Here is a 112,147-nt window from a genome sequence, read left to right on the forward strand (position 1 = left end):
GTTTTCCCGTCAATTCGTGGACAACTAACACCGTCTAGTGCTGGACGAATTACGCTAGCTCTAACATTTTACTTCACGACTCGGTCTTTACCGTAAAGGAATCGTGTATTTGTCTGCGAATTGACTATATAACAGACCATTGGTTGAAAGTAGTGTGTGTACCTCTGCGATCGTCCAAAACTTAGGTGGCTTCTGGGAAAGTGCTTTAGCCAAATTCGAAAGGGCATCTTTCAGTTGTTTTAATAACGCTTCATGCATGACTCTGCTGTCTTCCGAAGGATGAGCATTTTCAAATGATCTTGTGCCCCTATGTAACATAATAGGAACATACTTCTGCTCAGTGCCATATTTATCGTTATGCCACTGAATCGAATGAAGTAACTGTTCAATTTCTGATCTAGAAACCTTATCATTGGTGCTATTATTTTTTGCCTCGATGATAAGATTGACCCCGTTTTCCATTCTCCATAGATTATCCGGTCCATCGCCCTCATCTTCCTCCGGCATCTGAGAAGTAAACCCGAGAAACTCTCCAATTTGATGAACACTCTTTTCAAACATATGAGAATCAACATCAGGTGAGTAAATTAAATCTGCATACAAGTTCTCAATAGCAATAACCACGTCAGTTCCATTCGAGTATTGCTCCAACCACTTAACAACAATATCAGCTTGCCGTCCTTTAACCTTGGTCAGTTTCGAGTAAGTATGGGCTTGCGGTTTTAATACCTTCGATGAAAGGCTCTTTGCTTTTACCTGCATGTCAGCAGCTCCAACTGGATTGAAGTAATCTAGCAAAGTTGCTCCCATTTGCAGATAATAAGCCTCATCAATATTACTCATAGAATCTTTATGCGTGTTCATAAAATCGCGAATGACACCGCAAGCATCTTCGTAAAAATCATCACGATACTTCTTGAGTCCAATTCTCTCCATCTCGGCAATATCGAGCAGGTGAGATGTCGCGCTTTTATCGTCTGGTTCAGCGTTCAAAATCATATCCTTGTGAAACTGACGCCATTCTTGATCACCAGTTAAACAAGCCTCCACCGCTCCATAAATCTCCTTCAATGCCTCTTCACAAGATGTTGGTTTCTGCTCGCCAAACAGCTCAAGACCAAAATCAATTTGCGCTCTTGTAGCAGGATTAAAGAAGGAACGATTCGCATCAACTCCAATGAAATTAAGCAATGAGTTGTCCAAAATGAAAACTGCACAATGATCACTACCTGACCTTACTGCTCTTCCTAAGCCCTGTTCGATTGTCTGAGCTGTCTGAGCATTTAAGAAAGGCGATCCCTCTCGCACAATTGAGATATACCGTTCTCTTGCGGAGTATGCACTCGGTTTTCCATCAAGAACTAGAATTCTGCAAGAGTCCCCTGCCAAGTCGACCCCATCGTATCTGTTAAGAAATACCATGAGATTTCCTTGGGACTGCCTCAAAGTTTCAGTCGCGGCTAGAATATTATCTTTATCAACAAGAGTCGGATTGTACTTAGCCCATGCCTTTGCTTTTCCACCATTGGGAACGATTACCACAACATTATGCGTCTCAGCATACTTTGCGATAATTGGTCGCATCATTTCGTCAGTCAAATCAGCGAAATACCTCTTAGGAGCGATAATTAACCTTTCTCCAGCGTCCCCCTGGTTATCAACCTCTAAAGGAGATACAACTGAATCCTTTTCAATTCCTAGTTCAGTTATTAGATCAGTACTGTTATTAAATGTTGCTGACAAAATAAACCTATTCTTGGCGTTAAAAAATGAAGGAATTCTTTGCACAGGAATTTGAAGCGGTGTAATTTCAATTTGGCTGCCACTTATATAACATTGGCACTTTGACAATTCATCGCCAATAATACCCCAAGTGAAGAAAACAGAATCATCGTTGTCTTCATACAACTTTTGAAGGATACTAAAAACTGAATCTTTATGCTGCCTCCAAACCCAGTAGGGAACGATCCGAGAAACCGTGGAATCCCCAGACTTTATGGCAGTTAGCGCTCCTTCACCCTGCTCGCGGATTGAAGATTCGAATAGCTTATACAATTTTGAGTACGCAGGATGATCCCTCTCAAAAATAATCGTACTTTGCTGACGAGCCTTCTTAATACAACTATGGGCATCATCAATAACGAACGCACCGATTTCTTGAATTGGTCGACTCCCATACCCATCAACGCCGAAAATTGAGCGACCGTTAAACATTCTCTCGAATGTAGTGACAAGAATTGCTTTTCCATTCAGGAACTCAACTGGGAACTCAGCTGCTTGACCTGGTTCTTGAAAGATTGTAACTACAGGTATATTGTGAATAGCAGCCTGTTGGATGGCTTGTTCCACAAGTTGCTTATCAGGACAAAGATATACCACAGGTCCTACCCCTTCATTCATCTTAGAAAGGAGCATCAATTGACCAATCAATGTCTTACCTGCACCGGTGTTTAAGATCCCTACTACATCTCTCTGTCCACGATTGCTATACCACAACTTCAAAAAGTCTTTTTGAATATCCCGAAGATAGTCGTATCCTTCCTGATGAATCAAGGTTTTGAAAATTTCAGTTGGGTCTGAAGGCTTTTGTGGACCACCACCGTTTCCGCCTCTAATCCTACTCTTGAATAAGCTCATCATCGATTCTCCATTCCTAGACTTAGATTTTCCCAGTATTATATACCAGACTATCTGTCGAAGTTTGTTACTTTTTGCATAATCAGTGCGATTTTTGCAAATACGTAAACCAAGCAATGAGGAAGCGGACCACCTTTAACGAAAGTTAAGCCGCCAGGCAAATACTGGCGGCTTAGTATTAGTCTATCGGCATCAATAAAGTTACCATTAAATCGAAATCAATTAGTCCTGAAAGTTCAATAGTCCCTTGCTTTAGGGTTTCTGCTAATGCGCTAAATGTTACACCATCCACGCTAAACGAGGCATTTACGATACTGACCTCGCAAGAATCATCTCCAACTGCATCCCTACAAGCAGGTTCGATGTGTGACTTAAACAAGTCATCCGCCGCATATTGGGCGTTTTTACCGATCATTTTGACATCCATTTCGTTGCTCCAATGCCATGGTATCATCTTACGTCCTTTACGCCATCTCTCGACAAGGTGTACGTTCTCAAGACCATCTACAACACTCTGACCTGCATGCTCGCTTACAATTACCTGCAAAATTCCATTCGTTCTTTTGATTCCCGACGATAACGCCTGAAAAACTTTATTCACTGCCTGTAATTCCTCATTCTCCGAATCCTCTTCGGTATCATCAGGGAATTGAGTTTGACTCGGTTGATCAATGACTAAAAGACTCGGCACGTAAGGGATGTCTTGGCTAATAAAAAGTTCATGTAACGCCAATAAGGTAGCTACGTGATAACCAAGCCAGTTAGCTCCGCTACCAATTTCACGTAACCATGCAGTGCCACCTTTCTCGTCAATAACTCGTATGGTTAGCTTATTGGTATCAAGCTGAATCAGATCATCCCCTGTTTCTAGTTCAACAATATTGCCGTAGTGACCAGCAAACCTTGAAAACTTAAACAACGCTGTTTCTTTCCTTTGAGTAAATGTTTCAAAGTCTACTGCCTTAAGTAAATCTGCCTCTTCTTCTTTCAATGCATCAATTTCACTTGCAAACAACCCCTCATCAGTTAAAGACTCATGAAGGTTAATGAACTCCGCAGTTCTACCTACAAACATTGCGCGTTGCTCTCTTGTAGCTTGCATCTCTTCGGTTTCTTCTTGAATATATTCACGTTCAGATCTAACTTGGCGAAGTTCAGATTCCTTAACAGAGATCTGCTTCTGTAGTTCTACCTCTTCTGCATCTAACATTGGCGGAACAAGCTCGACAGCCTTCCATTGGGCTTCAACTTTTTGAGTAGATTCAATTAGTTTTTTCAGTTCACTGGAAGGAGATTCACTGTTGTTTCCACAAAGAGGACACGTATGATCAGTACTTAATCGCTCCACTAGCCATGATGTTGAGGATAGCCTGTCTCGCTTTCTAGAGATGTTAATTTCCGAAGTTGCCCTAGCCAAGGAAAGTTCTCTTAACTGAGTACGCCTTACCCTCAATGTTGTGATTTCTGAATTTAGTGCGCTCTCCCGTTCACGTAACCATGAAAGCCTCTCGGTGTTGATATGGTGACCATCTGAATCCCAGTAAGTCGGATCTTTCTTCCATGTAGTAACGATATCCTTTAGTCGTTCAAACAAGACCTGGGTGCTCGTCTCATCTACCCGTAGAGACGGTACCAGACCATATTGTGCCGCGGCTATGTATCTGCCTCTTACCTCACCTGAAAAATTCTCGATGTTTATTTTTAACGCTTCGAGTTGCCGTTGTTTTCGCTCGATCAACCGCCTGACCTCTTGCAAGCGATGCTGTTTTATCAAAGTTTCAGCATCGACAACCCCCAATACCAAGGGGAAGATTTCTCGTAACTTTCTAGCGTGTTCTTCCACATCCGCCTCAAAGAACATGGTCTCATTGTTCGCAACTATTCGCTGTGGCTGGAACATAAAAGCGGTCATGTCTGAAATTGAAGCTCTTCCCTTAAAGCCGCTACCCGTCTCATTGAAGTCCGAATTCGACTGAGGTATTTTTGCCAACCTTTGCAAGATGCCCTTGGCATTGTCGCGGTTTGCATTTTTCTCAGGAAAGTCGGGAACCGAAACACTTACCCCTTCGATGATCATATAATCATCCGTGGAGTTCTGGTCACCCGGATCTCTCCGTGCAAGTAACTTTTCTCCCTCTACCGTACTGATCAACAACCCATACCACGATGAATTCCGTCTGATTGGACCGATCTTGGGAATGGAACAACCTCCCGATCCAAAACAGTAATCAATTATTTCGATAATGGCTGACTTACCGCTACGACTCGCACCCGTAATATAGTTTATTGCACCCGGCTTAAAATTAAGTATACGTGGAGTTTTGTTCGAATCTTTAGACCATATGATAATCTTCAAAATTGCAAAGTTCATTTTAGTGGCTCCACTCCTAGTATCGTCAGATATTCAAAAGAGGACATACTTCCTGCCCATACCCCCAGCTTATTCGCTGCCTTTAATACATCCTTTGTTTCATCTGATACCTTCTTAGGGAGCTTGTAGGGAACATTGGATGTAAAGTAGCCCTCTTCAAGAGTGATGAGATTACAAGCAATAGCTACGTTCAGGGAGCGGAAAGTCCTATTCTCCATAACACTCAAACGATTATCAATATTAAAAACGGTCTCGTTTTGAGCTACAGAACTAGCTGTGTCCCGATCAAGAATTGAACGTAGTCCAGACGACTGTTTTCTTTTCAAGATCATTTTTCGACTCGTATCATGAAATACCAAGGGAAGCACACTGACTAAGTGCCACAAAGTCAATGGCTGCAATTCTTCCGTTGGTCTTGAAATAAACCCCTGAGTAAACGCCCAAAGCGCATTACCCCCAAGAGCAGGGTTTTGCATTATTTCATACTCACGTAAAAGGGTTCCGCTCATGGTTTAGGGCTTCCTTTCGTTAAGGATTTGAAGCTAGGATGCCAACCTATAACTGCTTCTTGCTCTTCGGTAAAGTGAGCTAAGGCGTGGAAATTACCACAGGAGATTGACTTTGGCATTATTTCATTATGGATGAATGTGTTCTGTTCTAAAGTTAAATCCATGCATTCTTGACCCTTAAGCTCGTCCGAAGGGAAGGACTGTCTGTACGCTCGTCTACTTGCAGTTTCCCAGCATTTTTTCAAGTCCTTCTCGTATTGCAGAAGAGTTGTTTCGGAAACCGCATTATTATCTGACCATTTCATTCGCGTGTCTTGTGCATGTAGAAAGTTCAGAATTGCCTCCCTGATTACATCCTCGTCCACATTAATCCAATCTAACTGCTTAACAAAACCGTGAGATTCGTATTCGCTTAAATCAACGTCCATATCAAATGGTTCAATTATTGCTGACAATCGAGCAACTGTAACTTTTCTGAATAGTCCCTGCAGCTCATTATCAAAATCAGCTCGGGTAATTCTGGGCTTTTGTCCGCTTTCAACTAATTCTCTAATTTTTCGTTTTACCCAACCATTCATTGTATCGAAAATCCCGACTTTCATACCTGGCTCAAACACCCTAAGAGCCTGCAGGTCCTCCAGATTACCCCCAAATCTAGAACTCATCTTATCGAAAACAGATACCTTTATGATCAAACTGCTTAACTGTTCGTTACTCAGTTTACTTAGTGTTTTTCCAAAAGGAACTAAGTCGTCCCTTAAGGTCGGAATCATAGTCCTTAATTCATCGCAAACAACCTTTGCGGATTTTCCATCTGTCGATCCATTGATCCGCCGCGCAAGACATTTTGCTGAAAGCGAGCCGTTTGTCGCGAGATGAAATTCTGTAGTGTTTAAAACTAATGGTGTTCCTAGAATCGTCTCTGCCCAAATGTGCAACGTCTTCCATAATGCAACGCTTCTGTCGGAGAGTGGCGATCCAGAGTTGACGGTAGACTTATCCTGTTCCCGTATCTCATTACCGTTATCGAGATGAACACTTACATCATCTACATCCTCAACTCCTATTTCGACAACATCTACCCCAGACTGGAAGAGTCTATAAGTAGCACGATCAAACTGATACACATATCCTAAAGCTTGACCTGAAGCAGAGTGATCTGTACTCATCGGTTACCTCCAACTTTGAAGATCAAAAGTCCTATACACTAAAATACGACAATTTACTTATATTTCCTCCCCCATCTGTGGAATTCTTATTGTAAGATATCTTCGGGAATAATAATCCGTGACAAAATAAAAAGCTGCCGAATTTCGTGGCAGCTGCAGGACCAATTGTCGTATTACTGTTTTATTTAGATTAATCATTAGGTCTGTGATGCGATAATATCATCCAATATTTTTCGTCACGAATCATATATTCTTTAATGACATCAATAGACATACCCATTTCACTTAATAGAATTATTACTATCAATGCTTCAAGCAACGGTAATGTTCTATACATTTCTGCATAACCAAGGATTCCATTATTATCTTGCTTATAGTGTGAGTAGTAATTTCGTGTTTTTGTTATTTTCGTATAAAACTCATTATCATCTGAATTAATTACGTCTAAGCTATTTGCAGATAAGATCTGCAAATATTTATTATCAAGTCTTTTAATTCTATCTTTCAAACTAACTCTCTCTATGAATCCTGTAGAAATCCATTTTGCAACATCTTTAGCTTTATACGAAGAGCCTGCTTCTTTGAAAACTGGCGATAACACCGACTTAATTGCATCTATTTTCAACAGATCATCTAACCTGTCTTTTAAAACGTTCGCCTTCACTTCATCGTTAGAAACACGTAAATCGTAACCCTCAAGGAATTTACAATAAGTTAGAAATAAATCCTCTACTGTTGAACCCCTTTTTCCATTGAAGTGGAAAAACACATCTTGCAAATAAGTGTATTTTTCATCTTCAGCAAACATAAACCATTTCTCGAAGTAATCCTGAAGATCTTCTTTAATTTTGTCGTAATTAACTCGGGAACGATAAGTTGATAAAATCTCATTATTATATGAGAAGTCTTTGTTCACAAAGAGCCACATTCTCAAACCGTCTTCTTTCAGTATGAGTCTTATATCTTCGGCAGATGTTATTTTCCCTATAAGTAGTCCAAAAAACCGCATAATTATACGAAGATGACTAATTACTATTTCATCGTCAACCTTCGTTTCGTATTCAATAAATATTCTTGGTGCATTTCTCAATGTCATCTCGATTTTATCATTACTGCTTAAGAACGGGGGATTTGTTTCATATTTCAAGTAGATCCTTGGATTCGACTCTCTGATAAGAATTGGTTCAATCTGATTTTCTTGAATAGTTATGACACCATCATTTACAGAAAAATCAACACTACGTATTTTCAACCAATCAACGATCTCAGGAATTTCAAATGAGAAGGATGAAATCCCTTCAATTTTATTACCACTAAACTCCATATAATCTTCTCCGTTATATAAAAAAGCTTTTGTAGCATGATACAAGGTTCCAGTTGAATCTCCACCACTTTGACCAGTAGTAAACACTTTATATAAATGGGAACTATCTTTCCCAACGAAAATTCGCGCGAATGGATCTCCATACCCATCAATATGGAAAGTTATATTGTTACCGTCAATGGCAAGCTGTCCGATATCACCATTGTCTTTAATTTCGTTTCCTTTTGACCATTTGCACTGAACATTCATCAACTATCCCACCCCTATTCCTTCTAGCATAACTCGTTCAGATTCTGTATCACTACATGTTATTTCATTAATTCTTTATATTAGCATTTTTTAACATCTTCTCTATTAAAGTAAATTGATCTTCAGTTAATGGGAAAAAACTCATATCCTTATGAGGTTGGAATAATGGAACAATGCTTTGTATTTCTTTAATATGAAGACCATCTCCCTCTTTAGGAACTTCATAGTCCATGACAACTGGCAGTTTTATTGGATAGCCGGGCTGTGTACCTCGCCAAGTATTTCACTCCTACAGTCAAGTGTCGGTATGTGAATATTCACCAGTATAGTCCTTACTTCCTGCAACAAAAGTATGTACCGACAATGTAGCTCACTTAAGGTGCTAAAAGAAAATGCGGTTACCCCGTGTTGGAGCAACCGCATTTCGTTTTCACCTTCACTTCTCATACAGAGGGAGCCTTGTCGCGACATACTCCTTGATAGAGGGGAGCTGCTTTTTCAACCGTTCTATATCTTCTAGCTTAGGATCTAGCTCAAAACAGAATTGATCACAAATATACAGAACTTCAACGAAATCAAACCCCTCATACACCTTCAAGTCGTTGTCCTCCAACCTTAGCAAACGGCTGAACCACCAACTGATTCGGTCAGCAAGCGATTTATAAGCCCATCTTGTTAGTGGTGTTACTTCTAGGTCGGTCTTATTGTAATAATCCCTGAACAGTTTGTTCAGCATGTAGAAGTAAATCCTGCTACTCTTCGGAGAAATGGAGTACTCCTTGCCGACCTCTAAAGTCATAATGTCTACAGGATCGGTATCGATTTTAGGTCGGAAAACATCGGGTATGTTTCTCGAGTCAACGACACTTACTCGGCGGTCGAAAAATAACTCCAATTCTTCCATCAACTCAGCAGCTTTACCCCACTCAAAAGGGATGCTTGGATCGAATTCTGCAAGGAAGTCGATGTCACTCTCGGGCATCTCTCTTCGGGCAAGACAGCTGCCATAAAGCTTCAATGCTATTACCCCATGCGCCGCGGCGATCTCCATAATTCGTGTTCGCTGTTCGATGATTGTGTCGATTACGTTCATGTGAGAACCCCTCCCTGACTCATAAATGGATGGTACGAATCTTGGCCCCAGTACGCTCTCTTGGATACCCGAGTGCATTGTTAATCAAACGGCAACCACTGCTGTGAACATAATCTACATGATCGTGGCTGTGACCATAACACCAGACCTTCCCGTTCGCTCTCTCCAGTAAGTGAGAACCATCGAAGTAGAAAAAGGTCGATACTGGACTGTCCTTATACTTGGTCGGCATGCTTGATGCATCGGGTCCGACATGGGTGACGATGACCTGACATTCGTTAAAGACCTCTTCGAGCTTCCAACGTTCCCATTCAAAAAATCCCTTAAGTCTCTCGCGGGTGAATGTCGGGAAGATCAGGTTGGCATCATTCATGTATTGCTGCCAAACGGCGTAAAGACGTGACTCTGAAAAGCCTAATGATGATACCCCATAAGAGAAGTCATGCCACATTCCGGCTCCTCCGTATTTGATACCATCTATGGTGACCACCGAGCCATCTATGCAGGTCACACCTTCGATCCGTTCAACCATGTGCTGGATCGATTTCAGTCGAGTCATCGAGTCCTCGTAATGCCATTTCTCCGATACGTCTACAAGATAAAGATCATGGTTGCCAAAGACCAACAAAATGTATTTGTAGTATCGCTTGAAGCTTCTCAACAGAAGCTCATTCTGGTGGTTGTGATGCCCCAGGTCTCCCGCAATGATCAGAACCTCTGAAGGATTTGCAGGGACAAGGGCATCTACGAACACGTCGATACTTATTTGCTGGGCGTGATTGTATTGGTTAAACCAGTGGTCAATATGCAGGTCAGATATTAGATCAAAGGACGAAGCCGCCATATAGTAAACCCCCACCGTTACGAATTTGTTGTATTCTACCGTAGTTGAGGGGGTAATTGAACCCCTGAAATGAAGGAAGGTGTTACAACCGAACTCAGTTTAGCCTTGCTGCTACGTACTCACTGGTTCAGCATTTACTCCAATCCTACAGACCTGACAAGGTGAGACTGACTTGTCTTTGCGATCATATGAGAACACCTACTGCACATCTGGCATAACGCCCATTTTCGGATATTGAGCTTTCTCTACTACTCCTTACTGTAGATGCAGTTGGGGTCGATATTCATGATGTCCACCGAGGACAAGATGAGCTGTTCGGCGGTAGTTTGCCGGGAATCGACTATTGAGATGTCTCTGTCCCTGCCTAAGACATTCTTTAGCTCCCACTCAATGAACGAATTGGATGGAATACTTCCTTCCACTGTTGGATCGAAAATGGCTATTAAGTCGATGCTGCTTTTGGCGTTCCCTTTTTCGTAGAGGGCTGAACCATACAACCTGAGTGACTGGATTCCATATTCGGCGGATCTGCGCATCAGGCTTGAACGGTTATTGTAGACGTGTAAGAGAGTAGGCATAGTAAGAAGCTCCTTAGCCGATTGAATGTTGGAATTGGTTGAACTGGTTGTTTATGTTCAGTAGTATCCCTGTACTTATATTTGGTCTCAGTTACTAACTGCTGAAATTGAACCCCGCTCGAGCGAGTAGAGAAAATTCCTCTAATAATAGAAAAATCTAAGTGAGAGTTCACTTAGGCGTTCATCAAGGATATGTATAAGAACCCCACGCTAAGATTTGCTCAACCTAAAAGGACTCAGCGGAAAAATAAAAAGTGCCGATTTCTCGGCACTCTTCGGTATAGCTATATGACGAACTCAACAAAGCTCGGTGTTCTGAGCAAGTTCTGTTTCGTGTAGCACTAGAATTTTACTTTACTGTTAATGTGGGGATGGAGATAGATCCAGTTCTTATCCTCACCGCGAACGAGCTGTTGCGCGATTTTGGCGAAGGCTCTGCGTTCAGCTTGGGGAACAAATTCCGTGATTCCAATAGGGCGTCCATCCTTCAAAAGCGACCAACCGAACTGGGATTTACGGATCGCGCCGCTCTGAATGACATCGTATAGGTAGTTCTTCACTTTAATCCATTGATTACTTCAGGTATCGAGCGTTACTTGGCGTTCTAAAGTTTGTTATATTCCTCATCTGTTATTGGTTCTAACCATTCCGGCTTGCCTGCAGTGATTGCAATGTGTTCAAACCAGCTTTCTTTTGTAGCGCCATGCCAGTGTTTGACACCATCATGGGTGACAATAACATCACCGGCTTTTAAGAATTGGGCAGGTTTTCCTTCTTCTTGGTACCAACCTTCGCCACCAGTTACTAATAAAAGTTGAAATCCATCACGATGAATATGCCAGTTATTTCTGCATCCCGGTTCAAAAGTCACATTCCCAACACCAACATTCACTTTAGGATCAGCAACTAATGATTTAAGATAACTTTGCCCCACAAAATATTGTGCAAATACTTCATTTTTTTCGCCCACCGGGAAAATAACGCCATTTTTTACTTCTTCATGTTTTGCCATTTTAATTCCTCCTGTTTATTTTAATTTCCCGCCAAAAACCGGGAAGAAGCTATGCTCACCATAATTTTGGATGTGCTCTACATTCTTCAAAGTCTCCATATCTGCATCGCTGATAACAAAATCAAGCTCTGTATTGATTCTCATGTGATCTGGATTTGCCGTCTTAGGAATTACCACAAGACCAAGTTGAGTATCATAACGTAGGCAAAGCTGAGCAACAGATACTCCATACTTATCAGCTATTACCTTAATCTCTGTATTATCAAGGACTGCACCGTGTGCAATTGGTGAATAAGCCTCTACCAGGATGTCATGCTTCTGGCAGAATTCAATGAGCTCCAAAGGAGTATTGCTCACATGTGCCAATATTTGATTTACCATAGGCTTGATCTCACAGCTTGCAAGAATGTTCTCTACATCGTCCTGTAGGAAGTTAGAAAGACCGATTGCCTTTACTTTACCAGTCTTATAAGCATATTCCATTGATTTCCATACTTCTTTGTTTTCCTCGAAGTAACGGTTCTCCTCGCGGAACTCCTTCCAAGGCTGTGGGCTGTGAATAAGCAGAAGGTCAATGTATTCTAGCCCCAATTTTGCTAAAGACTCATCAATGGATTTCGTAACTGCATCATAGTTCTTTGCTTCTGCAGCAACCTTTGTCGTAATGAAAAGCTCTTCTCTTGCGATACCGCAAGAACAGATTGCCTTGCCTACACCGGCTTCATTCATATAAGCCTGGGCAGTATCGATATGGCGATATCCGATGGACACCGCATCACGAACTGCCTGCTCTGCCTGTCCTTCGTCAAGCAGCCAGGTGCCAAGACCTAATTTCGGAATGACTACACCATTTAATAAGCTGTAAGTTTCATTAAACATGTTTTTGTCCCCTTTGCTATGCTTGACTCTTCAGTGTCTAAAGTGTCCTTAATTTTCAGGAATAATTTCATTAATGCATGCTAATGCATTAAGTGCCCTCGGAAAACCCATATAAGGTAGGCATTGCGTAATGGCGGCGATTAATGTCTCCTTGTCGTTGCCCACATTCACGTTCCCTTGCACATGCGCCTTCACTTGACCTTCCGCTCCGCCGAGTGCGCTTAGAATACAAAACGTGAGCAATTCCCGTGTTTTCAAATCAAGTCCACCGCGTGTGTAGAAATCCCCAAAACAGAAAGCGGAAAGATAGTCCTGTATATGCTTTTGATTGGATGGGGCACTCTCCCGCGTCTTTGAAATGACATCACCAAAGATCTCTTCCTGCACGGCAAACCCCTTGTCAAAACGTATATTATCATCCACCTGCTTTTGGCTCTTAAGCGGTAATGCAATATTCTTGGATATAAATACTTCATTAACTTCGTTAATCGCATTCAACGTTTTGGGAAATCCAAGGTATGGTGCACATTGATAAATTGCCTCTTTGATTTCAATCGGTGTGAGTCCAATGTTTAACGCGGCATGGATATGCGCCCTCAGCTGAGGCAATGTTTGGTTAGTCGCAAGCACCACTAAAGTGATAAGCTCGCGTTGCTTATCATCCAGGTTACCTTGATAAAAAACTTCTCCAAAAATGAAGTGGCTCAGGATGTCCTGTAAATCAGGATCGGTAGCGTATGACTTAGGTACTCCATTACCGAATAACTGATTGTACTTTTCCTTACTCTTCTCAATTCGATCCATCATATAAACCTCCGATTACTTAAAAATGACCAACAATTCGGTGCGGTAAATATGGTTCTTCCAAAAACGTACTTTCTTCAGGTGTTAATTTAACGGAAAGAGCAGCTTCCGCATCCTCAAGATGGGAAATTTTTGTTGCACCGACAATGGGGGAGGTGACCGGTTCTTTGTGCAGAAGCCACGCAAGTGCGATATGAACGCGGCGAACGCCATGCTTCTCCGCTAGACTCGCAACCCGCTCTACTATCAACTGATCCGCATCTGCTGTTGCATCATATTTTTGCTTGGCAATTAGATCGGTTTCGGCACGATGTGTAGTTGCCTCCCGCGCCAATCTTCCTCCTGCGAGCGGGCTATAAGGAATGACCCCGATTTTTTCTTCTTTGCAAAGCGGCAGCATCTCTCGCTCCTCTTCGCGGTAAATGAGGTTCAAATGATTTTGCATTGATACAAATCGTGTCCATCCATTTTTCTCAGCTACATGCAATGCTTTCTGAAACTGCCATGCCCACATGGCAGAAGCTCCGATGTATCGTGCTTTACCAGCCTTAACTACGTCATGAAGTGCCTCCATAGTCTCTTCGATGGGCGTATTGTAATCCCAACGATGAATTTGATATAAATCAACGTATTCGGTTCTCAATCTCTTAAGACTCTTGTCGATTTCGCTCATGATCGCTTTACGGGAAAGTCCGGCTCCATTGGGTCCTCGATGCATTTGTCCATGTATCTTGGTCGCGAGGACAATTTCATCACGGTTCGCATAATCCTTTAGTACCTTTCCAACGATTTCCTCACTTGTTCCCTCGGCATATACATTCGCTGTATCAAAAAAATTGATTCCAAGCTCCAAAGCCTTTTTTATAATTGGACGAGCGTGCTCCTCATCAAGCACCCATCTATGATGCCCTTTCTCTGCGTCGCCGAAGCCCATACAACCAAGACAAATACGAGACACATCCAATCCAGTATTCCCCAGTTTCGTAAAATCCATTTCACTAATCCTCCCTTTTTCATTAATTACTGGTCAAATAAGTGTGACTTTCTTGATGCTAAAATTAAGCGTTAGGTTCGCGCGGCGCAACTTTGACTGTCGCAGAACGGGCTCGCGTACTTATCATCGAATTTAGATAGGGGCTGTCATTGTATTTCACACGATACGCATTATCGATTGGGTCGTTGATCTGCCCCTCGATTGGTTCAAAAGTGACTTCCTTCGTCATGCCAGCGACAGTGATTCGTCCTGCCTTCTGTCGAACTGCCGCCCGATACCAACGGGAGTTCTGACCATTGTAGGCACGCACAAAGAGTGAGTCACCAACCACAACGAACCAAATCCAAGTCGGGGTGCCGTAGGTTACTCCGTCCTCACGGAACGGTGAGATGTGCAGATCATCAGCATCTGTGATCCTGCGCAGTTCGTCTTTTAACCAAGTGACCATTGCGAATCCTCCTCGAAAATTAAGCATATTTATCTATACCTTTGACATATTGAGCATTGATTGTATAATCAACTCATGTTTATAATTTAAAACGGAAATAAGTTACTTTCAATCGTCAATATCATGCGATGTGTAGATTATTGAACAAATCATCAACAGTTGTTGATTACCTTGGAAAGGTGATTTATAAAATGTCAAAAGTAGATAGAAGGGTACTCAAATCTCAAGAGGCAATAAAGAAAGCAATTCTTGAACTTATGACTGAAAAAAACTTCGATGACATTACAATCCGGGATATTTCCGACAGAGCAAATGTTAATAGAGGAACAATCTATCTCCACTACATGGATAAATATGACTTACTTGATAAGATTATCGAAGAACACATAAGTAATCTCCGTGAACTTTGCCAATCTGCATCTGAGTTGACTTTTAGAGAAGGAAATTATATCTGGTTCGAATACTTTGCGGACAATCATTTGTTCTTTTCAACAATGCTTAACACGAAAAGTGCAGCTCATTTTCGTAGTCGATTTCTTGATTTAGTTGTCCAAGAATATAAGGTTGAAGTTGATGTAACCGAAGGAAAGAATCAGGGTTTAAGTGAAGATGTTATCCTTCAATTTTTTGGGGCTGCAGTCGTAGGTGCAGTGGAATGGTGGTTCAGGAATGGGATGCCTTTACCGCCACGTGTCATTGCAGAACAAACAGGAATATTGTTAGATAGGAACTTTTAGTCGTTTTTACAAATAGCTCATAGAACAAGGAGCAGATATCTTATACTCAACTGCTCCTTATTTGTGTAACAATTTGGTCAATGAATTAATATCCCAACAAATATAGTGCTGTTTTTCACAGCACCTCGAACCCGCCAATCTATAGCTACTTACATTATGCTCGCTTATGCCAGTGTCCCTAACAGACGCTTCCGCTTACGAAGTTCACGTTTGATCGTACTTTCACTGATCCGTGTCAGACTGGAGACTTGCTTAATCGTATGGGTCTCCAGCAAGTTGATGGCATGATTCATTTGTACTTTTGTGAACTTATTAGGGCGCCCCTCGCGGAACCCCTCCTTCTGCTTAGCAATATCTTTCCCCTCACCAGTACGTTCGACAATCATATCTCGTTCAAACTCAGCGAAAGCGAAGAAAATGTTGCGGATCAGCTTGGAAGTGGGAGTGCTATCCAAAATTCCGATGTTTAAAATATGCACCCTTACCCCTCGACTGATTAGTTCATTTACGATCTGTGCGCCTTGGATCATACTACGGGCAAAGCGATCCAGTTTCGTAACGACCAGAGTGTCGCCTTCCTTCAATACTTTACAGAGCTTTGTGAATTCAGGACGATCCATCTTGGTTCCCGAGAATGTGTCGGAAAAAATATTATCGCGGTCGACCCCTTCAGCGATAAGTGAATTGATCTGATTCTCTAAGCTGTTACCATGCTTGGACTGACCTACCGTTGATACCCGAATATAACCATACCTTACTACCATTATGACCACCGTCCGCGACTTTTTGGCATCTAATTACGACCCTAAGTTTTGACACCGAATAAACCGGCATTCTACCATCCAAAATTCAAGCATAATTGGGTAGTCCAAAACTTAAGAGTTATGATACCTTGGATGACGGGTTTTTTGAACCCCTACCGGAAAGAAACTTCTTTCATGTGTTCTTTTGTGGGGATTTAGCCGGTAAGCCAGGACTCGGCAGCTGCGAGACGTTCCTTCTATATAATAGAAGAATCAGGGCAAGAGGGAACCGACTAAGGATGAATCGCTTATATATAGAAGAAACACAATTCGGAAGTTACCAAGCTGGCAGTATAACGGCTTGTGAGCGATCAAACGGTACTTGGACGAGAGGGTTTTCAGAAAATCGATTTGTGGGGCTCGCAGATGAAAAATTACGACCGAACCGAGAAGAAGGAAAACGAAAGACTATACGAACTTGGAGTGATGTGGAATGAAGATCGACCCCAATGGAAGCTGCAGGTAGAACAAACGGCAGATGCATTGATTCAGCAGACCCCTGTCGAGATTAAACCCCTCACTCGATTCGACTTCCCGAAGAAAGGTGGCGTCTACGCCTTTACTACTGTAGAGGATGACAAGTGTATCTATGTCGGGAAGTCCGGCGATCTGAGGGATCGCGTTTTTAATGCTCATCTGACCGGAAAAGGCAGATCCAGTCGGAGGGGTGCTCTGTTAGGGCGAAAAAAGACCCGAGATCAAACACCTGTTACAACGGAGGACGATCTGGACGATTACATCGAACAACATTACCGGCTTCGCTTCTACATTATTGAGGATATAACTTTGAGGGGCTGTATCGAAGATTATCTTAACGCTCTCCTAAAGCCGATCTACTCGGTATCATTAAGCAAAAAATAGGTCAATAATAAAATAAAGGCAGTATAGAACTCGACTTACGGGTTCTAAACTGCTTTTTACATCATTTGCAGTAACCACATTCGATTAATGCAAGTTTCCCACGATAGCTAATTTCGTATATATCAAGAGCTTCTTTCCTTGAAGTAAACTGCTTCCATCCTCCAGTCCCATGTTGCTTTTTCCACCCTTGCTCAGTTTTCTGTTTCATTTCTATAATATATGGACAATTATCGTGATCGAGATGAACTGTAAATGTTTTAAGGGGGATATCAATATTCGCCCAAGCCTTCATTGCTTCGATACCTCCAACACTGTGAACTTAGAGTATTAAGTTGTTTTTAAGGGCTACCAACCCTACCAAACCTTATCACTTAATACTGAAATTGCTTTTTTTTGAGGGGGTCAGTGGGTTAAGTGGGTAGAGTGATCCCAGGCTAATTTACCGATTATGCTAACCTCTATCTGTTCCATACCATCAACCTACGCGACTTACCCCATGTACATAAATCCCATCTTACCTCAGTCTGTATATGTACGCTGCATCATTCCTAGATTTTCAATACTTCTTTTTCTTCATCTCCCCATGAAAAACTCCACACCACTTCTTGTACTCCACATTCATCGTCCGCATAGAAAGCGCCCCATTGTTTCGGCTCTTTTGGATTGTAAATAACAACTTTACTGTAATTACCATCTCTGATATACGTCTCGCCAAGGCTGAACATCTCATCTTTAGTGGAACTGCGATCCAATTCTAGAACTGTAAGATCGAATATAGGGTCTTCTTTCAAAAACTTAGTGGAATTCAGATACTCCATTGTAACTTCAACATCGTCCGGCACCATGTGGAAGATTTTTTCAGATGCCACATTCTCAAACTTAGGTGCTGAATCAACCACCCTCTCAACCACAAAGAATTTAAAAACTCTTGGTGAATAATGCATAGAACAAATCAACACATCCGAGTAGGATTGACGAAAGCCCGTCTCAAACAACTTATTGAACTCGTCTTGGGTCATTGAAGGATCTGAAATATCAATAACCTTGTAGGATGAAGAACATCCGTCACCTCTTTCAATTGCAGTTTTGAACCAATCTAACTTCACAACATTCATCTTTACCCCTCCTATTTTATGTTTCAAATAGCATAAACAAGATGCAGTTTCTTCTCTTAAAATATTTTTCTACTGTGTTATGATTTTGAGGAACTTGACCCGACAAAAGAGAATTTGTTCTTTTAACCCCGATTAGGAGGGTTTTTGGAAAATCTACCTTCTGTATACTCCAAGAGGGAGCAACTACGACCAACCTTCTATGGGGGCTGCCCTTACCTACTGCTGGCAATAGATGCAGTTACCATCTAAGTCCATGAGGTCGACTGGATAGATAAAGATTTCGGACTTCAACTCCTCGGGAATGCGCCGGGAATCGACGATGGATACCCTTCTGCCGAGAATCCGTTCCTAACTCGAATTGCAGATACGATGTGGGTTCCCAACTGTAAGGTGTAGATTGATCGAATACCGCTAGGAAGTTCCTATCACTGGTTGGTGACTCTTTCCGGTAAAGGAGTGAGCCGAACAACTTTAGGGTGACGGCTCCCTATTCGGCGGCAATGCGCCGAATTCGTGACTTGTTCGAGATGACACAATCGAGTGCGCTCATTTGCAAATCCTTCACTGCTTTCATAATTTACTGGTCATATTCAATTACCTGATGCTTGTGGTGCTACTGGTGCCAGGCGTTGATCATTTCTAATACCGGATCTGATCTGAGCAGAACTGCAGAACTCGCTGCAAATCGACCATTCGGCAGTCACAAAGCTTCGTTACGATCAGCATCGGCTCATTGTTGGTGATCCGGTAAAGGTCGAATAGGGATCGGTTGTCCTCTTCCTCGATGCAGAGGAATATTGGATTTGTTTTGTAACGGAGTTCTAAGCGGAGCATTGTGACGGCGAGTATCTGGATATGTGAGTCGATTGCGCTATGCTGCCCGCTTGTTCAATGAAAAAGCAGCCAGCCGCAGCCATCTGCTCATTTCACTATAGTCTTCGTTAGTTGAATATCATCACCAATTTGTTGATAATATAAAGAACTGAATTTGGGGGTTTCCATATGAATCAAAAAATTGAAAATTTGCTTGCAGTTACGAAAAGACTTGAGAAAAGCGAAATCCCATATGCATTAGGCGGAAGTGGGTTATTGCTTAGTTTTGATTTGACTAATACAGTACGTGATTGGGACATAACAACCAATGCCTCTATAGAGGATGTTCTAAACTCCCTTTCGGGTCTGCATATTGAAGAAATAACAAGTGGCGATTATCCATTCGCCAGTTCATTTAAATTACTTATTCATGAGAATGACCCACAGGTAGAACTTATTGGAGATTTCACTATTCAAACGGATAATGGGATATGCAAAATTCCAACCATTCCTGATTCACGTTGGGAAGGGGTTAAGGTAGGGAGCCCCGAGGCATGGTACGTTGCCTACTCTCTAATGGAACGAATAGAAAAAGCAAATTTACTTCTATCATACCTAAAAAACAATGGTGCAAATGCCCTTACCATTGAAAAATTAGTTGAAGAACCACTTCCAGATGTAGTAGTAAAGAATCTTTATTCACTTTTGAAGTAATCTGCCCATTAGTTGATCAGACTGCCATTAAAGCCGACAGCCTGCTGTCATTGTGATGTATTTTGCCCGTTAGCCACTCATGCAGCGCAAGTGCGCGCTGCACCACAGAGGATGAAAATAAATCCACCAGTCTATACTGCTTGTAGGGCTGGCGAAGAAGGTCGATAAGCTATGGTGCCATAGAGCCCAACCGTTAGTCTGACTCCGACCACCACGGTGCATCACAGAATGTCGCACCCGATATGGGTAGCACTTATGGGAGATTAATCCTTTTTTGGTTGTTGCACCAGCCTTGCCTTTATTTTTGTCAGTAATCGTTTTTGCTCCAACTCTATATGATTACTCACGAGGCTCAGCCTTTTTTAAAAAGAGTTATCCTGGGTCTTTTTTCTTATGCTCATTTACTGGTTTTGAGCTAATTTAATTTTCATGGGAGCTTAATGATACCCCCTCGCCTCTCACTTCGGGAATGGGATAATGTACTTGACTCAAAACGGGAATGGGATCTAGTTCTTGCCACCGTGCGGTGACAACTAAGCTAAGATTTACGCGACTTTTAATGGGAGAATGTTCTTGACTTTCGACATCTAACGACACAAATGTGCGGACATAAATGACACAAATGAGCAGACATTTTCTTCTTCTCACTTTGCATTTGTCACTTGATGAGAGTAGTAAAAAAACTCCACACTCGGCGCAGAGTTTTTTACTATTTGCTACAGATATCAAACAATTCCTTTAAGCTTGCCCGGTACTTATTTTCGCAGGGAGAAAGTTGTTATGCCAGATGTTCATGCTGTGCGAGCAGCGCCAGACTGACGCCGCGTTCCTCCGCTGCCTTCCGTACGCGTTCCACTACCCGTTCGGCCTGTGCAAATCGAGGAGGATTATCGAAAGTATCATAGTGGATTGGAACAAGCGTTTTCACGCCCAGAATGTACGCCGCTTCCACCGCTTGCACAGGTGTCAGGACTGCCTCAAGGCTGGAGTGCGGCTTCAAATACGAAATCTGAAGCACAACTCCGTTTATTGGCATCAACGCCACGTCGATTGGGCCGTGTTCACGGGCGATCTCCCACCAGAAGCCATGCCAGAGCGTGTCGCCGCAGTGAATCGTCTTCTTGCCGCCGCCTTCGACAACCCAAGCGACCTGCGGAAAACCTAATCCGTCCACGGACGGCACAGCGGTCACGTGCATCGCGCCGACTTCCACGCGCTCGCCAACCTCAAGCCCAGTCACATTGTGCAGTCCGGTCTTGCGCACGTTCTCGACCGCTGCTGCCGGCGCGTAGATCGGCACATTGGCACCGAATGCTGCCAACAGGGACGGCGCGTCAAAATGGTCGGCATGCTCGTGTGTGATGAACACACCGGACGGCTGGGACAACGCCGACAGATCGGTTAACTCCGCCAACTGTTTCCCCATCAACCTTTCCATCCTGGCATCGATCTGACCCAACGGATCGATTAGAATCGTCGTCTCCTCTACTGTGATGCGTACTCCAGCCCAAGACAGCCTCTGAATCTGCATACGATCGCTCCTTTTCCTCAATTACGTGTCATTCTCGTGCTTCATTTTGTCCAAGTGCAGTTTGACGAATGGCTGTACCTTTTCCGGACACTCCAAATGGATAAAATGGCCCGCTCCCGGAATGATGTGCACCTCTGATTGCGGAAGTTCGTTTTCCTTGATCACAAACGCTATATCTTTTGGGGTGAAATGATCATTATCCCCCCATACGATCGTGACTGGAGCGATTATTCTGGAAAGTTTCCCCGCCTCTGATTCCAACTCGTCAAAGTTTGTATTACGGTATAACTGCAAAGAAACCTCCAGGCCTTTCGGGGTCGTAAAAATTTGATAAAAGTCCTCTAGCACCTCGTTCGCGACGGTTGGTATTTCTTTTTTCATCGTGGCATTCCAGCTTTCGCGGTTCGCAAAACCGGCCATATACTGCTCCCCGACCTGCGGAATTCGGAACTTCTCGCCAAGAGGATGCCATTTTGCATAGTGGGTATATAGGGTATCGCCGAGAAATAGCGATAATACTTGCGATGGATTTTCCGAGGCCCATTTCAAACCAACGACGCCTCCCCAATCATGTAGAAATAAGTGAACGTGGGTGAGGCTGAGCTGCTGCATAAACGAACCAATAAATTCTACATACCGGTCCAACGTTAGCTCCAAATCGAACGATTCACTCTGCCCGAACCCTGGAAGATCCGGCGCTATTGCCCGATATCCGGAATCTACAATGAAGGGAATGATGTCTTTCCAAGCAAGTGAAGTTTCAGGCCAGCCATGTAATAATAAAACGCAAGGATTTTGCGGGTTGCCTTCCTCTAGATAAGCAATATTTTTACCGTTCATTTCGAGTGACTTCTTTTTCAAAGCGATCGCTCCTCGATTTCGCATCATTAGTTGAGACCGATCAGTCTCTTATGTTCAAAAAAAATTAATTGACAACACAGCTGTTTAGGTAGTGATAGAGCTGGTTTAAGTACATTTTGACATACTGACTTTTGCCGTACAGTTTTCCCATCATGACGCTGCCCTCAAATGCTGAAGTGAGGAACACTGCAACTTCACTAACATCAATGTCTTTACGAAAATCTCCACTTTCCATTCCTTGCTGAAGAATGGATTCAAGAAATCCCAGCCACTCGTCCATCGCTTTTTGCGCCTTCTGGCTGAGCATCGGATGCGTATCGTCCGTATCGATCGCGGTATTCAACAGCGGACACCCACCCGCGAGCGGTGGATCTTCAGCAATGTTCGCATAGACCGATAATACTGCGATTAATTTCCCCGTAATTGTCTTTTCTTGAGCGTATGCTGCCTGGTATCTCTTACGTAACACGTTGATGGCAAACTCAAACGACTCAAATGCCAATTCATCTTTATTTTTAAAGTGACGGTATATTCCTCCTTTTTCTAACCCTGTTATCTGCATGACGTCGGACATGGCTGATCCAGTATAGCCCTTCCGGTTAAATAGTTCCGCCGACTTCTTGATGATCATATTCCGGGTGTCGAGTCCTTTTGACATGTTATCCTCCAACAATAAACATTTTCGTGAAACCGATCGGTCTCTTATATAATCGCCTAAAAGTTAGCAATTGTCAAGCACAAGGTCCCACGACTCAGACTATCCCTCATTATGGAGTGGCTCAAATCAAACTGTATTACCGTTACGCTAGCATCAAAACAACCTGTTAGTTCCAATGGCCTTTGCATAGGTTGTTTACGCAAAGTAACTCTAATCGTACCTGGTCTTATTGCAGTGTAATTAAAGATCATAATCGGGAGTTTGATAATAATAATTTGCCGCTGCTACCGAAATCATCCATTGAATTAATCTTTCCACCCCTATGCTTTCGTGTTCAAACATTTCATAATTAAGCGATTTTTTCCGGAAACTGCCTATCGATTACCGAATCATCATCTTTACTAGCACTTGGACTAACACTCGGGATTGCACTCCGACTTGCGCTCGGGCTCGCACTCGGACTAACGCTCGGGCTCGAAGTAGCTATTGTCGGAGACTGATCATCGTCAGAATGGTTATGTGAGAATACAACGACACAGAAAACAATAAAGACTCCCCACATGAACGCATTAACTTTATCATTTTTAGAAAATCGGAAGAAACTCTTCTTACTCAACCCTCAATCACATCTCCATTCGACGTTTTCTCTTCGAGTTAATGCGCCCCTGATTATAAAGCGAACCTTTGTCATAGATCAGGTCCAGACCAAAATCACTCAAGTAAAGCCATACAACCTGCCATGATAAATCTATGCATCATAAAATTTACCGATCAATATTTCGAGCACGATAAAACAGCCACGCTATAGATAAAAGGTGCCGTTTTTCACGACACCTCAAGGGTGAAAAAGAAAAGGTATTTGACCGAATAAGGGCAGCTGCACTCTGGTACATTTCATATGATTGCTTAGAACAGGTAATCGAGATAGATCAACAGAATAAGACCCAACGGTATCCCTTAATATTCCTCGGGCAACAAGACTGTATAGTACTTAGTTTTACCATCATCACCATAAATCGCCCAAACCTTCTGTGGAAACAAAATCTTGTTGTCAACGGTAGCCAATTCTCGTTCCCATCAGTAACAATTGTAGTGCCACCTTTCACTTCGAAAGTTAAAAAGTATTCCTTACCTTCAAAAAGCCTATTGATAATAGATATTACCATCTGCCAGTCTCTACAACCGATCCGTTCTACACCGATTGTCATCACGAATTGCATTTGTCATATCCCTCCCAGCAACTCATAAATATGACGAAGAATCTACCTTCTTTATGTTCAGCAAAGACTTAGCGATCAGGTTGTAGTAAAGTATCTGCACTTCTTCTTCATTAAGTCCGAGTTCCGCCATTAACTTTCCATGCTGTTCGAACTTTGCACGCTCACGTTCCTCGTATTGAGTGTTAGCCGCGAGTGCTGCCCTGACGAGAATGGCGGGATCAAAGCCATGCGTTTGATACGCTTCAAAAAGAATATTGTAATCCACTAAAGATAACTGAGCCAAAGGTTCAGATTCCTTCGAGATATAGACCAAAGCCTTAATCTCATCTCGGTGAATACCGTCCTTTATGACCTGTTCAGTGTAGGCTTCGAGCTTTATGCTAAGGTATTCTTTAGTATAATCACCGATATTCATAAACTCGTCGTAATCTAGTCTAGTCTGAGACTTCCCCGACAGTTGCCAAATAGCTACAGGGACTCTTTTACCTAGGGAGGGCGTGATGCTCGGGAAGCCCCTGAATTCAAGGTCAAACCCCTCTAGATACCCCTTTCCAACAAGATGAGCGTTAAACTTACGCTTCATTTCAACTGTGTTGATATTTTTGTTATATGAGGCATACAGAATCGAACTCATACAAAATCACCCTTTTCGGATAGTTAGGACTCATCAAGTGTTGCTTGGTACAGATTTTTTTAAATCTTGGGATGACGTCTGCCGGAGTCACCTTCCAAGTTCTTTAGGAGCAGAAGGTGCATTTCGCGGAAGGTGGAGCCGATAGCATTTGCTTTCAAAAGAAAGACCCGAAAAGTATATTTGCTGTTTTCTGACATCATCATGCGGGTAGATGCCTTATTCTGTCTTAGCGCTTGACAGGTAAGGAGTAAACTAAATTGGATGTATGCCTTAACGTAATCAGCGTCCAAAATACTGTTGTAGAGCCGGTACTCTATTGTCGGCTGCCGCCCCGAGAGTAAATTATGTAGGTTTATGATACGATACCGACTCTCATTTCTCCTTATGGTTCTGACCGCATCCATGGTTCCGGCATACCAGATCTCCTTAAAATGATCCCATGTTGTGGTCTTTTCTACATTGAGTTGATTAATGAATTCATCGGACAGATAAGAACAATACTGCCCCTTACGAACTTCTCTTACAGTAAAAGCATTTGCCATCATATACTGCTTGCTGTAAACGATATTACACAAGACCCGTAAGCTTTTCGGATTGAACAATTCGGCACCAACGTGGACATGTATGCCGCAGTTTGCGCCGGGTACGATTGTATTTTCTTCATTACGAACAGCGTCGATAGAGCCGTCACCCAATACCTTCCAATTACGATCCTGCTGATCGGGAATGTGAAATTCTTCATCGTCCCATCCTCCGAACCGGGCGAAGGTCGAGCCGAATACCTTTACCAAGACTTGGGCTGCGTGTTCGCGCGTAATGCCGCTAAATTCGACCTCTACGCCAAATGTTAAATCTTTAAAACCCACATCCAAATGCACCATTCCTAACTTATTTGATGATAAAAGAAGAAAACCGCCCTGAGTAGGCGCTCGGCTGGTTGGGCTAGGACGCACCCATAATGGTATATTCGGTTACCAAAGGTTGCGGCTTCTGGCGGCACTCATTACTTATGTATTCATTAATAAACTGCGTGCCTACCCCCCTTATGTCCATCACATTCTCCACACCTAGAAATTACCAAATTTATGAGTAGTTGTATTCTAACATTCTAGTTTTATTGTGACCAGTTTCTCGACCCGGTCAACTCCGAAGAATTTCAAAAATGTTCGAACCATTTTTGTGACGGTATGCTGAATAATTAAAAACCACCCTGTGGCTGGGTGGTTGGGTAGAAAAGTTAGTTGGCTTTAGTCCTAAGCACAGAAATCTCTCGTTCGATGGCTTGGTCCACTACTTCTTTCCCGTATTTATTGTCCAAATACATTTTACGGAAGTAGTCCTTCGCATTGGAATGATTCATTCGTTGGAAAGCAACATTGAGTGATCCGTTTATCAATGCTCCTAAGCCTAGAATGATCATGGCTAGCTCCTTTTGTGTTAAACCTATGCCGAGACGCTGAGCTATTGTATGTATCAACTGAATCAACTTCGGACATGCTTCTCAACCGCTTCAAGACCTGCTTTACCTGCCATGCCCCTTGCGAAAATTTGTGCTGCTCTCAACTCTTCTGCCGCGGCTAACTTTAACTTATAGCCAAACAATTTGTTCGGATGTATCACGGAGAGAATGAGGCTGAACAAGCGGACCAACATTTTAACACTGTATTCCAGAAGCGATCCCTTCCTGACCATATCGAAGAAGTTTATCTTAAAAGGAACTGCTAGAAGAAGGTGAGATTTCCATTAGCAAGCTTCTTGTTACACTCGGTTTTGCGTCCTCAAATAGCGAGGCGAGGCGCAGTGTCACTCAAGGGGCAGTTAAAATAAACGAAACTAAGCTTCTTGACCCTAATGATCGAGTTCAGATTCAAAGTGGGGACATCGTTCAGGCAGGCAAGAGGAAGTTCGCCAAAATAGTTGTTGGCTAGTGGAATGTTAACAAACGAGATTTGAAACGTACGTCTCAACAGAACGGCCATCCGAAAAGGATGGCCTTAAAACTTGCCGATACAGATAGCACGGTGAACCGTATCATAAATAACGGCAAATTTATTGCATTAATCTGCTTGCTGGCATTTATGGGTTTAAAAAGACCGCCTTCTAGGCGGTCTAAAGGGCAAACAATAGATGTCCGGTTAACTATCTTCCTTTAAATGATGCTTGGGTCTTCTCTAAGAATGAATTCGTTCCTTCTTTGAAATCCTTTGTGGACGCTATCAAACCGAAGTAATCTGCACCAAGAAGCGCGGATTCTTCTAAAGTTAGATTACATCCTCGATGAATTGCCTCCCAAGTCAGTTTTACCGCGATAGGAGCCTGGGATAGAATTTCTAGGATAAGAGCTTCTGTTTCGGATAATAACTTATCAGGCTCAACAACCCTATTAACCAAACCTATTGTATAGGCTTCTTCTGCAGTTACGGCTTTTCCGGTGAGCAACATTTCTGCAGCGCGTCCCTTGCCTATGAGTCTGGGAAGTCTCGTAGTTCCTCCAAAACCAGCAACAGCTCCAATTCGGACCTCAGGATGACCTAATCTAGCTTGATTAGTAGAAACACGGAGCGCACAGGATTCGGCTAACTCAAGCCCACCTCCTAGTGCGAAACCGTTAATAGCAGCAACAACTACCTTCCCCAACGATTCGATTTTATTAGTAACCGAAACAGCCAGAATAGCTAAATTCCGCACTTCCAAAGGAGTGGCTTTATTAAGGAACTGAATGTCCGCACCTGCGGAAAATGCCTTTTCCCCAGCACCGGTAAGTATCACTGCCCGTACATTTGAATCCGTTTTAACGCTCTCCAAGATGGACGAAAGTTGCTCGAGAACCTCTTCGTTTAAAGCATTTAACGCTTCCGGTCTGTTTAGTGTAATTCTAGCGATTCCATTTTCTACAGTGTAGAGAACGACATCTTTGTTTACCAATATAAACCCTCCAATTGTTCAGTGTTTGTCCCACCAACAAGATGATTATTCGAATATGATTGAGGTATTCCGAGAATTCAGCATTTCTCCTGCACATTGCTCCAGTAGCTTAATCATTTTCCTGTACAATGATCCTCCCAGACTCAGCCGTCTTACTCCCAGTTCCTTCAGCATGCAGCAATCGGTAAGATCAGGCGATGCCATTACATTGAGAGGAGCGAGTGTGCATGATGCAATGGTTTTGATGTCTTCCGCATTCTTTAGCCCGGGTACAAAGATCCCAGATGCACCACTCTCCCAATAAGCTTTTGCCCGAGTCAGTGTTTCGTTGAGAGGAGCTTGATTTAGAAGATATGTGTCGATCCTTGCGTTGATATAAAAATGACTGAAGCCACTATTCTCTAGGGCATCCCTAATTCTAGAGAGAAGTTTGCATTGATGCGAGACTTGCATCAACCCCGATGCACCTTTCAATGAATCTTCGATGTTGATTCCGACAGCCCCTAGATGTGCCACTTTCAATACGTTTGTGACGATCATCTCATCGTTTTCTCCGTAGCCCGACTCTATATCCGCTGTGACGGGAACTTGTACATGATCAACGATTCGTTTAATCGTGGAAAGCTGAATATCGAAATCAATCACTTCCCCGTCCACATACCCCAGACTGGCGGCGATCCCCCAGCTCGTTGTACCGATCGCTTTGAAACCCACTTGTTCAAGGATTCGTGCAGAAGGTAAATCCCACGTGTTTCCAAGCAGCAACAGTTCACTCGAGTCGTGAAGCTTTTGAAACAGTTCAATTTTGTTCATATCCTCTTCCTCCAATGGCATGTGTTGGTATGTATCGTTCAATGGGTCCTGTACCCAGCAAATCTTAAGTGTAAATTTCATATTCACCTTCTGGATCTGTTAATGAGACTTTATCACCGGGAATATCTATAAAGTCCGAGACCGCGACAGCAACAAATGGTATTGGGGTTTAGCCTACATTTATTCCAATGTTATCCTAAGGGTAGTGGCGATAAATACTTAGGGATTCTTCGATGTGAAAAAACTTGCCGTTACAGACAGCGCGGAGAACCGTATTATAGTTTCAATTCGAATTGCTGCATTATCCTGCCGTTAGCCACTCATGCAGCGCAAGTGCGCGCTGCACCACAGAGGATGAAAATAAATCCACCAGTCTATACTGCTTGTAGGGCTGGCGAAGAAGGTCGATAAGCTATGGTGCCATAGAGCCCAACCGTTAGTCTGACTCCGACCACCACGGTGCATCACAGAATGTCGCACCCGATTTGGGTAGCGCTTATGGGAGATTAATCCTTTTTTGGTTGTTGCACCAGCCTTGCCTTTATTTTTGTCAGTAATCGTTTTTGCTCCAACTCTATATGATTACTCACGAGGCTCAGCCTTTTTTTAAAAGAGTTATCCTGGGTCTTTTTTCTTATGCTCATTTACTGGTTTTGAGCTAATTTAATTTTCATGGGAGTTTAACAACCGACTGACTGCCCACCAGTCCATAACAACCGCTTTAGCTCATATTCGGAATCGCCTGCGATAGTGCCCGAACCATATTGAACAGCGATGATAAGGTTTTGTTGTCCGTCACTTTGCCATCCAACCCTATCATCTTACTGATGAACGGTACGGCAAGAGATGCTTCTTCCGCGTTGTTTGAGCTATCGTTTTCAGTTAGTTCAGCATCATCACTTTAAGATAGCTTGTAAATAGGCTCTCTACTCAGAATAAAAATCTTCAATTTTAACATTCAAGATTTACTCAAATCCGCGCTCAGCAAGCGGTTAAGGCAAAAAATTTCACCTCACTTGTGATACGGTTCTCCGCGCTGTCTGTAACGGCAAATTTTGATACCGTTTCGCACGCTCATAGCTCCCGCTTTGAACTTACGAAAACGTACCGCTACTTAAGTTAACTAAACGATAAAGGCTGATGGTTACTGTTACTTGACTACAGATACATTGAAGCCTCTCGTGATGAGCCAGACCGCTAGGATCATTTCATTTGCGAAGATCGGAAGCGCCAAGATCCCCCCCCCATGCAGAAACTTGATCAATGATACCGAACATTTCTAACAAGGCAGTTAGAAAAATCAGTGCTGACCCTGTCATACCCAACAAGGGGATGAACCTGGGTACAAGTTTGGACTTATAAAAGATATAGCTATACATCATCGTATTAATTCCTAGAAAGAAATTAGGTCCAAGCATAAATGTCCAGTTATGCATTGCTTTTAGCAAAGTACCCCAAACTTGATAAGAAGCGATATCCGGTGCTCCCGCGGCTATATAGTCCTGGCTTAAAGTCAACAGGGACAATACGCTGATAACCCCGACCGTAATAACAACGGCCTCCATAAACCGGAAGCAAACATGCCAAATAGCAATCGTTCTATTATATTTTTTCAAGAATGGGAACATTACGGTTGCAGTACCGACCGCTGAAACGACAAGAATTAACTCCATAAGCGCTCCCAGGACCACCTGATTAGCGTGTGCAGAACCTTGAATCAGGTATTCCGAATCGTTCAGAATCGGTTTATATAAAATAACACCTAATATAGCTGTAATGGCAGCAATAATAAACAGAACACCTGCGATTCTTGATGCTGTCTTCGTTGAAAAATCCATTTTCCTCATCTCTCCTCCGAGTTTTCTCCGTAAAAGAATACCTCTTCCAACGGTAAGTTAAAGGCGTGAGCAATACGAAATGCCAACTCCAGTGACGGGGAGTAGTTCCCCTTTTCAAGAGCCACGATCGTTTGTCTGGTTACACCCACCTTGTCGGCCAGCTGCTGCTGAGTCATTTCATTATGGTTGAATCATAATTTTCTGATATGATTGCCAACAAGAACTTTACCCATCTTAGACTCCTCTCCTGTAGTGATACAGTCTCGATAAAGAACCGGTTACGTCTGAAAGAAATCCAGAGACGATTAGGACGATGAACATCACCTTCGAGGGCTGGTCGATAACCAAGGAGCCCATAGCCAGAAGAAAACCGATGACAAATACAGCTCGTTTGCCGTTAGCGCAATACACGAGCCATAAATCCATTGCTTAATAAATTAAAGATCAATAACCTCCCCGTCATTAGGTATAATAGCAACTTGCTCCAATCCTCGTTCCTTCAGGAAAGACCGGAGGTGCTGTCGCTTGAATGTGCAATGGCTGATGGCATCCATATGTACGGCAATAAGTCTCGTGGTTGGAGACAACTCTGCAAGACGAACGATATCTTCTGCAGTCATTGTGATGATAGTCCCTAACAACATCTGTGCACGAGGCGTATTCAATATCGCAATATTCGGTTGATATTTCAGGAAGGTCTCTTCAATAGCGGGTGTGTAGATGCAGTCGCCAACGATATAAATGGATCCATCCTTTGCTGTGCTTACAATATACCCGGATACCGGGCCTAGCAGCTTGGCGGCGAAGCCAGGGGCATGTTGTCCTTTTATACGTTTCATCTGAATGCCGCACCATTCATACGATTGCTGAATAGCATGTACATGCATAAATCCCGCTGTCTGCAAGAAGGCCTGATCCTCGGGCTGACAAAAGACAGGCAATTTTTTATTCAATATGGACAGGGCCTTCTTATCCAAATGGTCAAAATGGCGATGTGTCAGAAGTATTGCGTCCATGTGTTCAAAAAAATGAAGCGGAACAGGTAAAGGCGTTAACGGATTTCGGCGAAGCGTACGAGTGAACGGCACCGGCGGGAGCTCGCCTGGATCACTTAACATAGGATCGATCAATATCTTTTTGCCGTTAACGATTAATACCGACGTAGCGTTTCGTATGTGTTGAAACGACATACCCATTTCAATCATCCTTTCAATTTTAATACCGACCGGTCTGTTTTAATTTAACATAGTCCAACATACAGAGCAAGCATAATTCTCCAGCTATCGCATTGAATGCAAAAGGAAACTATGATAGTTTAAGACCAATCGGTATTTTTAATGAAAGAGGGATAGCTATGGGAAAAGGACAAGTTACGAAAGAATATATTATTCGCCAATCCGCCGAGCTCTTTAATACAAAAGGCTATGCAGGTACATCTCTGTCGGAGATCATCGAGCGTTCCAATGTACGCAAGGGGGGCATCTATAATCATTTCGAAAGTAAAGAGGAGATTGCATTAAGCGCATTTGACTATATGTTTGCTAAGTTAAAAAATATCTTGACAGAGGCAATGTCTGAGCGGTCCGAGCCAGCAGAAAAAATACTGGCTATTTGTGATGTTTATATCAAGTTGGTTGAACAAAATATATTGGAAGGCGGCTGCCCCATATTGAATACCGCTGTTGAGAATGACGACGGCCACCCTATGTTAAAACAAAGAGCCCAGCATGCAATGAATGAACTAATGACGAGTCTTGGGGAGATCATCAAGGAAGGCATTAAGCGGAAGCAGTTTCGAAGCGAAATCGAAGTGGAGGCCGCAAGCAGTGTAATAATCGCTCTGATAGAAGGCGGGGTTATGTTGAGCAAATTGTATAATGACAACAAATACATTCGGCATTGCACGAACCAAGTAAAGATTTATATTCATGGGGGTATGGCAGTCTAACAATCAGCATTTATTGCACTATCCTGCCCTTCCTCAAAGAAAAACAGGGAGCAGAAACGGCCCGCGATCTGCTCCCTGGTTATTTCATCGTCTCCCGATAGTATGTCCGCGCTTTTATCAATATCAGTATTGGTATCCCCGACGCGGGTGTAGATATGGTTGGCACGAACCTTTCTGCCATTGTCGGAGAAATCCTCCGTCAGAAAATACGGAGTATCGGTGCTGTTCTTGATGATCAGGATATCAACTTCGTGGTTGGCGATTCTCAATGTTCGCATCTCAACTCTCGGTCGGATGCCGGAGACGAATCGTTTGGATTTCAGGAAGTCGATCATCTGCTGCTGATTCCTGCGGTTTTCGTCATTCTCAACCCCGACAATATCGAAGGTTCCGTCAGAAATACCGAAAATGATGCAGGCGTCCCTGTCTACTCGGTTGTTTGCCATACAGATGATGTCGTGGAGCAGATTGGCTTTATTGGAATGGTGCTTCTCCTTGAAGTCCCAGTAATCATCTTCCCGTTTGGAGAGGATCAGGGCTTTTATTTCGTCTTCTAAATCGATACTCCGCATCGATAAACATACCCTTCTGTATCTTATACTTATCTCAATATAACAAAGACCGGCAGAAGTGCCGGTCTCGATGAACTATCTTGATATATATAATACAAATAAACCACTTAATTAATTGTTTGTCTTGGAATAAATTTTCACAGCTTCCTTCCTAAACGAACGTTCTTTGCTTATTCTCTTTAACAACTCCAACTCCTTGGGACTTAACATATTCCATGCCGATTCGCCTCGAAGTCCTTTTAGTAAGAGAGTGATATAAGAATTGTCGATACCGACTTCACGAGCAATTTTGGCATAGGTATCATTGGAGGTCAAAATTCTCCGAAAGATGTACGAGTCTCTTTCGGCATTCTCTAACTTGAATTGTGTTATATTTGAACGAACATTCCTTTTTCGATTTATCGCTCCATCAATCTTCCGTCTTTCTTCGACAGGCAACGAATAATAAATATGCCTATAACTTTGACCAAAGAGAAGTGCCCTTATATTATGTAATTTGACTGCATGTTTTTGAGCCAACTGCAAAAATGTAATGTCTGTTTCAACATATTCTTTATAGATTGATCGAACTTGATCTTCTGTCAAATGCCCAGAAACTTCATGTCTAAATTCTCGTAAATCCTCTAGCATGTATTCCTCTTCAACAGATAGATTTGGCTTATACTCTTTATACATCCGTCCTTTTAAGATTGCCCTTGCAGTCGAACCATTAATTCCAATCTCTTCAGCAATTAGAGTAACAGGTTTTCTTTCCTTTAATACCCCATAATAGAGCCTCTCTACTTCTTCTCGCGTATACTTACGTTCATAGACTCTTTCTTTTGAATTTAACTGATCTTTGATAGCTTTCTTGACTTCGTCACCCAATTGTTCAGTTACACTTTTGTAGGTAAACCCAACTAGAATATCTCTAATAACAGCAAAACTTACATCATAGTCTTTAGCCAACTGAGATCTTGATTTTTCTCCGCTTGCATACATATTGCACATATCAATGATCTGATCATTAGTAAATAGCTTTCGTCTCATCAGTATCGCTCCCCGCTCTTGTAAAAATATTTCCTCTATGATATCAAACTTCCTCAATATACAACAACTTCTTCCTCCTTTGAGGTTGGTTGTTGAAATTTTAATCCACCTTTTTATCCGTATTTCTAAATGTTAAGACCGTGAGCAATTTCGTCAACCAATGAAATGTCCGTCGTATCTTCAAATAATCAGAATATAATCAATGAACCGACCATGAAACAACCATCCAGTCTCCTGTAAGTTCAGAAAATAAGAGCATTTCCATTCAATACCCCGGATAAAAGCAAATAAAAACGGTGCCCTTTGGACACCGTCTCCATTGATCACTTCAACTTACTATTATTCAACGCTCAGCTCTTTGTCAACCACTCTTGCCTTGATGAACTGGTATCTGGATAAGCTGAAGAACTCGTTTGCCCATGTCCTGAAGCCGTTAAGATCTTCGAAAATTTTTGGTGGATTCCCGTTGGCTCTAGTGAAAATGACCTTGTCCCCGTTCTTGAGATGTTCTACAGAAGCTTGTATAAACGATCTGATCTCATTCAGGGCAACTTCCGAATCATTTACCTGATAGCTTCGTTTGTCAAAATCCTTTTCGATCTCTTCTTCCTGACAATTGGCTGCATTTTCACAGAACCTGTTAAAGTCAATCGTTATATTCCCGTCAATGATTCGGTACTGCGTAATCGTTGTCATTAGCTGTCAGCTCCTGAGGTCTACTTATTCCTGTCTATGAAATAAAAGAGATTTATAGAATTGGACTCGATTTTCAGCAGATGCTGTATGCATCTTCCATTTTACTTACTTCTCGTTGTTGGGACAAGTGGGTAGACTGGGTGGGCGGGTGGAGGGATGGGGATGATCGGAGAGAATGAGCCTAATTGCTTAAGTTGTCGAGTTTAGGTGACGTAACCGAAATCGGTATCTTTCTCTGTTCCGTTCTGCTGCTTCTTAACAGTCGTTGTCTTGTTTATATGTTTTATCTTCGGAATTGGGTGTTGAAGTTTAGTCCTTCTGCATCAAATTATTGATGAGTTCGAAGAGAATTAAGGGTATGATCGAGTCAATCCGATCATACCCCAGGATTTGTGGTTCGGTACTGATACACTCGCCAAATCGATTACTTGTACTTGTTTCTTAAATATCAAGGGCTTCTTCTTTCGACCTGAATTGAATATCTCGTTAATACTCTTCGGGCAACAGGAAGGTGTAGTATTGATTCTGACCATCATCCCCGTATATCGCCCAGACCTTGATATCTGGAGGGAAAATCAACTTATCAATTGAGCACAGATGGTTCTCGTTACCGTCAGTTACAATGGTCTTTCCAGCCTTCGCTTCGAAGGATAGGAAGTATTCTTTGTCCTGATAAAGCCGCGTTATGATGGAGATGATAAGTTGCCAATCTCGGGAGCCAAAACGCTCAACGCCTGGAGTCATAACAAAATTGATTTTGAACCCCCTCCCCTTACTCATGATTTTTAAAGTGTATTTTCCGACTTACTGTTAATCAACCGACTGATAGTGAGGTTGTTACATAAAATCTCGAATTCTTCTTCGCTAAATCCATTAATTTTCATCAACTCTTGCTTCCGTTCAAACTTTGCCAGCTCGCTTTCTTCGTATTGAGCATTAGCCGTGATTGCTGCATTGACAAGAATGGCGGTATCAAAATCATGCTGCTTTTGATACGCATGAAAGAGAGTATTAAAATCCACTAACGATAGCTGAGCTAATGGCTTCAATTCCCTTGAAATGTAGATCAATACGGTCATCTCATCCCGAGGAAGAGTTTCACTCCAACCCATATGGGTAATCGATTCGAGCTTCACGTTGAGGTACTCTTTTGTAAAATCACCGATATTCATGAACTCGTCGTAATCGAGTCTAGCCTGAGACTTCCCCGACAGCTGCCAAATAACTACAGGGACTCGCATGCCTGGGCAGGACTTTACAGTCGGGAAGCCCCTGAATTCAAGGTCAAACCCTTCTAGATACCCCTTTCCGACAAGATGAGCGTTAAACTTACGCTTCGTATGCAACATAATAGATCGAACTCATACAAAATCACCCTTTTCGGATTGTTCAGACGTATCGAGTGTGTTGCTTGGAACCGGCTATTTATTAACTTTGGGATGACGCCTTCCGGAGTCGCCTTCCAAGTGTTTCAAGAGTAGAAGGCGCATTTCGCGAAAATCTGAGCCGATGGCATTTGCTTTCAAAAGAAAGACCCGAAAAGTATATTTGCTGTTTTCTGACATCATCATGCGGGTTAATGCCTTCTTTTGTCTTAATGCCTGACAAGTTAGGAGTAAACTAAACTGGATGTATGCCTTAACACAGTCGGCGTCTAAAGTGCTATTGTATAGTCGATACTCAATAGTCGGCTGTCTTCCCGAAAGTAAGTTATGTAGATTTATAATGCGATACCGGCTCTCGTTTCTCCTTATGGTTCTGACTGCATCCAAGGTTCCCGCATACCAGATCTCTTTAAAATGATCCCAGGTCGAGGGTTTTTCCGAATTGAGCTGATTGATAAATTCTTCGGACAGGTAAGAACAATACTGCCCCTTACGGACTTCTTTTACGGTTAAGGTATTCGCAAGAAGATATTGTTTGCTGTAAACGAGATTACATAAGACCCGTAAACTTTTTGGATCAAACTTTTCAGCGCCGATATGGACGTGAATCCCGCAGTTTGCGCCGGTTGTTGCACCAGCCGCTTTTAATACTGCGACAACCCCTAAGAGAGTCGAGAGATCGGCGTACTCCAGGATCGGCGTAATAAGTTCATATTTGTACTCTTCTGTCCCTGGGACGACCGTGTTTCCTACCTTTTTCTGAGCATCTACGGAACCGTCATTTATAAGTTGCCAAATGCGATCCTTTGGGTCGGGTACGTGGTACTCTTCATTCCAACCACCGAACTTTACGTAAGTCGTTCCGAAATAATCGACCAAGACTTGGGTTGCTTCAAACCTAGTGATCCCACTGAACTCGATCTCTACCCCTAGGGACAACTCATCGAACCCCACCTGCATCGAATGCCCTCCAAAATTGTTAATGATAAAAAGAAGAAAACCACCCTGAGTGGCTGCTCGGGTGGTTGGGTTAGGTCGAACCCTTAATTATGTGTTCAGTTACATGACGTTGCGGCTTCTGGAGGTACTCACTACCTATATATCCGTAATTAAATTGCATGCCAAAGCCTCTTACGTCCATCGTATTAACCCCCCTGATAATTACCAAAATTTTAAGTTGTTGTATTCTAACATTATTGTTTTATTGTGACCAGTTTCTCGACCCGGTCAACTCCGAAGAATTTCAAAAATGTTCAAACCATTTTTGTGACGATATGCTGAATAATGAAAAACCACCCTTTGGCTAGGTGGTTGGGTGGGAGTACGCATTACGCTGAACAGGATTTTTGACCGCATGTCGGGCAAATCGAGCATCCTGGAGTAATATGAACCGGATACTCTGAAAGGCAATTGTAGCAATGGATAACCTTCACATCAGATTTTTGTTTTATTGTCTCTTGGGACATCGAATTACCTTCCTTCCTTATGTATCCTTCATTATAATCGAACATGCGTTCTATAAGAAAAGAAGGAGGATCGAATGACTCCTTAGGAAGTGATGCCCCTTTACCCCCTCCCGAAAACAACTGCGGGAATTCTTCACTGATCGCGACGTGGCAAGGGTCGCATACTAAGATGGACTTTTCGCCCATTCCGATGAACTTTGCCTGGACTAGATAATCCACTTCCGGCTCCAACCCTGACGGTACTAATGGGGAGCTACATACTCCACAGGAGCCATGCAACTTCAAATAACACTCGATACAAAAGATTCCTGTGGTATGACTCATGTGGCTGAAAAGCATGGGGGCTTCGGTTGAACAAAATGTGCAGATCTTCATATAAACACTCTCCTGTTTTTACCTGAAAACACAAAAAACCGCAGACTCTGCCCGTTATAGGCAATGTCTGCGGTGCTTCCGCATTCAAGGATTATTCAACTTCTCCCAATATACCCAAAATGGAAGTAGTTAGCAATTAAATCTTAACTCGTCAGATCTGGGCAGATACGAGACTCGTGGCGGGAACGTGAAATCGGAAACGACTACACACCTGGTCAAATAAAACCCTGTGGCGAGGCGCATGATTCTTGAACTATCGTTCTTCGTTAGCATAATCATGAACAAGCAGCCCCAATAAAAGTACTGCTGCCTCATTACAAATTTCTTTTTAGAGTTGTTGAATTGTCGGACGAATAATCATCTCATTAATCGCTACATCTGATGGTTGTTCAATTGCAAATGCGATGGCACGAGCAATATTAGCAGGCTTGATTGCAACTTTGCTATCTTCTACAACTGCGGCTTTTAGTTCTGCATCTGAAATTGCTTCTAATAATTCTGTAGCAATAGCTCCTGGCGAGATGATGGTTGTGCGAATATTGTTGGAGAATTCTTCTATACGGAGACCTTCTGTAATGGCACGTACAGCAAACTTAGTACCACTATAAACTGAACTCGCAGGGAATACTAAGTGACCAGCTATAGAGGAAACGTTAATGATATGCCCTTCTTTTCTTTCTCTCATGGACGGAAGAACAGCAGCAATACCATAAAGTACACCCTTAATGTTAACATCAATCATCATATTCCACTCATTGAATTTCTTCTCATGAACAGGTGATAACGGCATTACCCCTGCATTATTAACCATTACATCAATTTTCCCAAATGCCTTAAGAGCATAATCAGCTAATTCTTCCATTTGTTCATTTGAGGCAACATCCGTGACTTTATAAATAGCTTGCCCACCATTATTTTGTATTTCTTCTTGCAGCTTTTGTAAACGATCTTCACGACGAGCGGCTAACACCAACTTCGCACCTTTATATGCAAGTTCTTTTGCAGTTGCTTCCCCTATCCCACTGGATGCACCTGTAATAATGACAACCTTATCTTGAATATTCGACAAAGAAATGACATCCTCTCTTAATAAAAATGTGATACAAAACAGTTAACTTCTCTCTGTTACGCTGTTATTCTTCGATTTTAAACCATGGGCCTGAAGCTTGAATTACGCCCCAAAGTTTTTTAGGAAGCTCAAGCTCACTAACCTTTGAAGCCTTAATCGCTGTTTGGATTTCAGACTCCTGTCCATTTTGTACCTTTTCAACCCAGTCTGGATTCATGACTAACGCGTGGCCAATCGCAGCTAGGGTAAGACCCTTTTCTATTCCTTTTGCCACATCATCAGGAGTTAGCATAGAACCGGCAGCTAGCACAGGAACTCTGCCTTGTACATGTTCAACAAGTAACTCAACATACGTTTTTTCATATTGACTGTCGACTGGCTTTGAAGAAAGAGCATCAGCCAATGAAGCATGCACATAATCAACGTCCTCTTCAATCAGGCGTTCAATCAATGCATAGGTATCCCTCATTCTCAGACCTCCTTCTTCTGATTCTTCAGGAGAAATTCTGTACCCTAAAATAAACGGTTTTGTTGCATGCTTTCTGATTACATTCTTCATTTCCCTAACGACAGCCAGTGGGAAACGCAAGCGACTTTCTAGAGATCCACCCCATTCATCCTCACGTCTATTGAAGAAAGGAGAGAAGAAGTTTTGAAGTAAAAATCCGTGAGCGCCATGAATTTCAACACCATCAAAACCAGCTTCAATTGCTCTTCTTGTTGTTTGTCCAAACGCATAAATCACTTCCATTATCTCATCATGTGAAAGTTCTCTAGGTAATACTGACGGAGCAAATGCAGTAGCTTCAGTCTCTACAGCACTGGAACTAACCACCACACCATTTGGGGTTAAAGCCGGTATTGCTTTGTTACCTGCATGAAAAATCTGAAGTAACGCAGGAGCTCCACCGCTTTTCGCAGCATCAGCTAATTTACGTAGACTTGGAGTAAAGGAATCGTCATAAGCTGCGAATTCATTCGTAAAACCCATACCGTTCTGTTGCACATGCGTACAGCCTGTTATAACAAGTCCAACCCCGTATACTCTTTTGCGGTAATAGCTGACTTCCTCGTCGGAGATGGTTAGATCATCGTTGCTTGCCCAGGTTGTCATTGGAGCCATAACTACGCGGTTCTTGATCGTCACACCATTTTTGAATGTGAATGGTTGAAACAGTTGATTGTATTTCGAATTCATTTTTTTTATCCTCTTCTCATTTGTTTTATTGATAACTGTTTAGACTTAAGTGAATCAATCAGAAGGCCAATGCTTGGAGCATTTTAACAGCAACCAAGTGACTAATACTAATGACTAACTAATTATAATTATCGAACGTTCGTTTATTTATTAATAAAAGATACATCTTATTATATCCAAGTTCATTCGCCTTATAATAAACGATCATTCGATTATAATCAAACATGATAAAACTCAGAGGGATTTGTGATTTTTCATAGTTTTGGACTCTGTTACCTCTGAAAGTTCTCAAACTAAGCTTTTAAAGCATCCCAAGTCATTTGAATTAATTCGTTCAAGTTTTCCTGTTTAAACTCTATTTGACCGCCAATATATATTTTGACATATTGCATGGCCGGGATAAACATGAACATATGGAGCAGGTTCGTATCCACTTGTTTGAAAACATTTTGAATCTTGCCTTTTTCTAATAAGTTAAAGATCGGCTCAAAAAAATCTAATCCCTCTTTTAGAGATAACTTATGAAGGAGAGGTGAGTTTGAAAATTGCTCAAGAAATAAAAATTCATCTTTATTAGTCAAAATAAAGTTTATATACTTTCTCAGAGCATGTTCGAAAGCTGATTGTAACGACAAAGAGTCATCATAGTCATAGAACACTTCTAAACTCATCTTCTTTTTGATACTCAAATACAATTTATTCAGCATATCCTCCTTGTTTTCAAAATAGACGTATATCGTTGAAGAAGATACACCGGCTTTTTTCGCAATCTTGGACATCGAAGTTTCCGCTAAACCATGTTCATTTATTAGCTGAATCGCTGCATTAAAAATGCTTTCGCTTTTATTTTCATCTTTATGTCTCATGGATCCAATATTAAACGATCGTTCGATTAAAGTCAAATTATTCCCAATGCCCAATGTCTTTACTTTGATTTACTTCCTTGAGGACCGCCCCTTAAGTGAGCATACACAATTCGCAAATCACATAAAACAAACTGCGGAAGCAAGAGCCGATCTACCGTTTCTTCCGATAGCTACAGGAATTGAATTAACCAACAGCGAAGAAGCTTCATACCCCTTAACTCAGCTAAATCCTTATTTTTCAGACTCGAGTTTTGTAGTATACGTTCAGCGATTCAACAAGAATCTTATTGATATCCTCATAAGTGTCACCAACCTCTTTGTCAGTGAACAGTATAGGCTTGCTAATCCGTCTTGTGATAATCTCAGCTTCCTCATCCAACATAAATAGATTTAAGCCATGCACCTGCAAAGTCAGTTGAGATAGTAATTTTCTCAATGATTTAACCTGATTGATCTTCGAAGGTTCTGCCCAAATGCACTCAAATTGACCTTCATAAAATTCAGATCCAACATCATGATCAGAAGGAATGTTCTTTGATCTTAAGTAGTACTGCTCTTCCTCAGGCAGCTTAATAATGTCCGTTAACCACATTATTACTTTCCCACTTCTATTTATGCCGAAAGGAATGATAAACTCCTCTGTTGATATCTGACCGTATGTTTCAGCACCTAAGTCTACTTTATAGCGCGGATTGTGCATGTAATAAATCAGTACGTCCAGTGAGAAAAATACTGGTGCGAAATCTCCAAGATCTCCAATACTCAATGCCGGTATAAAAAAGCAATCGGATTTTGAAATTCTAAAATCCACGCATCCTTTTGGATATTGCAACTTCTCAAAGGGTTCTTCACTATGACCCTTAAGCTGAAACACTCTCCGACCCGAATCTTTATTGTCAGAGATAAATTTTTGAATCTGTTTAGAGGTATAATCGGGTAAATCAACATTTTCACATGTAGGACAAGTAAGAAGCGGTAACAAATCAAAAGCTATTACTATCTCGTCTTACTCATAAACGTGTCGCTCAAAATTAAGGACTTTCCAGTCGTCACAATTACACCGTAACTTTACCACGTAACATCATCCCCCCTTCACCTGAAAACATTTCGCTGAAACTTGACTCATATCCTTCTAATACAACAATCACATCGTCGCTTATCGAAAAAGCTCAGGATTTTTTATAGTTCTGCTCTGATATCACAATATCGCTCCTTGAAGTCAAACGCTAATTCGTACTTATCCCTCGAACATGAAGGTGAACTCCTTGCGAATCGCACCATAACAGTGATTGCAAACCAAGATATTCCTGTCACCCATACCGATAAACTTCGCTTCTACGCGATAATCTATGTCAGGCAAAACCTCACTCGGCATGAAGCTTGTACTACATACTCCACATGAGCCATGAAGCTTCATGTAATCCTCCATGCAAAGTGAACCCATATCGTGGGTTAAATGATTGAACAGCATTTCGGCTTCCTTCTGACAAAATACACAACTCATCTCCAACGCCTCCGAATTTGTTATTGAACGCAAAAAACCGCAGACTTCGCCCGTTAAAGGCAATGTCTGCGGTGCTTCCGCAATCAAGGTTAATTTAATTTCCTCCAATATACCCCAATTGCGGATAAAAGACAAGAAGAATCCTTCCTTGCCGAATGTGGGCGATACAATACTCATTCGGCAATTTTCAAGTCGGGAAAATCGGCTGCACTTCCAAGAGCAGCAGGGGAACCGATTGCGCTATCTTTCCCCGTAGCCATCCATGCAGCGCAAAAACCTGCGCTGCACCACAGAGACCCTCAGGCTTGGTTTCTGCAACAGCTCACAGTCAGTTTGCACCGACCACTGGGTGTGGCACGTACGGCTCCTCTAAATATGCAATTTCATCAGGCGCTAACTTCAACGAAAGCGCACCAACAACATCTTCAAGGTGTGGCGACTTCGTAGCACCGACGATAGGTGCTGATACCGGTTGTTTTTGCAATAACCATGCAAGTGCGATTCGAGAGCGGGGAACTCCATGTTTCTCTGCAAGTTCTGCCACACGATCCACAATCGATTGATCAGCGTCAGCCATTGCATCGTATTTTCTTTTTTGAACTTGATCGGTTTTGGAACGATCTGTTGTTTCACCACGATCACGCGTCAATCTTCCTGATGCAAGCGGACTATATGGAATCACGCCGATTTTTTCTTCCCTGCAAAGAGGTAGCATCTCGCGTTCCTCTTCACGGTATATTAGATTTAAGTGGTTCTGCATGGATACAAATCGTGTCCACCCATTCTTCTCTGCAACATGCAGCGCCTTTAAGAATTGCCAAGCATACATCGCTGAAGCACCAATGTATCTTGCTTTGCCCGCCTTCACGACATCATGCATGGCTTCCATGGTCTCTTCGATAGGCGTGGTGTAGTCCCAACGATGGATTTGATACAAATCGACGTAATCGGTTCCCAGTCTCTTAAGGCTTTTATCAATTTCACTCATGATTGCCTTTCGGGATAGCCCTGCACCATTTGGACCCTGATGCATACGCCCCCAAACCTTCGTGGCAAGTACAATTTCATCCCGATTAGCATAATCCTTTAGCGCACGTCCAACAATTTCCTCACTTGTCCCATCTGAATATAAATTCGCCGTATCAAAAAAATTAATGCCCAGTTCAAGCGCTTTTTTAATAACCGGACGGCTATGCTCTTCATCAATGACCCACGGGTGGGACCATCGTTCTGCTACACCAAAGCCCATGCAACCAAGACATATTCGAGAAACATCCAAACCCGTATTTCCAAGTTTCGTAAACTCCATAACCGACACACTCCTTCATATCTGTCGTTGGAAAAGCGTGTGAATTACTCACACGCTTTTAAGATCAATCATGAATTTTACGGGTGCCGATCCATTTGACCATTTCAGGATCACGATGTGAAAAGAACAGGCTCTGACTCGTATCAAGCGTGGTAATCTTCTCCATATCCTCCTGGCTCAAATCAAAGTCAAAGATGTTGAAGTTTTCGATAATTCTTTCCATACGGACTGATTTTGGAATTACTACAACCTCTCTTTGAGTCAGCCAACGTAAAACGACCTGAGCAACGGATTTGTTATGCTTTTCAGCAATGGAAATCAACACCTCATTTTGGAACAAGTCATTTTTACCCTCTGCAAAAGGCGCCCAGGATTCAATTTGAACATTGTTCTCTTTCATGAATTTTGCATTTTCAATTTGTTGGTTGAATGGATGTGTTTCAACCTGGTTTACGGCAGGAACGACATCATTATGAATAATCAAATCGATCAGGCGGTCCTCATGGAAGTTACTTACGCCGATTGCACGGATCTTTCCTTCTCGATACAATTCCTCCATAGCGCGCCAAGAGCCATACACATCTCCATACGGCTGATGGATCAAATAAAGATCCAAGTAGTCAAGCTGCAAAAGCTCGAGTGATTTTTCAAATGCTTTTTTTGTGCGCTCATACCCGGTATCCTGCACCCACAGCTTCGTCGTGATGAACAATTCCTCTCTTGCCACGCCGCTGCGTTTGATTGCTCTGCCAACCGCTTCTTCATTCATGTAAGAAGCAGCGGTATCAATCAACCGGTAACCTGCTGCGATCGCGTCCACAACACTTTGCTCACACTCATTTTGATCAGCAATCTGAAAAACGCCAAAACCGAGGATTGGCATTTCTACACCATTGTTCAGGGTCACTTTTTTCATACAAAATCCTCCAGTGTTTTTAAATAAGGTGCGAAATAAAGTTTAATCATATCCCCTACATACAACCCTTTCACACCTTTATTATGCAACAGAAGACAAAGCGACTGTTATCCCAATCAGGTCAAATGTTTGCCTATTCCTCTCACGTCTATTTATATAAAAGGCGGATTTGGACTATAATCATTATTACTAACAGGACTGAAGGAGAATGGTCGAATGTCACAACCGCAGAATGAGCTTGCTCAAATCATCGCTCGTTATGCAGAAAAGGATGGTGTACACAAAACCACCGTGCCGTCCTTATATTTCATGCGAGATTCTAATGCATCTGTACCCAACCATGGAGTGTACAAGCCTTCCTTCTGCATCGTGGTCCAAGGGGCAAAAGAGGTATGGCTAGGCGAGGAACGGTTTAGATATAGCCCTACCGATTACCTTGTTGCTTCCGTTCATTTACCCGTTACCGCCCTTGTCACTGAAGCAACCCCCAATGTCCCATATTTGGGTTTTAAACTTGAATTTACGGCGAATCAAATTTTAGAGGTCTTACGTGATTCTGAAATAAGGGTAGGACCCAGAGAAAATGCAAAGCGAGGGATGTTTGTCAGCCGGATTGATACGCTTTTGCTCGATACGGTTATCAGGTTAGCACGCTTACTTGATTCCCCAAAGGATATTGCAGTACTTGCGCCCCTGTATACGAAGGAAATTCTGTATCGAATTCTTCAAGGTGAGTATGGGACAACGCTTGGGCAAATTGCAATAGAGGGCAGCTCCGCCAATCAAATAAACGGCGTTATCGAGCATATCACGAATCACTATGTTCGTTCTTTTCGGATTGAAGAACTTGCCGATATCGCAAATATGAGTGTTTCTTCGTTACATCGGCACTTCAAAGAAGTAACTGCCATGAGCCCAATTCAGTACCAAAAACAACTGAGGCTTCAGGAAGCCCGCCGACTGCTGTTTACCGAGTCCGCAGATGCGACTGAAGCTGCATTCCGTGTAGGTTACGAAAGCCCATCGCAGTTTAGCCGCGAATATTCCCGCATGTTTGGCTTTCCACCTAGAGAAGATATAAAGCGTCTAAGGGCGTAACCCGAATCGATTTCAAGTAGCTTAATAAAACAAGGAGCAGCTACACTACACAAGCTGCTCCTTGTTTGTTTTCTCGTCATGTAAGTACTGTCCGATAGCTTTATTGAACCTTTATCAGATGGGCTTGGTATCCGCGCTGTAACCTTAATTGATTCATCGCTGAACAGCAGCGGGACTTCGCTGCACTAACCTGTCCGATAGCTCAATGTAGCAAGATTTAAAACTTACTACATTAGCAATAATTTTTATGCCTTAACCTTTCTTGAGTCGAAAGCTCTTCCCCAAAACAAGCTACCTCTCTACTTGAACTTCACTCGATGTTTCTTATTCTTGCTTCAAAGGTTGTTTCCAAAGTCCTTCTAAAAGAGCAGAATTAAACTGATTTGTAGTAGCTCATATCGCCGAATAACTGAATAAATGAGTTGAACGAAACATGTTGAGCATCCTTTAGACCCTTCTCTGCAAGAATTGAACAAACGAAAACTTCAGGGTCGAATAAGGCGAATTCGATACTCGCACAGTTTTTATTGGAGTGCCTATGAACGTGGATCTGCCCGAGGGCTAACTCCCAACTGCTGTCGGGTTGAACTATAGCCGTTATTAAAGTGAGCGACAAATTATGATGGGATTGAAGACTGTATTGTGCGACTTTTTCGAGAGCTAACTTCTTTGATTCATCCCCAAATCCAAATCGCGAGCTGATCGAGTAGATCCCGATACCAGTAAGGAAGTCTGTTCCCTTTATAAATTTGAATTCTTGCGCCGCGGATAATGGTGAACAGAATGCATTAAAGACCAGGCATCTAACTGGCTGCTCGAAGGTTAAAGCTTTTTCTGAAGAAAAGACAGTAGAATCGCCGGATTCTACTGGCACAGACTCAATGAAATCGGCAAAGAAATCATCGACATAAGAACGAAATCGGCTTTTACTTACAGAATAAGCAAAGCACGAGAAGTGGGAATCAGAGTACTTTGAGTTAGCAATACCCAGCAGCTCGGCATGATCTACATCAGATACCCCGATCAAACGACCTGATGACGGATCTGGTGGACTATACTCGTGGAATGATGATTTGCGACTTATTCTTGGCATTTGTGATGCCCCCTACATTAATCTTTTTCCTCTTAGATACGGACTTCAGAAGCTCTTCCGAAATCTCAGGTATGCCAAGTGGGTTAACTACTGATTTCCTGATGGCACGAAACTCGAGTAAAGCTACCCGAACGGTTTCAACATCTTCGGCATCCATTAAGAGATTGATCGGTGCACCAAATAAGCTCTTTATACTCGTTGAAGCATAACTGACATTCGATGCGACCGTTTCAGGGGAAACCTTGAAGTGGTCCGCTACTTTCTTATAGTTCAAGTTGCCGACACCCAAATAAAAATAAAGTCGATCACCCACATTGCTGAACGTCTGGTGGTTTGCAAACGCTACGAACTCTTTAGCGAAGTCGAAAACTTCCTCAAGTGCGGCTACCTTCTCATTGATCAGCTGTAACTCGGCTGCGTCTCGACAAAATCGCTTCCCAGCGTTGAGCAAGCCGCTCGCCTGCTTCATCTTCACGAAAATATTTGCCATGTCTAATACCCTCCGTTCTAAACATTGAATGGACTTTGTTCTTTCATGCACTGAAACATTCGGTCGAGTTGGTCTTGATTGCTCAAGCCGCCATCCTCACCCTCTATGGTGTTGAATTTTCCCTCCAAGAGAAGCCTCAACCCCTCCAATTCGATATCGGAACCGTTGTTTGAACAGAGCAAATTGCGGATATAACTCAACTTACTTCTGTTAGCATTTTTGAATAGATACTCGGCATTAGAACGAGTGAAAACCGTCAAAAGGAGCACCTCAGAACGACAATCTTCTAAAGTTAACGAGTAATCAAAACCCTGTTCAGGTAACAATTCAAAAATACCTGGCAGAAAGTAATTATTAGGAACCTTTGACTGCGCTGAACGACGAAACTTTAACATTGCGGTGTTTACTGAAATAATGTCTTCACTCTGAACTAAATCCTTAAGAGCCGCGCCGATAATCGGTTGCAATACCGTGTCGGAATAATATTTTATAGAAGCCTCAATCGCATCTTTCGTAACTCCAAAGTGAGCGGCGGTCTTTTCAGCATTAAGCCCATTCTTCAAGTAGAAAATAATACGATGCTTCATATCCTCTTTCTTGACCCAAGAAAATGACTCAATGAACTTAGTCATTTCCCTGATGTTTTTCAATTTTTCATGGTTCAGGTCGACATCGCCAGAGTAAACATCGTCACTCAAACGTGCTTTGATATCCTGATAGAAATCCTTCAACTCTCGAAAAATGCTAGGATGATGCTTTCTTGGCATGACACTCCCCCTCCCTAGTCTGCCAACTGGCTCAACAACTTCTTACTTGTGTAGACGTTCTCCGAATACCATTTACGAATTTCATTTGCATCATTGACTGTGCTGCAATTCAAAAGCGTATTGAGCTTCTCTGTGCTTAAAACCGTTTTGCCGAGGTGCTCCATTACTTTTTCAAGATCGTTATGCATTGAATCAACGGAATTGTACTTCAACATTTTTGCATCATAGATCGTGCAACCCTTACCTTCTAAACAGAGGGTTAGGAGTCTTCGCTTCTTCTCTGAGGCTTTATTAATAAGTATCAGATAAAAATTCAGAATTTCCACGAGAACAGTGACTTTCGCATGGAGGACTTCACGATCTTGATCTGACAATCCCCTAGAATCGATCTGATTATTGGAATCAGAGATATACTGGATCAATGCTTGCAACTGACCTGAAATCTGTTGAACTTTTCTCACTGTTTATCTTCCTCTCTATTTAAGGTAAGTCGTGGATCTTTCAGGCAAATCGGACTTAAACGGCAAAATAAAGGTGAGTCAATTCTCTGCTAACCCCAACCGAGAAAATTTACCTAGAAAAGCAACCCGGTGATTAGCATTTTACTTTTGGAGTTTTGCGAAAACCCTAGAGCCAAAAGGGAAAAATACCGGTAACAAAAACAGGGAAGTAAAAAAAAGTATCTGTTTTCTCGGTTGAGGCTCTCGGTTAACGTTACTCAGAATAGTTTTTGTTCATCAAAATGTCTTGAAGTTAGAAAGTTTCCGAATGGTGAATATAGGTAATCAATCAAAATAAGTTTTTCCAATAAATTATCGCTAGATCGAACAAAATTAGATGAAGTCCAACGGAATCAACACAATACGAACTATTATCGGCAGGGAGATCTTCGTCAAAAGAAGTAAGTCCGTCGGTCGTTATGGTTGGTTGCAGACTAATGGACGAAAACCGGAATAATCAACACAATGGAAAGGTTATGGATTGTAGTGTTCTTAAGTGAAATTTTGAGGGCAAAAATGTGCGAATTAGATTGGGGGAATTCTTAGTTTATAAAACTTAACCGCTATTCATTATGGGTTCAGGAAGGTTATTGATCTGTGTTCTAGATTTTTATAAAAACTATCCGTTTCATTATTGAGGTTATCCGTCCAGTTGTAAAACCTAACCATCTGGTTATTATGAAAGTCCATTTCCCCATATGAAAAATTCAGTTCCGTTATAGAGATTGTCCGTTTCTAAAATCTATCCGTCTACTTGTAATAAGAGTCTGCCCCGTTGTAGTTCAAGACGTTTTTTTATAATTATCCTATCCACCAAAGAGGATTTGAAATCTCTTAGATTTTTATAGTTCAGCTTAGGAATATCGATGAAATATCCGCCGCGGCTGAATAAAGTCGTTTATTTAATGTTGAACTGCCACACTGTCGATCTAGGATCTCAACAGTTCGAGTAGCTGCTCATGATTTTTCGACCCAAGATCAAGATAGAAGGCGGCTTAAAGAAGCCAAGGTCTACCCCCTCCAGAGCAATGAATAGAATTATCGAGAGGAGACTGAGTGTCAATCTTTTCTGACGAAAAAAAAGCTCCTACCTGCCTACCTTTCTGCGGGTGCGAGCCTTACAAGTCATCCAAGGGTGTTCAAACTGTCAATCGCCATTGTTCAGCAAACCCAAAAATCGAGGCCTCCTGAAGGTATATTTAAGGGAGGTATCACTATTGACACCTCCCTACCGTTTGCCTACTTAAACTTAAAAGCCACTATACTGAATTCCCTTTAACTTTTATTGATCAATGTGATTCGACTTAAGCTTTTTCTAAGTTATATATCAGAAGTGAACTTGTGCGATGCCAAATACCTGTCACTATATATCTGTATTGCTCCTGGTTTTTGAATTTGCCAATCTCGGATGCGTTTGTGAACGAGAATTGGCGTAGGACTGTTATTCAAGTAGTTTTTCAAACAGTTTTACGTCAAAACACCAAAACCATGATAACAATGAATCTAACCCCCAACCGAAAGGACGGGAGCAAACTTTACGCGTGACGCGATTTTAGCCACCGTGAGGGACGAAAGGGGCGGAGATGAGGGGTAAAACCAGACAAGGGCTTAAACGGCTCGTTGGGGCGATTTCGAAGCCGTGGAAAGGGCGAGCGTTGAAGGGATACCTGATAGGGCGAAAGGTGAGGAATACCGAATTACCACCGGCTCTGGGCATTCGACCCCAAGAGCCGAGAAAAGAGCAAAAACGGACGGATACTCGTAGGCAAGAGTTAGGGCGGGAATACCGGATCGTTTATAACGGGCTGTACGGACTTTTCAGGGGGCTTTGGGGGCTTCCAATACCGAAAGGAAACCCCCAGTACATGAAGGGGATTAGAATACGATTGTCACACCAGCAAGCCCGTCATTAATTTGAATTAACTTAACAACCAAAGAAATAAATGAAGGCTTGTCCTCTTACTTATACCACTGTAACTACATCACATTCGCATTCGCTTTCATACTTATTCCCCCCTATTCCCTCTGTAATGGCCATGCAACTCTTCATGGTCTGACTTCCTCATAATTACAAGGTTCTCTATAGAGTTGGTTCCTCCACTACCGATGGGAATAATGTGATGAATCTCATGGGTTCTAAACTCACCAACACAAAGTTCAACAGCCTGGATACCAACATCCATAAGAACTATTAACCAATGCACACGAATCGATTTATTGTAACTGTTTCCAAACCTGACTGCCGGATATCCTTTAAATCCCCGACCACTGTCTGTGGACACCATTGTATAATTGTCACGACCAAAATGATTTAAACAACCCCAAGACAGTTTTCCATCAACTATGAGCTCGACCTCTTCATCAGTTACCATGTCTGTTACAGTGATACCATCTTCATTGCAGAAAAAAGATATTGTGACATTGAAACCTTATGCACATCGCCACCAACCATGTCTACTACAAGATACTCCGAATCCTTTTGAGATAGATAGAACGCACCATCGAGAACACGCTCTTTGTAGAAGTCAATCTTTGCAAGCTCGGCAATCTTTGACGAACCACCAAAACAACGTTTAAGGTTTTCTGTCTGGTCAATACCGATAAGTTGAAGCTTCCTCGTCGCACCCAAATCAATATTAATTAACATGAATAAGACTCCTTAGATTTATTCTATGGACCTTGACTGTCTTCTAGATTGAAGCCTAAAACGTATGTGTCGCCATTAATCTCATGAGTTGCTTCGAAACAGTTTTTTTTTAATCATGGAGATTCATCCTGCAACTTCGAATCGGTTAATGTGTGGGTTGAGTTAATTTACCCCGATACTTATCCGGACGGCGGTTCGATACCCCGATAAAGATGCGCAGTGCATATTGTAGGTCAATGATTTAGTTACATCTCAGGTGGAAACGTCGACGGTCGATGTCCATATGTGCCCTGGCTTCCATTCCGATACCCCATCCTGCATATTCGGATTCCACCTTGTCGACCAGTGCAGACTGTCCGTAGATCAAAGCCAAATTATCTGTTAAACCATATAAAGTGATGCCCTTGATGCCCTTGATGCCCTTGATGCCCTTGATGCCCTTGATGCCCTTGATGCCCTTGATGCCCTTGATGCCCTTGATGCCCTTGATGCCCTACCCTTGAAGTCAACTCCTCTATTGTGCTAAAGGTAAATACCGATTCCTTTCATATGCCAATAACCATTCGACTTAGCTTCATGAAAGTGCATACCATTTTCTTTCAACGTGCGTCTGAAAAGTTCCATGAATTTTGTCGCATTGATAGACTTAACATGTGCATATCCGTTTTCATTCGCCCACTTATCAAAGTCCTCTTTAAATCGGGAACGCAGAGTAACCTCACCATCAGACTGATAAACTTGATCCTCAATATACTCAGCGACTGGATTCAGTTCATTTTTATACCTCGCCAAAGCTTGATCACATACCTTGCTTCTGGTTAGATTGAAGTCATTCTGAACTAGTCTAGCCAACCCCTCCAAAGCGAAAACTAAAATACCTGGTAACTCCATAAGGAGTCTTTTAGTCAAACCCTTATCCATATAACTTATACCTTCAACAGGTGTCTCACCTGCTTTCAACTCACGATACGTCTTATTGAACGGAAGGATTAACAGGCGACGGAAGAAACCGTTCGATAAATCATCAGTCACCATCATGCTGTTCAACAGAATGATGGACTTCACAACTAAATTGGTGTTAAACGACGACAAATACTTCTGCTCTACGTTTACTGCATCACCACTAGTAAGCATCTTGAAGTTCTGTGTATTAAATTTTTGAGACAGTTCATTTTCTGCGCTAATATTAACCAACTTTCCTGGAAGATTTTGGAGTCCGAAACGTCCGTTCAAAGCGTTTAGAGAAACGTTTGAAACATTTTCTACCCCAATCAGGTTTCTAATAATCTCCGCTAAAACACTCTTGCCGTTCGAACCAGTGCCGAGACAAATAAGAGAAGCTTGAATTTTAACCTCGTTTAAAAAGCAATACCCCATCCACTCCTGAACAAGCTTTACACGCTCTTCATCTCCATCGAAAATATCATAGATAAATTCAATGAATTCTGGACACTCAGCCCTAGAGTAATAGTCAATTGGGATCTGGAAGGTAGATAAGAACTTCGGATCGTGGCTTACAAGTTCTCTAGAATACAGCCCCAACATCCCTGATCTTAAATTGAGATACTTTGGTTCGGAATTCATGCGTTCAACATACGGAATCTCTCTCTTCAAAGCCTCAATGTATTCTGTTTCGTATTTCTTCTTCCAGATATTTGACTTAGCATCATGAAGAACATCACGACAAATTGTTCTTAAGAGTCGATCACTCATTTCAATGTAATAACCACTGTTCGTATACGCGAAGATTTGTCCATTCTCTAGTTGAACCAAGCACAACCGTCTTAACACAAAAGAAGCAAAGATATTCGAGTTGATTTCGACTTTGCCCCTCATTACGGAGATGCCTCTGTTTTTCATTTTGACTTCCTGAATATCTCTTTGAATAGAACTAGCCGGGCTTTCAAATCCACCATAAGGAACTTCACCAGAATATCCACCCTGCACTAACGAGTGATAACTAATTGGAGAACAAATACCGTTGTCAATGTAGAATGCTTTTTCTAGAACAGGTACTAAGCTCTTCGTTGAGTTGTCCTTAGCAAGAACTTTTAACAACTCATCGAAATAACCTTTACCGTCATCGCCCAAAGGCATCAGATTGGAAACAAGCCCTTCAACTAACGGCTCATTCAACTTGTCTGTGTTATTCATAGCCCACTGAAAGAATGGATCATGAGATATTCCATAGCTCACGCTCTCTTCAATGACTGGAGCGAAATAAATGTTCTTAACACGAATAGCTAAATTCATACTTATCTTCATCTGTTCAAACGAATAAGGAGCAACTACCTCCGCATTGGCTGTAGATACTGCAGCTTCCGCTTGTTTGTTTTGAACTGTCATGATTATGCCCTCCTATGGCTTTTTTGGTTGTCTACTTACACTCGTAGACCTGTACTTCTGGCAGTTTCTTTTCCAACTCCAACCGATCAATGTTCAACATCGAATACGGTCGAGATCTCTGGAGAGGAAATTGGCTTTGTTCAGTTTTCAAAGAGCAAGTTGTCTATACCACTAGATCTGCTGCCTCTTGATGCTTTTTCTCCAACTCCGTCCGATGATGTTCAACTCCGTATGCGTCAAGACCAACTCATGATGGAGATTTTCTTTATGCCCCCGAATAGAGACAAGACCGTATTAGCTATACCAACACCACCTTTAAGTTTTTAATTTGGAGGGCTTAACCCACCAGATGGAACAGGTATATAAGCCATTTCAGCAAAATTATCTTGAAATCGAGTTCATCTCGAGATGTGTTGAAATCTATCCGGCTCCTTGACGGTTCATATAGCGTCTCGCTGATGCAAATCCTGATGACGAAAATCCCGTTTGTATGAGTGGGATGTCAACTCGAGTGGGACGTGTTTACTTGAATGGACTGGGGAGAATCAAATGCGCTCGGACGGGCGGGATTGGCTCAGGTTTGGAGGGAATAGAAAAACTCAACCCTTAGATACGAGTTGAGTTGAGATGGGATTATTATTGAGGTTGGACTTTAGTTGGTTTTTGGTCATTCCTCTACTAGTAATTTTGTTTAGGATCACCGACTAACTGTTAAAAATGAACGAGCTTCGGAATCAGCTTTCTGATACTCAAATAGATAGTGAAAAAGAGGCGCCCTTGGTGCCCTTGGTGCCCTTGGTGCCCTTGGTGCCCTTGGTGCCCTTGGTGCCCTTGGTGCCCTTGGTGCCCTTGGTGCCCTTGGTGCCCTTGGTGCCCTTGGTGCCCTTGGTGCCCTTGGTGCCCTTGAAATTGACATCACTATTGTGTTCGTCAATTGAAATAATCATGACATAAAAGAAGCTGGCGTTTTTGAAGCCAGCTTCACTACCCCATCAAGCAAAATAGTCCTTGGATAGCTCAGTATACTTGTGAAAAATCGCAGATACCTCAGGGTGTGGCGTGAAAGATGAAATGTCTAACGAGCCGAATACCTCTTTGATCTCATAGATACACGCCTCAACAGGCGAGTTTCGAGCCTGAAAGAATTCTTCAACCTCAGTGAACATCTGCTTGATAAGCTCAAGCACTGTATCAGGGAACTGCCAAGGCTGCACCTGATAGAAGCCTTCATTCGGATCGATTTCAGGAACAACTGGAGCCGCCCATGGGTGTTGATTATAAAGATGCATTTCGGATAGTTTAGGCACAGCAAAACCCTCCCAAGAAAAGTTGGTATGTATTCTACCTTGAAATTCACGATTGTGGAAGCTTGTCGAAACACAAATAGAGAAGGCTCCCGATTAAGGAAGTGCATGCGCTCGCTCATTAACGCTGTCGCACTTGAACCATTATCCTTAATAACTTTTACAGCTAAATTGAGATTTCTTGATAATTGACATCTACTTACTGTATTGCGGTGGCTGGGTGGGATGAAGCCGAAAAAGCCACATTACCCCCAGAACAAGTTTCAAGAACTCAGAAGTGGGCTTAGAAAATGCGGGATACGAATCGACCAGATCATGATATAATTCGCAGTCAGAATGGAAGTTCAGAAAATCCTGTGCTTGTCACCGCAGTACATCCTCAACTTCGAGGATTACACCTTTTTCGGAAAATACTTTCTCACCTGCGGTAAACATTTGTTGCGTGTTTCGAAACGCATTTCATTTGAGATATGGTTCCGGACCGTTTTCTCGCTGATAAACAACTGCTGCGCAATGTCGCGTGTCGTCTTGTCGTGTAGATACTCATTTAACCAAAGAATCATAAAAAAACAAAAGTCCTTAAAGTATCGACTTGGATACCTTAAGGACTTCATTTTACCGGAACTTATATATGATTTCAGCTATTTCTTTGCTGAACTGTTGCCAGTCAGGTTTTACTGGTTGTTTCTCATTGGTTGGAAATATAATTCCGATCGGTCCGTGAGGACCTTCCAACGTCACCGCGACTTGTTTCTCGATATCAGGGAAGGGAGTGGCTTTAGTCTTGATGGTTCTACGTGACAGCTTACGATTCCTCATGTCATCACCCATCAATACTGTATGTGCAGTAACTTGTACATGATTACCTTGAACCGCTATCCCCTCCCTTTTCAACCGCGATATCCAATGCCAACGCCAGCTTATAAAACGCCTTCCAGCGGATCTTGGTATATGTGCCCTCGCTGATCGGAGGCTGAAACTTCTGGGTGTACACGTTGTAATCAGTGATATACTCAGCGTCTTCGCACATGTACCTTTCCTGAAGGAGGAATCGCTCCATTGGTGGGAGCCGACGTACAGCTGCCTCGATCTTATCTCGAAACTTTTTCCTTGCAGTTGGAACATCCACATTGTGAATGGAAATGCTCGCCGTCTGATCACTGGTCACATTCGTCGGCCCGTGAAATCGTTCGGTGTAACCAGCCGTCAGGCTTGCCTCTCGCTCTTCAAAGGTGAGGTATCTATAGAGCCGGTATTTCTCAAGAGCAGCTTCAACGGCCGATTGCGTCTGCTTCCGATCGAGTTCCGGTAATTCGAATGTAATCTGCTGCACCGGCCATCACCTCGACTTTTGTTCTGCAATTTTGTCCGCTATTGATTAGAGGATGACCGGAAGGGTATCAGGTTGGGCTTCCGCCGCGGCCTGTTCGATCGTGACTTGGTTCTTGTCGTCCACCTGAATCGTTCCGTCAGGATCGATCGTCCCGGTGATTCCCTCATGTGGAGGCACTGCTGGTTGCTCAGCTCCCGCGGCTACTTCTTCGATCGTGAGCTGGTTCGTCTCGCGTAAGCCGCTGAGGAGCCGCTTGATGTCCTGCATTATCGGTCCATGTCGCTTAACAACATCCGCATACCCCTCAAAGTCATGCGGTGAAGTCGTGAGTAATGGGCGACCGTCTGCAGCCGTCTTAACATCGCTATGCCGGTCTGTAGCCACATCGAGCGAATACATCAGATGATCTAGCAGATATACCCGTTGAGGCTTGGATAAGCTTAACCATACGTCCGAGTTGAGGTAGATAATTGCATCCCTTTTCATCGAACGCCGGAACGCATCGTTAAGGATCTGAACTTTACCGAGCACCGGTTTGCCCTTCGACTTCCAGCCGCCATGCTTCATGAGAATGAGGAATGCGGTATCTCCGAGGTCAGAGTGATGATTCTCGATCACGCTATCAAGCAATTCATAGACTTCTTCTTTCGCTTCGCTGTGGAACTTCTCCACTTTGTTGCCCTTTCTTCTTGCCATTGATCATTGCTCCTCACTATTTAATTTTGGTTCGAAGTTGCTTTTCAGTTCATCAGCTGCGGCAATCAGCCGTTTAACCGACTTGGCGACGTTTGGATCGATACTCGAGGTCAAAGCTGTTCGCAGGTCATCTTCCCAATGACTCCAATGATTTACTCGTATCTGGTGCTCAGTGAGCACTTTGAGAACCCGGTCGAGAAGCTTAGAGTCATCCACCTGTGATTCGACTTTCTTTAAGGCATTGTCTAACTTGATCCGTAGCAAGATGTTATCGTCAAGGAGCTTAGACCCTATTGATTTGCCGAGGTTACGTCGTTCTTCTTTGTCTGCGAGATAAGCTTCGAAGTATTCCCGTTTGCTGCTGAAGAATGGATTCCGATCCGACTCAATGCGCGACATGAGGATGTATTGGTAAAGGTCAGTGGAGATCTCGATGATCCGATGCTTCGCTGGTCGCTTGTTAACCAGTGCTCCCGAGTCCGGGTAGTACCAAATGACTCCGACTTCTTCAGGCAGTTCCTCCGGCTGAATCAAGCCCTTGGGGCAAACGAATGCGAACCGGTTGCAGTAGGCCATATACCCCGGCCACTTATTGTCCTGGAGGAAGTCCGATCGGCTAACCTTTACCTCGTATCCGTAGAGACATGGGTTAGCCCAACTCTTCTTCATCGCGAATGCGTCAAACTTCAGCAGTTCTTTGTTGTCCCATGTGCGGCCGGTCTTCACTTCCGTTAGGAACAGGTCTTCAGTGTGCTTCTTGGCTAAGGCGAGTTTGATATGCTCGGCACGGACGCTCATAATGTCTTCCGGAGTTCGTCTCGCTCCGCCTTTACCTGTTCTAGCTCCAGCAGCGCCGCGGCATAGTGGTTGACAACCGTTTGCACCGGCTCAATCGTCTCTGTTAAATTAGATTGGGTCATGGGATACCTCCTTCGCTTTATCTTCGAACTGTTAATTATTGCTTCCTGGAAGTCGCCCAGTGAAATGTCACTGTCAGATGCGACAAATTCATAGCATCGATTTTGTTCAACAGATCATCATTTCCTACTTCCGACCTTACCAACTCACGTTCCGTTCCATCGTCCGCCACCAACATAGCGACCAGCTTGCTTCCGTCATGATTTTCATAAACCTCGATTTTCATTTTCTTCACTCTTTCGCATAATTTGTTACGCTTGCTCGGGCAAGTTTATCTTTGCGTAATGAGTTACCCAATCTATCAAGCTGTTGTTAATCATCCAACTGTATTTGCCAGTACCAGGAACACTTGCGTGCTGGGCGATCAGTGTACGATGTCCATTGGTCACCAAGTGGTTTGTATGACTTTCAATCTCTCTGCTTGTTGGATCGTACTTTTTCCATTCAATGACTGATTTTCGAGTGGCGTCTTCTTGCTGTCCGAAATATTCGATCACCTCATTGATATCATCCGTGATCAAGTCAGCAAATCCGTACATAACATCAAATTCTCCGTTTGGAAAATCCTCTTGGTAGATAACGAGGTGTTTTCCTTGTCCTTTTGCATAGCCAGCTTCCAGGTGTGCTGACTTTCCAGCAGGCAAGATCAAAAGCGTTGCATCCGCCCAATCCAGCCATTTCTTGTCTTCCTGGAATGCCCTATTAACTGGCGGGAAATTGAAGATGGTGATTGCGTTATGCTCTGATAGATTCGCCGGAAGTTGATCGAAACTGAATACAAAACGTCCAGCCGATGTATCACAGAAAGCATCCACCTCGTTACCGTCCGCTTCCAAGAGGTTTTTCACACCCTTTACCAACTCAGCGTTTTTCCATGATGATGCGAGATAAATTTTCATTGTTTTATCATCCCTTCTTATTGCGTATTTTGGGTCATGCTCGCAATCTTCGTACTGCGCAGCAGGTTAGTCTCTAAACCATTTGATGTTTGGCGACAAGAGTTCTACCCTTAAACCGTCCTCATAATCGTCGTAATCGAAGTCGTCGCCCCAGTGTGGAGGTGCTTTGAACTTGTCGATTCCATCAGGTTCAATCCATAATTCATTATCTTGTGTGATTCGTGTTATCTTGGCGGGTTGCCCTTCGTACCAAATCTTTTTCCCTATCGCCTGTTCTTTCCAAGTTCTTTCGTTAAGGTTAAGAGGGCACTCTTCCATCAGGCTGACAAGTAGGTGCTGCGCCTTTGCCAATCCGTAGTCCATATAACGGGCGGGTATGTGGTAGAACCGCTTGCCGTTTCGCGTAATCCAACATTGACCGTTAGCTTCAACGGAAGTTTCATCCCACTTTGATTTGATATAATTGTTCCGGTCAAACGTTATTCCCCATGTTGGAGCATCACCATTAAATTCGATCAGATTCTCGTGTGTCGGCGCTTCCCCAGCAGGGCAAGCCCATAAGCAATTTTCGCCCATTTTGCCGCCGATGGTATGAATAAATCCTTCTACACGATAAATGTCATAAGGTTCCCCGTTGATCTCTAAATCCCATCCGTAAGGCTTCCGCAAATGCGACAAATCCGTATTCTCATCAATCAATTTAATATCTGCCATCTCGTATTTCCTCCTCAGTTTTGTTTCACAGTTTGGGTCAACTACGCAATTACGCTTTACCTCCAGTAAGGAGTTCGGGGTTAATCTTTCGGTTCATAACATCGATTTTTCCATCCCACTTTTCTTTCGGAAATCTACCATGCCATTTTCCAGGAGTTGTTAAGATATCTGCTTCATGCTTCTCCCCGTTCGCAAATTCATCCGGCGTACACTCGGAACACAGTGCTGTGCCAAGTTCGAATCCTTTCATTTGGACAATGTTCTTCGCCCAAAAGTGACCCAGCGCCGTATTATCAACACATTCGCAGTTATCGCAGACAAAGAGTCCCATCTACTGTTCCCCTCCATCCGTAATGCCTGGTATGGTGATCTCGTATTCGATTTCACGTAGTTTGTCATTGCATTTCGTTATTTGAATGAAGGGTACTAGCATCTCTGCATTACATGCCGCGATAAAACGCTTTGTATGATTTTCACCGCTCACTGAACCCAAACGGCGGATAAAATCGGCTTGCTTTCTTGATTGGTTAAGAACACCTTTTTTATGAACCGCCTCCTGCAGTCTTTCTGCTTCTCCTTGGTTGGATGGGATGTCGAACTGTCCATTCTTTATGTTGTAGAACAGCAGAATGATTTTTTCGTGTTCATAATGGCAACCGATGATCTCATCAATTTCATCTATCACCGACTGTTTACTGATCGTATCGCTCATTCAGATGCCTCCCGTGGAATGATTTCTATTCCGGAATCGCCTTTAATGATCCAATCTCCGGGGTTTGCGAAAATCTCTTTGCCATTATTCAACCGAATTGCTAACCGATGCCCCGGGGTTCTGCCGAGCGATTTTGCATTCATGCCTTTTAATCCTCCGAATTCATCCAATACATTTTTCAGAAGCATGGAGTATGGATGCCATTGGAATGGTCTTTTATCGCTCATTTGGACTTCTACTTCGTCGAAATGACCGGACTCGATTTTAGAAATAAGTCCTTGGATGTAGATGACTCGACCGTAATTATGAACTAACCGATTAAGTTCTAATTCTCGATTGAGCTCAGCTAGCAACAACTGCTTATTAATCGTATCGCTCATGGGTTAACCTCCTTGTTTATCGCTTCCCAGCCTTCGCGATCCTCGGTTCGTAATTCCCCGAAACTGATTTCATCGCCGGTCGTCATGTTCCGTTCCCAATACGTTTGACATGTATCGCACCAATATGTCGTTTCGATTTTCCCGCCGTCGGCAGTAGTTACGGCATGCATACTTGTTCCTGCGGGGTATTTGATAGCACATCCGAAGCAAGCATGTTCTTTTCGTGTGATCACTACTTTATTTCTGAGTGTATCGCTCATATCCGTTTATCCTCCTTATGGGGTGATGGGGGTTAAATCCTCTTATACGGCTGCCGGACTACGTCCTAGGTTATTCGGTCGGGTCGATGGCGCGTTGCGCTAACTTACTACAAGCAGGACACAACACACCTGCCGCTCGTTTGAAGTGATAAGATCCACATTTGCGACAATTGGCCATGTAATTTCGCTTAATCCTCATTTTGTTGCCTCATCAATCGCATTAACTGCTTCTTCTACAGTGTTGTATCGAGTGATTTCAGGATTGAATGCTGGATCATTGATCCGGTAACCGAACACCTTCTCGATCTTATCGTCCGTCGCCGTCTCCATATAGAACTTCGAGAGCCAATACTTGCATTCAAGCAAGGCGCCGCCGATCCCGCCGTCTAGCCCCTTCTCACGTGTTTCCTCAATGGCATCCTCGTGGACGTACATGTACTCGATCAAGTCCTTCTGCCGGGCGATTTGCAGGAAGAAGGAAACACAGTCGGCGTATTCTTCGAGAAGCGGATTGTACGGCACTTGATCGATGTACTGCTCACCATCATCGTTCGTGACAAGCTGTTCGCGGAACCTGGTAGTGCGAGGCTCCCGGTCGTTGCTCCAGTGTTTGAAGCCGCGCCATTCGTTCGCGAGCTCGGCGATCTCTACCTGAAGCGCGAGCACCGTGTTCGGCAGTAGGTCGACACCTTCGAGGTTCTTCTCCTTGATGATCCGAGCGTCGAGGGATTTCTGCATTTCGTAGAGCTGTTCTAGCGTGGTTGACATAGTCGTTCCTCCTAGAACGGTAATTGATCTATATCCTCAAGTTCCAATACATGCCATACTAAGTGTCCGATTTTGACCGTTCCAATTGCTCGACGAATGCTAAGGTGATCTGGGATATTCAACTCCCATCCAGTCCCAACGCACATAACCGGAATCTTCTCGGTCTGATTATCTGGACAATTGATTAGGCCGTAGACCATGACATTCCCATGTTGTTCGATTACGGAGGTAATCTCTGATCCAACTGGCATCTCGATGTGTTGGACTTCATTGATTGGTAAAACGCGGAATTTATGAATGACTGGCAATGGGCAACCCTCCTTAATTCGTAATCATTTCAAGATCGAATAGCGTCGGCATATCGACTTCCGATTCCGCAGCCTTCAGGTACCCAACACCATCGCGGAAGTAATCCGCGTTTAGCTCAATGCCGTAGCCTCGGCGCCCCATCTTGACAGCCTGCATCGGTACCGTCATCAGTCCGCCGAATGGATCTAGAACGACGTCGCCCGGGTTACTGTAGCGGTTGATAATCCGCTCGACAATATCTAGCTGGAGAGGGCAGACGTGCATTTGCTGTTGGCGCTGGCTCTGAGTTGTGTTAAGCGTCCGCATGCGGTTAATGTCGTCCCATACATCGTCATTCCACGAGCCCGGTGCGACAACCATAAATGTCGCAGGGAGCTTCCCGTCTGTATCGAGCCGCTTAGCGAGCGCCACATGATCCTCGTAGCTGTAAACCGATTCCCGCGAGAATTGACGAAATACACGCTGCAGGTCTTTCACTGGTACCGCCCCAAGTTCATCCTTGGTCATGAGTCGGTTACCACTGGATCGCCAGTATCCATGAGCATCGATCTGCCATTGAGCCCGGGTGTAATCCTCTTTCGTCTTGGACACAGGCTCGTCGGCATATGCGCGGCTCGTATCGCTCGGCAGCTTCCGGAAGAGCAGGATGTATTCGGGGCAACCGACCCCCATCTTCGTCCCATCTTTGCATTGCTCAGTCCAGCCGAGGCGATACGTTTGGTTATTCTCGCGAACGACGTCAGTGACCACAGTGATCATCCCAAAATATTGAAAGCCGTGCCGCATGTAGTGGTCGATGCAAATCGAGTGGAACGGTTCGATCGTAGGCATTCCGGTACCTGTTGCGTTTCCGAACAATACGCGATCTTTCACGTGGATCGCCGCCACACGGCCGGGCTTCAGGATCCGGAGGAGCTGCGGCGTCAAGTGGTCCATCTGCTCGAAGAACCTTGCCGTATCCTCGTTGTGACCGAAGTCGTTGTAACTCGGCGTGTACTCATAATGATTGGAGAACGGGATCGATGTATGAATTAGGTCGATGCTGTTGTCCACCATGCTGGCCGTCTCCAACACACAATCGTTATTGACTGCGGTATAGAGCTCCGTTTCGATTTTCACTCTCTCAACTCCGATCGATCTGGCCAGCTTATCAATGACCGATGTCCCAGATAAGCCGTATCGCTTGATGACCTCGATCATCTTGCCGACCAGGTACTCGTGCTGCCGCCACTTTTCGAGCAAGGTGTTCAGGATCTCCTGTTCGCTCTCCATATAGATGATGTCAATGATCACCTGCTCAGGCTGAAGGAAGCGGTAGATCCGGTGAATAGCTTGGATGAAGTCGTTGAATTGGTAGTCGATGCCGATGAATATAGCTCGATGGCAATGACGCTGAAAGTTGCAGCCGCTACCGCTCAGCTCTTTCTTTGTGGCGAAGTATTTGATACGGCCATCCGAGAATTCCCGTACACGCTGCTCCCTAATGTCGAGATCCTGACTCCCGTAAATGTCTACGACTCCCGGTATCACCATCTTGATTGCATGTCGTTCATCCTCGAGATCATGCCAGAGGATGAAATGCGCTTCCGGATCAGACTCGATGATCTCCTTCGCCTTTGCAACTCGAGCCTCGATACTCTCTCGTTTTTCACGGGACGCTTCCTTCAACCCTGTAGCAGCTTCTCGGATGAGGAGTAGTTGACCATCACGTTCGGCGCCGGCTTCGCTGTGATCAACCTGTAACTCATGGTACCGGACATCAAGCGGTGGCAAATCGTAACCGGTATCGTCGTAACCGAGATCAGATGGCTTAGTTATGAATAGCGCCCACGTAGATACCCAGAGCCAGAACTCATCTTCTTTATGCGGATACAGCGTCAGGTTGTTCGCCTTCGTACTATCCCGCTGGAAGAACCTCGTCAACGCCTGTCCGGTGTCCATGATCTCGAGATAGCCGGCGTAATGGATCAGCTCCTTGAACTTGTTCGGGGAAGGTGTAGCCGTGCAAACGAGCTTATATGGAACGCCCTCAAACTTATCGAGGAACGTCTGATAGGTCTTGCTGCCGAAGCTCCGGAGGACGGAAGCTTCGTCGAGTGAGGTAGCTGTGAAGAAGATCGGATCAATATCGCCATCGCGGACACGTTCATAGTTGGTTAGGAATATCTTGACTCCCTTCTGAACCTGCCCCTTAACCTCTGCCATGCTCCGCACATATTGAGGTTCGTCAATTCCAAGCAGCTCCACCGCGTCACGAACGAATTCTTGCTTAACTCCGAGCGGAAGGACAATCAGCGCCCACCCACCCTTGTTCTCTGTCACAATGCGGCAGTATTCAAGCTGCTGGAGCGTCTTACCGAGCCCGAAGGATGCGAATATTGCTCTCCGGCCGCCGCGGACCGCCCAGACTACCGCATCTCGTTGATGAGGCTTTAAGATTGGATTAACATTTTCGGGTGAGATGATGAAACCAGACTCTTCGGCGATAACGATCTTGGATTTCAAAAATTCAAAGTATGATTCCGCTATCAATGAAGCACCGCCTCTGCGAGCTCGTCTATGATCGGCGCCACCCAAACCTCATTCCAGCTCAGTGAGAACGATTCACCAACCTCCGCCTGCGCAGCCGCCAAAAGGATCTCGTTGCCCATCGCCTGCGCTGATGGAGGCGGCACAGCATTCCCGATGTACTCCCGCGCCTTCGCGTCCGAACAGCCTTCCAGTTGGAATGGACGACCGTCAGGAAGATGTGTCGGGAACCCCTGCAGCATAGCAAGTTCGTAGGTCGTGAGCGGTCTATGGACCGTGCCGTCCTCCGAAATGATTGTCCAGACACCGCGGTCCTTATCCTCCGGGAATGGCCGAGGATCAGCTACAGCGAATGCGCCCGAATGGATGTCTCCTGAGCCGGTGACCGTCTTCCCAACATCGTCCCACGCTTGTACACCGTAGGATCCGGAGCGCGGCGAGCATCCGAGACGGACATCCGCAACCAACTGGGCACCGCTCTGTACGTCCGTGACTCCCGTCACCGTTGCCGCAGGCTCTTCCATAGATTGCATCCGATACTTATCGGTGTAACGCTTAGGTAGATCGGAGAGGCGAGGATCGCTTATGCTCGACGCGGACTGCATAATTCGCGAGGCTGAGCGAATTGATTTACTCGTTTTGTCCCAATCTTGAACGCCGTAGCTGTCGGGGTGGAGTTTGGTGTTAACCCGCGGGTCGGCGACAACGTGACCGCCATTACTGGGGCCACCACCGCTCGCTACGGTGCCACCTACTTCATCCCACTCACTGACCTTGTAAGCGTGATTGAACTTCGCTTTGTCACCAAGGCGCGCATCCGAGACCGCCAGAGCCCCACTACCGAAACGTGTACCGGTTATGCATGGCGCTGTCTCCTCCGATCGCACGACGCGATATACTCCCGGATGCCTCCCCTCCCGCTCGTTAAGCCGTGGGTCTGACACGCATATCGCGCCATTGTTCGGTCGATGAGCTCCGGTTACCGTAGGGCCCGGCTCATCATGCCGGCTTACACGATAGATCGCTTGATGCGTACCATCACCGAAACCAAATCGCGGATCAGATACGGCCGTCGCTCCATTGCTTCTACCTGGTCCAGCCGCACCAGTTACCGTCCGCGATGGATCGTTCCAATCCTCAACCGCATAAGCGCCACCGCGCGGCTCGTGTACAATGCGGTACTCCTCGAACGGAATCTCTTGCAGGTCCCGCCAGTCGCCTCCCGCTTTGATCAGAGCCAGCCGAATCCACGTCTTCCATTGAAGCTGCGGCAACTTATGTTGTGGTCCGCCGTCTTCCGTATTACCCGGGAGCGGCAATGGGCCGATTACGTCGCCGATCGTCCGGAGCTTCTTTCGTGCAGGGTAGTTCATGAAAATCGGCGCCTGAGATTCTTGCCGCGCCATGATCAAAAACCGCATCCGGTTCTGGCCGAGCGAACCGATCTCCCCGAGGTTGTGATCACCGCGCATGTTGATCGCATAGCCGTACTTCGTGAGCACCTTCTTGATCTGCGCCAGAAGACTCTTTCCTCGAGACTGAATGCGCGGGACGTTCTCGAGCTGAATGAATGCCGGGACGCTGCCGCCATATTCTAAGCAGGCTCGCAATACAAGATCGATTCCGCGCGTGGTCAATTGATTGAGCGCCTGGTATTTCTGCGACTTCGCCGACTTCTCAGGCAGCAACCCGCTCAGCCCTTTGCATGGCGGTGACGTGAAGAGGAAGTACGGAACCTGATAATCCATCGCAACCCACATATCCCATGGCGTCATCTCTCGCCAGTCTGCCGGAGGCTCATGGCCGTGCCAGTCGATATACTGCTGTCTGGTGAAGAGGTCCATCACGACGGCCGTCTTCTCTCCAGTGATCTCATCATGGTACCGGGATACGTCCGGATCGCTATCGATCGAGCAAAGTTGCTTGAGCTTGTACACCTTGCCGCCGAACTCGATCATCGAGCGGTTATATCCAAGAGAGGCGCCGCCGAGTCCGCCGAACAGGACCGCATATGTCTTATAAGAGCAGTTGTCTAGCGGGAATGCCGGTTCACCCATTCGGCTTAATCCCCCACTCCTTAAGCCTCTTGTTTAATGTGGTGGGGCCGATTCCAAGCCCCACTGCGATCGTCCGTTTGTCGAGCCCCTTCTCGCGAAGTCGTAGATATTCTTCCTTCGTGAATTCGTTCTTCTTCTTAGGTTGGTTCGGGGTCGGATCGTATTGGTGATGAGGCGTTTTGACCATTGGCTCCGGCTGATAAACTCGATCCGGTTTGCCCAGGTCTTTGCCCGTATGATACGTTGCCAATTGTTCAGGCGATAACTTCCACTCACTAATGGCGCCTGTCATCGTGCCGCCTCCCCGCGGGGTTGATCAGAGTCGAGAATGGAATGAAGCCAGCTTTCAATTCTCTGTAAATCAGCGATCAGTTCTTTTACATTTGAAGCCGTTGTTTCTTTGATCTTCTGTCTCAAGATGTATCTGAAGGCATGTTGGATGTCCGTTAGATAAGCGATAGTTTTGTACAATTCGTTCCCGTCTTTGTTCGTCCCGCCCGTATATTCCTTGAGAACAAATTGTCTCTCATCACTCTCGAGATATAGGTTTCCTTCGATGTGAACCTTCACCTTCGCACCGCCTTTCTATTAACATGCTTCCTAGCCACACCAGCTGACGAATTCATCAATTGGCGATTAATCCGTTTGATCACCCTTCGATCGATAAACGACCTCGCCAGCCACTTAGGAACGCCGCAAGCTTCCATCTCCCTGCGAAGCTGGAGCACCTTATGCCGCAGCTTCTCGATGTCGTGCTTCACCGAATTGTGCAGGCTCCACCATGTCTGGTTCATCAGGCCGGCGATCAATCGTTTATGCCTATGCTGTAGCTCTCTGGCCGCAGCGTACCTCAGATCGAGCGGGCAATCTTCAAACAATGCGATCTGGACCAACTCGGGCTTGGAAGCGCCAGAGTAGTTCATGATGACTTCGCCTTCTTCTTAGCAGGCACTTTCACTTTCAGCACGGTGTCGATGACCTCTTCTTGGAACTTTGGATAAGATGAGAGAATGAATTCCGGTCTGTGGCTCTGTCGCAACCAGATCGCCTCCGAGATGCGGGCGAGCACGTATGCATCCGTTACGTTGTCGCTACCGCTCTCGAACCCCCAGCGCTTGAGCACCTGCTTTGCGACCTCGATCTTGTCGGATTTGATCGCATCCCCGTTGCCATCCTTGTTCCCGGTAGCACCGGCGAACTTCTTCAGGCTCATTGGCGCGACTTCGTAATATGGGATGTTTCTCGCGAAGAGGTTCGCTCGAATTGCCCAGCCGATATAGAATTGTTGACCGATAAACTGTCCCTTTGAGCCGAACGAGAAGCCTTCAATGCTTACGATATCGCCGTCCTGAATGTGCTCCATCACTTCACGAACCAATGTGATAAGCCGCTCTGGGTCTACCTTACCTTTACCGACGATGTCTCTTCCGAATAGCACCGTGCCCTCCGGGTTCATTGCCAGAATTCCCGTCTTAGTCGATGGGTCAATCCCTATGAATCGGGTCATTTCTTCCTTCGCCTCCTTGGCGGCTTGCGATCCGTTTTCGGCTCGTTATAGCGGTAAACCTCGCCGATCACCCGACGGCCGTCTTTGATCAATTCCTTATTCGTTGTCTGGAAGATGGGATCAATTCGCCGTTTGCTTCCTCGTCCACTCATAAGACTTCGTCCTTTCCGATCCGTCCTTGAGCCTCGTAGATCGGTCGCAGATAGGGGAGCTCTCGGGCGAATGCTCGAATTTTGTAGTGCTGAGCCTCATCGCAAAGCGCGTCATAGATCCGCATCATCTTAGGTAACTCTTCAGGATCAAGAAGCGGATCAGTCATCTTCTTTACTCCGGCGCGTATCCTTGCGAGAATGGCCTGGTACTGCTCTTCCGTTTGAATTTGCCCCGGCATTTTGATGCTTCATCTCCTCGCGCTTAATAGGATCCAGATCCAGAATTCGGCCCGTCTGACGGTTGAAGAACATCTCGATCATTCCGACACCGACGTTCCGCCCCTTAGCGACATTGACTTCGAGGATACCTTTCTTGGCACTTTCTCGATCGTAGTAATCATCGCGATAAAGGAAGATCACGATGTCGGCATCACTCTCGATCGAGCCGGATTCCCGAAGATCAGACATCATTGGCCGCTTGTCCGTTCTCTGCTCAACACCGCGGCCGACTGCGGATATCGCAACAACCGGGCATTTGTTCTTCCGGGCGATCCGTTTCAATCCGCGGGACACTGCGCTAACGTCTTCATGCGTCTTACCAGACCGCTTACCCGGGCTTACAAGCTGAAGGAAGTCAACGTAGACAACCAAGTTCGGATGCTTCTTCTTCATCTGCTTGACCTTACGAGCGATGTCTTGAAGAGTCGTATCGGGGTTGTCGTCAATGTAGATCGGGAGCCTTTCGAGTTCGGTTATCGCATAACTCCAGCGCTCCCAATCACTATCGTCGAATGCCCCATTACGAAGCTTGCCACTGTCGATGTTGCCGATAGCGCATATGAAGCGTTCGGCTATTTTCTTCCCCTGCATCTCGAGCGAGAATATCAATGGAGGACGGCCAGCGCGTGCCGTTTCAAGCATGTCGTTTACTACATAAGCTGTCTTTCCGATTGACGGCCGTGCCGCAACGATCTCGAGATCCTCATCCTGGTGTCCACCTGTTAGTCGATCAAGATTGTGGCTGACTGTCTTGGCGCCAGTTAGCCCTCGCTTGGTTTTGCGCTCCTTGATCTCCTTATCGTGATTGATGAGAACGTCTGACATTTTACGGATCTCGTTATCCTCTTTTGAGTCATTCGACTCGATGAGTTCCTCGACGGCCGCCTGTGCTGCAGATATGAATTCCGATCCCTTCACATTGCCGGAAGCTCCCGCTTGCATGACCTGAGCCATCTTTGTCATTGCCTTGCGGTGAATCGAAGCGTCGCGAACGATCTTTTGATAATGGCTGAAAGAGTCTGGCGAGAGCGTTGGGACGGAAGATGTTAATTGGAGCAAGTAGGTCATGCCGCCGATCCGATTGAGGTTCTTCCCCGATTGCTCAGCCATCGAAACCACTGTAATCGGAATGTCGTTTTCTTCTAAATACCGGAGATACTCCATGATCTTCTGATGTCGATCGTCAATGTTTGCTTCGAAGTCATCTGGCTGCAAGGTGCATTCCCCAAGGAAATCCGGCTCCATGATGATCGATCCGAGAACCATGCACTCTGCCTGAAATACCAAATCCTCCATCTAATCGCTCACCCCTGAATTTAGGAATCGCGGGACAAGATGCGGCGGACAGTCAATCGCCAAGCGATCGGCTTGATCGATTTCCGCCAGTTTCGCGCTCGTCTCGGCAAGCAGCTTGTCCGGATTGTCTTGTTGCTCAATTCGAGCGATATCTGCAATCGTAGGAGGAAACCGAGAACCGAGAACATGTTCCAAACAATTTCGTTGCGCGACTTCGAATGGAACCGCCGAAAGCATTCTCGTCCAAAGCTCCGATTGCTCCTCCGTCCATTTATGGTTCGGGTAAGCCGTCGAAATCAGTGCGATGATCTTCAGCGTCTCCGTAGCCTTCATGCTCCTGCGCCTCCTCCATCTTCCGTCGTAAAAGCTCTTTGTTTTGATCGAAGGTTGATGCCGAACGCCTACCAGTATCCTTCACGGACTGGTTCAGATAGTTCTCGAAGTTTGTCGGGCGGAACAGCGTCGAAGGTCGCAAATACTGCTCCATTGCCGGATCACCAAGCCAATGAGCACATTTGACATCGATGACATGCTTGAAGTCTTCAAACGTCCTACCTTCGGCGAAACGGCCGTTTATAAGTGCTTGGGTCGGTTTTGTTTTGTGGCTGAATCGCTTGCTCGTCTTCGCATTTAGGTAATCGATAATCTCCTTGTGCGGGACATTCGTCATGTCCAAATCTCCTCTCCCTTCATTAGAAGAAGGTTTATCCCATGTATTGAAATACTTGTTGAAACGGAGCACCCTTGTTCGGCTCTTACCGGTACCAACGACCTGAATGATATTGCGCTCGATCAGAACGTCGAGTTCCTTGTCAACATGGTTTCTCTTCTTTCCAAGCGCATCAGCGATAAAGCTTAAGGCCATCGGATGGGCCTTTCGATTAAACCCGTAGGTGTATCGCCACACTTGATCGATAATCCCACGTTGCGTTCCGTTCAACCCGTACCTGCCGATCACTTCCAATATCTCGTGAGCGATCGGCGTGTAACCATTCTCTTTCTGTGGGCCTCTGGACACTCACCTCACCTACTTTTGACCCGCGTTCAACCCTGCAATTTCTTTACCGAGAATGGAGCATGTTGTCCGTATCGCATTTCTCTCGATATAAACTGGATCGTTAGCATCACCAGAAAACTTCCAACCTGCCGGGGTTATAGAATTGAAGTAATCAAGGACTTTTTCTTCCGGTGTTTCCTCGATCGTGTAGCCGTAATAGAGAGCACGGATAACAGTGTCAAGAGAAACATCATGAAGGGCATTCACTTCCCTGCTCCAATCGCATGAACTGCGAGCATGTATGCGCACAACTTCTTCTGCTTTGTCGTGAAAAGGGTTTGAGATTACTTTTTGCAATGCCTCTGCAACTGTTCGAGGAATCGGAACCTTCTTTCCTTCTCGCTCTTCCCGAAGTTCGCGTGTAAGCTGGATGACGTTGTCTTGAAGACGGTCGGCGTTGGCTACGGCAAGTTTCATGTCGGACTCCATCTGCTCGGCATCAATTTCTACTGCTCGATTTAACACTCTAATTTGAGCTTGGCAGTTCAGAAGTTCCTCGTTTAATGCGAGCACATCGATCTCTTCAAGGTGATCAATATGGACCGACCTGTTAGCCAATGGGCCAGCTAGAATGTAGAGCAATTCTCGCCTGTGATCATCCTCAACGCCCAAGATTTCACCACGCTCGACAGTTCGATCTGGGAAACTAAAATCTCTTTTAACCCGCATGTATCTCAAATCGCTTCTCTCCTTTCGTATCGATTCTCGGTCGGGAACGTAACCGCATAATCCGGAACCCATAAAGGCGGCGGGTACTTGCTCAGGAAGCCTAAGCGGTTAACCCACTCGTCGACCGGCTTCTCGGCGTGGAAAGCCTTCAGCAGTTCGAAGCAGCCGATTACATCGTTGAATGCGCGGTGCGCTCCTTCCAGCTTGATTCCGTATCGCTCGCACATCGGCTCGAGCCTATGTGGGAAAGGATGACGTTCGCGGCTGATAGTCATCGTGTCGATGAACGAATTGGTGAACGTCTTGCCGGCCAGCCGCATCATCGTCCAATGAAGAAACTGAAGGTCGAATTCGGCGTTGTGGGCCACAAGTAGGGCGTCTCGCATCAGCACACGCAGAATTTTGAAGGCGAGGTCTTCGTCCATCCCGGACCTCATCAATTCAGGCGTGATTCCGGTGATCTCGGTGATCTTTTCGGGGAGCTCGATCGGCTGATGAATCAGCGTTTGGAATTGGCCGACGATCTCGCCGTTTCGGACCCGGATCGCCGCGAGCTCTATGACCCTATCGTTTTGATGGTCAAGCCCGCTAGTCTCGAAGTCGAAAACGCAAATATCATTTAGGATCATTAGAAAACCTCCAGAGTATAGTGCTTGCCGGGATGTAACCCCTTCGCCCTAAGCGCCCGCTTAACCGTACCTTCGGCGAGCGCTGGCAGGTTGTTGTTGGCGCTCATGTGGGTCAACCAGATGTGCTCGCCCTTCCCAGTCACCAGCTTCGCGAGCGCTTCGGCTGCCGCATCATTGCTCAGGTGACCGTTGTCGGAGAGGATGCGCGACTTGGTTCTTGCGTCGTAATCGCCGTCCTGCAGCATGTCCACGTCATGATTGCATTCGAACACGTAGATGTCGGAATACTGCATGGCTTGGATCATTGCCTCGTCTACGTGGCCGGTATCCATGAGCACGGTCGCCTTCTTGTCCTTCGTCGTGATCGTGTAGCCGAATGGCTCCATTGCGTCGTGATGAACGCCGAAGGCCGAGACGAGCATGTACGATGATCGGAGAGCATCGAATCCGTGGAAGCCCCCGGCTCGCATGATATTGCCTGTATCGAGGCGTCCGATTTCCTTGAGCGTTCCCTCGCTGGCATAGACCGGAATCTTGTACTTGTCAGCGAGGGAGATGCCCATAACGTGGTCTTGATGCTCGTGTGAAATAAAGATTCCGTCGATCTTGGACGGGTCGATATCGCGTTCTAACATGATCTTTTCGATCTTGGACTTCGGCAAGCCCACGTCGATGAGGATACTGACTTCGCCGTTGCTGATCCAGACCGCGTTACCTTTAGAGCCGGAAGCTAAGACCTTGACGATCATCGATCGGTCCTCAGTTTGTCGGCGATCATCATGGCGAAGTTCGCAATGTTCACCAAGCGCCGTCTAACCTCTTGGATCGACTTTTCGGGATTGCACGCAAGTAGAAGGTTTTTTTTCAATCCACTCATCAAGACGGCATCACTTTCGCTCAACCATCCACCCTTGTGATCATGTGCCCGAAGTTGCGATTCCATTAGGCTAGCGAACCAATGAACTTCGCTCCGCATAATCGGATAACTGGTCGGATTGTCGATAATGTTGGAGAAGAAAGCAACTTCACCGTCTAATTGGAAGATTCGGATGCAGTCCCTGCTATCACCATAACGGAGGGCGATCAACGTCAGGTCGTGGTTGCAGTGTGTTTCCCGTCGAGGTTCGTTTGCAAAAACAACTTTGGACTCTTCTAGAAACCTGAGGTGTTCTCTTGTGATGTCCATGATCACAGCCCCGGCAATGTCTCGGCATCTGCGGCCGCTTCGATTTCAAGGTTCATGACCTTGAGCAGAGCCTTATACTCGGCGAGCGTTGGCGATTCACCTTTGACCTTGGCGTTCTTCTTGAGGTAAGCGGCACGGGCTTCTTTGCCGTTGATGCCCAGTTTTTCGAAAGCCGCGGCGACCTCAACTCGAATCGTGGCAATTGCTTCTGCATCTGGGTCAACCGGTTCCGGACTCGGTGCCGGATCATCACCTAACGGCTTAATGCCCTCGTCAGTGGGCGTCGTTCTCGTGCTTGTTGCTTGCGACGGCGAAGGTTTCGTTTGTTGCTGATTGAGGGCATTCGCTTCCGCTGTAATGTCCTTGCGCTCAAATGGCCCGACATCAGCGACGCCTACCTCTTCCTCTTCATTGAACTTGGATCCGAATGCCGCTTTCAGCGCACGCTTGACCATATGTTTCTTGAACATGTCATTGAAGTTGTTCGTCCACATGCGCTTTTGCATACCGATATCCGACTTCTTGTAGTGATCCACCTCATCCACTTCCATGATGACCGTGAAAGGAGCGAGACCATCTTTGTATGCAATTGCGTATCCACCGACCACTCTACCCCGCGGCATCCCCCACTTGTGAACGTCAATTACGGCATAATAGCGGCCGTCATTCGAGCGCTCCTGGTGCATCTCGAATTCGTCCTTCTCGTGAATGAGCTGAACGTCGTATCCGAGATACCCCTCATTCTCTTTCGCTTTCTTAACGTGGTAGTCAATGCCGAACTGGGTCGTAAGCTTGCCTTGATAAACGGTCGGATGGATCTCGCCGAGAACCGGATTCGCATCCGCCGCTTTGGCGATTGCCATGAATAATCTGAACTGCGATTCATTACAGTCTTTCGCGATCGTCTCGTGAATCGTTTTGGCGTCCTGCTCGGTAAGTCCGCCGAACAAGCTAGATTGATATGTTGCGAGTTGCGTTGACATGGATTACTTGCCTCCGATCGGTTCGAGATGTTTGGCGAAGTATTCGCCGTTCTTGCGGATGTGGTGACTGCCCATTGAGCCATGGATGATAATCTCGTTGTCGTCCTCGTAATACGGGACAACCGTTGCGCCTTCGACTAACCCGCCCGTTGGGTCGGATTGCTTCACGCGGTATTGATTAGGCATGCTGCACCTTCCTACCGCGCTTGCGGAGCTTATGCTTATAAGCGGCCGCCTTACTGCGCTGTTTGGCTACAGACGTTTCCGACCGCCACAACCCTTTGCCTTGCTTCGACTTGTAAGAACGGCGAGTGAGGCAGAATCGAACGTAATCGGCGTAGCTCGCCCATATAACCGGAACTCCCAATTCGTTGTGGAATCCGCGCTGTCCGTGCGATATATCATGAATGTTTTTCATTGATTAACCCTCCGTAATCTTGAATAGTTCGCCTGATACAGCCCGACAGATGATTGCCTGTCCCATGACGCGGATCGCGCCGGTATAGCTCTCTGCGTTGTCGAGGAAGATTGGAGCAACGACGTTGTATTGCTTGGAGAGGACCTCGATCAACTCCATGCCAGCCGTATACTGTTCGCCGCGGGAGAGCTTCCGGTATGGCTTGCCGTTCAAGTGAATCTCGAAGTATGGCTTGCGCTCGCCGTCTCCCTTGTTCTCTTGGAACAGTTGAAGGGTAAGAGTCTGGAACAGCCCCTGCACCTTCTCGGCCATGATCTCAGCTTCTTTGGCGAGGTAAGCCTTGATTGCATCGAGGATGAATACCGACTCTTTGAAGCTGGCTTCGGTCTCCTTCTCTTTGGCTTTCGCCTCGTTTACCGACTGAGCGAGACGTTCTTTGCTTTCAGACGATCGGATCTGATCGACGATGTGCTGGCGCGTCTCTTGCAGGAGTCGGAACTCGTCCGGATCGTGATCGGGTAAAGGAATTTCCGCGAGCTTGATGGTGATGGCGTCGTATTCTTTCGTCAGCTGCTTGTGCGTGTCGCCGAGTGCTGCCCTTTGCTGTGTGGTATCCGCCATTTTCTCGGTTGCCGACAAGATTGAAAGTTCTCTCGCTTCCCCGATTAATGGTTGCTGGCAGACGGAGCAGATATCATTGGGCGGGTTGTCGATTATCTGCCGTATTTGCTCCCCAAGTAACCTGTGCTCCGAGGCAATCGCATTCGCACGATCCTTGATTCGTTCGAGTTCGGACCGAAGCTTTTGCTCCAGCAACTCGTTCTCCCGATCCTGCTCGCGCTTGTCCGTCTGCTTCTTGAACTTGGCGTCGATGTCGACTAACTGCTTATTGAGCTCGATCAGTTCCGATTCTGTCAGCGGCTTCGCAAGATCGAGTTGCTCCTGCAACGTCTTAGCCGAGGCTCTTGCGGCGATGAGCTCCCTATCCTTCCGGGTCTTGTTGTCGCGGTGCTTGGCGTCCAAATCTTCGAGCAAACTCTTCTTCAGTAGCTCGCCGAGCTTGTCAGCCTGCGGCTTTGGAAGGTGTCCCAAAACCTCTTTCGCGGTCGGATTTTGCACGTTTTTGAGCAATAAAGCCCGTTGTTCTTCCCATTTTTGCGAAAAAAAATAGCCCGGAGAAAACAGGGACAAAAATAGGTTTTTGTCGATCAGTGAATCAACAAAGTCTTTGTATGCAGTAGCCTTAACCGGCACATCGTTGATGTAGTATTTCGTGTCGCCATTTTCAATCCACCGAGTGAACAATATCTGCTGTCCGTCTACCGAGAGAAGCAGGCTTACCTCGACTCGATCGTATTCATAGTTCCGCGGTTCCGGCGACAGGTCTTTGTTGAGCATGTTGCCGAGCGGGTCGGTGCCGTACAGCGCCCAGGTGATCGCCTCACCGATCGTCGACTTGCCTTCGCCGTTCTGGCCGGTGATCCGGGTGACGGCGCCGAGCGGTACCGTAAGGTCGCGATGGTTCTTGAAGTTGCGGAGTCGGAGCTCTTTGAATGAAATGTTCATCGGCGCCCTCCTGTAATGAGTTCGATTGCCTGATCCTTGCTTATGTCGATCTCCACGATTTCGCCGTCGTTTTTGCCGGGTGATACCCGAGAAAAGAGCGGGCCGTTATCCAGATTGATCCGTCCACTATTCAAGTCTCGCGATGCTGACATGAGATTTTCGTGGACAGCTTCATCAGTGAGAAGTCGGATCTCTTTGATGTCTTTTCCCTCGGCGATCCATTTAACTGCGAGATCGTATCCGATGACGTCCGTTTCTTCCGGCGTCGTTACGACGAGATGCTGATATTTTGCTTCGGAGAGTTTCATGTCTTTGAGTTCCCCCTACAATGCCGCGAGCTCAGCTTCGAGGTCCCGAACTTGGTGGAGTGTGTTATCAATGAAGACATTGACCATAAGTGCGGATAAATGTGTTCGCGGATCGTTAGGCAACTCCCCAGCTTTGTTCAATTCAGTAATAAAGATGCTTCCACCGCTCGCCGTGTAGATCTCGATATTCCGTGCCTTTTTTGCCCGTTCCACGGCATTTAGCATCGTCTCAATCTTATTGACGATTGCCCTACCTTTGGCCGCCCTCTCCTCCAAATACTGCAGCGTCTTTATATCCATTGGCTCGTCCTCCTTAGCCATTAAGCAAGGCTATGCAGTTTTTGCAAACCCGCTTGTCGTGGATGACCTTAGCAACTTCGACGTTATCGCAGAACGTGCAGCCCGGAGCGTACTTACGAAGGACGATGCTTTCGCCTTGAACGAAGATCTCAAGCGTATCTACACCAAGCGTGCGGCGCAGTTCAATCGGAATGACCACGCGGCCCAAGTCATCGACTTTCCGGACAATACCGGTAGCTTTCAACATATACAGTTCTCCTTTAGAGTTTGAATGGTTATTTCAGATCACGCAGGATCGGATGCTTTTCTTCCATAAGCGCCATTTTGTGCTCGATGATGAGCCGGGCGTCGCCGTCCGTCTCGTTGAGCCATTGCTCGTACAGAGTTACATAGTTATAAGCTTCAGCTTCGCTCATTCGGTTGATCTCCTTTCTCCAGAATGGACGGGAGCGTGAGATCGATGTCGGCTGATGCTGGCTGACGTTCTTCGATTCCGACGATCACGCCGAGTTCATTGCGTTGCACCCATACGAGTTCGCGCCGCCATGGCTGCTTATTGAATACCCGTTGATCGATAAGAGGGTTATTCACGAAGCGTCATCCCCTTCTTGGCAAGTTCCCGCTCAAGCCATTCCCGGTAAGGTACAGCCCGAATCTCCGGACGGTTATGCGCAACGTAGTCGGAATGGTAGAGCTTCGAAAGTCGCTCGATCATAATCGTCAGCGGATCGCTCGCTGCCTCGACGAGAATGCGTTCGGTCATCGGCCGGATCGTATGCTGGGCTTTAAAGTCTGCGACCATGCGGGCCGCCTCGTGACCCTTCAAGACTACCGTTACGTACACCGGTCCGGATGCTAACCCTTTCTCAGCGAGCATTGTTGCGAATTGGTTCAACTCACTTCAACTCCTTTTAAGAGAGTGTCCAGACTGACCTTGAAGCGATTTGCGATCCGAAGGATCATTCTTCTATCCGGACTGCGGCGTCCGGTTTCGTAATGGGAGTAGGATGATCGGGTGATGCCGAGCAAGTGCGCGAATTGCCACTGCGTTAATCCTGTTTTTCTTCGGAGTGCCATCAGTCGCCGGCCGAACTCTTTGTCATCTTCTTCATGCAGCTCGATCATCATGATGGTGGGAAAGTCTTGTTGAGGAAATCGCGGAGTTGGATGATATTTGATTGCCGGTCAATCGTGTAGGACTTGGCTGGGTAGATCTTACCTTGTTCCAGATCGACGAGTTCTTCTTGCATGAGCACCAAAACTACAGCTGTGCCGCGTTCGATGATTTGCGCGACTTGGTTGTCTCCTAGAGATGCGACATGGTTCATATACGACCTCCATCACTTAATCAATATATGAGGTTGACATATATATGACTTTGACATATAATTTCAATTGTTGATATTTAAGAATTAACTTTTACATCACTCTCCAATATCACTTAATTTTTAAGTGTTGGCTGTCAAAAAAATTTTTGGCAGAAACGACTCCATACTCAACCCCAAAGCTTTTGCTATCGCCCCGAATTCAACTGGAGACATTCGAGCCCGCCCACCAATGATTGCATAGAACCTTTGAACCTCAATGCCCGAAGACGCTGCCACATCACTGAATTGCACTTCATTCACAAGCAAGTGATGCCTTATGTTTTTAACAACAGGATCGCGAATCTCGATGCTCACCTTAATGTATAAGACCTCCTCTCTTGGCATAACTTAGAATCTAAGGATTCCGTGTGAACAATATAACTCTTAGTTTTTAAGTGTGTCAAGAGAATTATTTATTTTTTTGAATTTTCAGGAATAACGCATATTATTCTTAATTTTCATGAATTATGGTAATATCAGAAGTTGGAGGGGATCTCTATGAGTATTTTGTCGGAGAGGTTAAAACAAGCGAGAATTAGGATGGGTAAACACGTAACCCAGATGGTTGTTTCTAAGGCAACTGGGGTTCATGACAGAACACTCGGAGGTTATGAAAATAGCCGAGGAGAGCCTGATTCGGAGACATTGCTTGTGCTTGCTAATTATTATGGTGTAACTACAGATTATTTACTGGGTAACACAAACAACCCTTTAAGCACATTATCAGAAGAACATCGTTCAGCTTCTAAAAAAGTAAATATTGATGATGATTCTTTCTTAGACCTTCCTTTCGTCGTAAATGGTCGTGAACTTACCCGTGAAGAAAAAGTTAGGCTCCAATCCGTGGCTCGCGCGATGCTTCAGTAACCTTGTCAGATTCAGTTAGCTCTCTATAGAAATCCAGTATTGCTCCTTTGTTGTCGGTAGTGTCAGCAGCTACAGCAACTAAAAATTCGATAGCATCGATCACATTCATCATAAACTGACAGAACCACCTTTCCAATGTTTTACTTTGTGTTCTCATTTTATACGAACACTCGTTCTCGTTCAAGAACAATAATTGAATAGCCGGAGGATTTAACCCATGACACTTCGCAAGGGGAAGTGTCTACTTGCGGAGAAACGTAAATCGCGCGGTTGGACTCAGCAGCAGGTTATTGATCGTCTTAGGGAGAGGCCATATGAGATAGTCATCTCGATCGCATCACTCTCCAAGTATGAGACGAACACCAAACCGATCCCTGATGTCACCCGCAGAGCATTGGCGCTTATCTTTAAGTGCTCAATGGACGACCTTTACGATTATCCGGAAGAGTAGAAAAGTAGCGATTAAGCTACTTCCCCTGATGCGAACTTGCCCATAGTGGGTTATTTTTGTTTTGTCAATGGGGTATTCAAAGTTTTGAATCCCCCTTAGACAAACGATTGATTATACGTTACTATGTATTAGCTATTATTAATCCGGTGGGTATTTTTGTAAACTCATTCTCATACGTATGAATTTTCTTGTTCAAAGCCAATTCTGTCGACATATAACGACAGTTTTTTTAATTTCAATGTGCTATAGAATGACTCTCACAAAGTAAAAAGCTACCCGTGAGGGTAGCTTTTTTAGGTAACGATTATCCGGCGGTTATGTTCCGTCGCATCTGCAATTACTTTTTTGATGTGCTTTTGAGCCAGAGTAATTCGCTTCGAGCTCTTGTTGATCTCATAATCAAAGTATGCGAAAGCGAAAACGCTATCCAGCCTTTTGATCTTCGGTACATGGACCACAATATTTCGGTCAACCGTTTCAAATTCATATCCGGCCGCCTTCAATGATGTCTGCCAATATGTTAGCGATCCCGCGATAAAGAATCGTTCCAAAAGCGTATGCGCGTACACCCTTTTCTGGATCTGATCGAACTCCAAAAATAAGGCGTCGTCTGTTCTGATGTTGATCGAACCTGTTTTACCTTCCTCATCTCGGGTGACGGATAATAGCAACATACAAAATCCTCCGTATCCGGTTATTGAGAGATGATTACTTCAGAAGTTCGGCAGGCGTTTCGTCCTGATGAACGAAGGTCCAGCTAGCCGTGCTAACGATCAGCAATGCAAGAGCTCCAAGAATCGTAGAGATCTTCATAAATACGTTCTTCTTCATCCTCTTCTCACCTCCTTTACAGAAATCAGCGTAAGCCCCTGCACAAAGAATGCAGTCGCCATAACAGGCGAGTCGAATAAGAAATTGGATGTAACCATTAGGAGAGCAAGAACTTTCAGCAGCGGATAATATCTTTCGGGTATCCGAATATGGTTCTTAACTTGCGGTGCAAAAATCAAACAAAGAATCAATGCGCCGGCTGTAACCCACCTCGTTGCCACGAGGTTATAATCAGAAAATGCAAACATGGTTATGCCTAATGTAGAAACTGCAACACATAACATTCCGGATTCCAGATGATATCCGCCCGATGCTTGTCTTAATAACGCGTATGAAACCAGGGCGATAATGACCTCGATTGTATAGCCTGTAAAAATTGAAATGATCAAGGATAATCCGACAACAAAGATGAAGTTCAGTATAAATGATAGCGAGTAGCTCAGAACCTCAACGCTCTGCGGTGATTCCGGAACAATGTTTTTGATTCCAACCGCCATCCGCCTGGATAGATACTTTATCAATTCATTCTTCAGCTTCTTTCTTGAAGGAGTACGCTAGTAGAATAATCAGCGCCGCAAAAACGATGACAAGGTTGGTATAAACCGCTTTTATGTACATCATCACACCCAAACTTAGGATGAAACAAATAACGAACGTGATGATAAATGGTCGTTCCCATTTGAATTGAAACTTTTTAGCGAAGTCGTACGAAAATCCATAGCCGAACCTATAGAGCAACCATCCTACAGAAGTAACTAAAACACCTGATATGAGTTGGAACAGATAGCCTTTCCACTCCACATTCTGAATCTCGTTAAATGAGAGATATCCATTGGACAATGCTACAATGCAAAGTTGGAAAGCCAATAGACCGATATATCCTGCGATGGCCATGAACATCGACCAAACAATAGGGATTCTGATAATAATAATCAAGAACAAACAGATCAAAATTATGTTGATGATTGGGGAGATCGTCGTAAGAGAGAGTTCTTCCCTAATAAAGAAACTCTGCAAATTCGTTATTGTTATCATGATGATTACCGGCCAGAAATGCTTCTGGACATCGAATCTAAACAGATAGAACATTAAAGAGTACAGTGCAAATCCCTCGAACATCGAGAAGCACATATAGCCAAAAAACTCTCCCATACGAACAATCTCCCTTTATTAAGGTTTTTCCCGCCATTTTTCGATGTTCTCAATGTACTCTCTAATATCACTTTCGACCCAGAACGGAAACTTACCTGCATACACGACCGGTTCAGGGAAATACTTCGTCTTTCTCTTCTTATCCATGTTGTTCGGAAGTATCCCGATCATTGCAGCCACGTCTTGTGAGCCGATTAATTTATATTGAGCGATGTCGATTAGTTTGTGAATTAGTCGGCCGTCATCTCCGCCTACCCTATCCGCCAACTCGCGATATTCTTCTTCTTGGAACGAACTCAATTGTTATGCACCTCCTACAAATCCTATTCTATGTCAAAGTCATATGTATGTCAACATCATATATATGAGTTTATCATATATAAAAAAAGAAACCGCGGCGACTAGCCCGCGATCTTTGAAGAAAACACCGATCTGATTCGGAATAGCAGCGTCCGCACCCGCTTCCGTATGGTCTTCGGTTTTTCAATCCGGATAACAACCTCGACCTTACCCTGCTTGCTGATGACGTACGGCTTGCCGTCCTTCATACCGATCACGACTCGTTTCATGTTACCTCTCCTCTAGCTTTATTTATCAAGCGGATCTCTCCGCGTGATATCCGCTGTTATGCGCCTCCCTTTCTCTTTTTGATGTCAGCCAATACCTCGGCGATCGGACGGCCGTATTGGCGCGCGTGGCGCTTGGTTAGGAACGAATTGTCCATCGTTTCATATCTCTTCCCTACGAGAGGCAGCGCGTCACAGACGAACGGTGCTTCGTATTCACCCTCATGCAACCAACAGGCAATGTACTGAAATTGCTTTGTCGCATCGAATGCTTGCTGCGGCTCTGCGAATGTCTTGCCCAGGTAAGGCATGAGCTTCTTATATGTGTCGAGATGAGTGTTCTTAAACAGGTGCCAATTAACCGAAGCTGAGAGCAGCGTATCCACGAATCCGGGATACTCATGGAATGCACTGAAGTCATGAAAGACTACGATTGGCGCGAGTCTATACTTCGGCCCTTCCCGCAGCATGCGTTTCGTGAAGTGAACGAGCCCCTTAGAAAGGAACTGATGAGGCTCATTGAGCACCAAGAACGTCCCTGCCCCTTTGCCGTCTTGCGCCAGCTTGATTAGGAACGTGAGCATGACGATCCAATAACCGAGCGTCTCCTTAATCCTCTCCGGCATCGGGATTCCGTCCGGCATCCGGCATCTAATGATGACAACCTTGCCCTCTTGGAGCCATTTATAGAGATCCATCGATGGGTTGTAACTCTGGCAAAACATCGGCTTCAGGAACTCACTCCCGACGATCTGGTTTATCCGTCGCATGACCGGCCCGAATATCTGCCCTTGTTTCCCCTCGCTCATCTTGTCGAAGTCCTTCCATGTGTCCATGTCGAATACTTGATCGAGCTCTTTTATCTTATTGCGTCTGAACTGCTCATTCATAAACATTGCCTTCATATCCGTGAAGTCACCGTTCGTTACCTTAGCCGCTTCACGCGTGAAGTCTGCCGTCTGGAATTTATCCTCATCTCCATCAGCAAGTAGGAAGTCCGTCAGATACTCCGCAATAACGTCGGCAGCTACACGGGTGTCCTTCACGTTCTGGAAGATCGACTGGAGCCCGAGATAAGGCGCGAACGCCGTGTCAGCTAGATTGATATCAATCACGTCTTCCGGTGGCAAGTGATCACGTACAGCGTCGGCCATGCCGCGGTGTCCGTTACGTTCATCGATAAAGTCAGGGATGACCGCCCCGATCCCATGCTCACGCTTAGCCTCAACAACCATATTGATCACATGCTGATCCTTACCCATACGCGGGCTACCAATGACGGCTCGCGCCATGTAAAGCTTATCTGGCCGGTTGGTAGGGATATGGACTTTGTACACTTCTCCGCGATCAGTAGCGGTACCGGCAAGTATCCCACTCTCATCCAGAAACACTTTCGGCAGCTCAATCTCGACTCGCCGATTCGATTCCATCGCTCCGGCGAACTCCAACTGCAACTCCGACGTAGGGAGCTGCTGCAGCTTTCCGAGCTCGTCGACGCTCATCAGATTCGGTGCCATCTCTCTAATACGCCAATTCCTGAGATCGTTTAGCGCCTCCTTTGGTCGGATGTTTACCTTTACCATCTCAAGCCGATTATCGTGGAACCTTCCCTTCTCGGTGACCACAGAGTAGGCGCCGGCCACCGAACGCGCGAGCATCTCCCGCTTAACCGGATCCTGACATGTCACAGCATATCGGATCGAAGTTTTGAATACCGGCATGTTCCGCTTGTTCTTCGACCCCGGCGAGACATCGCCGTTGACCATCAGTTCAGCTCGATCGGGATTAGGCATCTTCGGACGTTCAACCTTCTTTCGCTCGCCACCGTTCTTGTGAAAGAAGCTATTTTCTATGCCGGCGAGCACATCGTCCACCAGCGACTTCGCTTCGTAGAAAACATGCGTAACACCATTCGCGACATGACGGAGAATCCGAAGCGGATCGAAGCCGGCACGGTACGGGACTCCGCCCTTATCCCATTGCTCCCAAGCGTAGTCCGCGACCTTCTTCCATTTCTTCCGCGGCATTGTCTCAGTCCGAATCAAGATGGAAACAGCCTCATTCTCTTCGAGCTCATTCGTAATCCCAAGCACGTTGCGGACCGGAATTGACTGCTCGGTGTAATCGACGTCCAGCGAGTATATATCGTGCCGTTTATATTTCATGGCATAAAGATCGGTGTTCTCGTCCGCGATCGCCAAGTCGAAGCTCTCCACCGGCTCGAGCGTGGACTTCCGCCATTGCTCGTGATTGCGGAACTTCGTCCGGAATGCATCGGCAAAGTCAGCGGGCATAGCAACGTAATATTCGATCGAATCAGCGGCGAGCTGCGTGATCCACCAGAAGTCGGGAGCCGGGCGATGTACGATCCGGTATCCTTCTTTGTGCGGCCGGTACCGGATTGAAAATAACTCATAGAGCGACCGTTGGAAGTTTCGGGAGGAAGAGTTGAGGACGGTGTGATGAGGGATTATGCGGAATACGGTGTAATCCGGCCGACGTCGTTCAATTAGGTTCAAATAGCTCCCCTCCCACGTTGTTACTTAACGAATCGCCCGATAAGCATGAACGATGTGCGGCCCAAAACGATCCAGTACGTCGGCAATGGCGTCAACCACGCCAGGCAAGCAAATGATAAGGAGAGCCCCAGCGATAAAAATAGCCGCGGTTTTAATGACTTCGAAATAGCTCTGTTCTCGTTGTCCAAGCGACTCCATCCTCTCTTGCAATTCTCTTCCGTTTATCATGACTTTCATCGATATACCTCCTAGGTAACGACCCTCCAGATAATGCCGCCCCAAAAAACCACGAACAATCTACCAAGCCATTTATTGCCGCTGCCGATTATCGGACCGATCATCATGCCAATTGCGCACGCGCATATCCCGAGCGTAATGATCTCCGCTGAGTGGACGCTAATCGCTTCAAAGGTTCGCTTAACTGTATTCCAAGCCATATTTCCGACCGGTTTGGCGATGATCTCTGTTTCTTTTCCGATAGCCCAATCGGAGAAATCGTTGAATTTATCTAGCACGCTGCTCCAGAATCCCGGCTCTGACGCTGCATGCGCGATCGGCGTTGGATCTATTAGGGTACCGTTGTCCGCGACCGCCTGTAGATGCAGATGCGGCCCCGTCGAGTGACCGGTGTTCCCACTTAGACCGATGATATCGCCAGCATGAACGTGGTCTCCGATCTTGACGTTGACCTGCGAGAGATGGCCGTAGATCACATCTGGACCGTCATCGAGATCGATCCGTACCATCCTCCCTAATGACCGATCTCCGATCACATCGACCTGAGAGATCACGCCGCCGCCCACGGAATGCAACTGCGTCCCGATCGGCATCGCGATATCCACACCCGTATGTGGGATTTTGTGGACAGAGTCAATGGACCCGAACTCGGAGGAAATGGGGAATCCGTTTATCCTTAGCCGCATGCCCCCACCTCCGTTAAAGCGTCTTAAGCCAATTTCGAATATCAATTGCGTGCCGAATGATCAGATACCCGGAGGCGCCACCCATTAGAAATTCAAGAGCCTTTGTTCGATTCCCAAACATCCAAGTTACACCTGCGAAAACGATAATTCCTACGCACAGCCAATCAGCTATCCCGAGCACAGTATCAAATATCTCTTGCCATGATGAGTCCGCTGGAGTTGCTGCAAATATCGATTTAGGGAACAAGAACAGATGAACAGTAGCCGCGGTATTTCGAGCAATACTCAACTTCGTTTTGTGATCTAACGGGACGATATGGCCGGCCATAAACTCATTCCAGTTCAGGGCCACCGCTTTTCCCATACAATTCATTCCTTTCGCTCGAATGTCCGTTGTTCATGATGGACATGATTATTTGTAAAAACAGAATCGAGGCGAATTAATATGGCATTCGTTATTGGATTAGTCATCGGCGGGGTTGTTGGTTGGTTTGCTAATTGCCTTTGATTGGACTTGCATTTTAGACATGCCTACTTGCATACGCTGGGGTAAAGCGGTCGCCTACGCGATCGCGCTTGGGAGCGACGGTGCCAAACCTCGCTCCCTTTTGCTGTTCAGATGAACCCATCTGGACTGAAATCATCCTCTATCAGTTTCTTCGTGACCGCCAGCGGTCTCACATCCCCCGCTTCTCCTCGATCCATATCCCGATCGATTAACCGTTTGATGTATCCCGATTGATTCGATTTTGATGAGGCGTGCCGGTACTGCCTAAGCTGATCCGGATCCGTAATGTTGAAAACGACTTGAATAACCTTCATCCAATCCGGCTTAGCCATTTGCGAACACCTTCCCCGCAATAAGATAAAAGGCCTTGACGTTTGCATAGACTGGATCGCCCTCGATCACCTGTGCAGTTGGGAAATATACTCGCAAAGGTTTCAACAGCGACTCCGCGCCGCCTCCGCACAAGTAAACCGCGTCCTCTGCTTTCCACCCGCCTGCGAGAGCCTTCAGCGCGATTTGCCGGGCAAATGCTACCCGATCAGGAGTCTTTAACGTCTCAAGCCCAGTGACAAGTGTGAAGCTCCCTCGATCGTTAAAGCTCCGATCAATTAATGTCCCGAAGTTAACGGTCCCGCTACCTATGTCGATTACCCGAACCGTACCGCCACCAGGAATGAGCAACCCGGATGAGACGCCTTCCGCAGCGACTTCGCAGCGCCGAACGATAATGACACGTCGTTCACCATTCACCTTGAGCTCATGCCGGCCAATGAGCATCCGTTTGATTGCTTCCTTCTCAGCGGGCTTGTGCGTCTTAATTGGCTGACCAACGATGATCCGATTCTCTGTCTCGGAGCTAAACTGATGCAGCGCAAGCAATACACGTAGTTGAGCGTCCGGATGAGCTTTACTCTCTCCTTTTCTCGATTCAGCGCAATCACTCTCCGTGAGGGCCAGCGTACCAGCGAACCCGCGTTGCCCGTCATACTCCCAATCGAAGTCGAATTGCTTTGGCTTATCTTGTAAATTCCGCTCCCGCCAGTCGTAACCAATCACAGAAGGGAATCGAATGAAACGCTTGCCGTCATAAAACTTGGTCTCGAAGTTACCTGCATCGATCGCAACTATGTCTCCCATCTTGCCGCATCCCTCCTTGTTGTAGAATTACTTACGGAACTGGACGGCGCCGGAGCCCAGTGTTCCGTATCTGCTTCTATAACTATGGCGACAACTTGGGCATATTTCCGATTTATATCAACCTAGCTTGTATCTTTTTGTAGATTCTCGTCCAAACTGATATAAATCGGAAAAATGGACGAGGGTGAGTCAAGTGCTCGGATTAGGAAAGAGAAGGAGTAAATTCGGGAGGTTTCTTGATAAGCATGAGATCGATCAAGAGGATATACGGAGGGAAACCGGTCTGAATAAGGATACGGTCTCGAAGGCGTGCAATGAGGATGAGCCGGCATTAAGAGGAATAACCAAAACTGCATTGGCCGAAGCTGCAAAGAAACTTTCGAATTTAGATGTGGAATCGAAAGATTTCTGGTGAAAAATAACAATTGGTTGCGTAGAATAGAATTATCAATGAGAAAAAGGGTGAGCAAATCGTGGCAAAGTTACTTAAGGGGCTAGGATGGGCTTCAATTATTCTGGCAATTATCATTGGCATTTTCCAAGCTAATCGAACCGATGATACTTTGGAGCAATTGCTTGGGAGCGATTATGAAGCTGCATTTCGATGGTCGATTGCGATTTACTGGTGGATTAGCGGTATAATCAGCGGTATCGTCTTTTACGCATTAGGACTTATTCTTGAGCATGTGGAGAGTACATCGATTCGCTTAAGTAATCTTGAACGAGGAGTAACGCCGAGCTCCGCCCCTAAGTTAGGCAATTCTAAGGCTTCGATGGATAAGTTATCTGGGTTCAAAATCTAAATCACTTGTAAATAACAAAAGCCCGGGAGCCGAAGCCCCCGGGCTGAATTATTATGCCTTAAATTTTCCATCCCACATCGGTACGGTACGACTCATTAAAGTCAACTGGATGGCCGGCGAGAACCGTATTGTTTTTGTATTGCCAGATGTCCGCGTGAGCTGACTTCTTTCCAGCACTCCAGGCGTAAGTCTGCCAGAAGTGTTTCGCCGCGCCGCGCTTCGCCATCTCCTCGATGATCTCATACTCTCCGTATGCACCTACCTCGTAACCGGGTATCGCCATGGCGGCCGCGCGCAAGTATGCCTCAATCGTATCATAGTCTTTTGGCCCTGTGTCGTAGTCTACGGCGAAGTAGATTGCTGTACCGACTGGCTGTCCGATCGCGATCGCTTCTTTATACGCTTTCGATCCATCTTCAGTGCCGGCCAGAGCACCGCCTTCCGGCCGATTTGCCTTCGTCTCGAACGCGCTAACGATTTGCATGCCTGCAGCTGCTATTGCTTGGGCTTCGCTTAGGGTAAGTCTTTTCCATTTGTATTCTTCCGGAACGAGGTACCGCGCCACGAACTTTGCACCCTGCCCGGCAACTGCCTTTGCTTTTGTGGCATTGAGTGGTTGTGCGCAATCAACGCCGAACAGGGTTACCGGCTTTGGGAAGAGTTTGGCCGGGTCGAATTGGATCGCAACCGCATGATGTACCGGCGCGGCCGAATGGTTGCGACTCATGTCGGCTACATGGTATGTGCGCTTCTTGTGGTCTTTGTCAATTTCGAGTGCATCGAGCAGTTGGCGGTTATTCGTTGCGATCGTCGCGGAGCTACCTCCGTCGAGGTTGACTGACTCTCCATATCCAAGATTCATCGCGAGGATGCCCGATTCCTTCGAATTGAGTCCGCGGTCGACGTTGCCTCTTCCATCGACTGCAATGACTCCGAATGTGCCATCTGGCTTTATGCCTGCGATCATGCGCGGGTTGATTGCTTGAACGTCGCTTGGTGTCTTTTCCTCTGGTCGCAGTGCAAGTGCTTTACCACCTGCTGTAAGTGTCGGGACATCTACAACCGCCCAATCCACTCCAGTTGGTGTCGCCAGGCGACCAACGCCAAAGCGACCACCTTTGTGATAGAGGTGTGGTCTATGCTCGGTTTTGCCTGCGACATCTTGGGCAATGATCTTGCCGTTTTGGTAGGCTTTTCCGACGATTGTGCCAGTCTGTTGATTAAAAAATGAAGCGTTAAAGACTAGCCAATTGCCGCCTTTCCTAGATACAAGATCAGCGAGGATCTGCGGGACGGTTTTGCCCTTTGCGATAACGAGCTCGGTCGACATGACTGCTGCCAGTGGGATATCGGCAACACGAATGTCCGTCCACCCCTGAGCTTTGCTATATGCCCCGCTATATTGCAACGGAGCTTCTTCCATTTTCCCATTAACGATGCGTACGCGAGTATGCTTGATCATGCTGCTTTCCCGCCTTTAACCTTCGCGTTATGCTCTAGCACGGCTTTTTCAACCGCCGCTCTAATCGAATCTTGAGATATTACAAGCCCACGCTTAGTCGCCTCATCGAGAACATAAAGCATGGCCTTGTTTAGCTTCTTGGGACCGCTAGATCCCTTAAATAAGGATTCAGCTAGCGCGAATCCCTCCGCTGCTATTCGATGTAATACTTCTCGTTGCTGAGCGCTGGTTCGAGTTTTTAGCCATTCTTTTAACCTGCCATTTAAAGAGGCAATCACTGCGAGGATATACGTAACAAGGAGGCCGACAAGGGCCTCCACAATTGTTCCAATATACGGTTCTAATCCTTTCACTTTCATCATCTCCTTAGTTATTCTCGATTCCCTTCCAAAGAAAAGCGATTGCTCCGCCGACCCCACTTACAATAATTGCTCCGACTATTGTTCGCCATAGCCACTTGATGTCGTCCTTTACTTCTCTGACTTGAACATTTGTATCATCAATACGATGATGGGCAGCACGCGCTCGTTGATCCGCTTCTCTAGCAATGTCATCTGACTTCTCCAGTTTCTCGACAAGCCTTTCAACACTACTGGCCATTTTACCAACTGCATCGGATTGGGCCCTTTGCGTAGCCTCCATCCCACTTACTTTGACGGCTATTTCATTTAATTTCTCGATTTCTACGCCCAATTGATCACCGCCCCAAATTAAATAAGCCCCACATAAGCGGAACACGTTTTACCCAAGTTTCCTGATTACACCCACGCTGAGCCGGACCACGTCGTATACACCGTTGTATCTGTCGCGTAATACTTCATGCCCGTGATGCCTGGAGACGCAGGGCGCTGTGCCGCCGTACCTACTGCGCGTACCGTAGATGCCGTTGCTATACTATCGCCACACCAGCACCACATAGACGAAGCCCACACGTAGAAGAATTCCGCACCAGCGTCCGTGTTCCAAAAGTACGCCGTACCTGTGTGTGTGATTGCGCCTGCCTGTGCGCCCGTACCTATCGCCCGCTTGCCGGAGATCGTAGTATCCTCGAACTGTGAGCCCACTTTGACGAATGTGCGATTGATTTCCGCGATATAGATACGTTTACCTGCCGCGTAAGCGTCACTACCGCCTGCGACTTCCTTGCGTCCGACTTCAAGAATCGGCACAGACCCGATATTCGGCGCAAAATTGGTTTTAGCCGCTGTCACGTTGACCGTCGACAACGTACCGTTATTCGCTACCACAAGACGGTAGTAGGTGCCATCCGGGCTTTTCATCACAGGTCCACCTTTTTCGAACACCACATCGCGCCAGTTGATCGAAAAGATCGGAAAAGCTTTGGACATCTTCGTCTCGTCGTACGGAGAAATTGCGATGACCGCTTGCTTGTCGATGATCGACGGCAGGTGTGGCTTGCCTGGATAAACGCTAGTGTCTCCGCGAGTGCTGTACAACCACGGGTTCTGATCGTAGAACTTCAACAATCCCGTGTTCACTTGGAAGAATCCATCCTGCGAGTCACCGTTCGCCCAAGAGGTCGCAGTAGCGATGTCGGTGTCGATGTTGATGTCCGTGTTGAGGCTTATCCGGTAGATCGTATCATTCTTCACGTACACTTTATTTCCGTTCATCTGAGTGTTGAACAGTTTGTAGTTGCCCGGTCCCAGCTTGATATGTTGGGCCTGCCCGGTATCTGAGAGGCGGTTATCATCGATGTCTACATCAAGGAAGCACGCCTCATTCTTCTCCGTGAAATCATAGATCGTCGGAACCAATTCGAAGTAGTTGTCTCTACAGCTTATGACACCAGCGTGCCCGGACGTTGTCTGCGCGCACACGATTCCGCGGGTATAGCCTTCAATCGTCAGCCCGTGTAGCTTGATGTTGTTCGCGATCGCTTCTAGCCGGACCGCCGACTGCGTTGGGTCCGTTACCGCGCTCTCCGTCGTGAACGTACAGTTGTGGACGTCGATCGTATTGGACTCCGAACCCACCGTGTGAAACCCATACGTATTCGCCGAGAAACAGCAGTGAGCTAAGCCGCCGTAGTAGGTTTCTGCTAGCTTGAGTCCGGACTTGAAGTTCTCGATATAGCACCTGTGCAAGTACCACTGCGCCGCACCGTTGATGTAAACGCCCGTGCCGACACCCGTCGTATTGCTGATTATCCGCAGACCGTTAATCGTCGTTCGCCTACCGCGCCAATAGTTTGCGCTCGTCGTTTTAAACTCAAGCACGCCAGTCTTTGTGTTATCAACCGACGAGTAGAAGATAGCGCCACGTTCACAATCGATGGTCAAGCCTGTCGAACCCTCGATCTTGATGGTGTCCGTAATTTTGTAGTTGCCTGCCGGGATTGTCACGTGCAAAATGCCTGTTTGCTCTGCCTGCCAGATCGCTTTCTGGATGTAGAGCGTATCATCCTGCGTGTTATCACCTTTCGCACCGTTTAGCCGCGGATTTACGGTACTCATCGCCATAACCATTGTCGGTCCCCCCTTACAAGCCTAATGGAATGGAAGCCCAGTCATAGGAGCCACTCGCTAGTCTTATGCAGATATAAAGGCTATCTGCCGTTTCGAGTACACCCTGCGTCGGCGTTGTCATGGTGCCGGATGCACCTGTTGATCCCGCGGAATATGTTGCATTCACTTTGTTGCCTGTTGTATTGCACGTGAACGTAACCGTCGTGCCGGAGCCGCCCGTCGTCCAGCCTGCAAACGTCGTGCCGCGTATTTTCGTAGCAACGTTCGCGGCCGTACCTTGAGACGCAGTCGTCAGGGCGACATCAAACGAATTTCCGTCCAGCGTCACCGTTACGTTTCCGTTTGTCGTACAGCCTGCCGAAACTGCAAGGCTCGCGACTTCTGCAACACCAGATACACCTTGTAAAAGGTAAAGGTTGCCCCTAAGCCCTACTGCCGCCGTTGGTAATGATGTCCCGACCGTTACGCCACCGCCACCGCCGCCGGTTACGTTAATCGTCGCATCACTGGAGCCGTCAAAGGACGTAGAGCCCGATACACTGCCTGTTAGCGTTATAGTCCTTGCCGTTTGCAACTTCGCCGCTTGATCCACAACACCATTACCGTTGGTATCGTAGACCGATTTGAGCATATCGCCAGAACCGCCGCCACCGCCGCCACTAATGCTGGCGATTAAATCCTCTAACTCCTGAATTTTTTGATTCAGAATCGGATACATCTCACGTAACGACATTCCCCCATTAAGCACCGACAATTATTTCACCACCCGAATGGTTAAATTATTTTTCCAACCACTACCCAACTGCCTGTACCCCCACGTATCAATAGAACCCGATCATTTATCGTTGGAGTATAAGAAGCCAAATATGGATAACGTCGGGTCGTTGCTGCTGTTTCTCCATCAAATTGCACTTTCGGGCGACCTGTAGCATCTGTGACTGTCCCATACCTAATGGTTGCTAACCCGCTGGCAGCCAACTGTTGGGACCTTACCTCTTTCTTAACCAGCTCAGAGATCGCGTTCAAAAGTCCACGAACCATCTAACCGCCTCCTCAGACCGAAACCACTCGGCGGATTGTGTGCTCCATCTGCCCGCCAGATTTCATTGGCAGCGTCCAACCGATTTCCTCATACTTCTCACTAATTCCAAGCCTCGAAAATTGGAAGTTATAGACGTCGTTGTAACTGTGTTGAGGCATAATTGCTGTTTCGAAAGTCACTGCCTGATACACTTGTGATGCCTTGAAAGCAGCTGCCTGCGCAAGGTTATCCAAAGTCGTTTGGTCGACCGCGTCCACTGGAAGGTATGTTGTAATTGTCCGACCTCGATTTACTGTTGAGGTAAGAGATGCTGGATTGCTGTTGGTATAAATCGACTTCAACACTGCGCGATCTGGTTGGCTGACTATGAGTACAAATTGATTTGGGATATCAAACAAATCGAGCGTCTCCTCCACTTCCGGGAAGATGACGCTCTCTTGATTGTCCGCATAAGTGTACTCTGCTGCCCGCTGATCCGGTGTTATATATGGCCATGCAACTGCGACACCATTCTCGTCAAAGAACAACGGATTGTAGTTCAGCGCGGACAGGAGGTCGTTGATAATCGTAAGCCGCGGCGTTCCGCCATCCCATTCACGATCAACCGGTATCACTTTACTCGAAGGCGTCAAATTCTGTAGTGTGATGCCTGCACTGTCGAGCAAAGTTTTCACTGCCGCAATATAGCCAGTATTAGCTGCGATTAAATATTGACCGGTTGTTCGATCATCTCTCAGGACCTGAAGTTGATCGTACGCTTCAATGTTTCTAGTTACTTGTCCTGATTGATCGGACTTCCGCTTTGGTGTAGCCAAAAGAAAGACGCCCAGAGGAAACTCTACAAACCCTGTATCCTGCTTATCTACAACTCTCAGATCATCGACATGAAATTCTGTCCCTCCGCGCACTACAACTGTATTGAACGTGTTGTACGTATCATCGATGATAGACATCGATGCAATTAGTCCTGAGGTGAAATCTGTAATCCTTCCGTTATACACACTTGCGGTGATCACATTTCCTCTCTTAGAGAGTCTGAATGTATACCACTGATTTATGTTCACGGTAAGGTTGGTCGTCGGTGTTATTGTTGTAAGTGATGAACTTGCTCGCCGGACGATTGAAATGGTTGAATCACTTGGAGTCGAAGCATATCCAATGCTAATTCCATAACCATTTCCGCTTGGATCTTCAAGTCCTATTCGCGTACCATTTGAACCTGATATAGATTCACGGTACACAAAAGCTGAAAGGTCAAAATCATTAACCGTCACACTAAGAGCCTTTGTTCCTCCATTCGGATCTCCGTTGACAGTTTTTTTCAATGTCTTATAGGTACCGACCGTTGAAGCGGAAATAACTCCGCTACCTGCGGTACTCCAACCATTTAGACCAGTTTCGAAATCATCATAAAATATGGTGCGGCCATAGGATGCTGATCTCGGAATCATAACGCGAACGTATGGTTTAATCCGATCAGAAAGAAAATTCACGCTACCGTCATCCAGCAGCGTGAACCGAGCAGTTCTTTTAATCTCACTTTCAATACTCACCGATACGCTTGCCTCAGTGATTGTCGTCAGATCCCTTATATATTGGTTTGATGCGTTCACCAACTCATACCGAAAGTCAATCTGACGATTGGCTGCATGTAGTGCCTTTTTCACCTGAGCGGACGAGAATCCATTCCTCGCAAGACTTTGCACCGATCACACCTCCTCGGTGAAAGCAGTTTCGATCACTTCTATAGTCAAAGTGTAACCAAATGCTTCGTCATTCTGTGGCAGTTGACCAACGATTCCAAACATCTTACGACCTCGGCCATCACGATAGCAAAGTGTTGCACGACGTCTCACGAGTCCAAGTAGTGCTCTGTAATCAACGCTACCCTTTATAATCTCGAGATCACAACGAACCCGATCATCAGCGCTTGATCCAAACTCAGCCACTGGTCGTGACCTCCCAACAAACTGCATCATAGAGACTTCTGTTTGCCAGGTTGAAGTGCGTCCTCTGCCATCGTAGGAGAACATGTATGCCGTCCCGGATGGGCTAAGGACATCATGAAGCCATACGCCAAATAGATCAATTTTTTGGATTGCAGTTGCGCTTGACGCTGCCGTGCCGTTGCTCCCTTGTGCCTGAACGTAATACTCGTATCTCACACCGGATGCAACGTTATAATCGTTATAGACCTCGTTTAGCGCGATTCCAGTCGCGATTCTCACCCACTGATTGGAGTTGTCCAGCGGGAAGTCTGCATCGATCAGCAAGCCAGAGTCCAATAATGTATCATCAGGTAGCGGTCGACGATATAAATCATTGCTTGCTACGGTTGGTTGAGACCCAGTCGGTGTGGGGTTTGTGATAGCAATCCTGATGTAGCCGTTCTGGGGAGATGCCACAATTGTCGGAGTTGCTGGAACCGTAAAGCTAGTAACAAATGTTCGCGTTACTTCGGTACTAGCAATATCCTTCGGATCCCAAACGGTAATCTTTATCTTATAGGACGTTGAGTTCGCCAAAGAGTAACCGATAGTCCGAGTTCTTGCGGCAACATCTAATATTTTCCCACTATCCCAGAGATCAACATCCGCTGATGTCGTTAGCCTGACTCGATAGGCATATTGCCCCTCAGATTCTGGATCAGAAAATGACCACGCAGCGGTTAAGCTGTTAGTGGTGATCGAAGCACCATCCACCGCTGGGAAGGTTATTGCGACGGTTGGCTTGGCTGATGTCCAGAACGTGGATAAGGAACTATACAGACCAACAACATCCGAGTTATCCCAAGTCCGAACCTGCCATTGATACTGCATGTTGTTGGCTAGAATGCCGCTACTAACGGAGCATCCCCCAAGAGTGTATGCTACTTTTCCAGTGTCCAAGACGGTCACTCCGTCGCTGACTCGTTTGATCAGCAACTGAAATGCTGACTGCGTATTTCCGGCATCTGGATCGCTAAATGTCCAAGCGAATGTCTGTGCAATCGTAGCATCGAAGTTCGCCATGGGAGTCAGAGTTGGAGCATTTGGTGGTACATTAAGCTGTATTTTGTCGAATTTTACTGTCGATACATTCTCATATATAACACCGATATAGGCTGATGTCGGTTCTGCTTCTATAGCGGGATATGCGCTACTAGCCGCAAACACGGTTGCGGACCCAAATGTAGTTGTACCATTCGGACATTTCTGGTACAGCACCCCAGAGGAAACATCCATGTAAAATAGGTATATATTACCGTCCGTGTCCTCAGCGAGAGTTGGCATTGTCTTACTAGAAGTATTGCCTGTCGTAAGTTTAGATGTTGTCCAGTTTACCCCGCCATCGTCTGAATATGATCTCCAGATGTTAAATGCGGCTGGTTCAGTAGCATCCAACCCATGCCACACCGCCCAAATACGCCCAATGTTGGAGCCGTATCTCTTGCAGAGTGAAAATGGGTTGGCAACCACAGTAGATACATTGACGAGGTATGTTGGGGTTGTCCAAAGAGTTGTTGGCTTGCTAATTATCGCCAAGAAGTAATTGCCTGAGCCATTGAAGTATACAACATATGGAACCCCAGATCTTACGAAAATAGATGGATTGGTGTTAGTTGTCGCGGAACTATTAGTGGTGCTTAACATTTCCTCCGCGCTCCAAGTAACGCCACCATCCGTAGACTTCCTATACATGATGTTTGCACTGTTCGGATATGCGCTCACCTTAAGTGCATATACCGCGTGAATTATCGATGCACTTTCTGCATAAAGCGCCTGCCCTGCATCGGATTGTGCCGTTGAAGCAGAACTCGGCGTCATTAACGTCTCTTGCGCTGTTACGCCCCATAGATTGACATTGGTCTGAGTAGTAGCATTGAACCTTACAGCGTATATAAACCCACCACGGAATATGATAGATATGACGTTAACACCAGATGCACACATATACGGACTCGGACTAGCACCAGACGTACCCCAAGAGCAGATCTGACTCCATGTGGTGCCGCCATCTGTAGACTTCAGCCAAACGACATTCTCGGATAGTACGACGGAACACACCAACCACCCATTACTAAGGCGTATTATCTTGCGACCAGCATTGCCCCTAGTGGTGTATGCACCGCTTACTACCGTGGTCGGGTCAATAATGATTGGGTATATGCGATCCACACTCGACACCCATTCATTGTCCACGACTATATCAAAGGCGAGGACACCGTCGACGTTGGACGTGACGCGGTAACTCCCAGTTGTGCTTGCCCGCTCTGGGATGCCGCTGTCGTAAACGACAATCGGCGGTAGCGTAAATAGCACATTGTCGTCCTGGTCGATGATCTCGATCGCGCCAGCCGTCACGAACTCGCCAGTGACGACCATATCGCCGTTAATCCTAACGCGCAGATCAGCGTCAAACTCTAAGCGACCGCCGATGACGAAGTTGATCTGCTCGGTTAGCCATGGCAGCGGATCGCGTTGGAACCCCTGCAAAAGTATCGAGTGTTTGAGCCGGTCGTTCTCCTGCGTAAACCAATCGTCAACGTCTGGCATGGAGCGGTTAAATCGTGCATAGTTCGCTTTAGTTTCGAGTGGTACGTCCGTAACATTATAGATGATGTCCTCGACCCCGTCAGCGTCGATATATTTCATCTCGTTCGGCGTCCATGAGAAGTTGCGACCTCTGTATTGCAAGATAACGCGGTTGTTGGTCTCGTAGAACTCCGACCTCACGATTCCATTATCCGCTGCGTAATACGCCGGGTCGGCTCCCTCCGCCGGTATGAACTGGATCGAGTTGTCAACAGGCAACTGTCTGATGTCGATAATTGTTCCCACGGTATCACCCTCCCTTATAAAAAAGAAGGCGACCCGAGAGCCGCCTTGCGATAGTTTATACTTGCGTAAGCACCAACAACCCCGCCGCGAAGTCGATCGTCAGCAGGCTGCCATCCTGCATGCCGAACTCTGTCGGGTAGGCAAACGTGGTGAGCTTACCGTCCTTATACCATTTCTTCGTAGGCGCGTAGTAAGTATATGCGAACGTGTTGTGAGATACGGTGAAGGTCTTCATTTGATCGATCGGTACCGCTCCGACATTCAGATCGTCGGGGAAAATGTTCGTCTGCCCGCCGCGCATTTTTGTTCCGTCTGCCAGTTGAGCTTGCCACATTGTTGCTTGCTGAGTCATATCGATTCTCTCCTCATTTAGCCCTGATTGGCTGTAGTATTTCATTCCCGACAAGGTTAATAACTTCTTTGGAAATCGTCTTACCATCCATCTGGTTATACAGAGTAATCGACTTCGGTGAGTTGGCAGCTGCTGCAATAGCCGCATCTCTTGAAGCCACATTCGGTGTTCCGGTTTTAGGAGCTTGGATGGTGCTTGGCATCGAGGTATCACTAAACCCAATAAGCGACTGGATCGACGCGAGCTCCGCTTCAAGGGATTCCTTCTTCGATGCTATACCGTTAATTAATGATTCCATCATCAGTTCTCCGCGCTCTCTGAACCCTTCATCATGCGCCGCCATATCCGCGATAGTATCGATCAGACCGTTTTCCATGATTGCTCGGACGCCAGTCTCTTCATTGTTCCAATGGTCCTGAAGACGTTCCTTCTCATCATCAAGAGCTGCTACCTGAATAGCCTTCGATTTCTCAATCGCGGAAATTTGATTTTCCAGTTCGTTGCGGCGAACTTCTGCACGATCCTGCGCTGCCGTTTTCAATCCTTCAAGGCGTTGGCGCTCATCATCGAAACTCCATTGCTTTTGTTGATCGGCCCACGCTTGCTGTTCATCGCTAACCTGACGATTGAGCGCAGCGATTTCGAATGGATCTGCATTTCCGTTCTCGTTAAGCCACGTCTTTTGGTCTTCCAGCGCCTTAAGTCGGTTGTTGTGTTCCGACTCGGCCTGTGCGCGATCATCCTGTTGCTTCGCTTGTTCCAAGGCATTAATTTGCGCTTCATAGATATCAAGTTCGCGCTGTAATTCCTCATTCACACCTTCGATCGCATCTCGCAGGCTATTTACCGACTGCTCTGCCGCGGTATTCACCGTTTTAATTTTGTTATCGATCCCATCCAAGGTGTGCTTGAGCTCGGTCTCCGCACTCTTAAGTGCTGCCGTGAGTTTCTTGGAATAGCCTTGCTCAAGCGAATTGGCAAGACTGTTTTGCGCTTGCTCGGTCTCGCGAATGAGGGATATCCGCGCCTGGTATATTTGAGTGTCAGCTTGCTTATAAAGATCGGAATCCTTTGCATAACGATTCCGGACGCGGGTCCATGCCTCAAGTTTCATTTGAGCGATTTCTTCTTCGCTCTTGCCGGCCAATGTCATCCGGCGTTCTTCTTGCTCGATCCACTCTTGCGAGAACTTGAAAGATGCATTGGCAGACTTCTCTTGAAGATCTTTCTTCTCTTGCGCCATTAACTCTTCGAGTTTGTGGATCTTCACTTCTAGATCCATACGGATGTCGGCGTTGCTTTCATACTTCTTCTTAAGGCGATTCAGTTCGTCCAATTCTTGCTGCTCGTTCATCCGGCCCATGTCTTTCTTATACTCATTCAGCTTTAATGATGCCTGATATTGCTCTTGCTGGATCTCAGCAAGTGTTTTCGGTTTGTCTTTTTTCACTTCAGGCGAGACCGCGGAAGGTTTAGGACGGAACTCGTCCCAGTTTTCCGTGGACATGTCCTCGATCAGCTTTTTCGCCTCATTAATTGCAAAATTGCTGTCGTTTATTTCGGTTTGTAATTTCTCTTTTTCTTTCTTTATCAGAGAGTCCGTCAATGGATCGCTGCCAGCTAAAGGCATCATCTTCCCGAAATTCGGTAAGTTTGATTTCTTTTTACCGCCTTCAATCTCTTCGATTGCGTTAATGGTCTCTTGCGCTAATCTTGCTCGCTCTTTCGCTTCTGTCTGAGCTATTGTTAATGTCTCAATGGAAGCTTTTGAAGCTGCTTTAACACGCGCCTCTTCCCCATTTACGTAATCCTTCAGAGCGTCGACATTTTTTAGATGCCAAACATTTTCCTGATCCAATTGTGTTATAAGATCTGGGTACTCTTTCTTCAGTGCCTTCACAACCGCCTCTAACCGACTCTTTTGTTCCTCGGTCTTATTAGCCGATTTACTAAGAGTCTCATACTCATCGATAAGGCCCCGAATCTCTTTCACGTTATCCGCATGTGCGATCGTCTCGCTCATGCTCGCGCGTTGAAGATCAACAACTGCACCAAGAGCCCCTTTAGAGGCATCCCTCATCTTTAGTAAGGATGCTTCTGCTTCTCTAACTGATGAGTAGTCCATGCCTCTAAGCTCTTTGTCGACAGCTTTAATGCTATCTGCCAGATCAAATAATGCTTGGGTATTCTCGATACTGCCGCGCCCTTCGTGTGCGTCTTTCTCGCGACGATCATACTCATCTTGTAATTTCTTTCGGCGCTCTAAGACTTCGTTCAAGATGTTGATGTTGTCGCTCAACTTCTGATACTGATCTGCGCTTATTTTTACTGGTGAGTCATTAAGCGCGGCGTTAAGGTCTTTTTGATTTTTGGCGAATTCGGACACCGAATGGGATGCTGCATCTGCAGCAGCTTTATAAGCCGTCACTCCAATCGTTACCGCCGCGATCGCTGTGATTGCCCAACCTATAGGTCCCAATGAGAGATTCAACGCTGCGAATGCCGCCGATAGCGTCGTTATCACTGATGCCAGTGTCGTAGCTCCCAAGATTAATGCTCCAAGGGTTACAGCCGCCGCCGCGACCCCTGCGATAACTTCCTTGTTGTTTTTCGCCCACTCTGCGAACCCGCTAATTATCGGAACGATCGTATCCATCAATTGTTGTAAAACTGGAAGGAATGCCTCCCCAAGTTCTGCTCTAGCCGTCTGCATAGATTGGTTAAAATGTGCCTGTGAACCCGCATAACCTTCCATAGCTTGATCTGCATTGCCGGCATAGAGCGCAGAGTCAGAGATAAACCCGTTATAAGCAGCCTGAACCTTTTGTGCGTCGGTGAGTTTACCTGCTGTTGTACCGATCGAAGCAGCGTAACGATCATACATTTGTGAGAGGTTGGTTGTTACACCAACCGCATCAGTAAGCGTACTATTACCCTGCTTAATCCCTTGTAGCGTGACGACGATCGACTCGCCCCAACCGTAATTGGCTTGCCGGTTATACGCTGCAGCGTCTCCGAGTGAGGTAATCAACTTCCTAGCTTCCTCGATGCTCAGTCCAGTAGCGAGCGCGGTTTTTACCGCCTCGGTCGATTCTGCCAAACTCATGAAGCCCTTATCAGCCAGCTCTTGAGCGAGGCCAGTCGTTTCCTCGACGTTCAAGTTTAAAGATTTCGAGATTGCGGTCAGACCTTGATAAGCCATCGCTGTCTTATTGGCTTCTGCCGCCAATCCCTTGATCATGTTCACCAAACCGCTAATAGCTGCAATTGATCCGACTGCAATCAATGCCCCATGAAGTGTATTCATGCGGCTTTCTGTACGTTTTGTCTCTTCCTGTACTTCAACCATCTTCGACTTAATTCGAGCGATTTGATCCGACGTCGCGCCAAGGCGGCGAAGTTTGATCTCAAGTTGCTGCACTTGCTGATTTACTACATCAGGGCGCATTTGTCGAAACTCTTGCTGTACCTTCCGAATCTCTTTGCCGCTCATTCCTAAGTCTAGGAGCGATCGAGTTATCTGCTTAAAGTCTTTATTGACCTTCTGGGCTTCGCTAGCGGATGCAGTCAGGCTCTGCTTCGCTTTCAGAAGTTCCAAATTAAACCCGCGGGCATCCAACTCCATTCGCGCTTTTATCGATCCTACTTCTGCTACCACCTAAGCTCACCCCCCAGTTAACCGCGCGCGGAGAGCAGCAAAGCCCTCAGCATCAAACTTGTCATCATCTTCCTCGCCTCTCATAAGAGGCGCTCGTAGTCTTTCAAAGACTTGCTCTCTATCACCATCTTCAGCGATGTGTGGGTATGACGAGATGTCGAGAAGCGCCATTCTGTGCTCTGCTACGATTTGTTCGTGCTTGTCCATCAGCAAAGGTAAGTCGATCATGTAGTAACCCGTCTCAAACTGTATTTGCGTTACTCCGAGCCGGACCGCACACTCTAAGAGCCACTCGTCGAGCGTGATTTTTCTTGCATGGCCGCGCCGTTCTTCACCCACTTGCCGAACGCGGCGCTGAACTTTTTTACAGCTGACGCAAAGTCGTTTTTCTCGGCTGTTTTTGTGATGAACTCGATCAGCTCGTTGTGATCGACATTTTCCTCGATCCATTCCCTTTCTCGGCCCGTAAGGACAGATACCAGTTCGACAATCTCATCTAGGACGAGACCAAGTCCGGCAATTAAGGTAGCTGAAAAGTTAGATGAATTTCTGGAAGAGAAGATGTTTATGAGGATGCTCGGCAGCGTCTCAACACGATCAAAGAGGAGCCTCCATTTGGCGATCGTTAATTTGGGAATTTCTATCCTGTTCCCGCCGAAATCTATATAGTCCGCGTTATTTGCGGAATTGTTTGCGCGATTAAAAATACCTTTCATCATTACCCCTCCCGATGTTTATGAACTCAAATAAAACGGAGCCTCCCAATGGAAGCCCCGTTTTTGAATGATGAAACTATTATGCAGACATGTCGCCGAAAGCAATTAGGTTTGCGTTGGAGTCAGGGAATCCTTCGAAAGTTACATTGGAAATTCGCTCGCCGTTGTAGTCGTATTTGTAGTTGATCTTCGGCCGCGGCGCAGCTTTATAAAGCGTGACCGATTCATTTTCCGTCGTACCAGCAGCGAGAGGTATCAATTTAACCTGCTTAGCATAATCAAGCAAGTCGATAACGCTTCCCGCATTCACGACGACTCGCTTCTTAGTCGGATCAGGGCCGTTAATTATAAGCGTACTTCCCGGAATCATTCGAGTGAGTTTGTCCAAATCATATTCTGCAAATGGAACTTCGAACCTAGCATTTCTTCCTGTTATGATTTTCTTAGCCGGAGTATCACCGTATTGATCCGTTTTTACGTCTCTGTCGGTTTCCTCGTATACCAGCGTAACCCCACCTTGTGTCGTTTCCAACGTGATAGGAGTACCTAAAACATCGAATATTACTTTGCACGGACCGAGCTTGATTTTCGTTACGTCAGTTGCCATTAAGCTCATCCTCCTTCATGATTTCGACATACCCGCGCACGGCAAGGCGTTCTGCTACTTCTGGAGCACAGCCGATCTCGTCGTCTTTGGTCTTGTAAATCGGCTTCTGGGCGGTACCGAAATTGAGTCGGTGCTCTGTGAGCACCCGGACTCTGACCTCTCGAACTGGAGCCGTCTCTGGTGCAGCTGCGTCTTGCGGTGTTGTTTCCGGTTTTTTCAAGATGATCACCTCTTAACAGCAGCAACCGTGATACTCGTCGCAGACGAAAAGTTCACGTTTACTTTGCCGTTGGATTGATTGAACAGGTAGTCTACGAACGGACCGATTGCTACTTCCGCACCTGCGCCTACGGTAATCACGAGGTCACCGGTTCGTCCATGAGAGCAAGGAACAGAAACGATAGTGACGGTCATTGAAGCACCGGCACCGTTCTTTACTTCAAGGAACTCTTCCCCTGTATTAACGAACTCCATACCATTTGCCGCATCAGCAGCAACGTATGTTTTTGTCGTTCCAGTAGGAGAAGCATCTACTACGCTAATGTTGGTTCTTGGCAATTCCAATCACCTCACTTTTGCATTGTTAATTCAAAGTTCACGGAGTACATTGGACGATGATTATCATCCTCTCCGATGTAGAAGGGCGCCGATTGTTCAACCTCGCAAATGACGATGCGATGACTTGCGATCGAGAATTCCGTCTTCCGGTCGAGTTGTTCAAGCAGAGAAATAGCAATAGACTCCGCGTCACCGTCCATTTTAGGCTGCGACCTGACAACCACTTGGAACGATGGATGTAAGACCGTCCAACCTGAAGGTGGGGATCCAGAGTTCAAGCGAACAAACGCGCACGTTGTAGGCGCATCTTTCGGAAAGTCGTTGGCGAAGTAAGTGAACGGCACAACGGTCTTCAGAAAATTAATAAGGTCAATCGTGCGCAGCACGCTACGTCAACTCCTTCCGAATCTCGTCTGCAATCATCTGCTCATATGTCGCCCTTTTTGCCTTAAGAGGTCGCGAAAGGAACTTCGGTCCTGTACCGGGCGTAGATGGATCAGCGAACCGGCCCGGATACTCATGAAGTCGTAGTGCATAGTTGAACTCCCAACCGCGTTTGCTCTTACTGGTCGCAGCGTAAGTCACTTCGCCTGTAACGCTGTATGAATTAACCGTCACGACAACCTTGCGACTCGAACGTAACTTACCGGTCAATTTTGGTGCCAAGTGATCGGCTTCTTCGGCCAAGTCATCCATAGCGTTTTTCATCCCACGTTCGGCAGCTGATCGGATCCGGTTTGACATAAACTCAATGCCACGAAAGACTTCACGGAGATCAATCTCAAATTCGTCTGCCATCAGCAACTCACGACAAAAAGACGAACTCTTCCGATTCCGTCTCTAGGCGCCTCTATGGCTATCGGGCTTTTCGTGTTAATTGATCCGCCGACATCAGTCCATTGGAGCTCATCAATGAAAGCCACACGCATTTGACCAGGGAAGATAAATTGCGTCGTAGACACAACCTCTTCACCTTGCTGGTCCTTCACGACTTTGATCGTTTCGTCGATCCGACAAGGAAAGGACCCCTCTACCAATGTTGGTCGATTCCCGAAGGGGTCAATGTTCGATTCGTCCGGATCCTTTCGAATTACTGTCACTCGATGAGGCAAATACATCAGACCATCCTCCTTCGGTATGGTCCAATAAGTGCCTCCACCACAGGTGGGAGCCGACCGGGATCTCCTTTGGCGTATGTCACGCTATAGGAATTGCCGAACCGCTCCGACTCTTTGCCCCATTCCCCCATGTGGATCATTCTCGCAAGTATTAATGCCGCTTGTTCAACTGGTTTGGGAAGATTGCCTTCGACTTCGGAATCCGGATCATCATTAGGAAGAACGTATCCTCCGGAGTAACTGATCTCGATGTTATACAGACCCCTTGGCCATTTATTTTTCCGATAAATCATTCCGGAGTTCTCAATCTTCAAGTAATCGGTAATAACCTCGCCGGCTATTTTAATTGAATCGATAGTCGTTACCGGGAAAGAACGGACGAAAACATGCTCTAGCCCGCTACCGTCATACAATTCGGTCCGATCCTTGAGTTCGAACGAACGATTACAGTGGTTCTCGATCGCTTGACTAGCAGCCATAATCACTGCTTCCAACTCGGAATCTTCGCCCGTGTCACTCGATGGAATTTTGAGAAGCCCTTTTAACCGACTAATGGTGGTTAACACATGATTCACCTCATGTCGATTGCAGGTAAGCTGCGTAAAGTGCTACGCGCTTGTCTTCATTACTTGAATCGCCGTCGATCTGAAGCTTAACCAACCACTCTTTTTGCACTCCAGCTGCTAACTGAGCAAAAGCATCGAGGGTCGGTTGTGCAGAATCGTCTTTATCGCTCGGAATAGGAGAATCCATAACCTCACCCAATCCATTGGCGACAACCTGACTCGCTTCATCGTCCTCCAGAGTCAAAATCCTCCCTGGCTTATAATCCTTGTATCTGGAGCTGAGCAATACTTCTTTCACCTGATAATCCCCTCCGAAAAAAACAGGCTAGGCGAGATCGCCCAGCCCATTCTTAGGATATTTAAGCAATTGCGGTTGGGCTTTGATCGCCGGCGTACCGCGAGCCACTCAAGATTGCAATTGCCGAAGCAATTACGCTATTCGCGCCGTTGGTAAGTCGCAATTGGACGAACTGCTTTCCTTCCGACAACTCGGCTGCGTCCAGTTCAATCACATAGAAGATATTATCGACGGCCGAAGGCGTATAACCGGCTGCCGGCACTACTTCACGTACGCTCAATGTGTCATCGGCGCTCGTTTCTTCTTTGTAGAAATTAAACGGAAGGGCTGCGGCGCCTGCGCCGGTAAAATCGGTGCATTCTTCAAGGATGATCTTCGTAAAAGCTGCGGCACTAACACCGATTTGGACGATAATTGTCGCGTGGGAATAGTCTCGCATCGAAAAAACGTCCCCTGTTTTGCCCCCAGTGATGTCAATAGGGGGAATGAGATTGACCACGTGACCCATTTCGGCAACGTTAAATTTCATATCGTAAAAAACCTCCTCAATTAGTCGCCGAAAAGGGCATAAAAAAAAGCCCCAATTCGGCGCTCAGTTTGATTTCTTATCGTGCAGCCAACGTAACGAACGGCGAGAGAGTGTTAGAACCCTTGAATGGCGTAAGCGCCTTGTTACGAACCGGTTGACCATCGGCGCGGTATACGAACTTGAACACCTGCTCGTCGTACACGAAGCGAACGTGAACCGATACGTCCGATTTGATCGAACCTTTGTCGATCATCACATATTGAGATAAGTCTCCCAAGATGATGTCGCCGACGTTGCCGAGCGTGTCGCATTGCTCAAGCGGAATCACCGGGCGGCCGAAGAGCGTGCTGTAAGGCGAGCCTGAGACGCCATTTGCTGGCATATAGACCGGAACTCCACCGGAACCAACCGCCAAAGACATTGTATAAAGCTGCGGTTCAATATCTTGGTTGATGTACCATGCAGCATTCTGTCTAGCCCGGCCGTAGCAACGGGACCACATCTTGATGATGTTCTCGACCTTAATCGTATCTGCCGCTTGGCCACTTTCTGCAGCGACTTGGACTGTTCCAGACGAGTTCAAAATGCCCAAAGGCTGACCTGCTCCGGTTCCGCGAATGATTGCATCATCGATTTTGAAGCCGAATTCCTCGGCAAATCCTTGGCGAATGACCGTTTCGAGTGCAGCCGCGTCTTGCAGGAGTTCGTCAGTCGCGTAGCAAAGTCCCGTAAGCTTCTTCAACTGAAGCTCGATCTGACGGAATTTCGGCTTGGTTCCCGTATATTGATCGGCTTCGTTTTCCCAGTATGACTGAATTCCGCCCCAACGAGAGCCGTTTGCACGACTGGATTCGTCAACGCCGTTGATCTTCAAGCCATTGGCTGCCGTGGTCAACGGAATTTTTTGCACTTTCGAGGCGAGAACACCGGTATCGTATGCATTTTTCAGCAACTCAACCGAGAAGTCCTGCTGTACCAAGAATCCGCCATCAGAAGGAACGCTCTCGGATAAGCCGCTTGCCGCGGCCCTCGTCGTAAGGCGCGGGTCGACGGTTCCGCCAGGCTGAGCAGCCGCGCGAACGGCTGCAAGTTGCTCGCCGAAGCTTGCCCAAGGCTTGTCGGCCTCGCGGTTATGTCCCACAATAATCCCGCCGCCTGGTTGTTCCCGGCCAGCTGCGACAACTGGTACAGGAGTTTGATATTGAGCGTGCAGAGCCGCGATTTCCGCTTCACGAGCAGCTTGCTTTTCATCTGCATCGATTTGGGATTGGAGCGCTTTAACTTCGGCATCAAGAGCCGCATATTGTTGATCTTCATCTGCTGTGAAAACACGTCCTGCTGCCTTCGCCGTATTGATAAGAGCCATCATGGCCGCAATCTTAGCTTTCAATAATTCCTTTTTGTTCAACTCAGATCATCCCCTTAAATGGTTTGGCCAAGCAAAGATAAACGCCGCTCTTCCATCTCGAATGCAGAAAAATCGGGAGATGGTTGCGGCGCCGGTGGTGCTGAATTCGGTTTTTGGATTGACGCTGTAACGAGAGATCGGAGCTCTTGGAGTTCTCTTCGAAGATCCGCAACTTGTTCGTTAGGCTCGCCAGCTGGAAGAATCGGTGCGTTCTTGAATTTACTCCAATCCATCTCAATTCCGTTGATGACTGCTTTATTTCCTCTGAGAGATGCCGCGATCGGTTGAGAATCCTCTTCAACTCGAGTGGCGAACCCTCTCTCTACGGCTTGATTAGCACTGAGCCACGTCTCAGCCTCCAGCAATCCGGTCAATTCATCTCGATCGATACCAGTTCGGGCGACGTAAACATCAGTCATACTGGCCCCAATCGTGTCCAAATCGTCCGCGAGCTTTCGGAAATCCTTGGCGTTGCCCATGCCAATTGTCCATGGATTGTGGATCATAAGCATAGATCCGACCGGCATCACGATTTCATCGCCTGCCATTGCTATAACAGAAGCAATCGATGCCGCAATTCCGTCAACATACACGGTTATTTTTGCCGCGTGACGTTTGAGCATCGAATGTATGGCAACACCGGCAAAAACGCTGCCTCCATTGCTGTTGATACGGACTGAGATCTCTTCCACATCACCCAACGCTTTCAATTCATCGTTGAATTTCTGTGGAGTTACCGCGCTATCATCCCACCAGCTTTCGTATGTGCTGATATCGCCATAGATCATGATTTCCGCAGCCTTAGCCTGGAGCTTCTTCATTTTCCACTTCACTTATTCGGTTCACCCCCTTTCGAGCCAGTCTTATTTGGATCCTTTGGCTCATCTGCATACCGATAATTTTCAGGCATCCAGAAACCCTGCCCTTCGCGGCCGCCAATTGGATTCATATCCTCAAGTTCAAGGATCATATCAGCATTCATCCAGCCGTCTAAACGTGCATTATGATAAAACTCCGATCTCGACTTGGAATCGCCTCGAAGGAGCCCATTCAGATTGAACTTCGTAAACATTTGGCGATAAATCTGCTCTACCTCTGAAAGTAATCGCATGTTCAACGACTGTTCCCATCGCACGATCCATGGCATCATTGTGTACTTCACAAATTCACCTGATTGCGTCTCAATGTTATTGTTCGTGGAACGGCTCAGTTCACCGATAAGATGCAGCGGCATGTGATAGAAACGCGCAATATCTTCGACTTGGAATTTTCTTGACTCGAGATACTGAGCTGTCTGAGGAGGAATGCCCACCTGCTTGTACGTCATGCCCTCTTCAAGAATCATGAGACGATGAGCATTAGACAAACCTTTATGCATTTCCTCAAACGATTCGCGGACATTCTTTCGGCCTTCATCGCCCAATGGTTCCGGACCGGGATGTTCGAGAACTCCACCAAGTGTTGCGCCATTTCCATAAAATCGAGCTCCAAACTCCTCAGCTGCAAGTCCGAGTCCGATCGCTTGAGCCGCAATATCGATCGGATTATATCCGACTAAGCCATCGAAACCGAAGCCAGGGATATGAAGAACGAGATGCGCCGGGAGTTGGACCGTCTTACCGTCTGGAAGTGTGGTCTGGTATTTAAGTTCCTTTGTATCCGGGTCCCTATACGGCTTAGTCCGATCCGGACGAAGCGGCCACAGGGCTACGATGTCGCCATATCCATTTCGTTGAATCTCGGCGTAACAGTTGCCCCAAAGTCCAAGATGCCCCTGCATCGTTTCCCGCCAAACGAAGGAACTCATCTCTGGATTCGGTACGCTATGCAATAGGCGGTTCAAACCATGCTCCCCAACTCGCGATTTACCACCGGTCGGCATCGTCCGATATACATTCAGCGGGAGCATTGCAATGGTTTGAGCAAGCACATGGACACACGCGAACACCGCGCTATGAGTTAGCGCTTTTTGCTCCGATAAGTTGATTCCGGTGTATGTTGGTCGACCGAAAAACAAATCGTTCAACCATTGCCGCGAATTAGGCCATTGACCGCCGCCAGCTCCGCCCTCCGCTTTCCAGATTTTCGCGAGAAAACTCATCGGCCTCTACTCCTCGCCAAGCTGATTAGCATGATGATAGTTCCGGAAGTAACAAAAGCGTAGGGCGGTGAGATTAACCAAATCCCCGTTCCTAAAATTAAAAGCCCAACTAGAGCGATAGCATCGTTCCAATCGGGCTTATTCGTTTTTTCTTTCACGTCGCGACCTCCCTTACAAGATTTCGATTTTTCTCGTTTTGTAGATGGATTTCCTCGGCTTAGGTCTAAGCATCGCTCGGACGTGAGCGTTCATTAGCGCCGCAGCAGGGTCGATCCGATTGGTCGATCTCGCCTTATCGAGCGCGATATTCTCGCGATGATCCTGCTTCTCGATGGCGTTGCTCATTGCCCAACTGAGGACCGGATCATTGTTGTGAATGATCTTCTTCTGGAAGGTGAGCTCTCGGAAATTCTTCGTCGGTTCCGACAAGGTGTTCATCCGCTGAGGGATCTCCGTTAGCTGCAGGCCCTTATCAGCTAATTCTTGTGAAATCAAGCCAGCAGACCACTCGTCATAGCAAACCTCTTGGATTTTCCACCCGTTTTTCTCGGCCAGCTCGAGCATGTATCGCTGAACTTCTCGATAATCAACGACTGAACCCTCTGTTACCGTCAACCATCCTTGATCGACCCAGACGTCATATCGCACGTTATCGCTCTGAATCTTTGCTTTTAGCGTCTCTTCCGGGATGAAAGAGTGCGATAAAACAGCAAATCGACCATCATCCAGCGGGAATTCAAACCCAATACTGGTGAGGTCGATCTTTTTCGAAAGGTCCATGCCTACGAAACATTGCATTCCAGTTAGATCAGGGAAAGGATTAAGGTCGCTAGCGCCACAAAGCCTCCACCGATCCATTGGCATGTAGCTATTTTCCTTTTGATCCAGCCAGACATTGAAGTTCTTCGTCCAAACGTTACGACGATCGCCCGGCTTGTCCTTTGCTGTGTTGAGCTGACCGCGGAGATATTGCATCCCTTCCGGTGAGCGTGCCATTAACGGGTTACACTTCGGCCAATTGCTCTCATCTTCGATGTCATCATCTTTATCCATCTGGGCGATGTAGATGAAATACTCTTCGTTAACCAACGTACCCTCTAGCACCTTGCAGCAATAATCGTATTCTTGGAAACATGGCCCATTGATATCGAATCCGGCCGTCGTGATGATAAAGAGTAGCGGCTGGCGACGCATCCCCATACCGGAAACGATGACGTCGTACATGTCGGAATTCGGATGTGCGTGATATTCATCGATAATGCCGGCGTGCGGGTTGAATCCGTCCATGCTCTTTGTTTCCTTGGACAATGGGAGCATCTTACCGCCGTTCACCTTGTGAAACATCTTGTTTACGCGAAGCGAGATCTTCTTCTTCAGCTGCTTGCTCGTGCTGACCATCTTAGCCGCGGCGTCATAAACGACCTTTGCCTGCTCCCGCATAGTCGCCGCGGTGTACACTTGCGGCCCACCTTCGCCATCAGCCGCGAACATATAGAGGCTAACCACCGAAAGCGTAGTAGATTTCGAATTTTTCCGCGCAACTTGTTCGTATGCTTTCCGGAATCGCCTCAATCTTGTAACTTGATGCACCCAGCCGAAGATGCTACCGACTATGAACTGAAGGAAATCGTCTAAGATGACTGGATCACCTTTGCGAACCGTCAATCCATCTTCGATATGCCTGCAGTGCTTCTCCGCGAAATTGAATACTTTATTCGCTTTTTCCTCGTCAAATACGTATGGAAAGTCATCTGAACCCTGCCGATCTAGATCACGCAGATGCCGCTCGCATGCCAGAATGACGTATTTTCCTGCTACAATTCGCCCGCTTTGAACGTCCAATGCATACTGCGTCGTTGGATGGACCTGCTTAGTCGAGGTCGTCATCCTCATCATCCCCGTCATCGTCCTTCGGCTTAGCTAGACGTGCGCGGGCGGCCGGCGATAAGCCGAATTCGGAGCAATATGATTTGAATTGTGTCGCATATTTCTGTGCTATCGAGACGTTCGGATTAGCCACTTTATTAACGGCCCCGAGCGCATTTTTGTGATCGAGGACTAAGCCTTCTTTCTTAATTGCCTTTGACGCTTTTACGTACTTGGAGTAAGCATCGCAGGCAAGCGCAAGTGCATAGACATCAACGTTCGTAATAAGGTCGACGGCGGCCAGTTCCCGTCTAATTGATTCCCACATTTGCTTGCCGATCGGATCCAGCCAGGTCGGACATACCACATTATCGCTGGCGGGTTTTATCGCATCCTCCGCGTCTTGCAATTCGTCTAACTTCGCTTTCGATAGTTTCGATTTATTTCCGGTCGCACGATGAACAGCAGCTGGAACGCCTCTTCTCCCCGCCAAAAT

General features: G+C 45.9%; 132 protein-coding genes and 1 pseudogene. 9 read left to right on the forward strand and 124 right to left on the reverse strand.

Going from position 1 to position 112,147, the window contains the following annotated elements; genetic code table 11:
* Window positions 1-87 precede the first annotated feature (87 nt).
* The 13 genes from ACFPQ4_RS02660 to ACFPQ4_RS02720 all read right to left on the reverse strand — a co-directional run bounded on the left by ACFPQ4_RS02660 (window position 88) and on the right by ACFPQ4_RS02720 (window position 14,911).
* Window positions 88-2,640 (reverse strand): DEAD/DEAH box helicase, encoded by a 2,553-nt coding sequence (locus ACFPQ4_RS02660; protein WP_378110184.1) that lies wholly within the window; start codon window positions 2,638-2,640, stop codon window positions 88-90.
* 175 nt (window positions 2,641-2,815) lie between these two features.
* On the reverse strand, window positions 2,816-5,008 hold the full coding sequence (locus ACFPQ4_RS02665; protein ID WP_378110185.1) for a DUF3732 domain-containing protein: 2,193 nt from the start codon (window positions 5,006-5,008) through the stop codon (window positions 2,816-2,818).
* Window positions 5,005-5,517: a three component ABC system middle component gene (locus ACFPQ4_RS02670; protein WP_378110186.1), complete on the reverse strand. Its 513-nt coding sequence runs from the start codon at window positions 5,515-5,517 to the stop codon at window positions 5,005-5,007. Before ACFPQ4_RS02670 ends, ACFPQ4_RS02665 begins: the two co-directional genes overlap by 4 nt.
* Window positions 5,514-6,686, reverse strand: a complete 1,173-nt coding sequence (locus ACFPQ4_RS02675) for an ABC-three component system protein (protein ID WP_378110187.1) — start codon at window positions 6,684-6,686, stop codon at window positions 5,514-5,516. Before ACFPQ4_RS02675 ends, ACFPQ4_RS02670 begins: the two co-directional genes overlap by 4 nt.
* Before the next feature lie 190 nt (window positions 6,687-6,876).
* The gene (locus ACFPQ4_RS02680) at window positions 6,877-8,259 is read right to left on the reverse strand and encodes an ApeA N-terminal domain 1-containing protein (protein WP_378110527.1); all 1,383 of its coding nucleotides are present in this window, start codon (window positions 8,257-8,259) and stop codon (window positions 6,877-6,879) included.
* 436 nt (window positions 8,260-8,695) lie between these two features.
* The gene (locus ACFPQ4_RS02685; protein WP_378110188.1) at window positions 8,696-9,352 is read right to left on the reverse strand and encodes a nucleotidyltransferase family protein; all 657 of its coding nucleotides are present in this window, start codon (window positions 9,350-9,352) and stop codon (window positions 8,696-8,698) included.
* A gap of 19 nt (window positions 9,353-9,371) precedes the next feature.
* Window positions 9,372-10,196, reverse strand: coding sequence for a metallophosphoesterase family protein (locus tag ACFPQ4_RS02690; RefSeq protein WP_378110189.1), 825 nt, complete (start codon window positions 10,194-10,196; stop codon window positions 9,372-9,374).
* 248 nt (window positions 10,197-10,444) lie between these two features.
* Window positions 10,445-10,774: a hypothetical protein gene (locus ACFPQ4_RS02695; RefSeq protein WP_378110190.1), complete on the reverse strand. Its 330-nt coding sequence runs from the start codon at window positions 10,772-10,774 to the stop codon at window positions 10,445-10,447.
* Window positions 10,775-11,378: 604 nt separating this feature from the next.
* Window positions 11,379-11,786, reverse strand: a complete 408-nt coding sequence (locus tag ACFPQ4_RS02700) for a cupin domain-containing protein (protein ID WP_378110191.1) — start codon at window positions 11,784-11,786, stop codon at window positions 11,379-11,381.
* Between the two features lie 15 nt (window positions 11,787-11,801).
* A complete protein-coding gene (locus ACFPQ4_RS02705) occupies window positions 11,802-12,665 on the reverse strand; it encodes an aldo/keto reductase (RefSeq protein WP_378110192.1) in 864 nt (287 codons plus the stop codon).
* A 48-nt stretch (window positions 12,666-12,713) separates the two neighbouring features.
* Window positions 12,714-13,472 (reverse strand): carboxymuconolactone decarboxylase family protein, encoded by a 759-nt coding sequence (locus tag ACFPQ4_RS02710; RefSeq protein WP_378110193.1) that lies wholly within the window; start codon window positions 13,470-13,472, stop codon window positions 12,714-12,716.
* Window positions 13,473-13,488: 16 nt separating this feature from the next.
* Window positions 13,489-14,463 (reverse strand): aldo/keto reductase, encoded by a 975-nt coding sequence (locus ACFPQ4_RS02715; RefSeq protein WP_378110194.1) that lies wholly within the window; start codon window positions 14,461-14,463, stop codon window positions 13,489-13,491.
* A 64-nt stretch (window positions 14,464-14,527) separates the two neighbouring features.
* Window positions 14,528-14,911, reverse strand: coding sequence for a DUF2255 family protein (locus tag ACFPQ4_RS02720; RefSeq protein ID WP_378110195.1), 384 nt, complete (start codon window positions 14,909-14,911; stop codon window positions 14,528-14,530).
* A gap of 191 nt (window positions 14,912-15,102) precedes the next feature.
* On the opposite strand from ACFPQ4_RS02720, the gene ACFPQ4_RS02725 reads away from it, so the two are divergent.
* Window positions 15,103-15,648 carry a TetR/AcrR family transcriptional regulator gene (locus ACFPQ4_RS02725; RefSeq protein WP_378110197.1) on the forward strand — a complete coding sequence of 182 codons (546 nt, stop codon included), beginning with the start codon at window positions 15,103-15,105 and terminating at the stop codon, window positions 15,646-15,648.
* Between the two features lie 164 nt (window positions 15,649-15,812).
* Here the strand turns inward: ACFPQ4_RS02725 and ACFPQ4_RS02730 are convergent, their stop codons facing one another.
* Window positions 15,813-16,412, reverse strand: a complete 600-nt coding sequence (locus tag ACFPQ4_RS02730) for a recombinase family protein (protein WP_378110199.1) — start codon at window positions 16,410-16,412, stop codon at window positions 15,813-15,815.
* A 405-nt stretch (window positions 16,413-16,817) separates the two neighbouring features.
* On the opposite strand from ACFPQ4_RS02730, the gene ACFPQ4_RS02735 reads away from it, so the two are divergent.
* Window positions 16,818-17,312 (forward strand): GIY-YIG nuclease family protein, encoded by a 495-nt coding sequence (locus ACFPQ4_RS02735; RefSeq protein WP_378110200.1) that lies wholly within the window; start codon window positions 16,818-16,820, stop codon window positions 17,310-17,312.
* A 61-nt stretch (window positions 17,313-17,373) separates the two neighbouring features.
* Here the strand turns inward: ACFPQ4_RS02735 and ACFPQ4_RS02740 are convergent, their stop codons facing one another.
* Together ACFPQ4_RS02740 and ACFPQ4_RS02745 are read right to left on the reverse strand one after the other, a co-directional pair.
* Window positions 17,374-17,604 carry a hypothetical protein gene (locus ACFPQ4_RS02740; protein WP_378110201.1) on the reverse strand — a complete coding sequence of 77 codons (231 nt, stop codon included), beginning with the start codon at window positions 17,602-17,604 and terminating at the stop codon, window positions 17,374-17,376.
* Window positions 17,605-17,860: 256 nt separating this feature from the next.
* Window positions 17,861-18,427 carry a hypothetical protein gene (locus ACFPQ4_RS02745; RefSeq protein ID WP_378110202.1) on the reverse strand — a complete coding sequence of 189 codons (567 nt, stop codon included), beginning with the start codon at window positions 18,425-18,427 and terminating at the stop codon, window positions 17,861-17,863.
* A 1,002-nt stretch (window positions 18,428-19,429) separates the two neighbouring features.
* On the opposite strand from ACFPQ4_RS02745, the gene ACFPQ4_RS02750 reads away from it, so the two are divergent.
* A complete protein-coding gene (locus tag ACFPQ4_RS02750) occupies window positions 19,430-19,954 on the forward strand; it encodes a hypothetical protein (protein WP_378110203.1) in 525 nt (174 codons plus the stop codon).
* Window positions 19,955-20,732: 778 nt separating this feature from the next.
* Here ACFPQ4_RS02750 and ACFPQ4_RS02755 read toward each other — a convergent pair.
* The 5 genes from ACFPQ4_RS02755 to ACFPQ4_RS02775 form a co-directional block, all read right to left on the reverse strand.
* The gene (locus ACFPQ4_RS02755) at window positions 20,733-21,485 is read right to left on the reverse strand and encodes an MBL fold metallo-hydrolase (protein ID WP_378110204.1); all 753 of its coding nucleotides are present in this window, start codon (window positions 21,483-21,485) and stop codon (window positions 20,733-20,735) included.
* Window positions 21,486-21,506: 21 nt separating this feature from the next.
* A complete protein-coding gene (locus tag ACFPQ4_RS02760) occupies window positions 21,507-22,346 on the reverse strand; it encodes an alpha/beta fold hydrolase (RefSeq protein ID WP_378110205.1) in 840 nt (279 codons plus the stop codon).
* A 64-nt stretch (window positions 22,347-22,410) separates the two neighbouring features.
* On the reverse strand, window positions 22,411-23,004 hold the full coding sequence (locus ACFPQ4_RS02765; RefSeq protein WP_378110206.1) for a TetR/AcrR family transcriptional regulator: 594 nt from the start codon (window positions 23,002-23,004) through the stop codon (window positions 22,411-22,413).
* Window positions 23,005-24,246: 1,242 nt separating this feature from the next.
* Complete coding sequence (locus ACFPQ4_RS02770) at window positions 24,247-24,858, reverse strand: hypothetical protein (RefSeq protein ID WP_378110207.1); 612 nt, start codon at window positions 24,856-24,858, stop codon at window positions 24,247-24,249.
* 59 nt (window positions 24,859-24,917) lie between these two features.
* A complete protein-coding gene (locus ACFPQ4_RS02775; protein ID WP_378110209.1) occupies window positions 24,918-25,724 on the reverse strand; it encodes an amidoligase family protein in 807 nt (268 codons plus the stop codon).
* 876 nt (window positions 25,725-26,600) lie between these two features.
* Between ACFPQ4_RS02775 and ACFPQ4_RS02780 the strand changes: the two genes are divergently transcribed.
* Window positions 26,601-26,786, forward strand: coding sequence for a S4 domain-containing protein (locus tag ACFPQ4_RS02780; protein WP_378110528.1), 186 nt, complete (start codon window positions 26,601-26,603; stop codon window positions 26,784-26,786).
* Window positions 26,787-26,997: 211 nt separating this feature from the next.
* Here ACFPQ4_RS02780 and ACFPQ4_RS02785 read toward each other — a convergent pair whose 3' ends face one another.
* The 5 genes from ACFPQ4_RS02785 to ACFPQ4_RS02805 all read right to left on the reverse strand — a co-directional run bounded on the left by ACFPQ4_RS02785 (window position 26,998) and on the right by ACFPQ4_RS02805 (window position 31,630).
* A complete protein-coding gene (locus ACFPQ4_RS02785) occupies window positions 26,998-27,783 on the reverse strand; it encodes an enoyl-CoA hydratase/isomerase family protein (protein WP_378110210.1) in 786 nt (261 codons plus the stop codon).
* A gap of 45 nt (window positions 27,784-27,828) precedes the next feature.
* Complete coding sequence (locus ACFPQ4_RS02790; protein WP_378110212.1) at window positions 27,829-28,596, reverse strand: isocitrate lyase/PEP mutase family protein; 768 nt, start codon at window positions 28,594-28,596, stop codon at window positions 27,829-27,831.
* A 1,208-nt stretch (window positions 28,597-29,804) separates the two neighbouring features.
* Window positions 29,805-30,434 carry a DUF4386 domain-containing protein gene (locus tag ACFPQ4_RS02795; protein ID WP_378110213.1) on the reverse strand — a complete coding sequence of 210 codons (630 nt, stop codon included), beginning with the start codon at window positions 30,432-30,434 and terminating at the stop codon, window positions 29,805-29,807.
* A 5-nt stretch (window positions 30,435-30,439) separates the two neighbouring features.
* Window positions 30,440-30,610, reverse strand: a complete 171-nt coding sequence (locus ACFPQ4_RS02800; protein ID WP_378110214.1) for a helix-turn-helix transcriptional regulator — start codon at window positions 30,608-30,610, stop codon at window positions 30,440-30,442.
* A 261-nt stretch (window positions 30,611-30,871) separates the two neighbouring features.
* Window positions 30,872-31,630: an MBL fold metallo-hydrolase gene (locus ACFPQ4_RS02805; RefSeq protein WP_378110215.1), complete on the reverse strand. Its 759-nt coding sequence runs from the start codon at window positions 31,628-31,630 to the stop codon at window positions 30,872-30,874.
* 158 nt (window positions 31,631-31,788) lie between these two features.
* Here ACFPQ4_RS02805 and ACFPQ4_RS02810 point away from each other — a divergent pair, with 158 nt between their 5' ends.
* On the forward strand, window positions 31,789-32,382 hold the full coding sequence (locus ACFPQ4_RS02810; protein ID WP_378110216.1) for a TetR/AcrR family transcriptional regulator: 594 nt from the start codon (window positions 31,789-31,791) through the stop codon (window positions 32,380-32,382).
* Here the strand turns inward: ACFPQ4_RS02810 and ACFPQ4_RS02815 are convergent.
* From ACFPQ4_RS02815 to ACFPQ4_RS02870, 12 genes are all read right to left on the reverse strand, one after another.
* Window positions 32,379-32,954: an ATP-binding protein gene (locus ACFPQ4_RS02815; protein WP_378110217.1), complete on the reverse strand. Its 576-nt coding sequence runs from the start codon at window positions 32,952-32,954 to the stop codon at window positions 32,379-32,381. The two genes, ACFPQ4_RS02810 and ACFPQ4_RS02815, sit on opposite strands and share 4 nt — an antisense overlap.
* 111 nt (window positions 32,955-33,065) lie before the next feature.
* A complete protein-coding gene (locus ACFPQ4_RS02820; protein ID WP_378110218.1) occupies window positions 33,066-33,983 on the reverse strand; it encodes a hypothetical protein in 918 nt (305 codons plus the stop codon).
* A 339-nt stretch (window positions 33,984-34,322) separates the two neighbouring features.
* On the reverse strand, window positions 34,323-34,679 hold the full coding sequence (locus ACFPQ4_RS02825) for a hypothetical protein (RefSeq protein ID WP_378110219.1): 357 nt from the start codon (window positions 34,677-34,679) through the stop codon (window positions 34,323-34,325).
* Between the two features lie 785 nt (window positions 34,680-35,464).
* Complete coding sequence (locus ACFPQ4_RS02830; RefSeq protein WP_378110220.1) at window positions 35,465-36,028, reverse strand: gamma-glutamylcyclotransferase family protein; 564 nt, start codon at window positions 36,026-36,028, stop codon at window positions 35,465-35,467.
* A 72-nt stretch (window positions 36,029-36,100) separates the two neighbouring features.
* Window positions 36,101-37,024: an amidoligase family protein gene (locus tag ACFPQ4_RS02835; RefSeq protein WP_378110221.1), complete on the reverse strand. Its 924-nt coding sequence runs from the start codon at window positions 37,022-37,024 to the stop codon at window positions 36,101-36,103.
* 1,209 nt (window positions 37,025-38,233) lie between these two features.
* Entirely contained in the window at window positions 38,234-38,974 is a 741-nt protein-coding gene (locus ACFPQ4_RS02840; protein WP_378110222.1) for an SDR family oxidoreductase, read from the reverse strand.
* 64 nt (window positions 38,975-39,038) lie between these two features.
* Complete coding sequence (locus tag ACFPQ4_RS02845; protein ID WP_378110223.1) at window positions 39,039-40,172, reverse strand: NADH-dependent flavin oxidoreductase; 1,134 nt, start codon at window positions 40,170-40,172, stop codon at window positions 39,039-39,041.
* Between the two features lie 293 nt (window positions 40,173-40,465).
* On the reverse strand, window positions 40,466-41,074 hold the full coding sequence (locus tag ACFPQ4_RS02850) for a TetR/AcrR family transcriptional regulator (RefSeq protein WP_378110224.1): 609 nt from the start codon (window positions 41,072-41,074) through the stop codon (window positions 40,466-40,468).
* Between the two features lie 202 nt (window positions 41,075-41,276).
* Window positions 41,277-41,912 (reverse strand): hypothetical protein, encoded by a 636-nt coding sequence (locus ACFPQ4_RS02855; protein ID WP_378110225.1) that lies wholly within the window; start codon window positions 41,910-41,912, stop codon window positions 41,277-41,279.
* Between the two features lie 363 nt (window positions 41,913-42,275).
* Window positions 42,276-42,677 (reverse strand): hypothetical protein, encoded by a 402-nt coding sequence (locus ACFPQ4_RS02860; RefSeq protein ID WP_378110226.1) that lies wholly within the window; start codon window positions 42,675-42,677, stop codon window positions 42,276-42,278.
* Window positions 42,678-42,870: 193 nt separating this feature from the next.
* Window positions 42,871-43,851 (reverse strand): aldo/keto reductase, encoded by a 981-nt coding sequence (locus ACFPQ4_RS02865; protein WP_378110227.1) that lies wholly within the window; start codon window positions 43,849-43,851, stop codon window positions 42,871-42,873.
* Window positions 43,852-43,915: 64 nt separating this feature from the next.
* Window positions 43,916-44,767 (reverse strand): aldo/keto reductase, encoded by an 852-nt coding sequence (locus ACFPQ4_RS02870; protein ID WP_378110228.1) that lies wholly within the window; start codon window positions 44,765-44,767, stop codon window positions 43,916-43,918.
* Window positions 44,768-44,983: 216 nt separating this feature from the next.
* On the opposite strand from ACFPQ4_RS02870, the gene ACFPQ4_RS02875 reads away from it, so the two are divergent.
* Complete coding sequence (locus ACFPQ4_RS02875; protein WP_378110229.1) at window positions 44,984-45,865, forward strand: AraC family transcriptional regulator; 882 nt, start codon at window positions 44,984-44,986, stop codon at window positions 45,863-45,865.
* Between the two features lie 373 nt (window positions 45,866-46,238).
* On the opposite strand, the gene ACFPQ4_RS02880 is transcribed toward ACFPQ4_RS02875, so the two are convergent.
* The 50 genes and pseudogenes from ACFPQ4_RS02880 to ACFPQ4_RS03125 all read right to left on the reverse strand — a co-directional run bounded on the left by ACFPQ4_RS02880 (window position 46,239) and on the right by ACFPQ4_RS03125 (window position 78,619).
* Window positions 46,239-46,958 (reverse strand): hypothetical protein, encoded by a 720-nt coding sequence (locus ACFPQ4_RS02880; RefSeq protein WP_378110230.1) that lies wholly within the window; start codon window positions 46,956-46,958, stop codon window positions 46,239-46,241.
* Window positions 46,918-47,448: a hypothetical protein gene (locus tag ACFPQ4_RS02885; RefSeq protein ID WP_378110231.1), complete on the reverse strand. Its 531-nt coding sequence runs from the start codon at window positions 47,446-47,448 to the stop codon at window positions 46,918-46,920. The genes ACFPQ4_RS02880 and ACFPQ4_RS02885 overlap by 41 nt, the downstream gene beginning before the upstream one ends.
* A gap of 17 nt (window positions 47,449-47,465) precedes the next feature.
* Window positions 47,466-48,215 carry a hypothetical protein gene (locus tag ACFPQ4_RS02890; protein WP_378110232.1) on the reverse strand — a complete coding sequence of 250 codons (750 nt, stop codon included), beginning with the start codon at window positions 48,213-48,215 and terminating at the stop codon, window positions 47,466-47,468.
* Between the two features lie 14 nt (window positions 48,216-48,229).
* Window positions 48,230-48,676 carry a hypothetical protein gene (locus ACFPQ4_RS02895; RefSeq protein WP_378110233.1) on the reverse strand — a complete coding sequence of 149 codons (447 nt, stop codon included), beginning with the start codon at window positions 48,674-48,676 and terminating at the stop codon, window positions 48,230-48,232.
* A 2,045-nt stretch (window positions 48,677-50,721) separates the two neighbouring features.
* Window positions 50,722-51,087 carry an HNH endonuclease signature motif containing protein gene (locus tag ACFPQ4_RS02900; RefSeq protein ID WP_378110234.1) on the reverse strand — a complete coding sequence of 122 codons (366 nt, stop codon included), beginning with the start codon at window positions 51,085-51,087 and terminating at the stop codon, window positions 50,722-50,724.
* A gap of 5 nt (window positions 51,088-51,092) precedes the next feature.
* Window positions 51,093-51,362, reverse strand: coding sequence for a hypothetical protein (locus ACFPQ4_RS02905; protein WP_378110235.1), 270 nt, complete (start codon window positions 51,360-51,362; stop codon window positions 51,093-51,095).
* A 522-nt stretch (window positions 51,363-51,884) separates the two neighbouring features.
* On the reverse strand, window positions 51,885-53,708 hold the full coding sequence (locus tag ACFPQ4_RS02910) for a DNA primase family protein (protein WP_378110236.1): 1,824 nt from the start codon (window positions 53,706-53,708) through the stop codon (window positions 51,885-51,887).
* Window positions 53,709-54,457: 749 nt separating this feature from the next.
* Window positions 54,458-54,655 carry a hypothetical protein gene (locus ACFPQ4_RS02915; RefSeq protein ID WP_378110237.1) on the reverse strand — a complete coding sequence of 66 codons (198 nt, stop codon included), beginning with the start codon at window positions 54,653-54,655 and terminating at the stop codon, window positions 54,458-54,460.
* A 45-nt stretch (window positions 54,656-54,700) separates the two neighbouring features.
* The gene (locus tag ACFPQ4_RS02920; RefSeq protein ID WP_378110238.1) at window positions 54,701-55,015 is read right to left on the reverse strand and encodes a hypothetical protein; all 315 of its coding nucleotides are present in this window, start codon (window positions 55,013-55,015) and stop codon (window positions 54,701-54,703) included.
* A gap of 389 nt (window positions 55,016-55,404) precedes the next feature.
* Window positions 55,405-55,551: pseudogene (locus tag ACFPQ4_RS02925) on the reverse strand (LuxR C-terminal-related transcriptional regulator); the annotation flags it as partial.
* A gap of 323 nt (window positions 55,552-55,874) precedes the next feature.
* Window positions 55,875-56,345 (reverse strand): ArpU family phage packaging/lysis transcriptional regulator, encoded by a 471-nt coding sequence (locus ACFPQ4_RS02930; protein ID WP_378110239.1) that lies wholly within the window; start codon window positions 56,343-56,345, stop codon window positions 55,875-55,877.
* A gap of 45 nt (window positions 56,346-56,390) precedes the next feature.
* Entirely contained in the window at window positions 56,391-57,041 is a 651-nt protein-coding gene (locus ACFPQ4_RS02935; RefSeq protein ID WP_378110240.1) for a putative metallopeptidase, read from the reverse strand.
* Window positions 57,042-57,044: 3 nt separating this feature from the next.
* A complete protein-coding gene (locus ACFPQ4_RS02940; protein ID WP_378110241.1) occupies window positions 57,045-57,839 on the reverse strand; it encodes an MmcB family DNA repair protein in 795 nt (264 codons plus the stop codon).
* Window positions 57,836-57,961 carry a hypothetical protein gene (locus tag ACFPQ4_RS02945; RefSeq protein ID WP_378110242.1) on the reverse strand — a complete coding sequence of 42 codons (126 nt, stop codon included), beginning with the start codon at window positions 57,959-57,961 and terminating at the stop codon, window positions 57,836-57,838. The genes ACFPQ4_RS02940 and ACFPQ4_RS02945 overlap by 4 nt, the downstream gene beginning before the upstream one ends.
* 35 nt (window positions 57,962-57,996) lie before the next feature.
* Entirely contained in the window at window positions 57,997-58,185 is a 189-nt protein-coding gene (locus tag ACFPQ4_RS02950; protein ID WP_378110243.1) for a hypothetical protein, read from the reverse strand.
* A gap of 25 nt (window positions 58,186-58,210) precedes the next feature.
* Window positions 58,211-58,858 (reverse strand): hypothetical protein, encoded by a 648-nt coding sequence (locus tag ACFPQ4_RS02955; RefSeq protein WP_378110245.1) that lies wholly within the window; start codon window positions 58,856-58,858, stop codon window positions 58,211-58,213.
* A 66-nt stretch (window positions 58,859-58,924) separates the two neighbouring features.
* Entirely contained in the window at window positions 58,925-59,572 is a 648-nt protein-coding gene (locus tag ACFPQ4_RS02960) for a hypothetical protein (RefSeq protein WP_378110246.1), read from the reverse strand.
* 49 nt (window positions 59,573-59,621) lie between these two features.
* Window positions 59,622-59,903 (reverse strand): hypothetical protein, encoded by a 282-nt coding sequence (locus ACFPQ4_RS02965; protein ID WP_378110247.1) that lies wholly within the window; start codon window positions 59,901-59,903, stop codon window positions 59,622-59,624.
* Entirely contained in the window at window positions 59,904-60,284 is a 381-nt protein-coding gene (locus ACFPQ4_RS02970) for a hypothetical protein (protein ID WP_378110248.1), read from the reverse strand. It lies immediately after the preceding gene.
* Window positions 60,281-60,664: a hypothetical protein gene (locus ACFPQ4_RS02975; protein ID WP_378110249.1), complete on the reverse strand. Its 384-nt coding sequence runs from the start codon at window positions 60,662-60,664 to the stop codon at window positions 60,281-60,283. Before ACFPQ4_RS02975 ends, ACFPQ4_RS02970 begins: the two co-directional genes overlap by 4 nt.
* Window positions 60,661-60,924: a hypothetical protein gene (locus ACFPQ4_RS02980; RefSeq protein WP_378110250.1), complete on the reverse strand. Its 264-nt coding sequence runs from the start codon at window positions 60,922-60,924 to the stop codon at window positions 60,661-60,663. The genes ACFPQ4_RS02975 and ACFPQ4_RS02980 overlap by 4 nt, the downstream gene beginning before the upstream one ends.
* A gap of 195 nt (window positions 60,925-61,119) precedes the next feature.
* Window positions 61,120-61,692 (reverse strand): dUTP diphosphatase, encoded by a 573-nt coding sequence (locus ACFPQ4_RS02985; RefSeq protein ID WP_378110251.1) that lies wholly within the window; start codon window positions 61,690-61,692, stop codon window positions 61,120-61,122.
* A gap of 11 nt (window positions 61,693-61,703) precedes the next feature.
* Entirely contained in the window at window positions 61,704-62,000 is a 297-nt protein-coding gene (locus ACFPQ4_RS02990; protein WP_378110252.1) for a DUF7352 domain-containing protein, read from the reverse strand.
* Between the two features lie 13 nt (window positions 62,001-62,013).
* On the reverse strand, window positions 62,014-64,533 hold the full coding sequence (locus ACFPQ4_RS02995) for a DNA methyltransferase (protein WP_378110253.1): 2,520 nt from the start codon (window positions 64,531-64,533) through the stop codon (window positions 62,014-62,016).
* Window positions 64,530-66,587, reverse strand: a complete 2,058-nt coding sequence (locus tag ACFPQ4_RS03000) for a DNA cytosine methyltransferase (RefSeq protein WP_378110254.1) — start codon at window positions 66,585-66,587, stop codon at window positions 64,530-64,532. Before ACFPQ4_RS03000 ends, ACFPQ4_RS02995 begins: the two co-directional genes overlap by 4 nt.
* Window positions 66,580-66,879 carry a hypothetical protein gene (locus ACFPQ4_RS03005; protein WP_378110256.1) on the reverse strand — a complete coding sequence of 100 codons (300 nt, stop codon included), beginning with the start codon at window positions 66,877-66,879 and terminating at the stop codon, window positions 66,580-66,582. Before ACFPQ4_RS03005 ends, ACFPQ4_RS03000 begins: the two co-directional genes overlap by 8 nt.
* On the reverse strand, window positions 66,876-67,157 hold the full coding sequence (locus ACFPQ4_RS03010; RefSeq protein WP_378110258.1) for a hypothetical protein: 282 nt from the start codon (window positions 67,155-67,157) through the stop codon (window positions 66,876-66,878). The genes ACFPQ4_RS03005 and ACFPQ4_RS03010 overlap by 4 nt, the downstream gene beginning before the upstream one ends.
* The gene (locus ACFPQ4_RS03015; protein ID WP_378110259.1) at window positions 67,154-67,510 is read right to left on the reverse strand and encodes a hypothetical protein; all 357 of its coding nucleotides are present in this window, start codon (window positions 67,508-67,510) and stop codon (window positions 67,154-67,156) included. Before ACFPQ4_RS03015 ends, ACFPQ4_RS03010 begins: the two co-directional genes overlap by 4 nt.
* The gene (locus ACFPQ4_RS03020) at window positions 67,507-68,094 is read right to left on the reverse strand and encodes a RuvC family protein (protein ID WP_378110260.1); all 588 of its coding nucleotides are present in this window, start codon (window positions 68,092-68,094) and stop codon (window positions 67,507-67,509) included. The genes ACFPQ4_RS03015 and ACFPQ4_RS03020 overlap by 4 nt, the downstream gene beginning before the upstream one ends.
* Before the next feature lie 148 nt (window positions 68,095-68,242).
* Complete coding sequence (locus tag ACFPQ4_RS03025; protein WP_378110261.1) at window positions 68,243-68,413, reverse strand: hypothetical protein; 171 nt, start codon at window positions 68,411-68,413, stop codon at window positions 68,243-68,245.
* Window positions 68,406-69,821, reverse strand: a complete 1,416-nt coding sequence (locus ACFPQ4_RS03030) for a replicative DNA helicase (RefSeq protein WP_378110262.1) — start codon at window positions 69,819-69,821, stop codon at window positions 68,406-68,408. The genes ACFPQ4_RS03025 and ACFPQ4_RS03030 overlap by 8 nt, the downstream gene beginning before the upstream one ends.
* Window positions 69,822-70,154, reverse strand: coding sequence for a replicative helicase loader/inhibitor (locus ACFPQ4_RS03035; protein ID WP_378110263.1), 333 nt, complete (start codon window positions 70,152-70,154; stop codon window positions 69,822-69,824).
* Complete coding sequence (locus ACFPQ4_RS03040) at window positions 70,093-70,839, reverse strand: conserved phage C-terminal domain-containing protein (RefSeq protein WP_378110264.1); 747 nt, start codon at window positions 70,837-70,839, stop codon at window positions 70,093-70,095. Before ACFPQ4_RS03040 ends, ACFPQ4_RS03035 begins: the two co-directional genes overlap by 62 nt.
* Before the next feature lie 9 nt (window positions 70,840-70,848).
* On the reverse strand, window positions 70,849-71,556 hold the full coding sequence (locus ACFPQ4_RS03045; RefSeq protein ID WP_378110265.1) for a hypothetical protein: 708 nt from the start codon (window positions 71,554-71,556) through the stop codon (window positions 70,849-70,851).
* Window positions 71,553-72,176 (reverse strand): 3'-5' exonuclease, encoded by a 624-nt coding sequence (locus tag ACFPQ4_RS03050; protein WP_378110266.1) that lies wholly within the window; start codon window positions 72,174-72,176, stop codon window positions 71,553-71,555. The genes ACFPQ4_RS03045 and ACFPQ4_RS03050 overlap by 4 nt, the downstream gene beginning before the upstream one ends.
* On the reverse strand, window positions 72,176-72,925 hold the full coding sequence (locus ACFPQ4_RS03055) for an MBL fold metallo-hydrolase (RefSeq protein WP_378110267.1): 750 nt from the start codon (window positions 72,923-72,925) through the stop codon (window positions 72,176-72,178). The genes ACFPQ4_RS03050 and ACFPQ4_RS03055 overlap by 1 nt, the downstream gene beginning before the upstream one ends.
* The gene (locus ACFPQ4_RS03060; protein ID WP_378110268.1) at window positions 72,922-73,362 is read right to left on the reverse strand and encodes a hypothetical protein; all 441 of its coding nucleotides are present in this window, start codon (window positions 73,360-73,362) and stop codon (window positions 72,922-72,924) included. The genes ACFPQ4_RS03055 and ACFPQ4_RS03060 overlap by 4 nt, the downstream gene beginning before the upstream one ends.
* Before the next feature lie 2 nt (window positions 73,363-73,364).
* Window positions 73,365-74,345, reverse strand: coding sequence for a recombinase RecT (locus ACFPQ4_RS03065; protein ID WP_378110269.1), 981 nt, complete (start codon window positions 74,343-74,345; stop codon window positions 73,365-73,367).
* A gap of 3 nt (window positions 74,346-74,348) precedes the next feature.
* Window positions 74,349-74,531: a hypothetical protein gene (locus tag ACFPQ4_RS03070; protein WP_378110270.1), complete on the reverse strand. Its 183-nt coding sequence runs from the start codon at window positions 74,529-74,531 to the stop codon at window positions 74,349-74,351.
* Window positions 74,524-74,763 (reverse strand): hypothetical protein, encoded by a 240-nt coding sequence (locus tag ACFPQ4_RS03075; RefSeq protein ID WP_378110271.1) that lies wholly within the window; start codon window positions 74,761-74,763, stop codon window positions 74,524-74,526. The genes ACFPQ4_RS03070 and ACFPQ4_RS03075 overlap by 8 nt, the downstream gene beginning before the upstream one ends.
* Before the next feature lie 3 nt (window positions 74,764-74,766).
* On the reverse strand, window positions 74,767-76,329 hold the full coding sequence (locus tag ACFPQ4_RS03080; protein ID WP_378110272.1) for an AAA family ATPase: 1,563 nt from the start codon (window positions 76,327-76,329) through the stop codon (window positions 74,767-74,769).
* A complete protein-coding gene (locus ACFPQ4_RS03085) occupies window positions 76,326-76,637 on the reverse strand; it encodes a hypothetical protein (protein WP_378110273.1) in 312 nt (103 codons plus the stop codon). Before ACFPQ4_RS03085 ends, ACFPQ4_RS03080 begins: the two co-directional genes overlap by 4 nt.
* Before the next feature lie 15 nt (window positions 76,638-76,652).
* Window positions 76,653-76,937: a hypothetical protein gene (locus ACFPQ4_RS03090; RefSeq protein ID WP_378110274.1), complete on the reverse strand. Its 285-nt coding sequence runs from the start codon at window positions 76,935-76,937 to the stop codon at window positions 76,653-76,655.
* A 13-nt stretch (window positions 76,938-76,950) separates the two neighbouring features.
* On the reverse strand, window positions 76,951-77,184 hold the full coding sequence (locus tag ACFPQ4_RS03095) for an AbrB/MazE/SpoVT family DNA-binding domain-containing protein (protein ID WP_378110275.1): 234 nt from the start codon (window positions 77,182-77,184) through the stop codon (window positions 76,951-76,953).
* 28 nt (window positions 77,185-77,212) lie between these two features.
* Window positions 77,213-77,353 carry a hypothetical protein gene (locus ACFPQ4_RS03100; RefSeq protein WP_378110276.1) on the reverse strand — a complete coding sequence of 47 codons (141 nt, stop codon included), beginning with the start codon at window positions 77,351-77,353 and terminating at the stop codon, window positions 77,213-77,215.
* The gene (locus tag ACFPQ4_RS03105; RefSeq protein ID WP_378110277.1) at window positions 77,340-77,528 is read right to left on the reverse strand and encodes a hypothetical protein; all 189 of its coding nucleotides are present in this window, start codon (window positions 77,526-77,528) and stop codon (window positions 77,340-77,342) included. Before ACFPQ4_RS03105 ends, ACFPQ4_RS03100 begins: the two co-directional genes overlap by 14 nt.
* Window positions 77,521-77,832, reverse strand: a complete 312-nt coding sequence (locus ACFPQ4_RS03110) for a hypothetical protein (protein WP_378110278.1) — start codon at window positions 77,830-77,832, stop codon at window positions 77,521-77,523. The genes ACFPQ4_RS03105 and ACFPQ4_RS03110 overlap by 8 nt, the downstream gene beginning before the upstream one ends.
* On the reverse strand, window positions 77,829-78,065 hold the full coding sequence (locus ACFPQ4_RS03115; protein ID WP_378110279.1) for a helix-turn-helix domain-containing protein: 237 nt from the start codon (window positions 78,063-78,065) through the stop codon (window positions 77,829-77,831). The genes ACFPQ4_RS03110 and ACFPQ4_RS03115 overlap by 4 nt, the downstream gene beginning before the upstream one ends.
* Window positions 78,062-78,265 (reverse strand): hypothetical protein, encoded by a 204-nt coding sequence (locus ACFPQ4_RS03120; protein WP_378110280.1) that lies wholly within the window; start codon window positions 78,263-78,265, stop codon window positions 78,062-78,064. Before ACFPQ4_RS03120 ends, ACFPQ4_RS03115 begins: the two co-directional genes overlap by 4 nt.
* A gap of 120 nt (window positions 78,266-78,385) precedes the next feature.
* The gene (locus ACFPQ4_RS03125; RefSeq protein WP_378110281.1) at window positions 78,386-78,619 is read right to left on the reverse strand and encodes a hypothetical protein; all 234 of its coding nucleotides are present in this window, start codon (window positions 78,617-78,619) and stop codon (window positions 78,386-78,388) included.
* 183 nt (window positions 78,620-78,802) lie between these two features.
* Here ACFPQ4_RS03125 and ACFPQ4_RS03130 point away from each other — a divergent pair, with 183 nt between their 5' ends.
* Window positions 78,803-79,171: a helix-turn-helix domain-containing protein gene (locus tag ACFPQ4_RS03130; RefSeq protein ID WP_378110282.1), complete on the forward strand. Its 369-nt coding sequence runs from the start codon at window positions 78,803-78,805 to the stop codon at window positions 79,169-79,171.
* A gap of 744 nt (window positions 79,172-79,915) precedes the next feature.
* Here ACFPQ4_RS03130 and ACFPQ4_RS03135 read toward each other — a convergent pair.
* From ACFPQ4_RS03135 to ACFPQ4_RS03190, 12 genes are all read right to left on the reverse strand, one after another.
* On the reverse strand, window positions 79,916-80,296 hold the full coding sequence (locus ACFPQ4_RS03135) for a hypothetical protein (protein WP_378110283.1): 381 nt from the start codon (window positions 80,294-80,296) through the stop codon (window positions 79,916-79,918).
* A gap of 34 nt (window positions 80,297-80,330) precedes the next feature.
* The gene (locus ACFPQ4_RS03140; protein ID WP_378110284.1) at window positions 80,331-80,453 is read right to left on the reverse strand and encodes a cyclic lactone autoinducer peptide; all 123 of its coding nucleotides are present in this window, start codon (window positions 80,451-80,453) and stop codon (window positions 80,331-80,333) included.
* Window positions 80,450-80,950, reverse strand: coding sequence for an accessory gene regulator B family protein (locus tag ACFPQ4_RS03145; RefSeq protein ID WP_378110285.1), 501 nt, complete (start codon window positions 80,948-80,950; stop codon window positions 80,450-80,452). Before ACFPQ4_RS03145 ends, ACFPQ4_RS03140 begins: the two co-directional genes overlap by 4 nt.
* A gap of 25 nt (window positions 80,951-80,975) precedes the next feature.
* Window positions 80,976-81,605 (reverse strand): hypothetical protein, encoded by a 630-nt coding sequence (locus ACFPQ4_RS03150; protein ID WP_378110286.1) that lies wholly within the window; start codon window positions 81,603-81,605, stop codon window positions 80,976-80,978.
* Window positions 81,606-81,623: 18 nt separating this feature from the next.
* The gene (locus ACFPQ4_RS03155; protein WP_378110287.1) at window positions 81,624-81,905 is read right to left on the reverse strand and encodes a helix-turn-helix transcriptional regulator; all 282 of its coding nucleotides are present in this window, start codon (window positions 81,903-81,905) and stop codon (window positions 81,624-81,626) included.
* A 101-nt stretch (window positions 81,906-82,006) separates the two neighbouring features.
* Window positions 82,007-82,174 (reverse strand): hypothetical protein, encoded by a 168-nt coding sequence (locus ACFPQ4_RS03160; RefSeq protein ID WP_378110288.1) that lies wholly within the window; start codon window positions 82,172-82,174, stop codon window positions 82,007-82,009.
* Between the two features lie 56 nt (window positions 82,175-82,230).
* Window positions 82,231-84,690, reverse strand: coding sequence for a type IV secretory system conjugative DNA transfer family protein (locus ACFPQ4_RS03165; RefSeq protein ID WP_378110289.1), 2,460 nt, complete (start codon window positions 84,688-84,690; stop codon window positions 82,231-82,233).
* A gap of 24 nt (window positions 84,691-84,714) precedes the next feature.
* Window positions 84,715-84,927 carry a hypothetical protein gene (locus ACFPQ4_RS03170; RefSeq protein WP_378110290.1) on the reverse strand — a complete coding sequence of 71 codons (213 nt, stop codon included), beginning with the start codon at window positions 84,925-84,927 and terminating at the stop codon, window positions 84,715-84,717.
* 11 nt (window positions 84,928-84,938) lie between these two features.
* Window positions 84,939-85,613: a M23 family metallopeptidase gene (locus ACFPQ4_RS03175; protein ID WP_378110291.1), complete on the reverse strand. Its 675-nt coding sequence runs from the start codon at window positions 85,611-85,613 to the stop codon at window positions 84,939-84,941.
* Window positions 85,614-85,626: 13 nt separating this feature from the next.
* Window positions 85,627-85,977, reverse strand: a complete 351-nt coding sequence (locus ACFPQ4_RS03180; protein WP_378110292.1) for a TrbC/VirB2 family protein — start codon at window positions 85,975-85,977, stop codon at window positions 85,627-85,629.
* A 251-nt stretch (window positions 85,978-86,228) separates the two neighbouring features.
* Window positions 86,229-86,453 (reverse strand): hypothetical protein, encoded by a 225-nt coding sequence (locus tag ACFPQ4_RS03185; protein ID WP_378110293.1) that lies wholly within the window; start codon window positions 86,451-86,453, stop codon window positions 86,229-86,231.
* Window positions 86,446-87,258 carry a ParM/StbA family protein gene (locus ACFPQ4_RS03190; RefSeq protein WP_378110294.1) on the reverse strand — a complete coding sequence of 271 codons (813 nt, stop codon included), beginning with the start codon at window positions 87,256-87,258 and terminating at the stop codon, window positions 86,446-86,448. The genes ACFPQ4_RS03185 and ACFPQ4_RS03190 overlap by 8 nt, the downstream gene beginning before the upstream one ends.
* A 193-nt stretch (window positions 87,259-87,451) precedes the next feature.
* Between ACFPQ4_RS03190 and ACFPQ4_RS03195 the strand changes: the two genes are divergently transcribed.
* Both ACFPQ4_RS03195 and ACFPQ4_RS03200 read left to right on the forward strand, forming a co-directional pair.
* On the forward strand, window positions 87,452-87,673 hold the full coding sequence (locus tag ACFPQ4_RS03195) for a transcriptional regulator (protein WP_378110295.1): 222 nt from the start codon (window positions 87,452-87,454) through the stop codon (window positions 87,671-87,673).
* Window positions 87,674-87,731: 58 nt separating this feature from the next.
* On the forward strand, window positions 87,732-88,061 hold the full coding sequence (locus ACFPQ4_RS03200) for a hypothetical protein (protein WP_378110296.1): 330 nt from the start codon (window positions 87,732-87,734) through the stop codon (window positions 88,059-88,061).
* Window positions 88,062-88,119: 58 nt separating this feature from the next.
* Here ACFPQ4_RS03200 and ACFPQ4_RS03205 read toward each other — a convergent pair whose 3' ends face one another.
* The 24 genes from ACFPQ4_RS03205 to ACFPQ4_RS03320 form a co-directional block, all read right to left on the reverse strand.
* Entirely contained in the window at window positions 88,120-89,523 is a 1,404-nt protein-coding gene (locus ACFPQ4_RS03205; RefSeq protein ID WP_378110297.1) for a glycoside hydrolase domain-containing protein, read from the reverse strand.
* Window positions 89,520-89,876, reverse strand: a complete 357-nt coding sequence (locus tag ACFPQ4_RS03210) for a phage holin, LLH family (RefSeq protein WP_378110298.1) — start codon at window positions 89,874-89,876, stop codon at window positions 89,520-89,522. The genes ACFPQ4_RS03205 and ACFPQ4_RS03210 overlap by 4 nt, the downstream gene beginning before the upstream one ends.
* 13 nt (window positions 89,877-89,889) lie before the next feature.
* Window positions 89,890-90,216 carry a hemolysin XhlA family protein gene (locus tag ACFPQ4_RS03215; protein ID WP_378110299.1) on the reverse strand — a complete coding sequence of 109 codons (327 nt, stop codon included), beginning with the start codon at window positions 90,214-90,216 and terminating at the stop codon, window positions 89,890-89,892.
* Between the two features lie 65 nt (window positions 90,217-90,281).
* The gene (locus tag ACFPQ4_RS03220) at window positions 90,282-92,012 is read right to left on the reverse strand and encodes a NosD domain-containing protein (RefSeq protein ID WP_378110300.1); all 1,731 of its coding nucleotides are present in this window, start codon (window positions 92,010-92,012) and stop codon (window positions 90,282-90,284) included.
* Between the two features lie 13 nt (window positions 92,013-92,025).
* On the reverse strand, window positions 92,026-92,766 hold the full coding sequence (locus tag ACFPQ4_RS03225) for a hypothetical protein (RefSeq protein ID WP_378110302.1): 741 nt from the start codon (window positions 92,764-92,766) through the stop codon (window positions 92,026-92,028).
* Between the two features lie 299 nt (window positions 92,767-93,065).
* The gene (locus ACFPQ4_RS03230) at window positions 93,066-94,760 is read right to left on the reverse strand and encodes a hypothetical protein (protein ID WP_378110303.1); all 1,695 of its coding nucleotides are present in this window, start codon (window positions 94,758-94,760) and stop codon (window positions 93,066-93,068) included.
* Window positions 94,761-94,763: 3 nt separating this feature from the next.
* Window positions 94,764-97,874 carry a glycoside hydrolase family 78 protein gene (locus ACFPQ4_RS03235; protein ID WP_378110304.1) on the reverse strand — a complete coding sequence of 1,037 codons (3,111 nt, stop codon included), beginning with the start codon at window positions 97,872-97,874 and terminating at the stop codon, window positions 94,764-94,766.
* 55 nt (window positions 97,875-97,929) lie between these two features.
* The gene (locus ACFPQ4_RS03240) at window positions 97,930-98,226 is read right to left on the reverse strand and encodes a hypothetical protein (protein WP_378110305.1); all 297 of its coding nucleotides are present in this window, start codon (window positions 98,224-98,226) and stop codon (window positions 97,930-97,932) included.
* A gap of 13 nt (window positions 98,227-98,239) precedes the next feature.
* Window positions 98,240-101,884 (reverse strand): hypothetical protein, encoded by a 3,645-nt coding sequence (locus tag ACFPQ4_RS03245; RefSeq protein WP_378110306.1) that lies wholly within the window; start codon window positions 101,882-101,884, stop codon window positions 98,240-98,242.
* Window positions 101,885-101,890: 6 nt separating this feature from the next.
* A complete protein-coding gene (locus ACFPQ4_RS03250; protein ID WP_378110307.1) occupies window positions 101,891-102,112 on the reverse strand; it encodes a hypothetical protein in 222 nt (73 codons plus the stop codon).
* 53 nt (window positions 102,113-102,165) lie between these two features.
* The gene (locus ACFPQ4_RS03255; protein WP_378110308.1) at window positions 102,166-102,603 is read right to left on the reverse strand and encodes a hypothetical protein; all 438 of its coding nucleotides are present in this window, start codon (window positions 102,601-102,603) and stop codon (window positions 102,166-102,168) included.
* Window positions 102,604-102,679: 76 nt separating this feature from the next.
* Complete coding sequence (locus ACFPQ4_RS03260) at window positions 102,680-103,207, reverse strand: hypothetical protein (protein WP_378110309.1); 528 nt, start codon at window positions 103,205-103,207, stop codon at window positions 102,680-102,682.
* Window positions 103,197-103,427 (reverse strand): hypothetical protein, encoded by a 231-nt coding sequence (locus ACFPQ4_RS03265; RefSeq protein WP_378110310.1) that lies wholly within the window; start codon window positions 103,425-103,427, stop codon window positions 103,197-103,199. Before ACFPQ4_RS03265 ends, ACFPQ4_RS03260 begins: the two co-directional genes overlap by 11 nt.
* A 5-nt stretch (window positions 103,428-103,432) precedes the next feature.
* Window positions 103,433-103,765: a hypothetical protein gene (locus ACFPQ4_RS03270; protein WP_378110311.1), complete on the reverse strand. Its 333-nt coding sequence runs from the start codon at window positions 103,763-103,765 to the stop codon at window positions 103,433-103,435.
* Between the two features lie 11 nt (window positions 103,766-103,776).
* Entirely contained in the window at window positions 103,777-104,151 is a 375-nt protein-coding gene (locus ACFPQ4_RS03275) for a minor capsid protein (RefSeq protein WP_378110312.1), read from the reverse strand.
* A 1-nt stretch (window position 104,152) separates the two neighbouring features.
* The gene (locus ACFPQ4_RS03280; RefSeq protein ID WP_378110313.1) at window positions 104,153-104,563 is read right to left on the reverse strand and encodes a hypothetical protein; all 411 of its coding nucleotides are present in this window, start codon (window positions 104,561-104,563) and stop codon (window positions 104,153-104,155) included.
* 319 nt (window positions 104,564-104,882) lie between these two features.
* Window positions 104,883-105,449, reverse strand: a complete 567-nt coding sequence (locus tag ACFPQ4_RS03285) for a head-tail connector protein (protein WP_378110314.1) — start codon at window positions 105,447-105,449, stop codon at window positions 104,883-104,885.
* A gap of 10 nt (window positions 105,450-105,459) precedes the next feature.
* Entirely contained in the window at window positions 105,460-105,747 is a 288-nt protein-coding gene (locus ACFPQ4_RS03290; RefSeq protein ID WP_378110315.1) for a hypothetical protein, read from the reverse strand.
* Window positions 105,748-105,808: 61 nt separating this feature from the next.
* Window positions 105,809-106,276, reverse strand: coding sequence for a hypothetical protein (locus ACFPQ4_RS03295; protein ID WP_378110316.1), 468 nt, complete (start codon window positions 106,274-106,276; stop codon window positions 105,809-105,811).
* A 76-nt stretch (window positions 106,277-106,352) separates the two neighbouring features.
* Window positions 106,353-107,684, reverse strand: a complete 1,332-nt coding sequence (locus ACFPQ4_RS03300) for a phage major capsid protein (RefSeq protein WP_378110317.1) — start codon at window positions 107,682-107,684, stop codon at window positions 106,353-106,355.
* A 14-nt stretch (window positions 107,685-107,698) separates the two neighbouring features.
* The gene (locus ACFPQ4_RS03305; RefSeq protein WP_378110318.1) at window positions 107,699-108,517 is read right to left on the reverse strand and encodes a head maturation protease, ClpP-related; all 819 of its coding nucleotides are present in this window, start codon (window positions 108,515-108,517) and stop codon (window positions 107,699-107,701) included.
* Complete coding sequence (locus tag ACFPQ4_RS03310; RefSeq protein WP_378110319.1) at window positions 108,514-109,785, reverse strand: phage portal protein; 1,272 nt, start codon at window positions 109,783-109,785, stop codon at window positions 108,514-108,516. The genes ACFPQ4_RS03305 and ACFPQ4_RS03310 overlap by 4 nt, the downstream gene beginning before the upstream one ends.
* Window positions 109,786-109,956: 171 nt before the next feature.
* Window positions 109,957-111,681, reverse strand: a complete 1,725-nt coding sequence (locus ACFPQ4_RS03315; protein ID WP_378110320.1) for a terminase large subunit — start codon at window positions 111,679-111,681, stop codon at window positions 109,957-109,959.
* Window positions 111,656-112,144 (reverse strand): phage terminase small subunit P27 family, encoded by a 489-nt coding sequence (locus tag ACFPQ4_RS03320; protein WP_378110322.1) that lies wholly within the window; start codon window positions 112,142-112,144, stop codon window positions 111,656-111,658. Before ACFPQ4_RS03320 ends, ACFPQ4_RS03315 begins: the two co-directional genes overlap by 26 nt.
* Window positions 112,145-112,147 lie beyond the last annotated feature (3 nt).

The organism is Cohnella yongneupensis, from assembly GCF_042655785.1.
Lineage (GTDB): Bacteria > Bacillota > Bacilli > Paenibacillales > Paenibacillaceae > Cohnella > Cohnella yongneupensis.

What these genes read in the sequence shown, in the direction of transcription:
- ACFPQ4_RS02660 (WP_378110184.1), bottom strand. Translation starts at nt 2,640, where the DNA reads ATGATGAGCTTATTCAAGAGTAGGATTAGAGGCGGAAACGGTGGTGGT.
- ACFPQ4_RS02665 (WP_378110185.1), bottom strand. Translation starts at nt 5,008, where the DNA reads ATGAACTTTGCAATTTTGAAGATTATCATATGGTCTAAAGATTCGAAC.
- ACFPQ4_RS02670 (WP_378110186.1), bottom strand. Translation starts at nt 5,517, where the DNA reads ATGAGCGGAACCCTTTTACGTGAGTATGAAATAATGCAAAACCCTGCT.
- ACFPQ4_RS02675 (WP_378110187.1), bottom strand. Translation starts at nt 6,686, where the DNA reads ATGAGTACAGATCACTCTGCTTCAGGTCAAGCTTTAGGATATGTGTAT.
- ACFPQ4_RS02680 (WP_378110527.1), bottom strand. Translation starts at nt 8,259, where the DNA reads ATGAATGTTCAGTGCAAATGGTCAAAAGGAAACGAAATTAAAGACAAT.
- ACFPQ4_RS02685 (WP_378110188.1), bottom strand. Translation starts at nt 9,352, where the DNA reads ATGAACGTAATCGACACAATCATCGAACAGCGAACACGAATTATGGAG.
- ACFPQ4_RS02690 (WP_378110189.1), bottom strand. Translation starts at nt 10,196, where the DNA reads ATGGCGGCTTCGTCCTTTGATCTAATATCTGACCTGCATATTGACCAC.
- ACFPQ4_RS02695 (WP_378110190.1), bottom strand. Translation starts at nt 10,774, where the DNA reads ATGCCTACTCTCTTACACGTCTACAATAACCGTTCAAGCCTGATGCGC.
- ACFPQ4_RS02700 (WP_378110191.1), bottom strand. Translation starts at nt 11,786, where the DNA reads ATGGCAAAACATGAAGAAGTAAAAAATGGCGTTATTTTCCCGGTGGGC.
- ACFPQ4_RS02705 (WP_378110192.1), bottom strand. Translation starts at nt 12,665, where the DNA reads ATGTTTAATGAAACTTACAGCTTATTAAATGGTGTAGTCATTCCGAAA.
- ACFPQ4_RS02710 (WP_378110193.1), bottom strand. Translation starts at nt 13,472, where the DNA reads ATGATGGATCGAATTGAGAAGAGTAAGGAAAAGTACAATCAGTTATTC.
- ACFPQ4_RS02715 (WP_378110194.1), bottom strand. Translation starts at nt 14,463, where the DNA reads ATGGATTTTACGAAACTGGGGAATACTGGATTGGATGTGTCTCGTATT.
- ACFPQ4_RS02720 (WP_378110195.1), bottom strand. Translation starts at nt 14,911, where the DNA reads ATGGTCACTTGGTTAAAAGACGAACTGCGCAGGATCACAGATGCTGAT.
- ACFPQ4_RS02725 (WP_378110197.1), top strand. Translation starts at nt 15,103, where the DNA reads ATGTCAAAAGTAGATAGAAGGGTACTCAAATCTCAAGAGGCAATAAAG.
- ACFPQ4_RS02730 (WP_378110199.1), bottom strand. Translation starts at nt 16,412, where the DNA reads ATGGTAGTAAGGTATGGTTATATTCGGGTATCAACGGTAGGTCAGTCC.
- ACFPQ4_RS02735 (WP_378110200.1), top strand. Translation starts at nt 16,818, where the DNA reads ATGAAAAATTACGACCGAACCGAGAAGAAGGAAAACGAAAGACTATAC.
- ACFPQ4_RS02740 (WP_378110201.1), bottom strand. Translation starts at nt 17,604, where the DNA reads ATGAAGGCTTGGGCGAATATTGATATCCCCCTTAAAACATTTACAGTT.
- ACFPQ4_RS02745 (WP_378110202.1), bottom strand. Translation starts at nt 18,427, where the DNA reads ATGAATGTTGTGAAGTTAGATTGGTTCAAAACTGCAATTGAAAGAGGT.
- ACFPQ4_RS02750 (WP_378110203.1), top strand. Translation starts at nt 19,430, where the DNA reads ATGAATCAAAAAATTGAAAATTTGCTTGCAGTTACGAAAAGACTTGAG.
- ACFPQ4_RS02755 (WP_378110204.1), bottom strand. Translation starts at nt 21,485, where the DNA reads ATGCAGATTCAGAGGCTGTCTTGGGCTGGAGTACGCATCACAGTAGAG.
- ACFPQ4_RS02765 (WP_378110206.1), bottom strand. Translation starts at nt 23,004, where the DNA reads ATGTCAAAAGGACTCGACACCCGGAATATGATCATCAAGAAGTCGGCG.
- ACFPQ4_RS02770 (WP_378110207.1), bottom strand. Translation starts at nt 24,858, where the DNA reads ATGAGTTCGATTCTGTATGCCTCATATAACAAAAATATCAACACAGTT.
- ACFPQ4_RS02790 (WP_378110212.1), bottom strand. Translation starts at nt 28,596, where the DNA reads ATGAACAAAATTGAACTGTTTCAAAAGCTTCACGACTCGAGTGAACTG.
- ACFPQ4_RS02795 (WP_378110213.1), bottom strand. Translation starts at nt 30,434, where the DNA reads ATGGATTTTTCAACGAAGACAGCATCAAGAATCGCAGGTGTTCTGTTT.
- ACFPQ4_RS02800 (WP_378110214.1), bottom strand. Translation starts at nt 30,610, where the DNA reads ATGACTCAGCAGCAGCTGGCCGACAAGGTGGGTGTAACCAGACAAACG.
- ACFPQ4_RS02805 (WP_378110215.1), bottom strand. Translation starts at nt 31,630, where the DNA reads ATGGGTATGTCGTTTCAACACATACGAAACGCTACGTCGGTATTAATC.
- ACFPQ4_RS02810 (WP_378110216.1), top strand. Translation starts at nt 31,789, where the DNA reads ATGGGAAAAGGACAAGTTACGAAAGAATATATTATTCGCCAATCCGCC.
- ACFPQ4_RS02815 (WP_378110217.1), bottom strand. Translation starts at nt 32,954, where the DNA reads ATGCGGAGTATCGATTTAGAAGACGAAATAAAAGCCCTGATCCTCTCC.
- ACFPQ4_RS02820 (WP_378110218.1), bottom strand. Translation starts at nt 33,983, where the DNA reads ATGAGACGAAAGCTATTTACTAATGATCAGATCATTGATATGTGCAAT.
- ACFPQ4_RS02825 (WP_378110219.1), bottom strand. Translation starts at nt 34,679, where the DNA reads ATGACAACGATTACGCAGTACCGAATCATTGACGGGAATATAACGATT.
- ACFPQ4_RS02830 (WP_378110220.1), bottom strand. Translation starts at nt 36,028, where the DNA reads ATGTTGCATACGAAGCGTAAGTTTAACGCTCATCTTGTCGGAAAGGGG.
- ACFPQ4_RS02835 (WP_378110221.1), bottom strand. Translation starts at nt 37,024, where the DNA reads ATGCAGGTGGGGTTCGATGAGTTGTCCCTAGGGGTAGAGATCGAGTTC.
- ACFPQ4_RS02845 (WP_378110223.1), bottom strand. Translation starts at nt 40,172, where the DNA reads ATGAATTCGAAATACAATCAACTGTTTCAACCATTCACATTCAAAAAT.
- ACFPQ4_RS02865 (WP_378110227.1), bottom strand. Translation starts at nt 43,851, where the DNA reads ATGGAGTTTACGAAACTTGGAAATACGGGTTTGGATGTTTCTCGAATA.
- ACFPQ4_RS02870 (WP_378110228.1), bottom strand. Translation starts at nt 44,767, where the DNA reads ATGAAAAAAGTGACCCTGAACAATGGTGTAGAAATGCCAATCCTCGGT.
- ACFPQ4_RS02875 (WP_378110229.1), top strand. Translation starts at nt 44,984, where the DNA reads ATGTCACAACCGCAGAATGAGCTTGCTCAAATCATCGCTCGTTATGCA.
- ACFPQ4_RS02880 (WP_378110230.1), bottom strand. Translation starts at nt 46,958, where the DNA reads ATGCCAAGAATAAGTCGCAAATCATCATTCCACGAGTATAGTCCACCA.
- ACFPQ4_RS02885 (WP_378110231.1), bottom strand. Translation starts at nt 47,448, where the DNA reads ATGGCAAATATTTTCGTGAAGATGAAGCAGGCGAGCGGCTTGCTCAAC.
- ACFPQ4_RS02890 (WP_378110232.1), bottom strand. Translation starts at nt 48,215, where the DNA reads ATGCCAAGAAAGCATCATCCTAGCATTTTTCGAGAGTTGAAGGATTTC.
- ACFPQ4_RS02900 (WP_378110234.1), bottom strand. Translation starts at nt 51,087, where the DNA reads ATGGTAACTGATGAAGAGGTCGAGCTCATAGTTGATGGAAAACTGTCT.
- ACFPQ4_RS02905 (WP_378110235.1), bottom strand. Translation starts at nt 51,362, where the DNA reads ATGTTAATTAATATTGATTTGGGTGCGACGAGGAAGCTTCAACTTATC.
- ACFPQ4_RS02910 (WP_378110236.1), bottom strand. Translation starts at nt 53,708, where the DNA reads ATGACAGTTCAAAACAAACAAGCGGAAGCTGCAGTATCTACAGCCAAT.
- ACFPQ4_RS02915 (WP_378110237.1), bottom strand. Translation starts at nt 54,655, where the DNA reads ATGATTATTTCAATTGACGAACACAATAGTGATGTCAATTTCAAGGGC.
- ACFPQ4_RS02935 (WP_378110240.1), bottom strand. Translation starts at nt 57,041, where the DNA reads ATGGCAAGAAGAAAGGGCAACAAAGTGGAGAAGTTCCACAGCGAAGCG.
- ACFPQ4_RS02940 (WP_378110241.1), bottom strand. Translation starts at nt 57,839, where the DNA reads ATGAGCGTCCGTGCCGAGCATATCAAACTCGCCTTAGCCAAGAAGCAC.
- ACFPQ4_RS02945 (WP_378110242.1), bottom strand. Translation starts at nt 57,961, where the DNA reads ATGACCCAATCTAATTTAACAGAGACGATTGAGCCGGTGCAAACGGTT.
- ACFPQ4_RS02950 (WP_378110243.1), bottom strand. Translation starts at nt 58,185, where the DNA reads ATGAAAATCGAGGTTTATGAAAATCATGACGGAAGCAAGCTGGTCGCT.
- ACFPQ4_RS02955 (WP_378110245.1), bottom strand. Translation starts at nt 58,858, where the DNA reads ATGAAAATTTATCTCGCATCATCATGGAAAAACGCTGAGTTGGTAAAG.
- ACFPQ4_RS02960 (WP_378110246.1), bottom strand. Translation starts at nt 59,572, where the DNA reads ATGGCAGATATTAAATTGATTGATGAGAATACGGATTTGTCGCATTTG.
- ACFPQ4_RS02965 (WP_378110247.1), bottom strand. Translation starts at nt 59,903, where the DNA reads ATGGGACTCTTTGTCTGCGATAACTGCGAATGTGTTGATAATACGGCG.
- ACFPQ4_RS02970 (WP_378110248.1), bottom strand. Translation starts at nt 60,284, where the DNA reads ATGAGCGATACGATCAGTAAACAGTCGGTGATAGATGAAATTGATGAG.
- ACFPQ4_RS02975 (WP_378110249.1), bottom strand. Translation starts at nt 60,664, where the DNA reads ATGAGCGATACGATTAATAAGCAGTTGTTGCTAGCTGAGCTCAATCGA.
- ACFPQ4_RS02980 (WP_378110250.1), bottom strand. Translation starts at nt 60,924, where the DNA reads ATGAGCGATACACTCAGAAATAAAGTAGTGATCACACGAAAAGAACAT.
- ACFPQ4_RS02985 (WP_378110251.1), bottom strand. Translation starts at nt 61,692, where the DNA reads ATGTCAACCACGCTAGAACAGCTCTACGAAATGCAGAAATCCCTCGAC.
- ACFPQ4_RS03000 (WP_378110254.1), bottom strand. Translation starts at nt 66,587, where the DNA reads ATGGGTGAACCGGCATTCCCGCTAGACAACTGCTCTTATAAGACATAT.
- ACFPQ4_RS03005 (WP_378110256.1), bottom strand. Translation starts at nt 66,879, where the DNA reads ATGACAGGCGCCATTAGTGAGTGGAAGTTATCGCCTGAACAATTGGCA.
- ACFPQ4_RS03015 (WP_378110259.1), bottom strand. Translation starts at nt 67,510, where the DNA reads ATGAACTACTCTGGCGCTTCCAAGCCCGAGTTGGTCCAGATCGCATTG.
- ACFPQ4_RS03020 (WP_378110260.1), bottom strand. Translation starts at nt 68,094, where the DNA reads ATGACCCGATTCATAGGGATTGACCCATCGACTAAGACGGGAATTCTG.
- ACFPQ4_RS03025 (WP_378110261.1), bottom strand. Translation starts at nt 68,413, where the DNA reads ATGACTGATCCGCTTCTTGATCCTGAAGAGTTACCTAAGATGATGCGG.
- ACFPQ4_RS03030 (WP_378110262.1), bottom strand. Translation starts at nt 69,821, where the DNA reads ATGGAGGATTTGGTATTTCAGGCAGAGTGCATGGTTCTCGGATCGATC.
- ACFPQ4_RS03035 (WP_378110263.1), bottom strand. Translation starts at nt 70,154, where the DNA reads ATGAAGGCTACGGAGACGCTGAAGATCATCGCACTGATTTCGACGGCT.
- ACFPQ4_RS03050 (WP_378110266.1), bottom strand. Translation starts at nt 72,176, where the DNA reads ATGATCCTAAATGATATTTGCGTTTTCGACTTCGAGACTAGCGGGCTT.
- ACFPQ4_RS03055 (WP_378110267.1), bottom strand. Translation starts at nt 72,925, where the DNA reads ATGATCGTCAAGGTCTTAGCTTCCGGCTCTAAAGGTAACGCGGTCTGG.
- ACFPQ4_RS03060 (WP_378110268.1), bottom strand. Translation starts at nt 73,362, where the DNA reads ATGGACATCACAAGAGAACACCTCAGGTTTCTAGAAGAGTCCAAAGTT.
- ACFPQ4_RS03065 (WP_378110269.1), bottom strand. Translation starts at nt 74,345, where the DNA reads ATGTCAACGCAACTCGCAACATATCAATCTAGCTTGTTCGGCGGACTT.
- ACFPQ4_RS03070 (WP_378110270.1), bottom strand. Translation starts at nt 74,531, where the DNA reads ATGCCTAATCAATACCGCGTGAAGCAATCCGACCCAACGGGCGGGTTA.
- ACFPQ4_RS03075 (WP_378110271.1), bottom strand. Translation starts at nt 74,763, where the DNA reads ATGAAAAACATTCATGATATATCGCACGGACAGCGCGGATTCCACAAC.
- ACFPQ4_RS03080 (WP_378110272.1), bottom strand. Translation starts at nt 76,329, where the DNA reads ATGAACATTTCATTCAAAGAGCTCCGACTCCGCAACTTCAAGAACCAT.
- ACFPQ4_RS03085 (WP_378110273.1), bottom strand. Translation starts at nt 76,637, where the DNA reads ATGAAACTCTCCGAAGCAAAATATCAGCATCTCGTCGTAACGACGCCG.
- ACFPQ4_RS03090 (WP_378110274.1), bottom strand. Translation starts at nt 76,937, where the DNA reads ATGGATATAAAGACGCTGCAGTATTTGGAGGAGAGGGCGGCCAAAGGT.
- ACFPQ4_RS03095 (WP_378110275.1), bottom strand. Translation starts at nt 77,184, where the DNA reads ATGTTGAAAGCTACCGGTATTGTCCGGAAAGTCGATGACTTGGGCCGC.
- ACFPQ4_RS03100 (WP_378110276.1), bottom strand. Translation starts at nt 77,353, where the DNA reads ATGAGCGAAGCTGAAGCTTATAACTATGTAACTCTGTACGAGCAATGG.
- ACFPQ4_RS03115 (WP_378110279.1), bottom strand. Translation starts at nt 78,065, where the DNA reads ATGATGATCGAGCTGCATGAAGAAGATGACAAAGAGTTCGGCCGGCGA.
- ACFPQ4_RS03120 (WP_378110280.1), bottom strand. Translation starts at nt 78,265, where the DNA reads ATGAACCATGTCGCATCTCTAGGAGACAACCAAGTCGCGCAAATCATC.
- ACFPQ4_RS03130 (WP_378110282.1), top strand. Translation starts at nt 78,803, where the DNA reads ATGAGTATTTTGTCGGAGAGGTTAAAACAAGCGAGAATTAGGATGGGT.
- ACFPQ4_RS03135 (WP_378110283.1), bottom strand. Translation starts at nt 80,296, where the DNA reads ATGTTGCTATTATCCGTCACCCGAGATGAGGAAGGTAAAACAGGTTCG.
- ACFPQ4_RS03140 (WP_378110284.1), bottom strand. Translation starts at nt 80,453, where the DNA reads ATGAAGAAGAACGTATTTATGAAGATCTCTACGATTCTTGGAGCTCTT.
- ACFPQ4_RS03145 (WP_378110285.1), bottom strand. Translation starts at nt 80,950, where the DNA reads ATGGCGGTTGGAATCAAAAACATTGTTCCGGAATCACCGCAGAGCGTT.
- ACFPQ4_RS03150 (WP_378110286.1), bottom strand. Translation starts at nt 81,605, where the DNA reads ATGGGAGAGTTTTTTGGCTATATGTGCTTCTCGATGTTCGAGGGATTT.
- ACFPQ4_RS03160 (WP_378110288.1), bottom strand. Translation starts at nt 82,174, where the DNA reads ATGAAACGAGTCGTGATCGGTATGAAGGACGGCAAGCCGTACGTCATC.
- ACFPQ4_RS03170 (WP_378110290.1), bottom strand. Translation starts at nt 84,927, where the DNA reads ATGAAAGTCATGATAAACGGAAGAGAATTGCAAGAGAGGATGGAGTCG.
- ACFPQ4_RS03175 (WP_378110291.1), bottom strand. Translation starts at nt 85,613, where the DNA reads ATGCGGCTAAGGATAAACGGATTCCCCATTTCCTCCGAGTTCGGGTCC.
- ACFPQ4_RS03180 (WP_378110292.1), bottom strand. Translation starts at nt 85,977, where the DNA reads ATGGGAAAAGCGGTGGCCCTGAACTGGAATGAGTTTATGGCCGGCCAT.
- ACFPQ4_RS03185 (WP_378110293.1), bottom strand. Translation starts at nt 86,453, where the DNA reads ATGGCTAAGCCGGATTGGATGAAGGTTATTCAAGTCGTTTTCAACATT.
- ACFPQ4_RS03190 (WP_378110294.1), bottom strand. Translation starts at nt 87,258, where the DNA reads ATGGGAGACATAGTTGCGATCGATGCAGGTAACTTCGAGACCAAGTTT.
- ACFPQ4_RS03205 (WP_378110297.1), bottom strand. Translation starts at nt 89,523, where the DNA reads ATGATCAAGCATACTCGCGTACGCATCGTTAATGGGAAAATGGAAGAA.
- ACFPQ4_RS03220 (WP_378110300.1), bottom strand. Translation starts at nt 92,012, where the DNA reads ATGGTTATGGCGATGAGTACCGTAAATCCGCGGCTAAACGGTGCGAAA.
- ACFPQ4_RS03240 (WP_378110305.1), bottom strand. Translation starts at nt 98,226, where the DNA reads ATGACTCAGCAAGCAACAATGTGGCAAGCTCAACTGGCAGACGGAACA.
- ACFPQ4_RS03250 (WP_378110307.1), bottom strand. Translation starts at nt 102,112, where the DNA reads ATGATCGACTTACCTTTGCTGATGGACAAGCACGAACAAATCGTAGCA.
- ACFPQ4_RS03255 (WP_378110308.1), bottom strand. Translation starts at nt 102,603, where the DNA reads ATGATGAAAGGTATTTTTAATCGCGCAAACAATTCCGCAAATAACGCG.
- ACFPQ4_RS03260 (WP_378110309.1), bottom strand. Translation starts at nt 103,207, where the DNA reads ATGGCAACTGACGTAACGAAAATCAAGCTCGGTCCGTGCAAAGTAATA.
- ACFPQ4_RS03280 (WP_378110313.1), bottom strand. Translation starts at nt 104,563, where the DNA reads ATGGCAGACGAATTTGAGATTGATCTCCGTGAAGTCTTTCGTGGCATT.
- ACFPQ4_RS03295 (WP_378110316.1), bottom strand. Translation starts at nt 106,276, where the DNA reads ATGAAATTTAACGTTGCCGAAATGGGTCACGTGGTCAATCTCATTCCC.
- ACFPQ4_RS03310 (WP_378110319.1), bottom strand. Translation starts at nt 109,785, where the DNA reads ATGAGTTTTCTCGCGAAAATCTGGAAAGCGGAGGGCGGAGCTGGCGGC.
- ACFPQ4_RS03315 (WP_378110320.1), bottom strand. Translation starts at nt 111,681, where the DNA reads ATGATGAGGATGACGACCTCGACTAAGCAGGTCCATCCAACGACGCAG.